The sequence below is a fragment of the Mesorhizobium sp. AA22 genome (assembly GCF_001672375.2).
Taxonomy (GTDB): Bacteria; Pseudomonadota; Alphaproteobacteria; order Rhizobiales; family Rhizobiaceae; genus Mesorhizobium; species Mesorhizobium wenxiniae.
Window position 1 is genome coordinate 514717 of record NZ_CP048406.1, and the last position, 111579, is coordinate 626295.

At 62.5% G+C, this 111579-nt stretch carries 110 protein-coding genes, 2 tRNA genes and 4 pseudogenes (1 of these 116 only partly in view); 52 read left to right on the plus strand and 64 right to left on the minus strand.

All coding sequences use genetic code 11. The annotated features are described in order from the left end of the window. Positions 1 to 228: 228 nt before the first annotated feature. From A9K68_RS02410 to A9K68_RS02435, 6 genes are all read left to right on the plus strand, one after another. Complete coding sequence (locus A9K68_RS02410; RefSeq protein WP_246811282.1) at positions 229 to 1791, plus strand: MFS transporter; 1563 nt, start codon at positions 229 to 231, stop codon at positions 1789 to 1791. After that, complete coding sequence (locus A9K68_RS02415) at positions 1788 to 2861, plus strand: HlyD family secretion protein (RefSeq protein ID WP_065011598.1); 1074 nt, start codon at positions 1788 to 1790, stop codon at positions 2859 to 2861. Before A9K68_RS02410 ends, A9K68_RS02415 begins: the two co-directional genes overlap by 4 nt. Before the next feature lie 251 nt (positions 2862 to 3112). Beyond that, positions 3113 to 3562 (plus strand): peptide-methionine (R)-S-oxide reductase MsrB, encoded by a 450-nt coding sequence (gene msrB, locus A9K68_RS02420; RefSeq protein ID WP_065011693.1) that lies wholly within the window; start codon positions 3113 to 3115, stop codon positions 3560 to 3562. Continuing rightward, positions 3559 to 4065 carry a peptide-methionine (S)-S-oxide reductase MsrA gene (msrA, locus tag A9K68_RS02425; protein ID WP_065011599.1) on the plus strand — a complete coding sequence of 169 codons (507 nt, stop codon included), beginning with the start codon at positions 3559 to 3561 and terminating at the stop codon, positions 4063 to 4065. Before msrB (A9K68_RS02420) ends, msrA begins: the two co-directional genes overlap by 4 nt. Before the next feature lie 193 nt (positions 4066 to 4258). Beyond that, positions 4259 to 4555 carry a hypothetical protein gene (locus tag A9K68_RS02430; protein ID WP_065011600.1) on the plus strand — a complete coding sequence of 99 codons (297 nt, stop codon included), beginning with the start codon at positions 4259 to 4261 and terminating at the stop codon, positions 4553 to 4555. Then, positions 4552 to 5511, plus strand: coding sequence for a YeeE/YedE thiosulfate transporter family protein (locus A9K68_RS02435; protein WP_065011601.1), 960 nt, complete (start codon positions 4552 to 4554; stop codon positions 5509 to 5511). Before A9K68_RS02430 ends, A9K68_RS02435 begins: the two co-directional genes overlap by 4 nt. 298 nt (positions 5512 to 5809) lie before the next feature. Here A9K68_RS02435 and A9K68_RS02440 read toward each other — a convergent pair. After that, positions 5810 to 5886, minus strand: a tRNA-Arg gene (locus A9K68_RS02440). 151 nt (positions 5887 to 6037) lie between these two features. Then, positions 6038 to 7525 (minus strand): HAMP domain-containing sensor histidine kinase, encoded by a 1488-nt coding sequence (locus A9K68_RS02445; protein WP_065011602.1) that lies wholly within the window; start codon positions 7523 to 7525, stop codon positions 6038 to 6040. 305 nt (positions 7526 to 7830) lie between these two features. Between A9K68_RS02445 and rpmH the strand changes: the two genes are divergently transcribed. The 5 genes from rpmH (at position 7831) to yihA (ending at position 11719) form a co-directional block, all read left to right on the plus strand. After that, positions 7831 to 7965: a 50S ribosomal protein L34 gene (gene rpmH / locus A9K68_RS02450; protein ID WP_008833937.1), complete on the plus strand. Its 135-nt coding sequence runs from the start codon at positions 7831 to 7833 to the stop codon at positions 7963 to 7965. A 16-nt stretch (positions 7966 to 7981) separates the two neighbouring features. After that, on the plus strand, positions 7982 to 8335 hold the full coding sequence (gene rnpA, locus A9K68_RS02455; protein WP_065011694.1) for a ribonuclease P protein component: 354 nt from the start codon (positions 7982 to 7984) through the stop codon (positions 8333 to 8335). A gap of 9 nt (positions 8336 to 8344) precedes the next feature. Then, positions 8345 to 10168 carry a membrane protein insertase YidC gene (gene yidC, locus A9K68_RS02460; RefSeq protein WP_065011603.1) on the plus strand — a complete coding sequence of 608 codons (1824 nt, stop codon included), beginning with the start codon at positions 8345 to 8347 and terminating at the stop codon, positions 10166 to 10168. Between the two features lie 256 nt (positions 10169 to 10424). Next, the gene (locus tag A9K68_RS02465; RefSeq protein WP_065011604.1) at positions 10425 to 11063 is read left to right on the plus strand and encodes a CatB-related O-acetyltransferase; all 639 of its coding nucleotides are present in this window, start codon (positions 10425 to 10427) and stop codon (positions 11061 to 11063) included. Next, positions 11060 to 11719: a ribosome biogenesis GTP-binding protein YihA/YsxC gene (gene yihA / locus A9K68_RS02470; protein ID WP_065011605.1), complete on the plus strand. Its 660-nt coding sequence runs from the start codon at positions 11060 to 11062 to the stop codon at positions 11717 to 11719. Before A9K68_RS02465 ends, yihA begins: the two co-directional genes overlap by 4 nt. 100 nt (positions 11720 to 11819) lie before the next feature. On the opposite strand, the gene A9K68_RS02475 is transcribed toward yihA, so the two are convergent. Continuing rightward, positions 11820 to 12539 carry a TetR/AcrR family transcriptional regulator gene (locus A9K68_RS02475; protein ID WP_065011606.1) on the minus strand — a complete coding sequence of 240 codons (720 nt, stop codon included), beginning with the start codon at positions 12537 to 12539 and terminating at the stop codon, positions 11820 to 11822. Positions 12540 to 12702: 163 nt separating this feature from the next. On the opposite strand from A9K68_RS02475, the gene A9K68_RS02480 reads away from it, so the two are divergent. Together A9K68_RS02480 and A9K68_RS02485 are read left to right on the plus strand one after the other, a co-directional pair. Further along, positions 12703 to 13884 (plus strand): HlyD family secretion protein, encoded by a 1182-nt coding sequence (locus A9K68_RS02480; protein WP_065011607.1) that lies wholly within the window; start codon positions 12703 to 12705, stop codon positions 13882 to 13884. Positions 13885 to 13906: 22 nt separating this feature from the next. After that, positions 13907 to 15499, plus strand: a complete 1593-nt coding sequence (locus A9K68_RS02485) for a DHA2 family efflux MFS transporter permease subunit (RefSeq protein WP_065011608.1) — start codon at positions 13907 to 13909, stop codon at positions 15497 to 15499. 145 nt (positions 15500 to 15644) lie between these two features. Here the strand turns inward: A9K68_RS02485 and msrB (A9K68_RS02490) are convergent, their stop codons facing one another. The 4 genes from msrB (A9K68_RS02490) to A9K68_RS02505 form a co-directional block, all read right to left on the minus strand. Beyond that, entirely contained in the window at positions 15645 to 16148 is a 504-nt protein-coding gene (gene msrB / locus A9K68_RS02490) for a peptide-methionine (R)-S-oxide reductase MsrB (protein WP_065011696.1), read from the minus strand. Positions 16149 to 16363: 215 nt separating this feature from the next. Continuing rightward, positions 16364 to 16921: a fasciclin domain-containing protein gene (locus A9K68_RS02495; RefSeq protein ID WP_065011697.1), complete on the minus strand. Its 558-nt coding sequence runs from the start codon at positions 16919 to 16921 to the stop codon at positions 16364 to 16366. Between the two features lie 214 nt (positions 16922 to 17135). Further along, complete coding sequence (locus A9K68_RS02500; protein ID WP_082982713.1) at positions 17136 to 17834, minus strand: anti-sigma factor; 699 nt, start codon at positions 17832 to 17834, stop codon at positions 17136 to 17138. Beyond that, complete coding sequence (locus A9K68_RS02505) at positions 17831 to 18370, minus strand: sigma-70 family RNA polymerase sigma factor (RefSeq protein WP_065011610.1); 540 nt, start codon at positions 18368 to 18370, stop codon at positions 17831 to 17833. Before A9K68_RS02505 ends, A9K68_RS02500 begins: the two co-directional genes overlap by 4 nt. 128 nt (positions 18371 to 18498) lie before the next feature. Here A9K68_RS02505 and A9K68_RS32225 point away from each other — a divergent pair, with 128 nt between their 5' ends. From A9K68_RS32225 to argB, 3 genes are all read left to right on the plus strand, one after another. Continuing rightward, the gene (locus A9K68_RS32225; RefSeq protein ID WP_281409495.1) at positions 18499 to 18807 is read left to right on the plus strand and encodes an amidase family protein; all 309 of its coding nucleotides are present in this window, start codon (positions 18499 to 18501) and stop codon (positions 18805 to 18807) included. Next, entirely contained in the window at positions 18807 to 19994 is a 1188-nt protein-coding gene (locus A9K68_RS02510; protein ID WP_281409496.1) for an amidase, read from the plus strand. The genes A9K68_RS32225 and A9K68_RS02510 overlap by 1 nt, the downstream gene beginning before the upstream one ends. A gap of 98 nt (positions 19995 to 20092) precedes the next feature. Continuing rightward, complete coding sequence (gene argB / locus A9K68_RS02515) at positions 20093 to 20986, plus strand: acetylglutamate kinase (protein ID WP_029347289.1); 894 nt, start codon at positions 20093 to 20095, stop codon at positions 20984 to 20986. A 58-nt stretch (positions 20987 to 21044) separates the two neighbouring features. Here argB and A9K68_RS02520 read toward each other — a convergent pair whose 3' ends face one another. Then, positions 21045 to 21521, minus strand: coding sequence for an Lrp/AsnC family transcriptional regulator (locus A9K68_RS02520; RefSeq protein ID WP_029347288.1), 477 nt, complete (start codon positions 21519 to 21521; stop codon positions 21045 to 21047). 133 nt (positions 21522 to 21654) lie between these two features. On the opposite strand from A9K68_RS02520, the gene phhA reads away from it, so the two are divergent. Next, on the plus strand, positions 21655 to 22491 hold the full coding sequence (gene phhA / locus A9K68_RS02525; RefSeq protein ID WP_029347286.1) for a phenylalanine 4-monooxygenase: 837 nt from the start codon (positions 21655 to 21657) through the stop codon (positions 22489 to 22491). Positions 22492 to 22589: 98 nt separating this feature from the next. Here phhA and A9K68_RS02530 read toward each other — a convergent pair whose 3' ends face one another. From A9K68_RS02530 to A9K68_RS02535, 3 genes are all read right to left on the minus strand, one after another. After that, entirely contained in the window at positions 22590 to 24029 is a 1440-nt protein-coding gene (locus tag A9K68_RS02530) for a GMC family oxidoreductase (protein ID WP_065011611.1), read from the minus strand. Next, positions 24026 to 24181, minus strand: a complete 156-nt coding sequence (locus A9K68_RS31210) for a hypothetical protein (RefSeq protein WP_101918682.1) — start codon at positions 24179 to 24181, stop codon at positions 24026 to 24028. The genes A9K68_RS02530 and A9K68_RS31210 overlap by 4 nt, the downstream gene beginning before the upstream one ends. 163 nt (positions 24182 to 24344) lie before the next feature. After that, positions 24345 to 25106, minus strand: coding sequence for a GGDEF domain-containing protein (locus A9K68_RS02535; RefSeq protein ID WP_065011613.1), 762 nt, complete (start codon positions 25104 to 25106; stop codon positions 24345 to 24347). 162 nt (positions 25107 to 25268) lie between these two features. Between A9K68_RS02535 and A9K68_RS02540 the strand changes: the two genes are divergently transcribed. Then, positions 25269 to 25976, plus strand: coding sequence for a pyrimidine 5'-nucleotidase (locus A9K68_RS02540; protein WP_029347281.1), 708 nt, complete (start codon positions 25269 to 25271; stop codon positions 25974 to 25976). Positions 25977 to 26022: 46 nt separating this feature from the next. On the opposite strand, the gene A9K68_RS02545 is transcribed toward A9K68_RS02540, so the two are convergent. After that, positions 26023 to 26862, minus strand: a complete 840-nt coding sequence (locus tag A9K68_RS02545; RefSeq protein WP_082982714.1) for an LOG family protein — start codon at positions 26860 to 26862, stop codon at positions 26023 to 26025. A gap of 143 nt (positions 26863 to 27005) precedes the next feature. On the opposite strand from A9K68_RS02545, the gene dapD reads away from it, so the two are divergent. The 6 genes from dapD to A9K68_RS02575 all read left to right on the plus strand — a co-directional run bounded on the left by dapD (position 27006) and on the right by A9K68_RS02575 (position 32345). Beyond that, positions 27006 to 27860, plus strand: a complete 855-nt coding sequence (gene dapD, locus A9K68_RS02550; RefSeq protein WP_029347279.1) for a 2,3,4,5-tetrahydropyridine-2,6-dicarboxylate N-succinyltransferase — start codon at positions 27006 to 27008, stop codon at positions 27858 to 27860. A gap of 27 nt (positions 27861 to 27887) precedes the next feature. After that, positions 27888 to 28259 (plus strand): DUF805 domain-containing protein, encoded by a 372-nt coding sequence (locus A9K68_RS02555; RefSeq protein ID WP_065011615.1) that lies wholly within the window; start codon positions 27888 to 27890, stop codon positions 28257 to 28259. Positions 28260 to 28280: 21 nt separating this feature from the next. Then, complete coding sequence (locus A9K68_RS02560; protein WP_065011616.1) at positions 28281 to 29003, plus strand: hypothetical protein; 723 nt, start codon at positions 28281 to 28283, stop codon at positions 29001 to 29003. 247 nt (positions 29004 to 29250) lie between these two features. Then, entirely contained in the window at positions 29251 to 30258 is a 1008-nt protein-coding gene (locus tag A9K68_RS02565) for a GGDEF domain-containing protein (protein WP_156768535.1), read from the plus strand. A gap of 291 nt (positions 30259 to 30549) precedes the next feature. Then, a complete protein-coding gene (gene dapE / locus A9K68_RS02570; protein WP_065011618.1) occupies positions 30550 to 31749 on the plus strand; it encodes a succinyl-diaminopimelate desuccinylase in 1200 nt (399 codons plus the stop codon). A 2-nt stretch (positions 31750 to 31751) separates the two neighbouring features. Further along, positions 31752 to 32345 carry a transporter gene (locus tag A9K68_RS02575; protein ID WP_065011619.1) on the plus strand — a complete coding sequence of 198 codons (594 nt, stop codon included), beginning with the start codon at positions 31752 to 31754 and terminating at the stop codon, positions 32343 to 32345. Between the two features lie 94 nt (positions 32346 to 32439). Here the strand turns inward: A9K68_RS02575 and truA are convergent, their stop codons facing one another. Genes truA through def form a run of 4 tightly spaced genes read right to left on the minus strand, consistent with a single transcriptional unit; the run spans position 32440 to position 35205 of the window. Then, the gene (gene truA, locus A9K68_RS02580) at positions 32440 to 33195 is read right to left on the minus strand and encodes a tRNA pseudouridine(38-40) synthase TruA (RefSeq protein WP_065011620.1); all 756 of its coding nucleotides are present in this window, start codon (positions 33193 to 33195) and stop codon (positions 32440 to 32442) included. A gap of 18 nt (positions 33196 to 33213) precedes the next feature. Further along, a complete protein-coding gene (locus A9K68_RS02585) occupies positions 33214 to 33723 on the minus strand; it encodes an N-acetyltransferase (protein ID WP_029347266.1) in 510 nt (169 codons plus the stop codon). Then, positions 33720 to 34649 (minus strand): methionyl-tRNA formyltransferase, encoded by a 930-nt coding sequence (gene fmt / locus A9K68_RS02590; protein WP_203546915.1) that lies wholly within the window; start codon positions 34647 to 34649, stop codon positions 33720 to 33722. The genes A9K68_RS02585 and fmt overlap by 4 nt, the downstream gene beginning before the upstream one ends. 13 nt (positions 34650 to 34662) lie before the next feature. After that, positions 34663 to 35205: a peptide deformylase gene (gene def / locus A9K68_RS02595; RefSeq protein WP_065011622.1), complete on the minus strand. Its 543-nt coding sequence runs from the start codon at positions 35203 to 35205 to the stop codon at positions 34663 to 34665. Between the two features lie 105 nt (positions 35206 to 35310). Here def and A9K68_RS02600 point away from each other — a divergent pair, with 105 nt between their 5' ends. Beyond that, complete coding sequence (locus A9K68_RS02600) at positions 35311 to 36585, plus strand: DNA recombination protein RmuC (protein ID WP_065011698.1); 1275 nt, start codon at positions 35311 to 35313, stop codon at positions 36583 to 36585. 4 nt (positions 36586 to 36589) lie between these two features. Here A9K68_RS02600 and A9K68_RS02605 read toward each other — a convergent pair whose 3' ends face one another. After that, on the minus strand, positions 36590 to 36994 hold the full coding sequence (locus A9K68_RS02605; RefSeq protein ID WP_029347257.1) for a GFA family protein: 405 nt from the start codon (positions 36992 to 36994) through the stop codon (positions 36590 to 36592). 605 nt (positions 36995 to 37599) lie between these two features. On the opposite strand from A9K68_RS02605, the gene A9K68_RS02610 reads away from it, so the two are divergent. Together A9K68_RS02610 and A9K68_RS02615 are read left to right on the plus strand one after the other, a co-directional pair. Next, complete coding sequence (locus tag A9K68_RS02610) at positions 37600 to 39186, plus strand: adenylate/guanylate cyclase domain-containing protein (protein ID WP_065011623.1); 1587 nt, start codon at positions 37600 to 37602, stop codon at positions 39184 to 39186. 68 nt (positions 39187 to 39254) lie between these two features. Further along, positions 39255 to 39377 (plus strand): annotated as a pseudogene (locus A9K68_RS02615) (IS5/IS1182 family transposase); the annotation flags it as partial. Here A9K68_RS02615 and A9K68_RS02620 read toward each other — a convergent pair. Further along, positions 39355 to 40189, minus strand: a pseudogene (locus A9K68_RS02620) (transglutaminase family protein). The pseudogenes A9K68_RS02615 and A9K68_RS02620 overlap by 23 nt on opposite strands. A 210-nt stretch (positions 40190 to 40399) precedes the next feature. Between A9K68_RS02620 and A9K68_RS32230 the strand changes: the two are divergent. Together A9K68_RS32230 and sugE are read left to right on the plus strand one after the other, a co-directional pair. Next, positions 40400 to 40525 (plus strand): hypothetical protein, encoded by a 126-nt coding sequence (locus A9K68_RS32230; RefSeq protein ID WP_082982715.1) that lies wholly within the window; start codon positions 40400 to 40402, stop codon positions 40523 to 40525. Between the two features lie 191 nt (positions 40526 to 40716). Further along, positions 40717 to 41031, plus strand: a complete 315-nt coding sequence (sugE, locus tag A9K68_RS02625; RefSeq protein WP_065011624.1) for a quaternary ammonium compound efflux SMR transporter SugE — start codon at positions 40717 to 40719, stop codon at positions 41029 to 41031. Between the two features lie 186 nt (positions 41032 to 41217). Here the strand turns inward: sugE and A9K68_RS02630 are convergent, their stop codons facing one another. Next, positions 41218 to 41646: a DUF6481 family protein gene (locus A9K68_RS02630; RefSeq protein WP_065011625.1), complete on the minus strand. Its 429-nt coding sequence runs from the start codon at positions 41644 to 41646 to the stop codon at positions 41218 to 41220. 231 nt (positions 41647 to 41877) lie between these two features. Between A9K68_RS02630 and A9K68_RS02635 the strand changes: the two genes are divergently transcribed. From A9K68_RS02635 to A9K68_RS02650, 4 genes and pseudogenes are all read left to right on the plus strand, one after another. Next, positions 41878 to 42939 (plus strand): LLM class flavin-dependent oxidoreductase, encoded by a 1062-nt coding sequence (locus A9K68_RS02635; protein ID WP_065011699.1) that lies wholly within the window; start codon positions 41878 to 41880, stop codon positions 42937 to 42939. Between the two features lie 222 nt (positions 42940 to 43161). Continuing rightward, on the plus strand, positions 43162 to 44331 hold the full coding sequence (locus tag A9K68_RS02640) for an AI-2E family transporter (RefSeq protein WP_065011626.1): 1170 nt from the start codon (positions 43162 to 43164) through the stop codon (positions 44329 to 44331). Positions 44332 to 44487: 156 nt separating this feature from the next. Beyond that, entirely contained in the window at positions 44488 to 45489 is a 1002-nt protein-coding gene (locus tag A9K68_RS02645) for an LLM class flavin-dependent oxidoreductase (protein ID WP_065011627.1), read from the plus strand. 222 nt (positions 45490 to 45711) lie between these two features. Beyond that, a pseudogene (locus A9K68_RS02650) lies at positions 45712 to 45959 on the plus strand (sugar ABC transporter substrate-binding protein); the annotation flags it as partial. A gap of 90 nt (positions 45960 to 46049) precedes the next feature. Here the strand turns inward: A9K68_RS02650 and A9K68_RS02655 are convergent. From A9K68_RS02655 to A9K68_RS02680, 6 genes are all read right to left on the minus strand, one after another. Continuing rightward, a complete protein-coding gene (locus A9K68_RS02655; protein WP_065011628.1) occupies positions 46050 to 46511 on the minus strand; it encodes a MarR family transcriptional regulator in 462 nt (153 codons plus the stop codon). Beyond that, the gene (locus A9K68_RS02660; protein WP_029347243.1) at positions 46508 to 47092 is read right to left on the minus strand and encodes an amino acid synthesis family protein; all 585 of its coding nucleotides are present in this window, start codon (positions 47090 to 47092) and stop codon (positions 46508 to 46510) included. The genes A9K68_RS02655 and A9K68_RS02660 overlap by 4 nt, the downstream gene beginning before the upstream one ends. Beyond that, the gene (locus A9K68_RS02665; RefSeq protein ID WP_065011629.1) at positions 47085 to 47966 is read right to left on the minus strand and encodes a thiamine biosynthesis protein ApbE; all 882 of its coding nucleotides are present in this window, start codon (positions 47964 to 47966) and stop codon (positions 47085 to 47087) included. The genes A9K68_RS02660 and A9K68_RS02665 overlap by 8 nt, the downstream gene beginning before the upstream one ends. Continuing rightward, on the minus strand, positions 47966 to 49507 hold the full coding sequence (locus A9K68_RS02670) for a 6-hydroxynicotinate reductase (protein ID WP_065011630.1): 1542 nt from the start codon (positions 49505 to 49507) through the stop codon (positions 47966 to 47968). Before A9K68_RS02670 ends, A9K68_RS02665 begins: the two co-directional genes overlap by 1 nt. Next, positions 49504 to 52458 (minus strand): molybdopterin-dependent oxidoreductase, encoded by a 2955-nt coding sequence (locus A9K68_RS02675; RefSeq protein ID WP_246811283.1) that lies wholly within the window; start codon positions 52456 to 52458, stop codon positions 49504 to 49506. The genes A9K68_RS02670 and A9K68_RS02675 overlap by 4 nt, the downstream gene beginning before the upstream one ends. Positions 52459 to 52538: 80 nt before the next feature. Further along, entirely contained in the window at positions 52539 to 53402 is an 864-nt protein-coding gene (locus A9K68_RS02680) for a xanthine dehydrogenase family protein subunit M (RefSeq protein ID WP_065011632.1), read from the minus strand. A 304-nt stretch (positions 53403 to 53706) separates the two neighbouring features. Between A9K68_RS02680 and pncA the strand changes: the two genes are divergently transcribed. Further along, positions 53707 to 54306, plus strand: a complete 600-nt coding sequence (gene pncA / locus A9K68_RS02685) for a bifunctional nicotinamidase/pyrazinamidase (protein ID WP_029347234.1) — start codon at positions 53707 to 53709, stop codon at positions 54304 to 54306. 41 nt (positions 54307 to 54347) lie between these two features. Further along, on the plus strand, positions 54348 to 55778 hold the full coding sequence (locus A9K68_RS02690; RefSeq protein ID WP_065011633.1) for a sodium:proton antiporter: 1431 nt from the start codon (positions 54348 to 54350) through the stop codon (positions 55776 to 55778). Here the strand turns inward: A9K68_RS02690 and A9K68_RS02695 are convergent, their stop codons facing one another. From A9K68_RS02695 to gcvA (A9K68_RS02730), 8 genes are all read right to left on the minus strand, one after another. Next, positions 55779 to 56498, minus strand: a complete 720-nt coding sequence (locus tag A9K68_RS02695; RefSeq protein ID WP_065011634.1) for an ABC transporter ATP-binding protein — start codon at positions 56496 to 56498, stop codon at positions 55779 to 55781. Continuing rightward, positions 56495 to 57220: an ABC transporter ATP-binding protein gene (locus A9K68_RS02700; RefSeq protein WP_065011700.1), complete on the minus strand. Its 726-nt coding sequence runs from the start codon at positions 57218 to 57220 to the stop codon at positions 56495 to 56497. Before A9K68_RS02700 ends, A9K68_RS02695 begins: the two co-directional genes overlap by 4 nt. Beyond that, positions 57217 to 58179, minus strand: a complete 963-nt coding sequence (locus tag A9K68_RS02705; RefSeq protein WP_065011635.1) for a branched-chain amino acid ABC transporter permease — start codon at positions 58177 to 58179, stop codon at positions 57217 to 57219. Before A9K68_RS02705 ends, A9K68_RS02700 begins: the two co-directional genes overlap by 4 nt. Continuing rightward, complete coding sequence (locus tag A9K68_RS02710; protein WP_029347224.1) at positions 58176 to 59057, minus strand: branched-chain amino acid ABC transporter permease; 882 nt, start codon at positions 59055 to 59057, stop codon at positions 58176 to 58178. The genes A9K68_RS02705 and A9K68_RS02710 overlap by 4 nt, the downstream gene beginning before the upstream one ends. A 100-nt stretch (positions 59058 to 59157) precedes the next feature. Then, entirely contained in the window at positions 59158 to 60462 is a 1305-nt protein-coding gene (locus A9K68_RS02715) for an ABC transporter substrate-binding protein (protein WP_029347223.1), read from the minus strand. 164 nt (positions 60463 to 60626) lie between these two features. Beyond that, a complete protein-coding gene (locus tag A9K68_RS02720; protein ID WP_065011636.1) occupies positions 60627 to 62066 on the minus strand; it encodes a hypothetical protein in 1440 nt (479 codons plus the stop codon). 24 nt (positions 62067 to 62090) lie between these two features. Further along, complete coding sequence (pncB, locus tag A9K68_RS02725) at positions 62091 to 63395, minus strand: nicotinate phosphoribosyltransferase (protein WP_065011637.1); 1305 nt, start codon at positions 63393 to 63395, stop codon at positions 62091 to 62093. A gap of 240 nt (positions 63396 to 63635) precedes the next feature. Beyond that, positions 63636 to 64610, minus strand: a complete 975-nt coding sequence (gene gcvA / locus A9K68_RS02730) for a transcriptional regulator GcvA (RefSeq protein WP_065011638.1) — start codon at positions 64608 to 64610, stop codon at positions 63636 to 63638. 234 nt (positions 64611 to 64844) lie between these two features. Here gcvA (A9K68_RS02730) and speB point away from each other — a divergent pair, with 234 nt between their 5' ends. The 6 genes from speB to A9K68_RS02760 all read left to right on the plus strand — a co-directional run bounded on the left by speB (position 64845) and on the right by A9K68_RS02760 (position 73154). Then, the gene (speB, locus tag A9K68_RS02735; RefSeq protein WP_065011701.1) at positions 64845 to 65906 is read left to right on the plus strand and encodes an agmatinase; all 1062 of its coding nucleotides are present in this window, start codon (positions 64845 to 64847) and stop codon (positions 65904 to 65906) included. An 89-nt stretch (positions 65907 to 65995) separates the two neighbouring features. Then, positions 65996 to 66799: a transporter substrate-binding domain-containing protein gene (locus A9K68_RS02740; RefSeq protein ID WP_065011702.1), complete on the plus strand. Its 804-nt coding sequence runs from the start codon at positions 65996 to 65998 to the stop codon at positions 66797 to 66799. A 17-nt stretch (positions 66800 to 66816) separates the two neighbouring features. Continuing rightward, complete coding sequence (locus A9K68_RS02745; protein ID WP_065011639.1) at positions 66817 to 67485, plus strand: amino acid ABC transporter permease; 669 nt, start codon at positions 66817 to 66819, stop codon at positions 67483 to 67485. After that, positions 67482 to 68129: an amino acid ABC transporter permease gene (locus A9K68_RS02750; protein WP_065011640.1), complete on the plus strand. Its 648-nt coding sequence runs from the start codon at positions 67482 to 67484 to the stop codon at positions 68127 to 68129. The genes A9K68_RS02745 and A9K68_RS02750 overlap by 4 nt, the downstream gene beginning before the upstream one ends. Before the next feature lie 565 nt (positions 68130 to 68694). Further along, the gene (locus A9K68_RS02755) at positions 68695 to 70437 is read left to right on the plus strand and encodes a peptide ABC transporter substrate-binding protein (RefSeq protein ID WP_246811284.1); all 1743 of its coding nucleotides are present in this window, start codon (positions 68695 to 68697) and stop codon (positions 70435 to 70437) included. Then, positions 70419 to 73154, plus strand: coding sequence for an adenylate/guanylate cyclase domain-containing protein (locus tag A9K68_RS02760; RefSeq protein ID WP_246811285.1), 2736 nt, complete (start codon positions 70419 to 70421; stop codon positions 73152 to 73154). Before A9K68_RS02755 ends, A9K68_RS02760 begins: the two co-directional genes overlap by 19 nt. 254 nt (positions 73155 to 73408) lie before the next feature. On the opposite strand, the gene A9K68_RS02765 is transcribed toward A9K68_RS02760, so the two are convergent. Next, entirely contained in the window at positions 73409 to 74812 is a 1404-nt protein-coding gene (locus tag A9K68_RS02765) for an MATE family efflux transporter (protein ID WP_065011704.1), read from the minus strand. Positions 74813 to 75088: 276 nt separating this feature from the next. On the opposite strand from A9K68_RS02765, the gene A9K68_RS02770 reads away from it, so the two are divergent. After that, on the plus strand, positions 75089 to 75667 hold the full coding sequence (locus A9K68_RS02770; protein ID WP_065011642.1) for a histidine phosphatase family protein: 579 nt from the start codon (positions 75089 to 75091) through the stop codon (positions 75665 to 75667). 26 nt (positions 75668 to 75693) lie between these two features. Here A9K68_RS02770 and A9K68_RS02775 read toward each other — a convergent pair whose 3' ends face one another. The 9 genes from A9K68_RS02775 to gcvA (A9K68_RS02815) all read right to left on the minus strand — a co-directional run bounded on the left by A9K68_RS02775 (position 75694) and on the right by gcvA (A9K68_RS02815) (position 85618). Continuing rightward, a complete protein-coding gene (locus tag A9K68_RS02775) occupies positions 75694 to 77280 on the minus strand; it encodes an FGGY-family carbohydrate kinase (protein ID WP_065011643.1) in 1587 nt (528 codons plus the stop codon). Further along, positions 77277 to 77960: an HAD-IA family hydrolase gene (locus A9K68_RS02780; protein WP_065011644.1), complete on the minus strand. Its 684-nt coding sequence runs from the start codon at positions 77958 to 77960 to the stop codon at positions 77277 to 77279. Before A9K68_RS02780 ends, A9K68_RS02775 begins: the two co-directional genes overlap by 4 nt. Positions 77961 to 77976: 16 nt before the next feature. Continuing rightward, positions 77977 to 79455, minus strand: a complete 1479-nt coding sequence (locus A9K68_RS02785) for a mannitol dehydrogenase family protein (RefSeq protein ID WP_065011645.1) — start codon at positions 79453 to 79455, stop codon at positions 77977 to 77979. Positions 79456 to 79525: 70 nt separating this feature from the next. Beyond that, positions 79526 to 80296, minus strand: a complete 771-nt coding sequence (locus A9K68_RS02790; RefSeq protein WP_065011646.1) for an L-iditol 2-dehydrogenase — start codon at positions 80294 to 80296, stop codon at positions 79526 to 79528. Next, positions 80293 to 81297: an ABC transporter ATP-binding protein gene (locus A9K68_RS02795; RefSeq protein WP_065011647.1), complete on the minus strand. Its 1005-nt coding sequence runs from the start codon at positions 81295 to 81297 to the stop codon at positions 80293 to 80295. The genes A9K68_RS02790 and A9K68_RS02795 overlap by 4 nt, the downstream gene beginning before the upstream one ends. 50 nt (positions 81298 to 81347) lie before the next feature. Continuing rightward, positions 81348 to 82172, minus strand: coding sequence for a carbohydrate ABC transporter permease (locus tag A9K68_RS02800; RefSeq protein WP_065011648.1), 825 nt, complete (start codon positions 82170 to 82172; stop codon positions 81348 to 81350). Between the two features lie 11 nt (positions 82173 to 82183). Next, entirely contained in the window at positions 82184 to 83056 is an 873-nt protein-coding gene (locus A9K68_RS02805; protein WP_065011649.1) for a sugar ABC transporter permease, read from the minus strand. Positions 83057 to 83175: 119 nt separating this feature from the next. After that, positions 83176 to 84486 carry a sugar ABC transporter substrate-binding protein gene (locus tag A9K68_RS02810; protein WP_065011705.1) on the minus strand — a complete coding sequence of 437 codons (1311 nt, stop codon included), beginning with the start codon at positions 84484 to 84486 and terminating at the stop codon, positions 83176 to 83178. A gap of 223 nt (positions 84487 to 84709) precedes the next feature. Then, positions 84710 to 85618: a transcriptional regulator GcvA gene (gcvA, locus tag A9K68_RS02815; protein ID WP_065011650.1), complete on the minus strand. Its 909-nt coding sequence runs from the start codon at positions 85616 to 85618 to the stop codon at positions 84710 to 84712. A gap of 110 nt (positions 85619 to 85728) precedes the next feature. Between gcvA (A9K68_RS02815) and A9K68_RS02820 the strand changes: the two genes are divergently transcribed. Further along, positions 85729 to 85914 (plus strand): hypothetical protein, encoded by a 186-nt coding sequence (locus A9K68_RS02820; RefSeq protein ID WP_065011651.1) that lies wholly within the window; start codon positions 85729 to 85731, stop codon positions 85912 to 85914. 21 nt (positions 85915 to 85935) lie between these two features. Here the strand turns inward: A9K68_RS02820 and A9K68_RS02825 are convergent, their stop codons facing one another. Beyond that, positions 85936 to 86892 (minus strand): sugar-binding transcriptional regulator, encoded by a 957-nt coding sequence (locus A9K68_RS02825; RefSeq protein WP_065011652.1) that lies wholly within the window; start codon positions 86890 to 86892, stop codon positions 85936 to 85938. Between the two features lie 243 nt (positions 86893 to 87135). On the opposite strand from A9K68_RS02825, the gene A9K68_RS02830 reads away from it, so the two are divergent. Further along, positions 87136 to 87768 (plus strand): HAD family phosphatase, encoded by a 633-nt coding sequence (locus A9K68_RS02830; protein ID WP_065011653.1) that lies wholly within the window; start codon positions 87136 to 87138, stop codon positions 87766 to 87768. Positions 87769 to 87771: 3 nt separating this feature from the next. On the opposite strand, the gene A9K68_RS02835 is transcribed toward A9K68_RS02830, so the two are convergent. The 7 genes from A9K68_RS02835 to ureC form a co-directional block, all read right to left on the minus strand. Then, on the minus strand, positions 87772 to 88539 hold the full coding sequence (locus A9K68_RS02835) for a class II aldolase and adducin N-terminal domain-containing protein (RefSeq protein WP_065011706.1): 768 nt from the start codon (positions 88537 to 88539) through the stop codon (positions 87772 to 87774). A gap of 85 nt (positions 88540 to 88624) precedes the next feature. Beyond that, the gene (ureG, locus tag A9K68_RS02840) at positions 88625 to 89266 is read right to left on the minus strand and encodes an urease accessory protein UreG (RefSeq protein WP_065011654.1); all 642 of its coding nucleotides are present in this window, start codon (positions 89264 to 89266) and stop codon (positions 88625 to 88627) included. After that, the gene (locus A9K68_RS02845; protein ID WP_065011655.1) at positions 89263 to 89703 is read right to left on the minus strand and encodes a DUF3995 domain-containing protein; all 441 of its coding nucleotides are present in this window, start codon (positions 89701 to 89703) and stop codon (positions 89263 to 89265) included. The genes ureG and A9K68_RS02845 overlap by 4 nt, the downstream gene beginning before the upstream one ends. Further along, on the minus strand, positions 89700 to 90371 hold the full coding sequence (locus A9K68_RS02850) for an urease accessory protein UreF (RefSeq protein WP_065011656.1): 672 nt from the start codon (positions 90369 to 90371) through the stop codon (positions 89700 to 89702). Before A9K68_RS02850 ends, A9K68_RS02845 begins: the two co-directional genes overlap by 4 nt. Beyond that, the gene (locus A9K68_RS02855) at positions 90364 to 90918 is read right to left on the minus strand and encodes an urease accessory protein UreE (RefSeq protein WP_065011657.1); all 555 of its coding nucleotides are present in this window, start codon (positions 90916 to 90918) and stop codon (positions 90364 to 90366) included. Before A9K68_RS02855 ends, A9K68_RS02850 begins: the two co-directional genes overlap by 8 nt. 70 nt (positions 90919 to 90988) lie before the next feature. Beyond that, on the minus strand, positions 90989 to 91153 hold the full coding sequence (locus A9K68_RS02860) for a hypothetical protein (protein WP_156768536.1): 165 nt from the start codon (positions 91151 to 91153) through the stop codon (positions 90989 to 90991). A 46-nt stretch (positions 91154 to 91199) separates the two neighbouring features. Then, entirely contained in the window at positions 91200 to 92915 is a 1716-nt protein-coding gene (gene ureC, locus A9K68_RS02865) for an urease subunit alpha (RefSeq protein WP_163603102.1), read from the minus strand. A 173-nt stretch (positions 92916 to 93088) separates the two neighbouring features. On the opposite strand from ureC, the gene A9K68_RS02870 reads away from it, so the two are divergent. Further along, the gene (locus tag A9K68_RS02870) at positions 93089 to 93472 is read left to right on the plus strand and encodes a hypothetical protein (RefSeq protein ID WP_065011658.1); all 384 of its coding nucleotides are present in this window, start codon (positions 93089 to 93091) and stop codon (positions 93470 to 93472) included. Between the two features lie 126 nt (positions 93473 to 93598). Continuing rightward, positions 93599 to 94093 (plus strand): hypothetical protein, encoded by a 495-nt coding sequence (locus A9K68_RS02875; protein ID WP_065011659.1) that lies wholly within the window; start codon positions 93599 to 93601, stop codon positions 94091 to 94093. 26 nt (positions 94094 to 94119) lie between these two features. Here the strand turns inward: A9K68_RS02875 and A9K68_RS02880 are convergent, their stop codons facing one another. From A9K68_RS02880 to A9K68_RS02900, 5 genes are read right to left on the minus strand one after another with little or no spacing between them, the layout of a single operon-like run. Continuing rightward, entirely contained in the window at positions 94120 to 94425 is a 306-nt protein-coding gene (locus A9K68_RS02880) for an urease subunit beta (RefSeq protein WP_065011660.1), read from the minus strand. A gap of 8 nt (positions 94426 to 94433) precedes the next feature. Beyond that, on the minus strand, positions 94434 to 95027 hold the full coding sequence (locus A9K68_RS02885) for a HupE/UreJ family protein (protein WP_065011661.1): 594 nt from the start codon (positions 95025 to 95027) through the stop codon (positions 94434 to 94436). Between the two features lie 31 nt (positions 95028 to 95058). Then, complete coding sequence (locus tag A9K68_RS02890) at positions 95059 to 95316, minus strand: DUF1272 domain-containing protein (RefSeq protein ID WP_065011662.1); 258 nt, start codon at positions 95314 to 95316, stop codon at positions 95059 to 95061. Between the two features lie 10 nt (positions 95317 to 95326). Beyond that, entirely contained in the window at positions 95327 to 95629 is a 303-nt protein-coding gene (locus A9K68_RS02895) for an urease subunit gamma (protein ID WP_023801505.1), read from the minus strand. A 28-nt stretch (positions 95630 to 95657) separates the two neighbouring features. Next, positions 95658 to 96500, minus strand: coding sequence for an urease accessory protein UreD (locus A9K68_RS02900; protein WP_065011663.1), 843 nt, complete (start codon positions 96498 to 96500; stop codon positions 95658 to 95660). A 463-nt stretch (positions 96501 to 96963) separates the two neighbouring features. On the opposite strand from A9K68_RS02900, the gene A9K68_RS02905 reads away from it, so the two are divergent. The 4 genes from A9K68_RS02905 to A9K68_RS31215 all read left to right on the plus strand — a co-directional run bounded on the left by A9K68_RS02905 (position 96964) and on the right by A9K68_RS31215 (position 99689). Further along, entirely contained in the window at positions 96964 to 97218 is a 255-nt protein-coding gene (locus A9K68_RS02905; protein WP_065011664.1) for an acyl carrier protein, read from the plus strand. 4 nt (positions 97219 to 97222) lie between these two features. After that, positions 97223 to 98431: a beta-ketoacyl-[acyl-carrier-protein] synthase family protein gene (locus tag A9K68_RS02910; RefSeq protein ID WP_065011665.1), complete on the plus strand. Its 1209-nt coding sequence runs from the start codon at positions 97223 to 97225 to the stop codon at positions 98429 to 98431. Positions 98432 to 98512: 81 nt separating this feature from the next. Continuing rightward, positions 98513 to 99220 carry a glutathione S-transferase N-terminal domain-containing protein gene (locus A9K68_RS02915; RefSeq protein WP_065011666.1) on the plus strand — a complete coding sequence of 236 codons (708 nt, stop codon included), beginning with the start codon at positions 98513 to 98515 and terminating at the stop codon, positions 99218 to 99220. Between the two features lie 34 nt (positions 99221 to 99254). Next, a complete protein-coding gene (locus A9K68_RS31215) occupies positions 99255 to 99689 on the plus strand; it encodes a hypothetical protein (RefSeq protein WP_203546881.1) in 435 nt (144 codons plus the stop codon). An 18-nt stretch (positions 99690 to 99707) separates the two neighbouring features. On the opposite strand, the gene A9K68_RS02925 is transcribed toward A9K68_RS31215, so the two are convergent. Continuing rightward, positions 99708 to 100358: a nucleoside triphosphate hydrolase gene (locus A9K68_RS02925; protein ID WP_065011668.1), complete on the minus strand. Its 651-nt coding sequence runs from the start codon at positions 100356 to 100358 to the stop codon at positions 99708 to 99710. A gap of 569 nt (positions 100359 to 100927) precedes the next feature. Then, the gene (locus A9K68_RS02930) at positions 100928 to 102037 is read right to left on the minus strand and encodes a hypothetical protein (protein WP_065011669.1); all 1110 of its coding nucleotides are present in this window, start codon (positions 102035 to 102037) and stop codon (positions 100928 to 100930) included. Positions 102038 to 102405: 368 nt separating this feature from the next. Between A9K68_RS02930 and A9K68_RS02935 the strand changes: the two genes are divergently transcribed. Both A9K68_RS02935 and A9K68_RS02940 read left to right on the plus strand, forming a co-directional pair. After that, positions 102406 to 103293: a D-alanyl-D-alanine carboxypeptidase family protein gene (locus tag A9K68_RS02935; protein WP_065011670.1), complete on the plus strand. Its 888-nt coding sequence runs from the start codon at positions 102406 to 102408 to the stop codon at positions 103291 to 103293. Between the two features lie 219 nt (positions 103294 to 103512). Then, a tRNA-Arg gene (locus tag A9K68_RS02940) sits at positions 103513 to 103589 on the plus strand. A gap of 386 nt (positions 103590 to 103975) precedes the next feature. Here A9K68_RS02940 and istB read toward each other — a convergent pair. The 6 genes and pseudogenes from istB to A9K68_RS02975 all read right to left on the minus strand — a co-directional run. Then, positions 103976 to 104731, minus strand: a complete 756-nt coding sequence (gene istB, locus A9K68_RS02950) for an IS21-like element helper ATPase IstB (RefSeq protein ID WP_065008691.1) — start codon at positions 104729 to 104731, stop codon at positions 103976 to 103978. A gap of 12 nt (positions 104732 to 104743) precedes the next feature. Further along, positions 104744 to 106255: an IS21 family transposase gene (gene istA, locus A9K68_RS02955; protein ID WP_141246659.1), complete on the minus strand. Its 1512-nt coding sequence runs from the start codon at positions 106253 to 106255 to the stop codon at positions 104744 to 104746. Between the two features lie 248 nt (positions 106256 to 106503). Then, positions 106504 to 106617: pseudogene (locus A9K68_RS31535) on the minus strand (IS481 family transposase); the annotation flags it as partial. A gap of 60 nt (positions 106618 to 106677) precedes the next feature. Further along, positions 106678 to 107760 (minus strand): hypothetical protein, encoded by a 1083-nt coding sequence (locus A9K68_RS02965; RefSeq protein WP_065009984.1) that lies wholly within the window; start codon positions 107758 to 107760, stop codon positions 106678 to 106680. A gap of 1 nt (position 107761) precedes the next feature. After that, on the minus strand, positions 107762 to 109960 hold the full coding sequence (locus tag A9K68_RS02970) for an ATP-binding protein (RefSeq protein WP_065009983.1): 2199 nt from the start codon (positions 109958 to 109960) through the stop codon (positions 107762 to 107764). A gap of 145 nt (positions 109961 to 110105) precedes the next feature. Beyond that, on the minus strand, positions 110106 to 111579 hold the 3' portion of the coding sequence (locus A9K68_RS02975) for an AIPR family protein (RefSeq protein WP_065009982.1). The gene runs 572 nt beyond the window's last position; only the last 1474 of its 2046 coding nucleotides appear in the window; its start codon lies off the right edge, out of view; the stop codon is at positions 110106 to 110108.

The window sequence follows — 111579 nt, forward strand, 5'->3', positions numbered from 1 at the left end:
TGACTGCCGGGGCGTTCACCGAACGACGAACCCGCTGGTAGGTGGCAAGCAAATGTCGGCTTCCGGCCAACCCCGGAGCGCCGGAGTCTCTCTGACGGCAGTTGCACGTCGTCAAGCGATCCCAAAGTATCGGCGACACCTTCATACAATAGACTTCATGCGGCTAGGCGATAGCGTTGGGGATCACCAGTGCGAGGAAAGAGATGCGGTGGCTTCACCATCATGACGATGCAGAATGCGCTGACACCAAGTAGGGTTCTGTTTCTTGCTACCGGCTTGGGCGGGTCACTGTTCATTGGCCTTTCGGCGCAGTTCCCGTCGACCACTATCGCCGATGTCCAAGGTGGCCTCTTTTCCACACCCGACGAGGCGTCGTGGATCTTGACGGTCTATACGATGGCCAGTTTTGCGGGGATCGTCACCTCGGGCCCTTTTATCAAATTTTTTGGCATCCGCCGATATCTCGTGGTGAGCTCTACCACCTTTGCCGTCACCGCGTTGGCCTGCACCACCGCCCCCGATCTCCAGGTGATGATCGCACTACGCACGATCCAGGGGTTTGTGGCCGGCGGTTTCGGTCCTGCGGCATTCGTCGCCGTCTTTATGGTTACGGGCGGGCCGCGCCTTCCGTTCGGCGTGACTTTGCTCGCTTTCGTGCTTCTGTTCCCCGGCTCGCTAGGACCGGTCATCGCCGGCTTTGTCGAAGACAGTTTTGGCTGGCAGACTCTGTTCGTGATCCAGGCCGGTATCGGTGCGACCTTGGCCCTCGCTGCGCACATCTGGGCGCCACATCAGGAAAGACCAGATTGGTCGGCCCTCAAGACCGATTGGTTCGCCCTGGCCCTGCTGTCGCTTGCATTGGCGACGCTAACTCTCGTCCTCAGTCAGGGCACGCGACGTTTCTGGTTCGAGAACGAAACGATCTTTTGGGGCACAACAGGTTCGATCGCCGCCTGGGCCGGATTCGGATTTCTGGTGGGGTTCTCGCCGTTGCCGATCATATCCCCCAAGCTGCTGGTCACACGAAAATTCGGAATTCCGATCGCGCTCAACCTGGTGTTTCGCGTCAGCCTGGTTGTGACCTCCTATCTCGTTCCGCAGTTCCTTGCGGTAATTCAAGGCTATCGGCCCTTAGAGATCGCTGGGCTGATGCTGTGGGCGGCAATCCCGCAGTTCGTTGCATTGCCGCTAGTCTGGCATCTCATGCATCGCTTCGAGATGCGCACGCTCATGACATTCGGCTTTGCGCTGTGCGCCGTCGGGGCCGCGTTGCTGCTCGACGGCACCGCGCTCTTCGCCGCCGATCAATTCCGTCTGACGCTCGTGGTCTTTTCGATCGGCCAATTGCTGTTTCTTGTTCCGGCCATGGTCGTCGGCACGTCAGTGCTGAAGCCTACAGACCTTCCGACGGCTTCGCTTGCTTTCAACGCAACCACGCTCGGAGGCGCCACCCTTGGCGTCGGCTTGGTGTCGCATTTCGTCGGCGAGCGTGAAAAGTTTCACTCCAACGTCATTACCGAGAAGGTTTCGCTCTATCACACCCTCGATGCCGATCGTCTGACAACCGTCGCGGGAGCGCTCGCGAACCGGCTTGTCGACGACAACGGCACGACAGCCCGCGCGGTCGCGCTCTTGTCTTCGACCGCACGACGCGAGGCGTGGGTCCTGGCGTTCAATGAGGCCTTCCTTCTGGTCGTCGCCATGTTGTTGATCGGTGCAATCGCGACCGTCGCGATCGGCCGCTCGCCACCCTTGCGGCCGCTGAGCGGTGGCGCAGGAGCGCAACCATGAATCTGCTAAGCGCCGGATTGAGCAGTCTTCTCGTAGCAGGAGCCGTGTTCGCCGCTGCGGCGACTTCGTTACAGCCGGGCCGATGGCTCACGGTTCTCAGTTCGACGTCGACCGACAATGCTTATGTGCGCGGTGATGTCACGCCCATCAGTCCGAAGGTCGGCGGCTACATCATCGAGGTCGCTGTGAGTGATAACCAGGCAGTGAAAGCTGGGGACATCCTGTTCCGGATTGATGACCGCGACTATCGCGCTCGGGTTGACAAAGCTGCAGCCGGAGTGGCCATGCAGCGCGCCTTGCTCGCCAATCTATCGAGCCGGATCGACTTGCAGCGCGTTGTTACTGAACAGGCAATCGCCGCTCTACAAGGCGCCGAAGCCGACGCCAACCGCGCCGCGCGCGATTTCGAGCGTGCTCAGAAACTGACCACAGGCGGTTGGGCCTCGCAGTCAATAAGCGACCAAACGGAGGCGGACCATCTACGGGCGCGCGCGAAGATCGCCGAATTCCAGGCAAACCTGGCTGCGGCTCGGCAGCAGATGCAGGTGCTCGAGACCCAGCGCCCGCAGATCGAGGCCGACATCGCCGCAGCGACGGCGGCTCTTGAGCTGGCCGAGATCGAACTTGAAAGTACCATGGTGCGGTCGCCCGCTGACGGTTGGGTGAGTGAACGCCAGGCCCGGGTCGGGCAATACGTCCGCGCAGGTACCCTGCTGGTTGCGGTCGTGCCCCGAAATTTCTGGGTCACAGCCAATTTCAAGGAGACGCAGATTGCGGGGCTGCGGGTTGGAGACTGTATGGCGATCTCGATCGACGCCATCCCCGGGAGAGAATTCGAGGGGCGCGTCGAGAGTCTGTCGCCGGCCAGTGGGGCGCAGTTCGCGCTCTTGCCGCCCGACAACGCAACCGGTAATTTCACCCGCATCGTCCAGCGTATACCGGTCAAGATCACCTTCGATCCAGGGCAACCCGAACTCGATCGTCTGCGGCCCGGCATGTCGGCTCTGGTGGTTTTGTCCTCCGGAACCCAAGACCTGACCATTGCGCGGGTTGGTGCTTCCAAGCGCTAAGGCTGCTCCCCCGATGTTTGGTCGCCAATGGCTGCTCCGGTCGGCACTTGCCGTGTATTCTTGATACCCGTACCTCCCGTCGGACCGCCCGCTGGTCATGCAAGCCGATGCGAAAGTATCGCCAACACCTTCGTGCAATAGCATAGTGGCAGCTGTTGTTGCATCTGTTGTGCAAAGGCTGATCATCCGCCTTGGCAACCCCGTGACGTCCCGCGAAATTTGGACCCAACGTCGAAATCATGGAGCAGGTGATGAAATACGCAAAGACCAAGGAAGCGGTCAGCAAGCTCACGCCGGCGCAGTATCGCGTAACCCAGGAGCATGGAACTGAGCGCCCCTTCACAGGGGAGTATCATGACAACAAGGAGCCGGGCATTTATGTCGACGTCGTTTCCGGCGAACCGCTGTTTTCCTCTACCGACAAGTTCGACTCCGGAACCGGCTGGCCGAGTTTCACGACACCGATCGAGGCGGCAAACGTCAACGAACTGCGAGACGACTCGCATGGTATGATCCGCACCGAAGTTCGCTCGGTGCATGGCGACAGTCATCTTGGCCATCTCTTTCCCGACGGTCCCGAAGACCAGGGTGGGTTGCGCTACTGCATCAATTCCGCGGCGTTGCGCTTCATTCCGCGCTACGAAATGGAGGCCGAGGGCTACGGCGCCTACCTCAACTTCGTAAAGGGAGATCTAGAATGACCGAGAAAGCTGTTCTGGCGGGCGGTTGCTTCTGGGGCATGCAGGACCTGATCCGCAAGCTGCCAGGCGTCGTCCGCACCCGCGTCGGATATACCGGCGGCGACGCGCCCAACGCGACCTACCGCAATCACGGCAACCATGCCGAGGGCATAGAGATCATCTTCGACCCATCGAAAATCAGCTATCGTCGAATACTGGAGTACTTCTTCCAGATTCATGATCCCACCACGAGGGACCGACAAGGCAACGACTACGGAAGTTCCTACCGGTCCGCGATCTACTACGCGGACGATGAGCAGAGGCGGATAGCCGAAGACACTATCGCAGATGTGGACGCTTCGGGATTGTGGCCAGGCAAAGTGGTGACCGAGGTGGAGCCGGCGGGAGACTTCTGGGAAGCGGAGCCGGAGCACCAGGACTACCTGGAGCGCTACCCCGGCGGCTACAGTTGCCACTACCCGCGCTCGGACTGGGTGCTGCCCCGGCGGGCCGCGGCCGAATAGCCGGGCAAGCTCGTCTGCATCCGTAAATAACGGGGAGCCGATACACATTCCGTCGTGCCTCGTCCATGCGGCCGGTTCTGATCGAAGGCATTCAGGCAAGAGGTTTGCAGCAGGCCGAGTTCCACTTCTCGCCTACAAGCACACCAGCAGAGCTCATCGGATTATCAAACGAGAGGCAAGGTTAAAGGCAGAGATGACCAAAGCAGATGAGCTCTCGGCTTTCCTCGACAGTCTTGGAAGACTTCCCAATGGCTTCGCACGGGGCAGCTATGGCGGATCGGCCTATGGTGTCACCATCGACCGGTCGACTGGCTGCACGAGACTGTTCGCCCGTGAACTCGGGGGCCGCGACATCGTCAGCTTCAATCTCTATCATACCCCGGCGGGCGAGGTTCACCTGCGGCCGTGCGAAATGTCTTCGGCCAAGGTGATCGACTTCGTCCGCGGCTTCTCCGCAAACTCAGCGGGGGCGATTCCGGTTGCCAAATGAGCGAACTCCTCATGAACATATCCGGGTCGAGCCTTGCGGAAGCAAGCAAGGATACTTGGGCGGGTATTGCTTTACTTGGGGTGTTGGGATTTGTCCTCGGCTTCGCCCTTAACCAGGGATCGATCTGCACAGTCATTGCCACGAGGGAATTGGTCTCGGAGAAGAGGCCGGCGCGATTCATCGTGCTCGTCGAGGGCGCCGTGTTGGCAGCGCTCGTCTACGCAATCCTCAAAGCGTCGCCGATGATGCCGCAAGGTTGGTTGCCACTCATCTATCTGGTTCCGGCAACCATGTTGTTCGGGCTTGGTACGTATCTGAACGGTGCATGCGTGTTCGGGTCGGTTGGGCATATAGGAAATGGCGAAATTGACTTCGGATTCGCGTTTCTCGGCATCCTTGCGGTGTTTTACGCCGAATCTCTGTTCGACCTGGTTCCGGATCAGCCGCCTACAAGTGCTTCGCTGCCGGTTGGGCCGGCGCTTATCGCACTTGCACTGTTGGCCGTTCTGGCGCTGAGGTTCGGTGTATCACGAAGGTCCGATTCCAACTTCATGCGGCTGACCCTGTCGATGGGAGCGATCGGGATCACCTTTACGCTGGTGGCAATTTTCGAACCCGGGTTCTCGATCACAGCACCGATCGGATCGGTCGTTTCGATACCTGTCGCTGGCGCCGTGATCTCTGTCTGCATGTTCGCGGGCAGCTTTGCTTCCGCAAGATTTATGAAGCGGCGCTTCACGCTGAAATGGCCGACAGTCAAGCCTGCAGTCCGGAGAACACTTGCGGGTATCCTTATGGGATCGGGTGCGCTGCTTATTCCCGGCGGGAACGATACGCTGCTGATGATTGGTTTGCCCATGGGAGCATGGCAGGCCGTGCTTGCTTATGTACTTTTCGCTGCGACGCTCGCCGTTCTCATCGCCAAATTCGGTTCCATGGCAAAGCCTTGGTCATGACGTGTCCCTATTACCTCGCCGAATGATGTGGGGGATCAAAGCCGCGCGCGCGCATGTCGTACGTTTCCGCCAGGGGCTCGATCGTGTGTCAGCCATGAGCGCGATCTTGGCGGGCGCCGAACTACCCTACAACAGCCCCGACTCGAGCGAACGTGACTGAACCAAAGGAGCAGGAGCTCAATCCGTAAGAGTGGCCAAGTTGTCGAGCCATAGTGGCTGCGGTGAGGAGTCCGCAGACTAAATCGCAGACAAATTAGGTGATTTTAGTCTGCGGCGTGCTGCTAAGTCATTGAAACAATGGCGCGCCCGAAGAGATTCGAACTCCTGACCCCCAGATTCGTAGTCTGGTGCTCTATCCAGCTGAGCTACGGGCGCGCAACAGGCCATGCTTTGCATGGCCCGCGATCCGATCCTTAACGACCGGCCGCGATGTGACGTGTTCCCTAGCGACTGAATTTCCGAAAAGCAAGCCGATCCGGCAAAAGTTTTGTTGTTCGTGCCTTGACGAGGATCGGGCGGCGCAGGATCAGGCCGGGCGGCGCAGGCCGTTGCGGGCCTGGTCGAGCCGGACCGGCTGGTCGGGAATGGTTACCGCGAAGGTGGTGCGGCCGCCTCTGCTTTCGACAAGCTCCACCGTGCCGCCATGGGCGCGGATCAATTCGTAGGCGATTGCCAGGCCGAGCCCGGTGCCGCCGCTGCGGGCCGAGCCGCGGAACGCCGCGAACAGGTTCTCGCGCGCTTTCGGCGGCAGGCCGGGGCCGGTGTCGGTGACGGTGATGCGGCTGACGCTGCCGACGCGCTCGGCCGAGACTGCCAACCGGCGCACCACCGCACTTTCCGCGTCCGCCGCCATCGCCTGCACGGCGTTGCGGCAAAGATTGGTGAGCACGCGAAAAAGCTGATCGGAATCGGCATCCACCTCGAAAGCCAGATCGACGGCATTGACGAATTCGATGCCGCCTTCGGTGTCGAGCAGGCCGTGGACGTCGTCGACCAGTTGGCGCAGCCTAAGCCTGCGGCGCGAGGGCGGCGGCTCCTGGGTGCGGCCATAGGCGAGCACACCTTCTGAATAGGACACGGCACGATCGAGCGCCCGCAGCAGTTTCGGCGCGAAGGCCTGCACGGTCGGGTCCTTGACCTGGCGCAGACGATCCGACATCAGCTGCGCCGACGCCAGGATGTTGCGCATATCATGGTTGATCTTCGACACGGCGAGGCCAAGGTCGGCGAGATGCTTCTGCTCGGCGAGCATCTTTTGCAGCCGCTCCTGCATCTGCGAGAGCTCGCGCTCTGCAACGCCGATCTCGTCGGCGCGGGCAGCAGGGCGGATGATCCGCCCGGGGTCGTCGGGCGCCTCGGAGAAGGCCAGCATCGAGCGCGTCATCGTCCGGATCGGGCCGATCATGATCAGGTCTATGGCGGCATAGACCAGCATAGCGGTGAACAGCGAGATCAGCAGCGAGACGAAGGCGACGTTGCGCGAATAGATGAGCATGGCATCGCGCAGGCTGTAGTCGGGCATGATCAACTCGAATTCCTTGTCGCTGTCGCCGACCGGGCCAAAAACGCGCAGCATCCGCTCGCCGCCGAAAAACAGCGTGCCCAAAGCGCCGGTCATGCCCTCGACCAGGCCGATATTGGCGATGTCGATATGTTCATCGACGTGTGGCGGCATCTCAGCCACGACCAGAAGCCGCGAGACACCACCGTCGCGCACGGCGATCGCCTTGGCGCCGATCGCCATCAGCACGTCGTTCTGGGCGGCGCGGGACAGCGAGGCGGGCTCTCCCTGCACCAGCACGATCGAGACAGCCGCAGCGGTGCTCAGCCTCTCCTTCAGCCAACTCAGCCGGTAGCTGGCGATCCAGGGCAGAAAGATAAGGACCTCGGCCAGGAGCACGAAGATGATGGTGAGCAGCAGGAGCTTTGTCGACAATCCACGCGACAAAGGCACCCTCCGGGCGGCCGCGGTCGCCCGATCGGTCCTTTCCTCCGCGGATGGGATTTCACTCATGCTGCTTTTTCTTCACGATCGCTTGATCAAACGAGATTAGGCCATTGCGGCTTTTTTGCCAATTTCATCCTTCGTCCCAATACGGGATGATACCGCCAAGACTTCGACCACCACACTTTAGCCAATCGGCTGAGGCGCCGGATGTCGGCGCCGGATTGACTTCCAAAACCCTTCTTTCTATAAGCCCGCTCACGCTCGGGCCATTCGTCCCGGCGCGGTTTCGATCGCGCCAAAGCCGGCCCGGCAAAGCTCCTGTTACAGAGTGACAGAATCAAGAAGGGCCGCACCCCGCGGTATTAAAACAAATGAAGCGTACTTACCAACCGTCCAAACTCGTCCGCAAACGTCGGCACGGTTTTCGTGCCCGCATGGCCACCAAGGGTGGTCGTGGCGTCGTCGCAGCCCGCCGCAACCGCGGTCGCAAGCGGCTCAGCGCCTGAACGGAAGACGAGATCGTTGCCCGCAACCGGCAAGCCAGTGGGAGCACATCCCAAGCGGCTTCTGAAACGCGCGGAATTCCTGGCTGTCCGGCGTGGCGAGAAGCGCCGCGGGCGGCTTTTTCTCGTCGAGGTTCTGGGCCGCAGCGACGCAGAGGCGCCTCGCATCGGCTACACGGTCACCAAGAAGGTCGGCAATGCAGTCGTCCGCAACCGCATCCGGCGGCGGCTGAGAGAAGCCGTGCGCACGCATGCCGCGGGTGACATGGAGCCTGGCAATGACTATGTCATCGTCGGGCGCGAAGATGTGCTTACCATTCCGTTCGGCCAGTTGAAGGCCGAACTCTCCCGCAGACTGCGCGGAACACGATAGGCCAAGGCGATGGAAAACAACCGGAACTTCTTCATCACCATCGCGCTGTCGGTGCTGATCCTGTCGCTTTGGCAGTATTTTTACGTGATGCCTTACAGCGAGGCGCAACGCGAGGCGGCCCGTATACAAGAGCAGCGGATTGCGGAGCAGAAGAAGGCGGCCGAAGGCGCCAGTCCGGGCAGCAGCGAAACGCCGGTGCCGCAGCAAGGCGCGATTCCTAATGCACCCAATGCACCGGGGACCGATGGCGCGACGCCTGCCGGCCGCGAGCAGGCGCTGGCGTCGACGAAGCGCGTCAGGATCGACACGCCGAGCCTGGAGGGCTCGATCAATCTCACCGGCGCCCGTCTGGACGACCTCAAGCTCAAGCACTACACGCTGACGGTCGACAAAAACTCGCCCGAGATCGAACTGCTCAACCCGGCAGCGCTGCCCACTGGCTACTATGCCGAGATCGGATTTGTCGGCAGCGACAAGACCGGCACGGTGCCGGGCCCGGAAACCGTGTGGACCGTCGATGGCAATGCGAGGCTGACGCCGGCGACCCCGGTTACGCTGAGCTTCACCAACGACAAGGGCCTGACCTTCAAGCGCACCTTCACCGTCGACAGCGACTATATGTTCACGGTCTCGGACACGGTGCAGAATTCAGGCTCAACCCCAGTCACCCTGTCGAATTACGGCCGCGTCACCCGCTTCGACAAGCCTGCCGTTGCCAGCATCTATGTGCTGCATGAAGGGCTGATCGGCGTCACCGGCACGGAAGGCCTGCAGGAACACAAATACGCGGCCGTCGAGGAGGACAAGCAGTACACGCCGGGCAAGTCGACCGATGGCTGGCTGGGCATCACCGACAAATACTGGGCGGTGACGCTGGTGCCGACCGAGAAGCAGCCGTTCCAGCCGCGTTACGCTTATTTCGAGGACGGCCGCCCGCGCTACCAAGCCGACTTCCTCACCGACCCGATCACCGTTGATGCCGGCCAGTCGGCGACGGTCGAGACCGAAATCTTCGCCGGCGCCAAGGAAGTCGCCAAGGTCAACGCCTATGCGGAAGATCGCCATATCAGGCTGTTCGACCGTTTGATCGACTGGGGATGGTTCATCTGGATCACCAAGCCGATGTTCTACCTGATCGACACTATGTACAAATTCTTCGGCAATTTCGGCCTGGCGATCCTGGCCACCACCGTCGTCGTCAAGGCCGTCTTCTATCCGCTCGCCAACAAGTCCTACGCGTCGATGGCGAACATGAAGAAGGTGCAGCCCAAGATGCTCGAGATCCGCGAGAAATACGCGGACGACAAGATGAAGCAGCAACAGGCGATGATGGAGCTCTACAAAACCGAGAAGATCAATCCGCTCGCCGGCTGCTGGCCGGTGGCGCTGCAGATTCCGGTCTTCTTCGCGCTCTACAAGGTGCTCTACATCACCATCGAGATGCGGCACGCACCGTTCTTCGGCTGGATCCAGGATCTGGCGGCGCCCGACCCGACCTCGATCTTCAACCTGTTCGGCCTCATTCCGATCGCTCTGCCGGACATGCTGATGATCGGCGTTTGGCCGCTGATCATGGGCCTGACCATGTTCCTGCAGATGCGCATGAACCCGACGCCGCCGGACCCGACACAGGCCATGATCTTCACCTGGATGCCGGTGGTCTTCACGTTCATGATGGCCGGTTTTCCGGCCGGCCTCGTGATCTACTGGGCCTGGAACAATCTGCTTTCGATCATCCAGCAAGGCGTGATCATGAAGCGGCAGGGCGCCAAGATCGAATTGTGGGACAATCTGGTCGCGCTGTTCCGGAAGAAACCGTCGCCGGCGGAATAGAAGGCGCTCGCTTTTTGTGAATCCAGAAAAGCCCCGGACCGGGGCTTTTTTGTTGGGACGAGCCGAGCCGCCGGCGAGCGGCGAAACCCGTCGGCCCGGCGGTAGACGCCGCCGCGACACATCCCTATAAGCTCGCTGTCGTTTCAGGAGCGCTCCGTCGATGAACAGGTAAGGATGATCCGCTGCGCACGCGGTTGGCTGCCGGGCGGATCGCGCTATTTTGACCTTGCCTGTTTTTCGTCGATGGAGCCACACCATGATCGGACCCAACCCCAACATCAAGCACCCGATCCCGATGCATACCCGCGTCGGTTTCCTGAAGGGACTGGTCACGGCGCCGAACATCGAGATCGGTGACTTCACCTATTATGACGATCCGGACGGGCCGGACAAATTCGCCGAGCGGTGCGTGCTGCATCATTATCCATTCATTGGCGACCGGCTGATCATCGGCAAGTTCTGCGCCATCGCCGAGGGCGCGCGCTTCATCATGAACGGCGCCAATCATGCCATGTCCGGCTTTTCGACCTATCCGTTCAACATCTTCGGTCATGGCTGGGAAGAGGGTTTCGACCCGGCTACCTGGTCGAAGGAATTGCGCGGCGACACAGTGCTCGGCAATGATGTATGGATCGGCATGGAAGCGGCGATCCTGCCCGGCGTGACGATCGGCCATGGCGCCATCGTTGCGGCAAAATCGGTGGTGACGCATGACGTGCCACCCTATGCGATCGTCGCCGGCAATGCGGCCAAGGTGGTGAAGATGCGGTTCGACGACAGGACCATCTGGCGGCTTTTGGCGGCGGCGTGGTGGGATTGGCCGGTGGAAAAGATCAGCCGCAACCTCAATGCCATTCGTGGCGCCGATATTTCTCTTCTGGAGGCAGCGGTTTGAACGCGTTGAACAAGACCGTGATCGGCATCGAGCTGTTCACGCGGCCGTGGATCTTCATCCGCGGCGTGCCGGCAATGAAGTTCCTGCCGCCGGAGGGGCCGCCGGAGATCGCCTTTGCCGGCCGCTCGAATGTCGGCAAATCGTCGCTGATCAACGCCCTGGTCAATCAGAAGGGGCTGGCGCGCACGTCCAACACGCCGGGGCGGACGCAGGAACTCAATTATTTCGTTCCGGGTGGATTTTCCGGCGAAGGCGCCGACCTGCCGCCGATGGCGCTGATCGACATGCCGGGCTACGGCTACGCCACCGCGCCCAAGGAGAAGGTCGACAACTGGACGAAACTCGTCTTCGACTATCTCAAGGGCCGGGTCACGCTGAAGCGGGTCTATGTGCTGATCGACGCCCGCCATGGCATCAAGGCCAAGGATGACGAAGTGCTGTCGCTGCTCGACAAGGCGGCGGTCTCCTACCAGATCGTGCTGACCAAGACCGACAAAATCAAGGCGTTCGGCGTGCCGCGTTTGATCGAAGAGACACTGCAGAAGATCAAGAAGCGGCCGGCCGCGTTTCCGTTCGTTCTCGCCACGTCGTCGGAAAAGAGCGAGGGCCTTGAGGAATTGCGCGCGGCGATCGTGCTGGCGGCCAATGGCGGCTAATGCATGTCGCGCAAAAGTGTGCAGCGGTTTTGCGATAACGACATGCATAAAACAACAACCTAAAGCGCGTCGCGTCAGGCCGGTCAAACGCGACGCGCTTTTAGGACTTTGCCTCTAGTGCTATCGTCTGGGTGCTTTCTTCCGTAGCAAGCCTTTCTGTGCCGTAGGCCTTCAGGAACATGCCGACGCCCGACCTGACGATGTGGTCGATTTCATCCGGGCTCGGCGCTTTGGTGCGGTAGGCGAATATGCACTGGCGGAAGAGACCTGCCAGGCACAGTTCGGTGAACTGATAGGCGGCAAGGTCGACATCGTCGATCTTGAGCAGGCCGCGTTCGACGGCGGCATTGAGAAAAACAACGACCTTGTCGTGGCCGCGTTTCGGGCCGCGTTCGTAAAAACGCGCGCCAAGTTCGGGAATCCTGTCGGACGCGCCGATTACCGTGCGCTGCGCCTGGATGACCTTGGCCGAGGTGATCTTGAGGGACAGCACCTTGCCGAACTTCACCAGCGTCTCGCGAAGGTCGTCGGCGCGGTCGAGCATATCGTACATGTTCTTGAAGATCGTGCCGCGCTCTTCCTCGATCAGCGCCTCGAACAGTTCTTCCTTGTTGGCGAAATAGACATAGATCGTGCCCTTGGAGACGCCGGCCTCGCGGGTGATGTCGTTCATCGACGCCGCTTCGAAGCCCTTGTCGATGAAGACGCGGCGCGCGCCCTCGATGATCTGGCTGCGCTTGACCGGGTCCTGTCCCGCCGCGGGGCGGCCGCGACGCAGGCCATCCAGCAGATCGCACTGGTCCTTGTCGGGTTCGGTCATAGTGTCACACCTCGAAAAATTTTCGAACCGATCGGTTCGATCACACTTGATATGGGCCGCTCTCCGCGCTAAGTCAATGTTCGCATCGAACCGAACGGTTCAGTCTTACTGATTGTTTCCAGAGAGATGCCCAGTTTCCAGAGAGATGCCAAGAGAGATCCCCATGTCCTCGAACGCGACCCCCACCGCCGAAGTCCGTCCCTTCCCCAACGCCAAGATCGCGCCAGCAACCGAAGCGCCGAACGCACCGACTGAGCCGGCAATAAGTCCTCAGGCCGAGGCGCCGACGAAAAAGAAACGTTCGGCACGCTCCCTTCTGTTGCCGATCATCGCGCTTGGCTTGCTGGGCGCAGCTGCCTGGTATGGCTACGATTACTGGACCGACGGGCGCTTCATGATCTCAACCGACGACGCCTATGTCCAGGCCGACATGGCATTCATTTCGCCGAAAATTTCCGGCTATGTCGATCAGGTCAAGGTGACCGAGAACCAGCAGGTCAAGGCCGGCGACCCGCTACTGGTCGTCGACAATGGCGACTACAAAATAGCGGTCGCCCAAGCCGAGGCGCAGATCGCCACCTTGAGCAAGACGCTCGACCGTATCGAGGCCCAGACCGAGGCGGCGCGTGCATCGCTCGAGCAGGCGCAGGCGCAGAAGACCGCCGACCAGGCCGCCGCCGCCAATGCGGCGCGTGTTCAAACGCGCGCCGCCCAATTGCTCAAGACCCATGTCGGCACCCAGGCCCAGCTGGATGATGCCCAGACCGCGGTCGAGCAGGCCAATGCCGCCCTGGTGGGTGCCGACGCCCAGATCGCCGCGGCGCAGGCCAATATCGGTGTGCTTCAGGCGCAGCGCGCGGAGACGGCGAGCACGCTGGCGTCGCTGCAGCTTGCCCGGGACAAGGCCGCGCGGGACCTGTCCTTCACCGTGCTGCGTGCGCCCTATGACGGTGTGGTCGGCAACCGCTCGGTCGAGCAGGGCGACCTGATCAGCCCCGGACAGAAGCTCGCCGTCATCGTGCCGATGGACAAGCTCTACATCGTCGCCAATTTCAAGGAGACTCAGCTTGCCCGGCTGGTACCCGGCGAAAAGGTCCGGATATCGGTCGACGCGATCGACGGCCAGGATTTCGAAGGCACCGTCTCGTCCCTGGCGCCGGCATCCGGCGCGGTGTTCTCGCTGCTGCCACCGGAAAACGCCACCGGCAATTTCACCAAGGTCGTGCAGCGCGTCCCGGTTCGCATCGACGTGCCGGCGGATGTGCTGAAGACAGGCAAGCTGCGCGCCGGCCTCAGCGTCGTCGTGGCCGTCGACAGCCGCACCGCACCGGCCACGTCGAACTGAGCGGCCGCTTGGGAGCACTGGCATGGCAACCGCGACCTTGACAGCAGGATCGCCGCCAGCGACGCCGGCTGCGCCTGACACGATTTCCACACGCCGCATCATCGCCTTCCTGGCGATGGTGTTCGGCATGTTTATGGCGATCCTCGACATCCAGATCGTTTCGGCCTCGCTGGCCGAGATCCAGGCGGGCTTGAGCGCCAGCTCCGACGAAATCCCGTGGGTGCAGACTGCCTATCTGATCGCCGAAGTCATCATGATCCCGCTGTCCGGTTTTCTCAGCCGGATGCTGTCGACGCGCGTGCTGTTCACCGTCTCCGCGGCTGGCTTCACCGCGGCCAGCGCGCTGGCGGCGACCGCCACCAACATCGACCAGATGATCGTCTACCGCGCCATCCAGGGCTTCATCGGCGGCGGCATGATCCCGAGCGTGTTCGCTGCCGCCTTCACCATTTTCCCGCCGTCGCGCCGCGCCATGGTGTCGCCGATGATCGGCCTGGTGGCGACGCTGGCGCCGACCATCGGCCCGACCGTCGGCGGCTATATAAGCCATGCCACGTCATGGCACTGGCTGTTCCTGATCAATGTGGTGCCCGGCATCCTGGTGACCGCCGCGGCGTGGTCGCTGATCGACTTCGACAAGCCCAATCTCAGCCTGTTCCGCAAGTTCGACTGGTGGGGCCTTGCCGGCATGGCGGCTTTCCTCGGCTCGCTGGAATACGTGCTCGAGGAAGGTCCTAACAACGACTGGCTTCAGGACCAGGCCGTGTTCATCTGCGCCACCCTGATGACGGCCGGCGCCGTGCTGTTCTTCTGGCGCGCCTTCACCGCCGAGGAGCCGATTGTCGATTTGAAAGCCTTCACCAACGTCAACTTCGCTTTCGGCTCGCTGTTCTCCTTCGTCATCGGCATCGGTCTCTACGGTCTGACCTATCTCTATCCGGTATATCTCGGGCGTATCCGCGGCTACGATTCCCTGATGATCGGCGAGGCGCTGTTCGTCAGCGGCCTGGCGATGTTCGTCACCGCGCCCATTTCCGGCATCCTGTCGCGCAAGATGGATCCGCGGCTGATGATGATGATCGGCTTCTTCGGCTTCGCCGCAGGCACCTGGCGCATGACCTATCTGACCGCCGACTGGGATTTCTGGGAGCTTTTGGTGCCGCAGATCCTGCGTGGTGCCTCGATGATGCTGTGCATGGTGCCGATCAACAACATCGCACTGGGAACACTGCCGCCTGACCGGCTTAAGAATGCTTCCGGCCTGTTCAATCTCACCCGCAATCTCGGTGGCGCCGTCGGCCTTGCCGTCATCAACACCGTGCTGATCGACCGCAACGCATTCCACTACGCAAGGCTGGCCGAGCATGTGCAATGGGGCAGTGCCGAGGCGCAAACCAAGCTGCAGAACATCACGCTCGACTTCCAGCAGAATGCCGGCCTGGACGCGTCCAAGGCGGCGATCTCGAAGCTGTCTGCTATGGTCCAGCAGCAGGCTTCGCTGCTGTCCTTCATGGACGTGTTCTATCTCTTGACGGCGCTGTTCGCCACGCTGGCGATCTTCACCATGGTCATCCGCAAGCCGGCAGAGCAGGCTGGCGGAGGTGGCGGACATTGATCGTGCAACTTTGCGCGTCCAAAAAGACGCGCGGCGCTCTAATGCATGTCGCGCAAAAGTGCGCAGCGGTTTTGCGATAACGACATGCATAAGACAACAACCTAAAGCGCGTCGCGTGAGGCCGGTCAAACGCGAGCGCTTTAGGTCAGGCGGTGGCGGGTTTGAAGGTCAAGGCGACGCCGTTGATGCAATGACGCAGGCCGGTCGGCGGCGGACCATCGTCGAAGACATGGCCGAGATGACCACCGCAACGGCGGCAATGGACCTCGGTTCGGGTCATGCCGAGAGACCTGTCCACGGTCTTGCCGACGGCGTTGGGAAGCTCCTGCCAGAAGCTCGGCCAGCCGGTGCCGGAATCGAACTTCGTCTCAGAGGAATAGAGCGGCAGGTCGCAGCCGGCACAGGCGAAGATGCCTTTGCGGTGCTCGTTGAGCAGCGGGCTGGTGCCGGGATATTCGGTGCCTTCCTTGCGCAGCACATTGAAGGCCGCATCGGACAGGATGGCGCGCCACTCGGCCTCGGTCTTGGTGACCTCGAAGGTTTCGGCGGCGTGCGCATCCTGCGGCCGGCCCATGTGCAGCGTTGCGGCCGTGCCTGCCAACAATGCCACAGCGGCGGCACCGCTCCAAAGAAAGTCGCGCCGGATCATCACCATTCCTCCTCTGTCCATTGCCAAATTCGACCGTCACATGGAAATCAAAAGCTAGTGACGGCCAGCTCCTGACACCCGGCATTCCGCACCTGCCCCACGCCTACAGCGGACGGCGCGGATTGTACGCTTGTCGATTGCGCGGGTCACGCAAGCGGAACCCGCGCACTCGGCATGGAACCTCAGCCATATCTTCGCTGGCGACGACCGCTTTGTTACATCTTCGGCAGGAGAACCTTGTCGATGACGTGGATAACGCCGTTCGACTGCTCGACATCGGCAACCGTCACATTGGCGACATTGCCGTTCTCGTCCGTCGCGGTGACCTTGCCGTCGTCGGCCTTGAGCGTCAGTTCGCAGCCGCCAACCGTCTTGACCTTATGCGCGCCACCATCGTCCATGGCCATCTTGGCGACGTCGGCGGCCATCGCCTTGGCACCGATGACATGGCAGGTCAGGATCTTGACCAGCTTGTCCTTGTTTTCGGGCTTGAGCAGCGTGTCGACGGTGCCGGCCGGAAGGGCAGCAAAGGCCTCGTTGGTCGGCGCGAACACAGTGAAGGGACCGGCACTCTGCAGCGTGTCGACGAGACCACCGGCCTTGACGGCTGCAACCAGCGTCGTGTGATCCTTCGAGTTGACGGCGTTCTCGACGATGTTCTTGGTGGCATACATGGCGGCGCCGCCGACCATCGGATTCTGGGCATAGGCGGCAGTGGCGAGCGCGGAAACGGCGACCGTGCCGGCAAGCAAAAGGGTGGCGAATTTACGCATGATCTCAATCTCCTCGGGTTTGTCGTTCCCCTCTTTGGGGCGCAAGCAGATACGGAAGATGAGTGTTTGAGTTTCGACGTTCGGGAAAAAATTTAGTTTTTCGCAATTCGAGCGGGGGTTTTCAAAGGGTTAGCCGTTCAAGGATGTATTCTTACGGGCCAACGCCATCACAGGCGATAAATTTGACATCTTCTGGAAAGCAGATAGGTGGCGATCAGATGCTCTTCAAATCGCCCGCAGCGACCACAGGGCCGGTCGGCTGACCTGTCGGCGAACCGCCGGCCGGTTCGAGGCTGACCGCAAGCACGGCGCCCTGTGCAAGCTTTTCCTGCACGGCCGGCGCAATGGTCATATGGGCGATCTGACCGGCCGGGATGATGCCCATCGAGACCGGAGCATTCTTGCCCTCGATCATCCACAGTTCGAAATCCTTGCCGGCGGCACGCTCACCGGAGACATGCGACAGGCCGATCTTGCGATGGGCAGCGTCATAGACGGCAAGATATCTGACGTCGCTGCCGTCAGCGGTCAGTGATGCGACAAGCTGCGGCGGTTCGAGCGGCGGGTTGAGGTAAGGCACGGCGATGGTGATCGCCAGCGCTGCGACAGAAGCGGCAGCAAGACCGCGCCAGAAGGCAAGGCTCGACCAGAGGCCGAAGCGAGGTTCTGCCACGAACAGCCGGCGATCCAATGCCTCCTTGACCCTGATCGGCGGCTCTGTCTCCGGATAGGCGGCGGCCATCGGCGAAAAACGCGCCTCCCAGGCATCGACAAGGCGCGCGAAAGTGGCGTCTGCGTCGATACGGCGTGACGCAATCTCGCGTTCGTCCGCGTCCAGCACACCAAGAACGTATTCGGCGGCGAACAGGTCGTCGCCCCCAGGTTTCGGTCCGTCATCCTGTGCCAGCGTCATCTTTCCAGACACTCTCTGAGCTTCAACAGGCTGCGCCGCAGCCAGGTCCGCATCGTGTTCAGCGGCACGCCATGGCGTACGGCCAGTTCGGCATAGCTTTCGCCCTGGAGATAGGCGCCCCGGACGGCCGCCGCCCGGTCCTTTTCCAATTCATCGAGACAACGATAGATGCGCTCCGATTCACCGCCCGCAACAACCGCAGCCTCCGGTCCCGGTGCCGGATCGGCCACCTCGAGCGCAGCATCGATATAGGTGGCAGGCTCTCGCCGCGCCCTTATCCGATCGATCGCATGATTGCGCGCAATGGCCACCAGCCAGGAAATCGGGCTTAGCTCCGAGACGGCGAAACGGTCCGCCTTCGTCCATATCTTGACGAAGACCTCCTGCAGCGCCTCTTCTGCCTCTCCCCGGTCCTTCAATACACGAAGGCAGACGCCGAAAAGTTTCGCGCTGGTCTGCCGGTAGAGCAGATCGAACGCAGCCCGGTCCTTCATCGAAGTCCGGACCATCAGGTTGCTGATGTCCTGCGGCGTCATCGGCTGCCAAATTAGGCAATTGCAATGTATTTGCAACGGCGAAGCGTTCTTGTGCACCGGGAGCGTCGTCGACTTCGATTGCCAAGAAAATCCGCAACCGCTAGCCTTCTCATAGGGGGAGAGCGGCAATGTCGGTTGAACGGGTCTTGTGGGAGCACGACGCAACCGGGCTTGCCAGCTTGGTGCGCAAGGGCGAGATCGCGCCGCAGGAGCTCGTCGATGCGGCGATTGCGCGAGCCGAGGCCACCCGCCCGGACATCAACGCCATCGCCGAGCCGCTTTACGAGGCGGCGCGGACGCGGGCGAAAACCATCGACCGCAAGCTGCCGCTGGCCGGTGTGCCCTTTGCACTGAAGGATCTCGGTATCGCCATGAAAGGCGTGCCTACGCATGGCGGCAGCCGCATTCCGGCTTCGTTGCCGATTTCGATTCGGTGATGACCGAACGCCATCTGGCGGCCGGCCTTGTCCCGATCGCCACCAGCACCTCGCCCGAACATGGGCTGAGGCTGATGACCGAATCCGCCGCTTTCGGCATCACCCGCAATCCGTGGAATACGGCGCATACCAGCGGCGGCTCGTCTGGAGGTGCGGCGGCGCTGGTCGCGGCCGGTGTCGTGCCGGTGGCACATGCTTCGGATGGCGGCGGCTCGATCCGCGTTCCCGCCGCCTGCACCGGGCTGGTCGGACTGAAAACCTCGCGCGGCCGCGTGCCGCTGTCGCCGCTCGTCACCGAAGGCTGGTACGGTCTGGTCGTCGACCACGCCGTTGCCCGCTCGGTCCGGGATTCGGCCTTGCTGCTCGACCTAACCCATGGACCCGATCCGCTGTCACCGTATGCGGCGCCGCCGCCGAGAGGAACTTTTGCCGCCGCAGCAGTGCGTGACCCCGGCAAGCTGAAACTGGCCGTCTACCGGAAATCGCCGCTCGGCCTGCCGATATCGGCCGAGACGCTGACGGCGCTGGACACCGCTGTGGCATTGGCGCGCGAAGGTGGCCACACGATCGAGGAGATCGATCTCCCCTATATCGGTCGCGACTTCATCGCCGATTTCGCCAGGACGGTGGCTGCGGCAGTCGCCGGCGCGATGCGCATTGAGGTCTTGCGTGTCGGCCGCTCCGTTTCGGGCGACGTCGAGCGCGCCACCCGTCTGATGAGCCGCTTCGGCGAGATCGTCTCGGCCGGCGAGATCTATGCCGGCCTGCAGCGGCTGCATGCCACGTCGCGCCGCCTGATCACCGAGACCGCGCCGTACGATGCCGTGCTGATGCCGGTTATCGCCCATCCGCCGCTCGCCTGCGGGGCCATGGACCCGAAGGGCGCCGACGCGTTCATAGAGGACGTCCTCGACAGGCTGCGCCTCGCCCGTCTGCTGAAGTTCAAGCCGCTGTTCGGCCAGTTGATGGACAAAAGCCTGTGGTTCACGCACTGGCCGGCGATCCAGAACGTCAGCGGCCAGCCGTCGATCGCGCTGCCTGTTCACGTCACCGATGCCGGCCTGCCGCTCGGCATCCAGGCCGCCGGCCGACCCGGCGATGAGGAGACCTTGTTGTCCTTCGCCGCGCAAATGGAGAAGATTTCGGGATGGCAGGCGCGGCGGGCACCGCTGCGGATGCCGGCATAAAGCGGGCCGATTCACCTGATGTGACAGCAAAGCCGTTTGCCCCCTGCTCCAATTCCCGCTAAGACGCCGCCGTTCATGCCAAGCTGGGAACCATGCCGATGACGGACGTCGCCGCCACCGCCGAAATGCAGGCCGCGCTGCTTTCGAGGGCACTGCCCTACATGCAGCGCTACGAAAACAAGACGGTCGTGGTGAAATATGGCGGCCACGCCATGGGCGATATTGCGCTCGGCAAGGCCTTCGCCCGCGACATCGCGCTGCTGAAACAATCGGGCGTCAATCCGATCGTCGTCCATGGCGGCGGGCCGCAGATCGGCGCCCTGCTAAGCAAGATGGGCATCGAATCGAAGTTTGAGGGCGGCCTGCGCGTCACCGACCAGAAGACGGTCGAGATCGTCGAAATGGTGCTGGCCGGCTCGATCAACAAGGAAATCGTGGCGCTGATCAATGCCGAGGGCGAATGGGCCATCGGCCTGTGCGGCAAGGACGGCAACATGGTTTTCGCCGAAAAGGCACGCAAGACCTTGATCGACCCGGACTCCAATATCGAGCGCGTGCTCGATCTCGGCTTTGTCGGCGAACCGGTCGAGGTCGACCGCACGTTGCTCGACCTTCTGGCGCGCTCCGAAATGATCCCGGTGCTGGCGCCTGTGGCGCCCGGCCGCGACGGCCATACCTACAACATCAATGCCGACACCTTTGCCGGCGCCATCGCCGGCGCCTGCCAGGCGACACGCCTTCTGTTCCTCACCGACGTGCCCGGCGTGCTCGACAAGAACAAGAAGCTGATCGATGAGCTGACCGTGGCCGAGGCCAAGGCCTTGATCAGGGACGGCACGGTGTCGGGCGGCATGATCCCCAAGGTCGAGACCTGCATCGAGGCGATCGAGCGCGGCGTTGAAGGCGTCGTCATCCTCAACGGCAAGACGCCGCATTCTGTACTGCTCGAACTGTTTACCGAACACGGCGCCGGCACGCTGATCGTGCCGTGAGCGCAGGCTGACAGCTTGTCGGCCAGAAATCCAGGGCGGCGCAGGCGCCTGGGCGAACTCACCGCCTGAGGTGCCCAAGCGGCACGTGGCCCGGCCCCTTGATGTTCTGCAGCACCAGCTGCGTGTGGACATCGCGCACGCCGTCGAGCCGCATCAGCCGGTGCATGACGAAGGCGTTGAGCTCGTCGACCGACGGCACCATCACATGCAGCAGGAAATCGTAATCGCCGGTCATCGTCCAGCACGACGACACCTCGTCCATGCGCTGCACGGCGGCGATGAAGGTTTCGGGCGAACCATCGCTGTGGGTTACGAGGCGCACCTGAATGAACACTTCGACCATCAGGCCGATGGCGCGGCGGCTGAGCACAGCGGCAAAGCCCTTGATGATGCCGGCGCTCTGAAGAGCCTCGAAGCGGCGCGCGCATGGCGTCGTCGAAAGGCCGATCTCCTGGGCCAGTTCGGACACAGGCTTGCGTCCGTCACGTTGCAAGATATCGAGCATCTTGATCTCAAAATCGTCAAACTGAGGCACTTTCACTCTCCTACAGCTTTGCTGTGGTGGCTTTTACCTCAAATCGCGTATTCGAGCCATCATCAAAGCGGATTTGCCTCACCGGACCCGGCTAAACTTTTATGATTAGTCGTGATTTCCAGGGAGAACAGCCATGACGATGAGCGTTGCCGATTATGCGCGCGAATGCGCGGCGCAAGGCCTTCGCGGCGACTATTCGGTCTGCCGTGCCGACTTCACCGTGGAGCAGAGCTACAACTACACCGCCGACGAGCAGGCGGTGTGGCGTACACTGTGCGACCGCCAGACGAAGCTTACGCAAAAGCTGGCACACCAGTCCTATCTCGACGGCGTCGCCACGCTGGGCCTGCTCGACAGGATTCCGGATTTCGGTGTCGTCAGCGAAAAGCTGCGCAAGCTTACAGGTTGGGAAATCGTCGCCGTGCCGGGCCTCATTCCCGCACCAGCCTTCTTTGTCCACCTCGCCAACAGGCGCTTCCCGGTGACCAACTGGCTGCGGACGAAACAAGAGCTCGACTACATCGTCGAGCCGGACATGTTCCACGACTTCTTCGGCCATGTGCCGGCGCTGACGCAGCCGGTCTTTGCCGATTTCATGCAGATGTATGGCGAGAAGGCCGAGCATCTGATCGCGCTCGGCGGCGACGAGATGATCAGCCGCCTCTACTGGTACACTGTCGAATACGGGCTGATCCAGGAAGCCGGCCAACCGCTGAAGGCTTTCGGCGCCGGGCTGATGTCGTCCTTTGCGGAACTTCAATTCGCGATTGAAAGCAAGGACGCGCACCATGTCCCCTTCGATCTGGAAACGGTGATGCGCACCAGCTACGAGATCGACAAGTTCCAGCGCGCCTATTTCGTGCTGTCGTCCTTCGACGTTTTGCGCAATGCCTTCCAGAACGTCGCCGACATGGCAGCGATCATCGGACGCCACAAGGGCAAGCCGGCGCTCGACCCGGCGAAACTTTAGACGCTGGCAGGCTCGGACGCTCGCAGCCGATCCGCGCAGGCGTTATTGGTGGCTCACTGTCATGACGATCCCTCGGCCGGCCCGGCTGGGCCGGCCTTCTACACGCCGATGAGCTTGCCGAGGTGGTCGCCCAGCCGGCAGGCCAATGCGACGATTGTCGTCGTCGGGTTGCATTCGCCGGACGTGCAGAACACGGAGGAACCGCCGACATAGAGATTGTCCATGCCGTGCACCTTCGAGTTGGCGTCCACCACGCTCTTGGTCACATCCGTGCCCATACGCGTGCCGCCCATATGGTGGTGACCGGCCAGTTCCTCATTAGTCGGATAGTCCCCGCCACTGGCGAGCCAGTCGGCGATGCGCACCCGGCCGAGATCCTTCCGGACGAGCGTCTTGCCGAACAGCCTCAAGCCCTCGAGGAGCGTGCGGCGCTCCAGCTCCGACTTTTTCCAGTGCAGCTCGATGCGCGGCACGCCGGCATGGTCGACATCGGTCTTCGACAACCGGATCTGGTTCGAGGCCAGCGGCGCCTGTTCCCAGGCGACATAGAGCTGGGCGGCGCAGCGCAAGTTCTGGCTGAGCTGATAGGATACCCATTCCGCCATCTCGGGCACCGTGCAGGCGAGGTCGGCGATGACGCTTTTGATGCCGGGGTACGGCGTCTCGATCAGCCTGATGCCGAAATTCATGATCTCGAGGCGCTCCATGGCCGCCAGCGTCGGCGAGAAGAAAGCCTCGTTGGTGGCGTCGACCTCGAACTCGCTATAGTCGGCGAGGATGGCATTGCCGCCCTCGAAGGTCGGATGCTCCATCCAATAGCGGCCGAGCGCTGTCGCCTTCGGCACCACGCCGCCGTTCGAGCGCTGGTTCGACCACAGAAGCAGCCGCGAGTTTTCCAAGCCGCCCGTGCATACGATGAAATAGTCGGCGATGAAAGAGCCGGCATTCTGGCCGTTCGACCACAGTTTGGCGCCGGTCACCCTCTTGCCGTCGCCGGTAAGCTCGGTGGCATAGGTGCTGAGCACCACAGCCACGTTCCTGCTCCTGTCGAGTTCGTCGGCGAATTTTTCACCGAAGCGTACGGCCGGGCTCTTGATCAGCTGCACCCAGCGAATATCGTCCGAGATCGGCACATCCGGCCGGAAGTCGGGAAGTTCCAGCATGTCCTGGACTTCGGGCAGATAGGGCTCGATTTCGGCACGGCTGATCGGCCAGCCGGTATCCGGCGCCCAGGCCTTGGGCTCGAAGTCCTGGCTGTCGAGCACCCGGCACCAGCCGGCCCAGTGATTGGAACTGCCGCCCATGAAGCGCAACCGGGTGATGTCGAGATCGAAATAGGGGTCGCCGACCGTGACGCCGCGGTAGAAATCCTGCGAATCGTCGCTGAACTCGCGGGAGCCTGCCTCCAGCACCACAACCGGAATGCCGGCCGCGCCAAGCTTCCTGGCAATCGTGGTGCCGGCTGGCCCGGAGCCGAGTATGCAGACCTTGGCGGCGAAGTTCGCAGCGCGAAATGCCTCATAGCTGTCGAAGATCAAGTGAGATCGCTCCTTTTGAGGATCCAACCATTGACCTCGACGATCGCGTCCGGATCGGTATCGGGCAGCTTGCGGAACAGCGACAGGGCCGGCAATGCGATCAGCGCCTGCACGATCGTGCGGCGCGATATTTTCTTGGTGAAGAAACTCATGGCACGTCTCTCGATGGCTTCGATCCACGCATGGCGTTCCCTGAACATACTCGCCAGGAGAAGCCAATTCCGTGCCAAACCTAGCGCCACACTTTGCTTAAGCCGTGTAAGCGGTCTGGCTGAGTCCAAACAGCGTTAGGATTTCCTTAATGAGCGAGACCGCTCAGGCCGCTTCGGAAATGTCCCTGTCCAGGATGGTCAGATTACGGCCGCGATGCTTGGCCTGGTAAAGGCGATGGTCGGCGGCACGCATCAGATCCGATACGCCGGCATCCGCGCCGCAGGTGACACCGCCGATGCTGACGGTGAGGGGTATGACCCGCTCATCGACGGGACGGAAGCGGATCAGTTCGACTTCACGGCGAATGCGTTCGGCGACGCGTTTGGCTTCCTGTTCGGTGGCGCCGACCAGAAACGCACCGAATTCCTCGCCGCCGATGCGGCCGATCACGTCGCCGCTGCGCACCCCGCGCTCGATCGCGCTTGCAATAAGGAGCAACGCCTCGTCGCCGGTCAGGTGGCCGTAGCTGTCGTTGATGATCTTGAAGTGGTCGGCATCGATGATCAGCAAAGCACCGCGATCGGATTTACGCCGGGAGGCGTCGAGCGCGGCAAAGAAGTTCTCGCGGTTGAGCATGCCGGTCATGTCGTCGCGGCTCGCTTTTTCCGACAGGCGCCGATGCGCTGCGGCGAGCTGGGCATGAGCGCGGGCGAGGTCGCGATGGGCGCTTTTCAACCTCTCGCCCTGCCAGAACGTGTAGGCGCCGGCGATCCAGGCGAGCGCCAGGGGGCAGACCGTGGATGTCAGCCAGATCGTGCGGTTGATCGGAAAGCCCATTGCCGGGACGACAATGAGCGTCAACAAAAGCGAGACCGCGAGGGAGGCGAAAGCGACGGCGGCGGACTTCAGAAATATGCGGCTCATCGCTGGCTCCCCCCTGAACCGTCTCTGTGCCAGCAAGCCCTGAATGCCACCTTTCGGCGATGCCTAAATTTTGAATCATCGCGCCATTTCCGCTACTCGCAACGCGCATAAGTTGTGGATAAAGCCTCTGCCAAAAGTATGGTTTCGTGCCATAAGGATTGCATGACCATGCTCCCGGATCCCGCACGCTTTGCCCATGTCACCGACTGGGTGTTCGACCTCGACAACACGCTCTATCCGCACCATTCGAACCTGTTCTCGCAGATCGACGTAAAGATGACTGCCTATGTCGGAGAACTGCTGACGCTGCCACGCGACGATGCCCGCAAGCTGCAGAAGGAACTCTACCGGGAATACGGCACGACGCTGAACGGTCTGATGGCGCGCCACGGCATCGATCCCGACGACTTTCTCGAGAAGGTTCATGACATCGACTATTCCTGGCTGGTTCCCGATCCCGTTCTCGGCACCGCCATCCGCCAGCTTCCCGGCCGCAAGTTCATCTTCACCAATGGCGACCGCAGGCATGCCGAACGCACCGCGCGCCAACTCGGCATCCTCGACCATTTCGACGACATCTTCGATATCGTCGCTGCCGGGCTGAACCCCAAGCCGGCGCGCCAAACCTACGAGAAATTTGCGGAACTTCACGCCGTCACCGGCCACAATGCGGTGATGTTCGAGGATCTGGCCCGCAACCTGTCCGTGCCGAAATCGCTGGGCATGACCACGGTGCTGGTCGTGCCGCGCAACTTCGAGCCGACCTTCTCGGAGATATGGGAACGTGACCCGGCCAATGAAGATGATGTGGATTTCGTCACCGACGATCTTGCCGAATTCCTCACCGCGATCGTCGACGTCACTGCTTGAGGCAGTTGCTTCGTGCAAAGCCGGATCGATACCGCAGCCCCGCGGCCTAAAGCTTGTAGAAACGGCTGATAATCCCCCAGGCCTCGTCGGCGGTGTCGACGAAATCGATGATGTCCTGGTCGCCGGGGGTGATTGTGCCTTGCTCGGCGAGGAAATCGAGGTCGATCGCCCTTTTCCAGAACGCCTTGCCGAACAGGATCACCGGCACGCGCTCCATGCGGCCGGTCTGGATCAGGGTCAGCGTCTCGAAGAATTCGTCCATCGTGCCGAAGCCGCCCGGAAACACCGCGACAGCCTTGGCGCGCATGACGAAATGCATCTTGCGGACAGCGAAATAGTGGAAGTTGAAACAGAGCTCCGGCGTCACATAAGCATTCGGCGCCTGCTCGTGCGGCAATACGATGTTGAGGCCGATCGACGGTGCGCCAACATCGTCGGCGCCGCGGTTGCCGGCTTCCATGACGCCGGGTCCGCCGCCAGTCACCACGACGAATTCGCGATAATAAGAGGTGGCCGACTGCTGCGAGCAGAGGCGGGCGAATTTTCGTGCTTCCTCGTAATATTTACTGTTTTTCTCGAGGTTCTTCTTCTGCGTCTCGTTTTTGGCCGCCCAGGCTTCGCCGTCCGGCTCGGGGATGCGCGCCCCGCCGAACAGGATGACGGTCGAGCGGATGCCGCGCTCGGCCAGGATCATCTCCGGCTTCAACAGTTCGAGCTGCAGCCTGACCGCGCGCAATTCGCGCCGCGTCATGAAGTCGGGATCGTTCCAGGCCAGCCGGTAGGTCTCGGCACGCGTCTGCGGCGTGTCCGGCACGCTTTTCGACCGCTCCAGATCCTCGTCCGAATGCGGCAGCGGCGTCCACCCCGCCTTTTCCATAGGAGTCATATTACCTGCCCGTCCAATTATTCACTTGCGCCGTCCCGTGACGCAGCCGCGATTGACCCTCACCAAGCCTTCACATAGGGTCCGGCGACTTTCAAAACAGGTTAAGGTGCGGCCCCTTAACAGCTTGGTAATGGAGCGAATTCATGTCGAAGCCCGATCTGGGGAGCCTCGAAAAGACTATCGAAACCGCCTTCGAGGAACGCGAGACGATTTCGACGGCAACCCGCGGCGCGACGCGCGACGCCATCCAGTCAGCGCTGGACCTGCTCGACCGGGGTATCGCCCGCGTTGCCGAGCGCCAAGCCGACGGCAAATGGCATGTCAACCAGTGGCTGAAGAAAGCGGTGCTGCTGTCGTTCCGGCTCAACCCGATGGAGATCATCAAGGGTGGTCCGGGCCAGGCCGTGTGGTGGGACAAGGTGCCGTCGAAATTCGATGGCTGGAGTGCTATCGATTTCGAGAAGGCAGGTTTCCGCGCCGTGCCGTCGTCGATCGTGCGGCGCTCCGCCTATGTCGCGCCAGGTGCCGTGCTGATGCCGTCCTTCGTCAATGTCGGCGCCTATGTCGACAGCGGCACAATGGTCGACACATGGGCCTCGGTCGGCTCCTGCGCCCAGATCGGCAAGAATGTGCATCTGTCGGGCGGCGTTGGCATCGGCGGCGTGCTGGAGCCGATGCAGGCCGGCCCCACCATCATCGAGGACAATTGCTTCATCGGCGCACGCTCCGAGGTGGTCGAAGGCTGCATTGTGCGCGAGGGCTCGGTGCTCGGCATGGGCGTCTTCATCGGCCAGTCGACCAAGATCGTCGACCGCGCCACCGGTGAGGTCTTCTACGGCGAAGTGCCGGCCAATTCCGTCGTCGTCGCCGGCTCGATGCCCGGCAAGCCGTTGCCCAAGGGCGAGCCCGGTCCGAGTCTTTACTGTGCCGTCATCGTCAAGCGGGTCGATGCCAGGACCCGTTCCAAAACCTCGATCAATGAACTGCTTCGCGATTGATCCTTCGCAAAAAACGGACGCACCCGCTTGCTCGACAGACCTCGATTTCTATGGCTTTTCTTCAGCCTTTCCGGGCGAGTGAACCCAAGTGCCTATGTCTTGGCGGGTCTTTTACCGCTCCTGGTTCAGCTTTTTCTGCTCTACCAGTTCTCACGAACGCCGCTAGGCACCGCCGCAAGTCAGTACTGGGCGCTCGCCTGGTGGATCGCTGTGGTTGTCTCGACATGGTCGACCTTTGCGCTAACGGCGAAGCGGTTCCACGATTTCGGCAAGCCTACCTACTACGCATTGATCTCTCTCATCGTCGGCGCCATTCTCCTTATCATTTTGGCCTTTTTCAAAAGTGATCCCGGACCCAACCGCTACGGCCAACGCACCAATGCGCCGGCCGAATCCTGAGCGCCGATCGGGTATCTAGCCATGCGCTACCGTACGCTTGATTCGAAACTGATCATCGAAACCGCCGAACGACTGGAAAAACGCGTCGCCGAGCGGTTTCCCCATGCAGGCTTGCGTGGCGTCGCCATAGAACTTGTGTCGCTGTCGCGTGATCTGGCCAAGGCGGCGAAGGCGTTGGAGGCGCCGATCTGGTGGCTGCGCGGCGTCGTCATCGCCGCCATTGCCGCCGGTGCGCTGATATTCCTGTTCGTCGGCACCATCCTGCCGCTCGGCCGTATCTCGGGAACCGACGACGCCGTCCAGTCGGTGCAAGGCATCGAATCGTTGATCAACATGATCATCCTCGCGGTGCTCGGCTTCCTGGCCTTGATCCGGACCGAGGAGCGCATCAAGCGCAAGCGGGTGTTTCGCAAGCTTCACGGCTTGCGATCGCTGATCCATGTCATCGACATGCATCAGCTGACCAAGGATCCGGCAGCGCTTTCAACCGAATTCAAGCCGACATCGCATTCACCGGCACGCATAACCGACCGTGCCGATCTCGCCCGCTATCTCGACTATTGCTCCGAAATGCTGTCGATCACCGGCAAGGTCGCCGCGCTGTTCGCCCAGTCGGTCAACGACAATGTGGTCGTCGATGGCGTCAACGACATCGAGTCCCTGAGTTCCAACCTGTCGCGGAAGATCTGGCAAAAGATCACGCTGATCGACGGTCCCTTGCGGTCGGCTCGTCCAGGTACCTAAGCTAATCTTAATCACCTTGGTCCAGCATGCCCCGTGGAGACTGTGTCGACCGGCACGGAGCACTCGACTGGCACACGACGAACCCCTGGCCAACCCGAAAACGCGCGGAAAGCGAAGCGCCGGCGCGCGGCTGTTCGCCTGGTTTTCTTCACCGATCAGAGCGGAGCCGGAAGCTGTCCGCGCGCGGCTTCTCGATACCACTTTCGACCGCAAATTCGCTGTCCTGTTCGGCAGCATCAGCGTCCTGGTGCTGGCAGTCAGCGCCGCGGTCGTCACCGGCGACCGGTGGCCTTACGCGTGGATCGCGGCCGACCTCGTCCTGTTTGCCGCCCGCTTCCTGCTGATGCGGGAATGTGAGCGGGCCCGCAAGCGCGGGGGAACGGGACCGCTGGCAGGCCTCATGGCCGCCGGAGGGCCATGGTCGGTGATTTTCGGCCTCGGCTGCTATGGCTGCGTCGTCAGCGGGAATGTGGCGCTCGCCGTGCTGGCTGCCCTGAATGTCGCAGGCGTCGTAGGCGTGGTGTCGTCCCGCAACGCAGCGACCCCGCGCTACGCCATATTCGTCATGCTGGCCGTAAGCCTGCCTTTCCTGGTTGGCGCGCTGTTTTCTCCGGCGCCCGGAATGTCTATCGTCGGATTTCAAGTGCCGTTCTATGTAGCCGGCGTCATCATCGTGCTGCTTCAAAATCATGCGATCAACGTCCGCATGATCCGCGCCGAACTGGACAATCGCGATCTGGCGATCAAGGACGCGCTGACCGGCCTGCCAAACCGCATGTTCCTTCAGGAGAAACTGCGCGGCATGTGCAGCGAGCTTGCGGCGCCGGCAGCAAATGGCGGCAGGCCGTTTGCCGTTCTCAGCATGGACCTCGACGGCTTCAAACACGTCAATGACCGCTTCGGCCACGCGGTCGGCGACATGCTGCTACGCAAGGTGGCCGAACGATTGAAACGCGCTTTCCGACCGGGGGATGTGGTCTTTCGCATCGGCGGTGACGAATTCGTAATCCTGCTGCCCGGCACGTCCGAGATCGAAGCCACCTATCTGGCAAAGCGGGCCATTGAGAAGATTTCGGTACCTTTCGACCTTGGCCTGGGCACCGCAATACCCATCGGGTTGAGCATTGGAAGCGCCTTCGCGCCTGCCGACGGCGGCGAGCCTGAAATTCTTCTCACCTGTTCCGATCACGCGCTCTATGAAGCCAAGCGCACCGGCAAGGGCCGTTACTGGGCACATGTGCGGGCCGCGAACTGACGATCACAGCGATCATTGGGGCTTTTGTGCCTCCGTCCATCCAACATCCCGCCTGAAGCGCCGCGTATGACGCGATTCATGCGACGCGCTTTAAGTCTTTGTCTCTTATGCATGTCGCTGTCCCAAAACCGCTGCGCACCCAGGGGTCAAGCGCGGGGTCAAGCCCGAGGGCATGCTTTTGGGCGACACTAGGCCTGCGGCTATACGGCATGAAACCATAATCTTGGCGGGATGGCTGGCCCTTATGTCTGGCCGTGACAGGCCTTGCGCTTTCGACTATCGCTTTTGCCCATGACGTTGCCGACCGATCCCGCTTCAAATCTCGCCGCCCTCATCCGCTGCCCCTCGGTGACGCCCATTGAGGGTGGGGCACTGAGCACGCTGGAAAAAATGCTGAAACCACTCGGCTTTTCCGTCGAGCGCCCGGTGTTTTCGGACGACGGCACGCCCGATATCGAAAATCTCTATGCGCGGCGCTCCGGCAACGGTCCGCACCTGATGTTCGCCGGGCATACCGACGTGGTGCCGGTCGGCGACGAGGCCTCATGGACGCATCCGCCTTTCGCCGCGGAGATCGCCAAAGGCGAGATGTTCGGCCGCGGTGCTGTCGACATGAAGGGCGGCATAGCCTGTTTCATCGCCGCGGTGGCGCGCCATCTCGGTTCGAAAGGCGGCCTGAAAGGCTCGGTCTCGCTGCTGATCACCGGCGACGAAGAAGGGCCGGCCATCAACGGCACGACAAAGCTGCTCGAATGGGCGGCCGCCAAGGGCGAGAAATGGGATGCGTCTATCGTCGGCGAGCCGACCAATCCCGACGCGTTGGGCGACATGATCAAGATCGGCCGGCGCGGCTCCTTGTCCGGCAGCATCACCGTCAACGGCCGCCAGGGCCACGCCGCCTACCCGCAGCTTGCCGACAATCCGGTGCGCGGGCTGATGACGCTGGTCGAAGCCTTGCTGCACCCCGTCTTCGACAACGGCACCAAGGACTTCCAGCCGACCAATCTGGAGGTGACCTCGATCGATGTCGGCAATCCGGCCACCAATGTCATTCCGGCAAAGGCGACGGCCACCTTCAACATCCGCTTCAACGACACATGGACCGCCGAGACCATCCAGGCGGAAATCCACAATCGCCTCGACAAGGCGGCGAAGCGCAAGAAATACCGGGCCGGCAAGACGACGCCGGTCGATTACGAGCTTGTCTGGCGCGACCGGCCGAGCCACGTCTTCCTCACCCGCGACGACCGTCTGATCGAAGCGCTCAGCGGTTCGGTCAAGGCGGTGATCGGCAGGAAGCCGGCGCTTTCCACCTCCGGGGGCACCTCCGACGCGCGCTTCATCAAGGACTATTGTCCAGTGGTCGAATTCGGTCTGGTCGGCAAGACCATGCATATGGTCGATGAACGCGTCGCGCTTGCCGACCTCGAGACGCTGACGCAGATCTATCAACGCTTCATCGAAGACTGGTTCGAGCAAGGCGCATCGTAATCATGCTTTCGTCCGATGAAACCTATGCATCGCTGACCGGCGCCTGGCGACTGATGCTCGGCAAGGCCGACGGGCTGCGCCAGCTCGACCTTTCGGCCGACGGTTTCTGGAATTCCTTCTTCGCCATCGTTGTCGCGGCACCTGCGCTGATCGTCGGCTGGGTCGGCCTTGCCAATGAGATCGGCGATCCGAATGCATTCGCGGGGCGCTTCGGCATGCTGATCCGGCTGGCGACGGTCGACATCGGCGCCTGGGTGTTGCCGCTCGTCGGCCTTGCCCTGGTCGCGCCGCGCGCCGGCATTGGCGGGCGCTTCGTCCACTATGTCGTCGCCAGCAACTGGGCGTCTGCGATCATCGCCTGGATAATGCTGCCAGCAGCGCTGATCAGGCTTTTCCTGCCGTCCGCCAACGAGTTTGCCGTACTGGCGTCGCTGCTTTTGTTTGCGCTGTCGATGATCCTGACCTGGCGGATGACAAACGCCGCCATCGGCAGGGGCGCAGCTGTCGGCAGCGCTGTCTTCGCCGGCATGTTCGTGGCGTCGCTGGTCGTTCTGTTCGGCCTGGAGGCGCTGCTCGGCATCGGTGCACCGGCTTAATGCATGTCGCCCGAAAGTGCGCAGCGGTTTTGGGACATGCATAAAAACAGGAACTTAAAGCGGGTCGGATGAATCCTTTCAGACGCGACGCGCCTTAGTCGACCTTCGGATAATCCACACCGACGAGAAAAAGTCCGTCGGGCGGCGCCACCTGGCCACAGGCGGCACGGTCGCGCGCGTCGAGCGCCGCCTTCAGGTCGGCAACCGTCCAGCCGCCTTCGCCGACGCGCTTCAGCGAGCCGACCATCGAGCGCACCTGATTATGCAGGAACGAGCGCGCCGAGGCTCGCACTTCGATCACGTCACACAGCCGACCGACATCCAGCCGGTCGAGCGTCCGGACCGGGCTGTCGGCCTGGCACTGGGTCGAGCGAAACGTGGTGAAATCATGCCGCCCCAGCAGCACCTTTGCCGCCTCGTGCATAGCCTCGGCGTCGAGCCGCTTCGGCACCCACCAGATCTTGCCCTTGTCGAGTGCCGCCGGCGCGCGTCGGTTGACGATGCGGTAGAGATAGTGGCGGCCGATCGCCGAGAAACGCGCGTCGAAGCTATCAGGCACGACAGCCGCCTTGAGGATGGCGATGCGCGCCTTGGCCGTTTGCAGGTGGGCATTGACGGCATCGCGCACCTTGTCATCAGGCCATGCCTTGACGAGATCGACATGCGCCACCTGAGCAGTCGCATGGACGCCGGCATCGGTGCGGCCGGCGCTGCGCAGCGAGACCTGTTCGCCGCAGAACCTCTCGATCGCCTGCTCGATCGCCTGCTGCACCGAAGGCTGGTCTGCCTGGCGCTGCCAGCCGGCATAGAGGCTGCCGTCATATTCGATGTCGAGGCGAAAACGCGGCATTCCTAAGCGGGATTGAGGTTAGGCGGCGAGCGCGGAGCTAAAGGCTGAAGCGTAGACCAGTCTGCCGGTCTCAGGCGCCTCGCCCCAGGCCAGCGCCTGCAACGCTTCGCCCTGGTACTCGCTTTCGAACTTTTCGGCGCGCGCATGGCTGTAGCCGAAGCGGCCATAATAGGCAGGATCGCCAAGCACTACCGCCAGCGCCTCGCCGGCTTCCTTCAGTCGGATATGCGCCTCGCGGATCAGCGCGCCGCCGATGCCGGTGCCATGGAATGACGGCTCGACCGCCAGGGGCGCCAGCGCCACGGCCGAAAAGCTCTTGCCGCCGTTTTGCACGAAAAGCCGCGAAAACAGGATATGGCCGACCACCTGTCCATCTTCTTCCGCCACCAGTTCGACGACGGCGTCGCCGCCGCTGACCAGTGCATCGACCAATCCGGCCTCCGCCTGCTGGCCGAATGCGTGTTCCTCGACAAGGCGAATCGCCTCGCGGTCTCGCGGCGTCGCCGCGCGTATTGACATCATGCTCATGAGAACTTCATTCCTTTTTCGAGCTTGGCCCCGTGCAGAAACTCCTGCGCGGCAATGGGCCTTCCGCCCGCACGTTGAACTTCGACCAACCTGATCGCGCCTGACCCGCAGGCGACCGTCAGCCGGTCGTCGAGAATTCCTCCCGGCTCGCCGGCGCCTTGCGAAAGCGTCGAGCGAAGCAGTTTCAGCCGTTCCAGACGGCCGCCGATTTCGGTCTCGCACCATGCGCCGGGAAAGGGCGACAGGCCGCGAATATGATTGTGGACTTCGCCCGCAGGCCGCGTCCAGTCCATGCGCGTCTCCGCTTTATCGATTTTTTTGGCGTAGGTCACCCCCGCCGTCGCCTGAGTGGTAAATGTCAGGGTATCCCGTTCCAGCCGTGCCAGCGCTTCCGCCATCCGCGCGGCGCCAATGAGCATCAACCGATCGTGCAGGTCGCCGGCCGTCATATCGGGTCCGATGGCGCATTTTTCGACCATGGCTACCGGGCCGGTGTCCAGGCCTTCTTCCATCCGCATGACCATCATGCCTGTCTCGGAATCGCCGGCCATGACGGCGCGCTGGATGGGGGCGGCGCCGCGCCAGCGCGGCAACAGCGACGCGTGACCATTGAGGCAGCCGAGCCGCGGCGCCTCGAGAATGGGTTTGGGCAACAGCAATCCATAGGCGACGACCACGGCGACATCGGCCCGCAAGGCGCGGAACACCTGCTGCTCGACCTCGCTTTTCAGCGACACCGGCGTCCGCACCTCGACGCCCAGTTGCTCCGCCTCGCGCTGAACCGGCGACCGCATCAGTCCCAGCCCGCGGCGACCGGCGGCGCGCGGTGGCTGGGTATAGACGGCTTCTATCTCATGCCCGGCTTCCGCGATCGCCCGCAGCGTCGGAACGGAAAATTCGGGGGTACCCATGAAGATGACGCGCAGGGGCATTTTGAGCCTACCCCACCAACTTGCCCGGCGCCTTGTTGCCTGCCTTGTCCCTGGCGAGCTTCTTGAACTTCTTCACCACCATGTCGCGCTTCAGCTTCGAGATGTGGTCGATGAACAGAACGCCGTTGAGATGGTCGATCTCATGCTGCAGGCAGGTCGCCATCAGCCCTTCGGCCTCGATCTCCTGCAGCTTGCCGTCACGATCGAGATATTTCACCCGCACGGCGGCGGGGCGCTCGACCTCGGCATAGTAATCCGGGATCGACAGGCAACCCTCCTCGTAGACCGAGCGCTGATCGGCGCTCTCGAGGATTTCGGGATTGATAAAGACATGCGGCGCCGGCGTCTCGTCTTCCTTGGCGAGGTCAACCACCAGCATGCGCAGCGGTTCGCCGACCTGGATCGCCGCCAGACCGATGCCCGGCGCATCATACATGGTCTCCAGCATGTCGTCGGCCAGTTTGCGCAAAGCGCCGTCGACACGCTCGACCGGCTTTGAAACCTGGCGCAGGACGGGATCGGGAAGGATGATAAGCGGCTTGATCGACATGGCGTCTCACCTAAGACCTCGAATGAAAAGCGTCAACCGGGGCATTTGCAGCGCCGTTCACGTTTTGATCTGTCCCGTCAGGCCGAATCATCTATGCTGTCCAATATGAACGAGTTGACCACCATCCTGTCCGAACCGGTCGCCCGGCTCGGCGCCACCAGGATCACGCTCGGCCACGCATTGGCATTCGGCGCGATCCTGTTCCTCGGGCTGTTCGTGGCGCTCGTCGTCGCGCTGTGGCGCTCGGCCAAGGCGCGTGCGGTGGCTGCCGCCGAAGCCGCCGACCACGCCCGCGACGCCGAGGCGCGGATGGCCGGTATCTTGCAAAGCCAGGCCGAGATGCAGGGCCGCATGGGCGCCATCGCCGAAGTGTTCGGGGCGCGGCAGGCCGAACTCACACAGTCGATCGGCCAACGCCTCGACGCGATGACCGGCCGTCTCGGCCAGACCATGACCGAGCAGACGAAATCGACGCATGAGAGCCTCGCCAAGCTGCAGGAGCGGCTGGCGGTCATCGATACGGCGCAGGGCAACATCCAGTCGCTCGCCGGCCAGGTCGTTCAACTTCAGGCGATCCTCTCCAACAAGCAGACGCGCGGCGCCTTCGGCCAGTCGCGCATGGAGGCGATCGTCGCCGACGGCCTGCCGCACGGCGCCTATGAATTCCAGGCGACCCTGTCGAACGGAAGCCGGCCCGACTGCCTGGTGAAGATGCCGAATGGGGCGCCCGCACTTGCCATCGACGCCAAGTTTCCGCTGGAAGCCTGGAATGCCATCCGTGCCGCCGAAGGCGCCGATTTGCAGAAGTTCGCCGCACAAGCGTTCCGGCGCGATATTGAGGTGCATGTCCGCGATATTTCCGAAAAATACCTGATCCAGGGCGAGACGCAGGACACCGCCTTCATGTTCGTTCCGTCGGAATCGGTGTTCGCCGAGATCCACGAGAATTTCGAGGGGATTGTCCACAAAGCGCACCGCGCCCGAATAGTCATCGTCTCGCCGTCGCTGCTGATGCTGTCGATCCAGGTCATCCAGGCGATCCTCAAGGACGCCCGCATGCGCGAGCAGGCGCATCTGATCCAGGGCGAAGTCATCCGGCTGATGGAGGATGTCTCGCGCCTCGACGAGCGGGTGCGCAAGCTGCAGAGCCATTTCGGCCAGTCGGCGAAGGATATCGACGACATCCTTGTCTCGACGACGAAGGTGACCAAGCGCGGCCAGAAGATCGAGGCGCTGGAGTTCGGCGCGCAGCCGACGGAGGAAGACGCCGGATCGGCCGGGACGACACATGGGACCGGCGCGAGGGCCGAAGCAGGCGCACGCGTCGCGGACTCCAAGACCGGCCAGCTGAGGCTAAGGGTGGTCGAAGGCGACGACTGAGAGGCTACTGCTCCTCCACGATCGTCGTGCCTGCGAATTCCGGCAGCCAGTGCAGCGCCGAGCGGTGCCAGATCTGTTTTCTCGGGATCAGTTGTTCGCGCTGTCGCGCCGTGCCGACCCTGATGCCGTAGACTTTCGGCCCGTCGCCGACCGACGTGGCATAGAGATGCGAACCGCACTCGCCGCAAAAAGCCTGGGCGCGCCTGGCGCCGCTCGGTGCGGTCTTGATGTAGATCTTCGGCGTGCCCTTGGTGATCCGGTAATGGTCCTCCGGCGCCGGCACGGTCACGCGGAAGGCCGTGCCCGTCAGTTGCTGGCAATCGGTGCAGTGGCAGATACTGGTCTTTTCCGGATCGACTTCCGCCTCGTAAGTGATGGCGCCGCAATGGCACCCGCCGTCGATCTTCATTTTCATTCCTCCCAAAATCCGTTCGGCAATGCTTGAGCGAGGTGCGCCCGTTTGGACACATAGCATGTGGCGAGCGCCGCGCAGTTCACTTTCGGGACCCGCCATGCGCCGCCATGGTGTACCGCATCGTTTCCATCCGCTGTAAGCCTATCGATCCATGCGCCGAAGCTCCACACGCAGCACAACGCACGAGCCGTCCAGTCGTTCAAAGCGATAGGCCAAAGCCCTAGAGAGTCGGACAGTGGCTTTGAGCGTTCCTTCTCCAAGCGTGAGAACAGTCCAGTTGGCCGGGCGCCGCAGGATACGCTTCGCGGGACACTTTCTTTTCCGAAGCGCTCTCCGGCCGCAGAAGTCTCAGCCTTGCCGGAGGTGAACTTCTGACCCTGAGCCGTTATCCCGGAGCGCATTCCGGGCCCCATTTGCGACACCCCCTTCACTGATTCACTGCCCGTATAGTGCGCTGTGAGGTGGGGCTTAGCAACAACCGCTCAAGTTCGGTCGGTCGTTGCAGGGCTGACGTGTTTTCATCGAGCCAAGACTGACGCTAGTACCTTGCCGGGAATGAGCTATAATTCAGATGCTAGTGACTGCCGGGCGCTTGCACAATGGCTGGACTGGGTGAACAGATTGCGCGTCAGCAGCGCACCATGGGACCGCTCCTGGTAGCGGCAGTGGTCATCGGCCTTATAGGTCTGCCCGTCGCAGCCTGGCTCGACCTTCGAGACCTATCGGAACGGATGCTGCGCACGCAAGCCAGCGAAATCAGCCGGATCATCGACGAAATGCGCGGATTCTACGGCAGCGAAGTCGTGGGACGCGTGCTGCAAGCAGACGACGCCGTGACCGCGACGCACAACTACCGGGACGTGCAAGGCGCGATCCCTATTCCAGCAACCCTCTCGATCGAACTCGGCAAGCGCATCAGCGCTCACGACGGGTCCGTCAAATATCGGTTCGTCTCGGATCTACCTTTCAAAGGTCGCGACCCCCATCAGCTCGATGCATTCGAGCGGAATGCAATCTTTGCTTTGCGCGCCAACCCGAGGGAGCCGATCATCGAAGTCTCGGGTTCGCTGTTTGACCGGCACGTCCGCGCCGCAGCCCCGGTTGTAATGGGACAAGTCTGTGTGACCTGCCATAACTCACACCCGGACAGCCCCAAGACGGACTGGAAGGTTGGGGATGTCCGAGGGATCCAGGAGATATCAGTCAATCAGCCCATCGCTGCGAACGTCCTCGCTTTCAAATATCTGCTCCTATATTTCGGCTTCGCGGCGGCGGCGGGCCTGACGTTCATTCTCCTGCAGCGTCGTCAGTCCGCCTTGGTTCAGGGCATCAATAAAGAGCTTTCCGAGGCAAACGACTTCCTGGCCGCGATTTCATTGAAGATCGCCAAATACCTCTCGCCTCAAATTTACAAAAGCATCTTCAGCGGCCAGAAGGACGTCACCATCGCGACCGAGCGCAAGAAGCTCACGATCTTTTTTTCCGACGTCAAGGATTTCACCGCGATCGTGGAACGGCTCCAGCCCGAGGACCTGACGGTTCTCCTCAACGAGTATTTCACCGAGATGTCGACGATCGCGCTCAAACACGGCGCCACCGTCGACAAGTTCATCGGCGACGCGCTTCTTGTGTTCTTCGGAGACCCCGAGACGCAAGGCGTCGAGGAAGACGCGAGAGCCTGCTTGCGCATGGCTGTCGACATGCAGCGCCGGCTGGAGCAGTTGAACAGGGTGTGGCGTGACCGCGGAGTTGAACGGCCCTTCCAAGCTCGCATGGGCATCAACACGGGCTATTGCAATGTTGGAAACTTCGGTTCCGATGATCGGATGGATTACACGATCATCGGAGCCGAAGCGAACTTGGCGGCCCGTCTGCAGTCGATTGCCGAGCCCGGCGGCATCTGCCTCAGCTATGAGACTTACGCGCTCGTCCGCGACCTTGTCCGGGCGCGTCCGTTAGCACCGATTGCCATGAAGGGGATCAGCCGGGAGGTTGTCCCCTACGAAGTCGAGGGCCTCCTGGGTGAACTGGCCCAGCGCCCTCAGGTCATCAGCGAGCACGCGACTGGCCTCGACTTGTTCCTCGATGTTGAGGCAATCGACGAGAACGGGGTCGAGCGGGCGAAGAAACGACTTTCGGAGGCGCTCCTGGCCTTAACCATCCGAAGCAAGCCCGCCGCTTTTTAGGTTTTTGAACGTCTTAGCGCATTTGAGACTTCAACGAAGTGATCTCCATGCCGTGTGAATTTACAGAGCACATTGAGTGCTGCTTCTCCAAACTCAAGCAGTTCCGCCGGGTCGCAACCCGCTTCGAGAAACCCGCCCGCAATTACCGCGCCGTTGTCACTCTCACGGCTATTGTCTTGTGGTTGCGGTAACTGTCCACACGGCCTGGTCGACGATCTTGTTCGTCCAGACCTTGAACCGGCCAGCGTGCCGGGCCCGAAAATATGGGTCAGCGGCACATCGGCTGCATCGCGGCCGGAGGCGATCAGGATGCGGCCGATGCGCGGCGCGTTGTTGTGCGGATCGAAGGCATGCCAGCGGCCGCCGAGATAGACCTCCATCCAGGCGGCGAGGTCCATGTCCGACCACGGTTTCGGCAGGCCGATGTCGCTGATGTAGCCGGTGCAGTAGCGCGTCGGGATGTTCAAGGCGCGGCAGAAGGCGACGGCGAGACGGGCGGCAGACCCCGCTCTGCTCGCGATAGGCTTCGGCCGCCGTGCGCGTCGGCCGCGCATTGCCGTAATTGAAGATGATGTGGTTGTGGACGAAGTCGCAGACCGCCTGCACGCGTGGAATGCCAAGCGGCGTGTGGCCGACAGCCGCCACGCTTCGTTTGCCAGCACGTCGCTCTCGCAATAGCGGCTGGGCAGCAGGAACAGCAGCGTGTTGGACGGCAGGTCGCGCACCTCGTTCTGCCATGCCATCAGACCGCCATCTCGAAAGTGGCGGTATCGCGGATCACCGCGTCCGTGCCGAAGCTGAAGCGACCCGGCGGGGCGACAAGACGGTTGCACCAGTTGCCGAAACTGTCCCGGTAGCTCTCGATCGGCACCGGTGGGTTCGAGGTCAGGAAATCCGGCCGTTCGAGATCCGACGCGCGGGAATAGTGGACGTTGAGCATCGCGATCAGCGGCGTTTCCTGCGGAAAATCGAAGCCCATCTCGCCGCCGATATGGATTCGCATTGTCGTCCTGACCGGCCTGCTGGATCATCACCCGGCGAAGGCACGGGCTGTTGCTGCAGTGCAAAAAAGATCATCGCACGGACCAGCGCGGTTTACGAGCGAATTAGGAACGGTTGACGTCAGCCGGCTGGCGCCGGCGCCAGATTATGCCTCTTGCGGTCGGGCGTTTCTCTTGGTTCATTTCGCTTGCCACAATGGAGGAAACGAATCATGGCTAAAGGTGCGATGAAGGCGGGCAAAGAAGCCCGCAAGCCGAAAAAGGACGCGAAGAAACCCGCCGCTGCCCCGACCCTGAAAGCGCCGCCCGTCAAAGCGACCAAACTCAAGGACAGGTAACTCTCGGCGTTTCGACGCGAGGTCATGACCGGCGGCATTTCAGGACCAATCGACATTCAGCGATTGGTCCTGAAATGCCGCCGGCGTTGCTGTTGATTGGGCACCCGAAATTTTTAAATCAATGCAGTGAGACGGCTTCGCGCTTTCCCCGAAATCGGCCGGGACGACCCGCAATCCAATGGAGCGAGCCGATGTCATGGATTCTTCTCTTCTTCGCTGGCCTGTTCGAGATCGGCTGGGCGATCGGCCTCAAATACACTGATGGCTTTTCGAGGCCGCTGCCGACGGTCTTGACGATAGTCTCGATGGTCGTCAGTCTCGCCTTGCTCGGACTGGCACTGAAGACGCTGCCGGTCGGCACGGCTTATGCGGTGTGGACCGGCATCGGCACCGTCGGCACGGCGCTGCTTGGCATCTGGCTGCTCGGCGAGCCTGCGACCGCGATCAGGCTGGCCTGCATCGCACTCATCGTCTGCGGCATCATGGGATTGAAACTCGCGACCTAAAGCGCGTCGCGTCTGAAGAGATTCATGCGGCGCGCTTTAGTTCTTGTTTTTATGCATGTCGTCCCAAAACCGCTGCGCACTTTTGGGCGACATGCATAGGTTTTGCTGCAAGGCCGCAGCACAAACGCCTTCAGGGCCGCTGCAAGGCGGCCCTGAATTTGATTCGTGAATCGCGCTTTAGGAGCGCTAGCGAGCGGAAAAGCCCGGAGGCGTCCTGCCGGTGCGCTGCTTGCGCGCCGCATAGCGCGCGTCGCGCTTGGCCTTGCGCTCGGCCTCGTCGGCAAGCAAACGAGCGATGCGCTCGTTCTCTTCGGCTTCCCGGATCTTCGCTTCCGCCTGCGCCGCTTCTTCCGCAGCAATACGCGCTGCTTCGGCAGCAGCTTCGCGCTCGGCCTTTTCGGCCGCTTCGCGCGCCAGCTTTTCCTGCTTCAGCCTGGCCTTTTCGGCCTCGCGTATCGCACGAGCTTCGAGGATTGCCTTACGTTCGGCCTGTCGTGCCAGCACCGCTGGATCGTCTGCTGCCGGCCTTGCCTTGAAGCGCTCGAGAAGCGCCTTCTTTGCTTCGTTTGCGGCATTGCGCCGCTCGAAAACGTCTTTTTCCCTATAGATAGCCAAGTCCACTTCCCTGGAGTCAATTTGCGAGGCTTACATACGCGTGAAAACCCAGAGTTCAAGCGCCAAAACGGTATGCCAGCCATGAAATTCTGAGCTGTTGCAGTCGGGAGACGCCTCTTCGGCTGAATTCGGCTGAAACGGACATGCACTGTTCACCATCCGCCCCTCTGGTGGCGCGGCGGACTGGTCGCTACCTGTAGCGCGAAGAACAAAACACTGGGATGACACATGATGGAACTCGGTCTCTATACCTTCGCCGACGTCAGCCCGGAACCGGGCCCTGGTGCCATCGGTGCGCATGAGCGGCTGCGCAACCTGATCGAGGAGATCGAGCTGGCCGACCAGGTCGGCCTCGACGTGTTTGGGCTGGGCGAGCATCACCGTCCCGATTATGCGGCTTCAGCGCCGGTCGTAGCCCTGGCCGCGGCGGCCGAACGCACCCGGCGCATAAAGCTGACCAGCGCGGTCACCGTGCTATCCTCCGACGATCCGGTTCGCGTCTTCCAGCAGTTTGCGACACTCGACCTTCTATCCGGCGGTCGGGCCGAGATCATGGCTGGGCGCGGCTCGTTCATCGAATCCTTTCCGCTGTTCGGCTACAATCTCGAAGATTATGACGAGCTCTTTGCCGAAAAGCTCGACCTGCTGCTTGCCATACGCGACAGCGTCAAGGTGACCTGGTCGGGCAGGCTGCGCGCTTCGATCAACGATCGCGGCGTCTACCCCCGCCCGTTCCAAGGCAGATTGCCGATCTGGATCGCGATCGGCGGCACGCCGCAATCCGCCGCGCGGGCCGGCGCGCTTGGCCTGCCGCTGGCGCTGGCCATCATCGGCGGCGCGCCGGCGCGGTTCGCGCCGCTGTTCGACATTTACAGGGAAGCGGCCAAACGGGCGGGCAACGATCCGGCTGATCTCGCTACCAGCCTCAACGTCCACGGCTTCATCGCCGAGACCACCGACCAGGCGGCTGACGATTTTTATAGGCCGCAGGCCGAGGTGATGAACCGCATTGGCCGCGAGCGCGGCTGGGGTCCGACATCGAGGGCACATTTCGACCAGTCGCGCGGCCCTAACGGCGCGCTGTTCGTCGGCAATCCAGAACAGGTGGCCGAAAAAATCGTTGCCCAGCACAGGATATTCGGCAACGAACGCTTCCTGCTGCAAATGGCGATCGGCACCATGGCGCATGCCAAGGTCATGAAGGCGATCGAACTCTACGGCACGAAGGTCGCGCCGATCGTGCGCAAGGAAACGGCGAAGGCCATCCGGGCCGTGGCAGCGCCGGCCGCCTGATTCGTCGGCAAGATCGTAGGGCTAAGGTCATCATCAACGCCGGCTAACGCATCGACCCGAAAATCGGAATCGATTTTCGGAAAGCACGATGCGTAGATTCAAAGTGTCAGAGCGCACTTTGTGCGTCCAAGTGGACGCACGTCGCTCTAACGGAACTTTGAAGCCGCAAAGGCGTTTCCGCCCACGGTCTACGCCAATCGCGGTGTGCCGCCGAGGGCCAGAATGAAAGCCGAACCCGCCGCTTCGGGCGCAGGCGCTGCCGATAGCCCGGATTCGCGCGCCGAGGCGCGTGCGGATACCCATCTGGTGCGTTCGCTGCTCGTTGGCATCTTCATCCTTATGGCGATCTTCGCGCTCTACTTCGCCCGTGCCTTCTTCATGCCGGTCATTCTGGCTTTCCTGCTGGCACTGACGCTGACGCCGATCGTCCGCTTCCTGCGCAAGCACGGCTTGCCCGATGCCATGTCGGCGACATTGCTGGTGCTGCTGTCGTTCTGCGTCATCGCTGTCGCAGGGTATTTGCTCAGCGGCCCGGTCATCGACCTCATCAACAACACCTCGTCGATCGGCCAGCAGCTTGCGGAACGTCTGGCGCAACTGCGCCGTCCGTTCGAAAGGATCGTGGAGATTTCGCGTCAGATAGAGGGACTAACGCAGACCTCCCAGGAGCCCGGCGTTCAGAGGGTGGCCATGGCGCCATCGGGCATTCTCTCGCAAGCCGCCGGCAATGTGCTGTCGGCCGGCACCAGCGTCACCATTGTCTTCGTCCTGTCGCTGTTCCTGCTCGCCTCCGGCACGATGTTCTATGAGAAGATTGTCCAGTCCTTCCCCAGTCTCAGCGAAAAGAAGCGGGCGCTGCGCGTCGTCTACGACGTTGAACGTGAAATCTCGCACTATCTGCTCACCGTCACGGTCATCAACGCAGGCCTCGGCACGGTCATCGGGCTCGGCCTGTGGGCCCTCGGCGTGCCCAACGCTCAGGTCTGGAGCGCGGCAGCGGCTCTGCTTAATTTCCTGCCCTATATCGGTGCGCTGATTACGATCACGCTGGTTACCGTCATCTCGCTGATCAGCTTCGAGACGATCTCCTATGCGCTGCTGGCGCCAGCATTCGTCATTTTGTGCGACGTCATCGAAGGCCAGTTTGTGACGCCGACTGTGGTTGGCCGCCGCCTCGAGATCAACGCCGTGGCGATCCTCATCGCCATTGCCTTCTGGTCCTGGTTGTGGGGCTTCGTCGGCGCGCTGATGGCGGTGCCGCTGCTGGTCGTCATCAAGGTGTTCTGCGATCATTTCGACGGCCTCAGCCATGTCGGCAATTTCCTGGCGGCGCAGCATACGGCGGTTGAGGACGAAGAGATTTCAGAGACCGAGAAGGCGGCGGGCGTATGATCCGGGAACCGAGATAAGTTCCGGAGGGAATCCCTCGGACGCAAATGCCAGAGCGTCCTTTGCGGCTGCTTGGACGCGCGGCGTCTGTTCAATTTTTTGAATTTGCGGCCTTGGCAGTCGCTTCCTACATCCCTCCCGTCCATAGGATCCCCGCCCATGACCGCTCTTTCCGTTCTCGACCTGTCGCCGATCGTCGAAGGCAGCAACGCTTCGCAATCGCTCGCCAATTCACTCGATCTCGCCCGCCATGCCGAGCGGCTGGGATATAGGCGCTATTGGCTGGCCGAGCATCACAACATGCCTGGCATCGCCAGCGCCGCCACCTCCGTCGTCATTGCCCACGTCGCAGGCGGTACCAGGACGATACGAGTCGGCGCCGGCGGCATCATGCTGCCCAACCATTCGCCGCTGGTCATCGCCGAGCAGTTCGGCACGCTCAACGCATTGCATCCCGGCCGCATCGACCTCGGCCTCGGCCGGGCGCCGGGCACCGACATGGGCACGGCGCGCGCGCTGCGCCGCAATCTCGAGGCCGGCGCCGACAGTTTCCCGCAGGATGTCGTCGAGCTGATGGGCTATTTCCAGGCGGCCGAAGACGGTCAGCGTATCCGCGCCGTACCCGGCGAGGGCGAGCAGGTGCCGATCTGGATCCTGGGCTCAAGCCTCTATGGCGCACAGCTCGCAGCCATGCTCGGCCTGCCCTACGCCTTCGCCTCGCATTTCGCACCGGCCGAACTCGACCACGCACTGGAGATCTACCGCTCGCGCTTCCAGCCATCGAAACAGCTCGACAAGCCCTATGTCATGCTCGGCCTCAACGTGTTCGCGGCGCCCTCCGACGCTGAGGCGCGGCTGCTGTTCACCTCGCTGCAGCAGGCCTTCGTCAATCTGCGCACCGGCCGGCCCGGCCGATTGCCGCCGCCGGTCGAGGGATATGAGCGCGACCTCGATCCGATGGCCAAAACCATGCTTGGCCAGGCGCTGTCCTGCGCCGTCGTCGGCGCCCCGGAAACGGTCAGGCAAGGCATAGAAGCGTTTATCCGTCGCACCAGTGCCGACGAGCTGATGGTCACCGCGCAGATTTTCGACCACGCAGCGCGGGTGCGATCCTTCGAGATCCTGAGCGACGCCCACAAATCGCTGTCGGAAGCGGCCTGACAGCGGCACGGCTGGAAAGCCGTTGTGTAGCGATGCCTCGCGCCCCCCTCTGGCCTGCCGGACACCTCCCCGGTTGGGGATTTGCCGTCATCACGGCTTTCGCCAGTCGTCAACGTCGCGGGAGTGAGTGGGCGCGGTGCTCACGCTGCCGATCGCCCGGTCCAAACACCCCCAAAGTGGGGGGGCCGGAGCGCCAACGAGGAGCCCTCGTCGACGGTCACAAGCTACGGCGCTTACCTTGCCGCCAAGGACGCCGGTCGCGAGCAAGACATCAAGTTTTTCGGCGACAGCCCTCGATCGAAGGCGTGCAGCTCTTGCCAACGGTGACGTTCGCCTACGTGACGCCGGGTGCCGAAGGGCTGCGGCAAGGCGATCAAGTTCCTGAACGGCGAGAAAAGACCATCACGCTTCCGATGCAGAAGATCACCAAGAAAAATGCCGCCCAGATCCTGAAGGAGAATGGGGTCTGAGACGAAGTCGTCGATGACGAGCACCTCTCCCCGTTCTACGGGGAGAGGATGCCGGCAGGCAGGTGAGGGGCAGCGCTGACCAAGGCCTGTTCACGCCAGCTTGGCCAAAAGCTTCATGAAAATGGCGGCCTCCTTGGCGGAAAGCGGCGCCAGCGTTTCCTCCGTGATGTCGCGGGCAATCGGGATCAGCCGCTCGACGGCATTGCGGCCCTCAGCAGTCAGACTGACCAGCAGGCGCCTTTTGTCGACCTCATGCTTGGAAAGCTCGACCAGGCCCCGCGCCTTGAGCCGGTCGATGACGCCTTTCACCGTCGCCGCATCCATGGCGATCAGGCTGCCAAGCTGGTTCTGCGAGGTCTCGCCGACATCGTGCAATTTGGCCAGGGCGGCGAACTGCGGCGGTGTCAGGTCGGCGATGTGCGCGGCGAAGATCGAGACATGGCGCTGGTGCGCCTTGCGCAGGATGAAGCCGACCTGCTCCTGCAAACGGTAATCGTTTTCGTCTGGCTCCTCGGCCTCGACCAGCTTGAGCTTGACGTCCTCGGCGCTCACCGCAGTCCGTCCCAAGCCTTGATGTCTTTTGCCGCAAGGCCGCCCATGCGGTCGTGCACGCGCGGGCCGCAGGTCATGGCGAGGCAGAACAGTATCTCGTCGGGACGAGGCCCGTCGCTGATGCCGACCTCCATGGCATCGAAATGGCTGCGCACATAGGCGGCGTTGATATGGCCGAGCGGCACGTCGAGCCGCGAGCCGAAGGCGCCGACCTTCTTTGCCGACGGCACGATCGCCTTGGCGTCACCGAGCCGTTCGCGCATCGCATAGCCGCCAGGCACATGCCACAGCGCACCATGCTCCAGCTCCCCCGCGATACCGACGATGGCGCCCTTGCCGTAGCCGTCGATCTGCTTCACGTCGCCGCCCAACGCGGCGATCAGCTTGTCGGAAAGCAACAGCCCGAGCGGCTTCAGATCGTCCATGGCGCTCTGCAGATCCTCCACGTAGCGGCCGGCGAACGGGTTCTTCACCACCGCCATGGCGGCGGCACGGCGGCGCGGCACCTTCGCCACCGGCCCGCCCTCGTGAAATATCTCTTCGCTCAGCACCGCAACCTTGCGGATCGCAAACTCAGACATGGGCAATTTCCTTCCTTGATTTCTCACTGGGCGCAACGAGCGCCATGGGACCGGCGATCCGTGCCTGACCGGCAAGGAACAGCGCTGAGGCGGCAATCAGGCCGTGTCCCCGAAACTCTTCGGCGACGGCGAGTCCGCTGTCCAGCGCCGCGGCTATTTCGCCTGATGAAAGCACGCCGACGCCCTGGGTGACCCGGCGATCGCCAAGGTCGCTGTCGGGCGCCAGAGCGCGCGCCGGCACGCGCTCGACGGCAGGATGACCGGGCAGGTCGACGGCGTTGGCGATCAGGGTCGCGGCGGCATCGGCTTCAGCACCCGTCCGCGCCAGCACGGTGACGGCGTCGGCGATGCCGAGCGAAAAGGAACGGCCGCGCCAGCCGCTCGTCGCGACGCCGCGGATCCCGTCTTCGGCGTGGATCGTGATGCGGTCTGCCAAACCATGGCCTGTCCCGGCAATGGCAAGGGTCATGGACCGGCCGTTGCCGAGGTGGATCGCGCTGTCGCCGCCATTGTTGACGTAGGCGCGATCGAGCCGGCGCCCGGCCAGCAGCGCGCCAAGCATTTCGTCGGCTACCGAACCGGCGACGGCGGCCATGGGTGTGATGAATTGTTCCGCCAGCGGATTGACCGCCGCTTCCATGCGCCGCGCCGTTGGGCCAGCGAAAGCACGTGGCCGCAAGGAGGCTGGCCGGCGCAATTCTGGCAGCTCTTCGACGAGTTCCGACAGGATTGTTTGAAACCGCGCCAGCGCCTGGCCATAGGCGGCGCGGCATTCGCTCGCATCGCCAAATGCCTCAATGATCAGGTCGATCGGGCCATGATTGAGATGCAGCCGCCTGCCGTCCTCAAGCCAATGCGCCTGCGGGCCGTTCATCACGTGACCCCGTTGCCCGCTGCGCGCCGCAACTGCGCCAGCGGCGGCCACGGATTGCTGGCCGGCGCAGCCGTGCCGCGGCGCGGATTGAGATATTCGCCGCCTTTGGCGAGAATGTCATGGACGCTGCGGATCTCGGCTTCGTAGCCGCCGAGCCTGACATAGTCGTCGCGGCGCAGGGTGAACTCGATCGGCGCGACCAGCGCCGGTGTCGGCACATAGCCGAAGGCGTTCTCCGGCACGCGGGTGACGTCGACCATCAGCGTGATGCCGCCGCCCGGCCAGACATAGACCGGCGCGCCGCCAACGGTCACATAAGTCGTCAGGCCCTGCACGGAGCGGGTCAGATTGACCGGGTTCTCAGTGACGCCGGCGCGCAGCGAGCCGCCGGCTCCGCCGACGAAAAGCACGGTGCACAGCGCCGGCTCGCAATTGTCCTCGATCAGGCCGACAGACTTCTGCAGTCGCTCCGGGAAAGGTTTCTGCACCGGCTTCAACTCGTCGTCGAGCTCGTAATAGGCGAACTGCTCGCCGGTGGTCGAGACCATCAGCAGCGACAGGCCGGGCCGCGCGCCCTTCTTCGCACTCCATTCGCCTAGGATCGACAGCGGGTCGGAAATGCTGGTGCCGCCCCAGCCGAGGCCGGGCTCGGAGACCTTGAAATAGCGGCCCGGGGTCGAACGGCGGCCGATGATTTTTATCCCCGTCTCCTGCCAGCCGAGCACCTTGCCTGCCTGATGCTCGGAGACGACGCCGGTGATGTGGTCGTCGACCACCACCACCTCGTCGACCAGGCCGCGCCACTGGGTGGCGAACATGCCGATCGTGGCCGAGCCGCAGCCGACGCGCATGCGGTGTTCGAGCTTGCCGTCGATGACCGGCGGCTTGCCGGCTTCGACGATCACCGTGGCACCGCCATCGATAGCAAGTTCGACCGGCTTGCGGTTGCATAGATTAAGCAGCGCATCGCAGGTGGCGCGGCCTTCGGCTTTCGAGCCGCCGGTGAGATGATGCACGCCGCCGAGCGACAGCATCTGCGAACCGTATTCGCCTGTCGTGACATGGCCGATCGCCTCGCCTCCGGCGCGCACCGTCGCCGTTTCAGGGCCGATATGACGGTCGGTATCGATCTTCACCTTGACGCCGCAGTAGGAGAAGATGCCCTCGGTTACCACGGTGACGAGATCGACGCCTTCGACCTGCTGGCTGACGATGAAAGGGGCCGGCTTGTAGTCGGGGTAGGTGGTGCCGGCGCCGATCGCGGTGACGAAGCGGCGGCCCGTGTTGACCAGTTCGCCGTCCCATTCTTCGCCCTCGGCGATAAACGGCACGACCGCGCCACCGGTCTCGGTCGCGTGGTCGAGGATGGTCAGCGGATCCATCCGCACGATCCTGCCGCCGACATTGCCGTAGCGATCACAGGCGCCGGTACGGCCGTCTGATATGTAGCACATCACCGGGCAGGCATCGCAGCGGATCTTCTCCGCCACCTGCTTCTCGCCGGGATCATGCGTTTCGAAGCGTTCGGCCAGCTCGCTCATCGGCGTGCCTCCTTGTCCCGTATCGCCGCGCGGATGCGGCTCGGCGTCGCCGGAATTTTGGTGACCAGGACACCGGTGGCATGACGGATGGCATTGAGTATCGCGGGCGCCGTCGGGATCAGCACGTGTTCGCCAAGACCCTTGGCGCCAAAGGGTCCTTCCGGATCCGGAATTTCGATCAGGATGGTCTCGATCGGCGGTACGTCGCCGATGGTCGGGATGAGATAGTCGTGCAGATTCTCGGTGCGGCCAGGGATGTATTCCTCCATCAGCGCCATGCCGATGCCTTGCGCGATGCCGCCCTCGATCTGGCCTTCGGCGAGCAGCGGATTGATCGCCTTGCCGACATCATGCGCGGCGGTGATCTTGATCAGCTTCACCGTACCGAGCTTGAGGTCGACTTCCAGTTCGGCGATCTGTGCGCCGTAGCCGTAGACCGCGTAAGGCTCGCCCTGGCCCTTGGCGTCGAGCGGCAATGTCGGCGGGTCGTAGCTTTCCTCGGCGCGGAAAACGAAGCCATCGGCATCGGCCTTCAGCGTTGACAAATCGATATGCCGGGTCGCTTCGCCCTCGCGGATGACCAGGCTTGCGCCGTCCAGAGCGATCACCGCCTTCTCCGACACGTTGGCAAAGCGCAGCATGGTCTCGCGCAAGGCGCGGCCGGCCTTTTCGGCGGCCTTGCCGGTCACGAAGGTCTGGCGCGAAGCGGACGTCTTGCCAGCGTCCGGCGTGATCGCTGTGTCGGCGCTTTTCAGCCGGAATTTTTCCAGCGGCAGGCCGAGCGCGTCGGCGCAGATCTGGGCAATGACCGTGTTCGAGCCTTGCCCGATGTCAACCGCGCCCTGATGCAGGACGACATTGCCGGAGGCGGAGATGCCGACCCTGATGGTCGACGGATTGGGTAGCGAGGTGTTGCCGCAGCCATACCAGCAAGAGGCGACACCGACGCCGCGTTTTTTTGTACTGCTGCCGGCGTTGAACAACTCGGCATCGACAAGGGCGCGCATCCAATGCGGCCGCAGCGCTTCAAGGCACTCGGCGATACCGACGCCCGATTCCAGCCTCTGGCCAGTAACCGTTTCGGAGCCGTTACGAAGGCAGTTTTTCAGGCGAAAATCGAGCCGATCCAGCCCAAGCTTTTCGGCGAGCTCGTCATAGAGCGTCTCCTGCATGATCGTCGCCTGCGGCACGCCGAAGCCGCGGAAGGCGCCGGAGATCGGGCCGTTTGTGTGGATGGCGCGGCCTTCGGCGCGATAGTTCGGCGTTGCATAGGGACCGGAGGCATGCACCGGCACGCGGTTGGCGACGGTCGGACCCCAGCTCGCATAGGCGCCGGTGTTGAAATCGCCTGCAAAGACCATGCCGATGATGCGGCCATCGGCATCGGCGCCGATCGTCGCCTTCATCTCAGCGGGATGGCGCTTCGTGGTCGAGATCATCGATTCATTGCGGGTGTAGGCGAGTGCGGCCGGCCGCCCGGTTTGCATCGCGACCAGACCGATCAGCGGCTGCAACGAAACATCGAGCTTGGAGCCGAAGCCGCCGCCGGTGGCGGTTGGCACGATGCGCACCTTGTCGACGGCAAGTGCAAGCACCTTTGCCACATCGTCGCGGTCCATGTACGGCGCCTGCGTGCAGGCGACGACGACCAGCGTGTCGCCGTCCATATAGGCATGGCCGGCTTCCGGCTCGATATAGGCGTGCTCGACGTAGGACGTGTCGATGGCGCCGGAAACCGTGAAAGCCGCGCCGGCAAGCGCGGCTTCGGGGTCACCGCGCTCGACAAAGCCTGATGTGAGCAGGTTTGCCGGCCGATTTTCGTGGATCAGCTGTGCGCCGCCGGCTTGCGCCTCGCAGGGCTGCAGAACGTGCGGCAACTCAGTCCAACGAACAGGGAAATCCGAAAGGTCGAGATCGAGCATGGCCTCGCGCTCACCGGCAACCAGCGCCACCGCCTCGCCGCGAAAGCGCGAAAAACCTTCAGCCAGCGCCGGCTGATCGGCAAAAGGCGCAATGACGCCGAAGCTGTTCTTTCCAGGAATGTCGGCAGCGGTGTAGACGCCGACGATGCCGGGATGAGCTTTTATCCAGGCGTCGAGATCGCCGAAAGCGAAGCGGGCATGATAATGCGGCGAGCGGACCACCAGCACCGCCAGCGCATCGGCCGGAAAGGAATCGCCGCCGAATTTTTCGCCTCCAGTGACTTTCGGCAGGCCGTCGAGCCTGATCGGCGACGAACCGACGGCATGGCCTGAGATTGGCATTCTGCGGTCACGGTCGAGATCCAGCCGCTTAAGTTGGTGCTGCCCCTCACCCTCACCCCGTGAAAGACGGGGAGAGGGGGACGCCCGCGCTGGAGCTTGTCCCTTCTCCCCGTCACTATACGAGGAGAAGGTGCCGGCAGGCGGATTGGGGGCAGCGCCGTCGGTCGAGAGTTCGCTCGCGAACCGTCCAGCATTCATCACCGCAGCGATGATCTTGCGGTAGCCGGTGCAGCGGCAGAGGACGCCGCCCAGTGCATCCTGTGTTTCAGCCTCGGTTGGGTTGGGCTTGCTGTCGAGAAGTGCGGTCGCCGCGACCAGCAGGCCGGGTGTGCAGATGCCGCACTGCGCTGCGCCATGATCGAGGAACGAGGCCTGCAGCGCCGATAATCTGCCGTTGGCGAGACCCTCGACGGTCGTCACCACGGTTCCAGCGGCAGAAGCCGCTGACATGAGGCAGGAGCAGACCGGTTCGCCATCGACAAGCACCGTGCAAGCGCCGCAGTCGCCGGCGTCGCAGCCGACCTTGGTGCCGGTCAGGTGCAATTCGTCGCGCAGCACCGAAGAGAGACGGCGAACCGGCGGCACGCAGACAGATACGGCGGCGCCGTTGACCTTGAAAGCGATGTCGGCGCGTTCCATGCTCATGTCAGGCTGAGCCTCGCTCATGTCAGGCTGAGCTTCGCTCATGCTAGCCTGAGCCATGCTCATGCCAGGCTGAGCTCCGCTGATGCCAGGCTGAGCTTCGGTCATGTCAGGTTGAGCTTGGTTCATGCCGCCGCCACCCTTGCCGTAGGCATATGGCCCGCGGCATCTAGTACGGCGCGGACGACGATCTCACGCGCGGCGTCCAGCCGGTATTCGGCGCTGCCGCGGACATCGCCGATCGGCGACAGCTCGTCCATCGGTGCGGACTGGATCGCGGTGGCGAGAGCGTGGTCGACTGGGAGCCCCCGCAAGGCTGCTTCGACGCCCAAGAGACGCTTGGCGACAACGGAGCAGGAGCCGACGGCGACGGCAGCATTGCCGACGATGCCGCCCTCAACGGTCAGGCGGGCGGCCGCCATGGCTATGGAAATGACGAGATAGCGACGCGCGCCGAGTTTTACGAAAGCCGACGCCCCGGTGGCCGCGTTTTTCGGCACGCGGATGGCGGTGACCATTTCGCCCGGCTGCAGTTCCGTGCGGCGGTTTCCCAGGATGAACTTTTGCAGCGGCAGATGGCGGACCATCGCCGTCGAGCGCAGTTCGACCTCGGCGTCGAGAATGAGCAGAGCCGGCACGCCATCGGCGGCCGGGGAGGCATTGCAGAGATTGCCGGCGATGGAGGCGACGTTCTGGATCTGCACGGACCCGACTTCACGCGCCGCCTGCTTCAGCGCATCGAAAGCCGCCGGCAGCGGATGACGGACAAGATCAGTCCACGTCGTGCGCGCACCGATGACCCAATGGTCCTCGGTTTCGGCGATACCACGCAGCGCCGCCAGACCGTTGATGTCGAGGACATTCTCGCGGAAAGGCTTGGCCCCTTGTGCCGGGTAGAAATCGGTGCCGCCGGCAAGGATGCGCCATGAAGCCTCGCCAAGCAAAGCGAGAGCCTCGTCGACGGTGGTGGGTTTCGCGTAACGGATCACGCTTTGCCTTCCCAGAAATAGGGATCCTTCCGGCACTCGGGCCGGTCAAATTCATTCGTATGCAAATGATATCAAGCCGGCAAGATTTGTCAAAGCCAGAGTTTGGGGCCGCTCTCCGCCTCGGCGCAGCGGCACGCATTTGTTATACCGTTGGAGGTTGACGCAGCCGGCCATCTGGTCGAGTTTCTCCATCCGGTCGCGTTAGCGGCATTTTTCGGTGGGGCCTGGCTTCGAACACCGGATTCCACGTTTCGGCAGACTTCCGGTTCGGGTCATGCCTCCGGACAAACAAGAGGGAGGCTCCATGGCCGACGAAGCGCTTGTCATCATCGACCTGCAGAACGATTTCTGCCCGGGCGGCGCGCTGGCGGTGGCCGGCGGCGACGAGATCGTGCCGCTGGTCAACGACCTGATCCGGCGGACCGAACATGTCGTGCTGACGCAGGACTGGCATCCCGCCGGCCATTCGAGCTTTGCCTCCAGTCATCCCGGCAAGAAGCCGTTCGAGACGATCGAGATGCCTTACGGCCAGCAGACGCTGTGGCCGGACCACTGCATCCAGGGCAGCCTAGGCTCGGACTTTCACTCCGGCCTCGCCTGGACCAAGGCCGAACTGGTCATCCGCAAGGGCTTCCGGCCGGCGATCGACAGCTATTCGGCCTTCTTCGAGAACGACCATACGACGCCGACCGGTCTTGCCGGCCATCTTAGGGAGCGCGGCATCGACACGCTGACCCTGGTTGGTCTCGCGACCGATTTCTGTGTCGCCTTTTCGGCGCTCGATGCGGTCAAGCAGGGCTTCCACACAACAGTGCGGCTCGACGCCTGCCGCGGCATTAATCTCAACGGGTCCGTCGAGACGATGCTGAATCGGATGCGCGATGCCGGCGTGACGCTGGCTTGAACATCACCAATCGCATCCGACACAATTCCAGAGGGGGCTTTATGCGGTTTGCGGCGGCTTTGACGGCGGGCGCAGTGGTGGCAGTCGCAACCCTGTTTCCGGGAATAGCGCTCGCAGCCGAGGCCCACCAGTTGCCGGGCCAAACAATGTCGCTGTGGTGGGCGCTGCCCTTTGCCGGCCTGCTTCTGTCGATCGCCACCGGACCATTGCTCTTCCACCATGTCTGGGAGCATCACTACGGCAAGATCACCTTCTTCTGGGCGGCGCTCGCGGTCGTGCCGCTGGCGGTGGCGTTCGGCATGCCTTCGGCCACAGAGGCGGTATTGCACGCACTGCTGACCGAATACATGTCGTTCATCATTCTTCTGTTTGCGCTGTTCACCATTTCAGGCGGCATCCTCGTCGCCGGCAACATCCATGGCACGCCGCTGGTGAATGCCGGATTGCTGCTGATCGGGGCGATGCTCGCCTCAGTCATCGGCACGACCGGCGCCTCGATGATCCTGATCCGGCCGATCCTGCGCGCCAATGACAACCGGGCGTTCAATGCCCATGTCGTCATCTTCTTCATTTTCCTGGTGTCCAACATCGGCGGGTCGCTGACGCCGCTCGGGGACCCGCCGCTGTTCGTCGGCTTTCTGCGCGGCGTCGATTTCTTCTGGACCACCACCAACCTCTATCAGGAGACACTGTTCGTCGGCGGCCTGGTGCTGGCCGTCTTCCTGGCCATGGACATCATCCTGCATCGCCGCGAGGCCGGCGCGCCGAAGATCAAGGATCCGACACCGGACACGAAGGTGCGCATCCGCGGCCTGCCCAACGTCCCGCTGCTGGCCGGGGTCATCGGCGCGATCCTGCTTTCCGCGACCTGGAAGCCGGGCGTGGCTTTCTCCTTCCACGGTGTGAGCCTTGAATTGCAGAACCTCGTGCGCGACGCCGTCATCCTGGCGCTTGCCTTCCTTTCGCTCGGCGTCTCGCCCAAGAGCCACAGGCAGGCGAACAACTTCCACTGGGAGCCGATCGCCGAAGTGGCTAAACTATTTGCCGGCATCTTCATCTGCATCGTGCCGGTCATCGCCATTCTCAGGGCCGGCCCCGACGGCGCGCTGGCACCGCTGGTCTCGCTTGTCAGCTCGCCGACGGGCGAGCCAAACGACCTCGCTTATTTCTGGATGACCGGAGCGCTGTCATCCTTCCTCGACAATGCGCCGACCTATCTGGTGTTCTTCGAGCTCGCCGGCGGCGATCCACAGCATCTGATGACCACCTTCGCCTCCACGCTGGCGGCGATCTCGGCCGGCGCGGTGTTCATGGGCGCCAACACCTATATCGGCAATGCGCCGAACTTCATGGTCTACGCGATTGCCAGACATCGCGGCGTCAAGATGCCGGGCTTCTTCGGCTACATGGCATGGTCGGGCGCGGTGCTGATCCCGATATTCCTGATCGCGGGTTTTCTGTTCTTTGGCTGATCAACCCACGCCGACATAGCGGCGGACCGCCGACGGATCGGCGCGGAGCTCCTCGACATCGACGGTCTCGCGGTTGCGACCGTTCTCAATGAACGAGACCCGGTCGGCGACGGATAGCACGGCATCGACCCGCTGCTCGACCAGGATCGTCGAGACGCCAAGATTGCGCAGCTTCGACACGGTCTCACGGATCCTGGCGATCATCGACGGCATCAGCCCTTCGGTCGGCTCGTCGAGTAGAAGCACCTGCGGTTCGAGACACAGGGCCCGCGCCATAGCCAGCATCTGCTGCTCGCCGCCCGACAGCGTGCCGGAGCGCTGTCTGAGCCGCTGACGCAGCAGCGGAAAAAGGTCGAGCACGTTTTCGCGCGTCGTCTTGCCCTTGCCGCGGGCCATCAGGCCGATCTCGATGTTTTCAGCCACCGTCATCTCGGCGAACAGCCGCCGGCCCTGCGGCACATAGGCGACGCCGGCCTTCGGCACGTCATGCGCCAGCATGCCAGTCAACTCCTTGCCGTCGAGCCTGATCGAGCCGGCGCGTGAGGGAACGAGGCCCATGATCGCCTTCAGCGTCGTCGTCTTGCCGGCGCCGTTGCGGCCAAACAGGCAAAGCACCTCGCCTTTGTTCAACACGAGGTCGAGGCCGTAGAGCACCTGGACCTCGCCGTAGAAGCAGTCGAGCCCGGAGATGGTCAGTGCTTCAGACCGTGTTTCAGTCATGGGGCGGTCCCCAGGTAGGCGTCCTGCACTTCGGCATTGGCACGGACCTGCTCGGGCGAGCCTTCGGCCAGGATCTTGCCGGCGTTGAAGACGGTGATGCGGTCGGCAAGCTGCATCACCACCGGCATGTTGTGTTCGATCAGAAGCACAGTCGCGCTTTTGGCGATCTCGCGCACCAGCCCGATGAAATTGTCGATCTCGCTGTCGGCCAGCCCCTGCGTCGGCTCGTCAAGAATCAGCAGGCGCGGTTTTAGCGCGAGCCCCATCGCCACTTCGAGCAGGCGCTGATGGCCATAGGACAATTGCCCGGCCGGCATGTGGGCGCGGTCGGCAAGGCCGGTGCGCTCCAACGCCGCCATGACGCCGGCATGCACGGCACCTTTCGAGCGGCCACCGGTCAGCGTGCGCTGCACTGGCAGTGCGACGTTGTCGTAAGCGGTGAGGTTGGCAAAGACGCTGGTGATCTGGAAGGTGTAGGCAATGCCAAGGCGGACCCTGGCGTAGGCCGGCAGGCTGGTGATGTCGGCGCCGTCGAAGACGATCATGCCCGAGGACGGCTGGATGCGGCCGCTGACCAGGCTGACGAAGGTGGTCTTGCCGGCGCCATTGGGGCCGATGACGGCGCGAATCTCGCCGGGCATGAGGGCGAATTCGACACCGTCGACGGCGCGCAGGCCGCCGAAATTGCGGGACAGGCCCTTGGTCGTCAGCAGCGGCATCATGGCAGCCATCCAAGCCAGCGCTGGCGGACGGTGCCGAGAATGCCCCTGGGGAAGAACAGCACCAGCAGGATGAGGGCGATGCCGACGATCAGCAGATAGGCCGAGGTGTAGCCGCTGGTGATGTCGACGACATAGTACATGAACAGGGTGCCGATCAGCGGACCGAGCGTGGTCGCAGCACCGCCGAGCAGCACCCAGAGCAGCGGTAGGATGGAATATTGCACCGAGGCGAAGGTTGAGCCGACATAACCGAACAGCAGCGCGTAGGCGGCGCCCGAAGCCGCGCAGATCGTGCCGGAGACTACGACCGCGGCGAGCTTGTTGGAAAACGTGTCGTAGCCGAGCATCTTGGTCCGCTCCTCGTTTTCGCGAATGGCGACCAGCACACGGCCATACCTGGAGCGGACGATAACGAGCGCCACCAGCAGCACGATCGAGAACAGGGCGAGCGCGCTCATGTAGCGCACGGTCGGGTCGGTGAGGCCGAGCGACGTGTCGCCCAAAACAAGCACACGCGCCGACTGCGGCACGACCAGGCCCTGATCGCCGCCGGTCCAGGCCGCGAAATAGAGGATTATGAGATAGAATACCTGCGCGAACATCATGGTGACAATCATGAAGGCAACGCCGGAAGTACGCAGCGCCAGCACCCCGATCACCAGCGCGAGAAGCGCGCCGCATGCAAGGCCGGCGGCGAAGGCGGCCGGCACGCTCCAGCCGAGATGGATGACGGCAAGGCCTGCGCCATAGAGTCCAGCCGAAAAGAACATGGCATGTCCGAGGCTGAGCAGCCCGACATAGCCGAACAGCATGTTGTAGCCGATGGCGAAAACCGCCAGCACCATGATGCGGGCGAGCAGCCCGTGGTGATATTCCGGCAGGACGAAGCTTAGGGCGAAAAACAGCGCGATGACGCCCACATGCAACGCATAGGCTTTTACCGGTGAAGCCTCCTTCATCGCGATGCCGTCCCGAACAGGCCTTGCGGCCGGAACACCAGCACCATGGCAACCAGTAGCGTGGCGATGATCTTGGCCAGAGTCGGCGAGAAAAACACCGAGATGATGCCGTCCGACAAGCCGATGAGCACGGCAGCGACGACGGTGCCGCGCAGCGAGCCGAGCCCGCCGATGATGACGACGATGAAGGACAGCAGCAGCGGGTCCTGTCCCATAAGATAGTGCGCCTGGCTGATCGGCACGATCAGCACGGCGGCCACCGCGGCCAGCATGGCGCCGAGCGCGAAGACGCCGGCATAGACGCGGTCGACCGGAATGCCGAAGGCCTGCGCCGTCTCGCGGTCATATTGCGTGGCGCGCATGACGAGGCCGATTTTCGTACGCGTCAGCACGAACCACGTCGCGACCAGCAGAAGCGCCGATGCGGCGATGATCGACAGCTTGTAGCCGGAGTAGCCGAACCACGGCAAAAGGATGCGATAGCTGAAGGGCGGCTCCACGGGCCGTGCCTCCGGACCGTAGAAGGTCAGCGCCAGTTGCTGGATGATGTAGAGCATGCCGATGGTGGCGACGATGGTGGCCTCCGGATTGTAGTTCAGCCGGCGCAACACCAGCCGTTCGGAGACGAGCGCGATCAGACCGACGATCAGCGGCCCCAGCACGAGGGCGGCCAGGAAGCCGACCGCCGGATGGCCTGATATCGCCGTGGAGATCGCCCAGGCAAGCACCGCGCCGAGCATGAAGAACTCGCCATGGGCGACATTGACGACGCGCATGACGCCGAACACCAGCGACAGGCCAAGCGCCGTCAGCGCCAGCACGGCGGAGGTGACGAGGCCTTCGAGGGCGGCGAGGAGGAGGTGGGGTCCGAAGGCCATTATGCGCTGGCAGGTGCGAGAAGCACCCCCCTCTGTGGGGAGATGTCCGGCAGGACAGAGGGGGGTGGCTCGAAGCGCACTACGGCTAAAACAGCTAAGCTCACAGCGCCTGGGTCGTGTAATCCCCTTCCGGCTCATAGAGGCCGTCCTCGATCTTGGTCTTGTGGACGACGTTCAGCCGGCCGCCTTCGACCTTGGAGATGTTCTGGATGCCAAAACACTGATGGATCTTGCCGTTGAAGGTCTTCGGCCCTTGCGGATGCTCGGGGCCCTCGGCGAACTCGGTCAAGGCCTCGGTCGCTTCGACCAGCTTGGCGCGGTCTTCCGGACCCTTGTAGCCGGCATCCTCCATCGCCTTCTTGACGACATAGAGCGTTTCCCAGCAGCCGAACATGTGCGCGGCAGTGGAGACATCCTTCGGATCGCCGACGGCAGCGCCATTGTCGTCGATGCCCACGGCGGCGCGATAGGCCTTCTGCGCGGCGGAATCATTGGGCTGAGCGTAGCGCGGCGAGCCTTCCCAGAAATGGCTGCCGTCGAGGAATTCGAGCCCGGGGCTGTTGATGTCGGTGGCTTCGAGCGAATCGATGAAGCCGAACAGCTGCGGCCGGTTGGAGCCATAGAACTCGCCGAGTTCCTTGACGAAGGTGAGCACCGCCGGACCGACCATGACGTGGTAGATCACCTCGGTCTCGGCTGGGATCTGCGGGAAGTATTTGGTGAAGGACGATTCCGTCGGCGGGATGGCGATCTGGGCAATGACTTCGGCGCCTTGCGCCTTCAGCGCCGGCGGCAGATAGTCGCGATGGTCGTAGCCGAAGGCGAAATCTGGGAATATCTGCGTCACCTTCTTGCCGGCATTCGCCGCGATCCAGGGCGCCATCGCTTGGATCTGGCTCTTCACGTCGGTGATGCCGGGCTGGAAGACGTAGCGGTTGAGCTTGGTCGAGGCGACGTGGTGGCCTTCGCTGACGACGAAATAGGGCATCTTGGCCTCGCCGGCGGCCGGCGCCGAGCCGATGACGACATGCGAAAACAGCGTGCCGTAGACGATGTCGGTCTTGTGCTGGGTGGCGAATTTGCCGACCACTTCGGCGCCGCGGCCGGGATCGGTGCCGTCATCCTCGATGATCACCTCGACCGGCCGGCCGTTGATGCCGCCGGCTTCGTTGATCGCCTTGACCGCGGCGGCGGTGGTCCTCTCGTACCAGCGACCATAGGCGGCGCCGATGCCGGTGCGGTGGGACTGGAAGCCGATCTTTATCGGCGCCGAGCTCTGCGCCTGGCTATAACGCACGAACCCAGGCGCGACGGCAAGGCCGGCGCCTGCGGCCAACCCCTTTAGCGCCGTGCGGCGGGTGAGACCGGTTTTGGAGAGATCTAAAAACCCATTCTTGTCAGTCACGGCAGTTCCCCTTGTTTTGAGTTTTGACCAATGGCTGTAGCGAAGCGGGCCACTCTGGTAAGAGCGCCGAAATTGCATGTGTACAAACTAAATCATCAAAGCCCTGGTGTGGCAAGCGGGCTTTCCCCAACGTTCAATCGACGCCCTCGAGCCGGGCTTTTGTCTCATCCGACTGAAGGCGTGGCAAGTAACCACAGGCCGAAGACCGTATAGGCGATCATCAGCACGGTGAGCGGAAACTGGCTGAGCGCGGCGCGAGCGGGAACCGGGTGCAATCGCCAGGCGAGGCCATGGGCAACGAGCACGGCGAGCATGTGGCCGGCGATGATGACGCCGGCCTGGAGATTCCACAGCCACCATGCCGAGCCGGCGCCAGCCGCCACGCCGGCTTCGATCTGCATGCCGGCGGTGCCGAGCAGGTTCCAGCCCAGCGCAAACGGGTCGGAAAGAGCGGCGATGGCGTATTGGCCATCGACCAGCAGCGCCGTCAGGTAATGCGCGACATGGTAGGCGAGCGCGATCGGCACGATCGACCAGACCAGCAGCCCTGCGGCCTGACTGAGGGAATGCGGGCTGCCGGCAAGACGCTGGCCAAGGACAATGGCAAGGATGAACGCGGCTGCAAGCAAGACGAACGTCAGCACGAGCCCGAAGGTGCCGATGCCGATCACCGCCGTGCGGCCCGGAAACTCCAGCGGATTGAGGCCGAACAGGCCGAGCCAAAAGAAGGTTTTCGACAGGCCATCGAAGGAGACCGACGACAGCGCAAGCAGCAGGAAAGCAATGCCGCTGAGCGACAGCGGCGCGGCATCGCTGAGCGTGGCGCCCGGCCAACACAGACTGAGCCGACCGCCTTCACTGCGCTCGACTTCATTGCGCTCAAGGAGGGCGAATCGTGCAATCATGGCGAAGAAGACGGCCAGGAACTCGCCTCGCCGGCTCCAGTCGCGGTAGCCGAACACCAGCATGGCGGCAAAACTCAGCAGCCAATAGAAACCGACGGCCCAGGCGAGCCGCGCCGGATCGTCGGGCGCCGGGTCGATCAGCTCGAACCAGGCGAAGGCGAAGAACAGCACGACGGCCGGCCAGCAGCCAAGCCACAGAGGCGGGCGCCATGTCTGCCGCTTGCCGAACAGGCGGGAAATGACACGCCAAGGCCCGTACCATGGGTTTAGCCATGACCAGAGATTGCCGAGCAGCCCCTGCAGCAAAACCAGCCCAACCCAGAGCAGCGTCCAGATGGCCAGCGGCAGCGGGTTGGAAAGCGGATCGCGGCTGCCGAACAAGCCGGCCGCAATAAGAATTGCAAAGCCGGCAAAGGATATCAGGCTGACGATTGCCCGTGCGCCGTTGCCGAATGCGAAAAGCGGCAGGCGCCGCCGCCAGAAGCGGGCGGGAAAGTCTGACGGCAGCAGCGCCAGGACGAGAAAGCTGGCGGCAACGGCAAGCGCGCCGCCGGCGACGTAGTAGCCCGTCGGCAGAAGCAGGACGTGGCCGCGATCGGAGGCATGGGCAAAGGCCGGGGTGGGCGCGAGGAGGATCAATGAAGCCGCAAAGGGTATTGCTATTGCCAACCGGCAGCGCACTACGGCGAAGGAACTCATGCTATCCAAGAGTTCCCTCGCCCCTCACACCTTGACCAGCTGCTCCACGCGGTCTTTCTCGCCAAATATACGCAAATAGCGTTCGATCTCTTTCTCGTCGCCGGTGGCCTTGGCTGGATTATCGGAGAGCTTGACCGCCGGGCGGCCATTGGCCTCGGTGACCTTGCAGACCAGCGAGATGGCGTCGAGCCGGTTGGTGTTGGTCGGCGCGCAACCTTCGAAATCATTGGTCAGGTTGGTGCCCCAGCCGAAGGACATGCGCACCTTGCCGCGGAAGTGGCGGTAGGTTTCCTCGATGGTCTCGACCTCGAGCCCGTCGGAGAAGATGAGCAGCTTTTGCCTGGGGTCCTTGCCCTTTTCACGCCACCAGGAAAGGATCTTCTCGCCGCCCTCGATCGGCGGCGCGCTGTCGGGCCGAAAGCCGGTCCAGTCGGCGACCCAGTCCGGCGCATCGCGCAGAAACGAAGCGGTGCCGAAAGCATCGGGCAGCACGATCAGCAGATTGCCGCCATAGTAGCGCTGCCAGTCCTGCAGCACCTTGTAGGGCGACTGCTTCAAGTCCTTTTCGGAATTGGCGAGGGCGGCGAGCACCATCGGCAATTCATGCGCATTGGTGCCGAGCGCCTCGAGGTCGTTATCCATGGCCAAAAGCACGTTGGAGGTGCCGGTGAAAGCCTCGCCGATGCCTTCCTTCAGCGCTTCGACGCACCAGCGCTGCCACAGGAAGGAATGGCGGCGGCGCGTGCCGAAGTCCGAAATGCGGATATCCGGCAGCGCTTTCAGCCGCTCCGTCTTAGCCCACATTTTGGCCTTGGCGCGGGCATAGAGCACGTCGAGCGCGAACGGACCGAGCGCCCGCATGGCCGCGCGGGATCGGAGTTCATTGATAATTGCCAGGGCCGGGATCTCCCACAGCGTTGTGTACATCCACGGACCGCTGAAAGTGAGCTCGTACTGACCATCGCGCTTGGAAAGCACGTATTCCGGCAGCTGGAAATTTTCAAGCCAGGCGAGGAATTCCGGTTCGAAGATCTGCTTGCGGCCATAGAAGGTATTGCCGCCGAGCCAGATCATCTCTTTCTTGGAGAAGCGCAAGGTGCGGGCATGGTCGAGCTGATCGCGCAGTTCCGCCTCGTCGATCTCGTCGGCAAGGCGAACCGAAGTGGTGCGGTTGATCAGCGAGAAGGTGGTGTCGATCTTGGGATACATGCCCCAGATCATCTGCAGCATCAGCAGCTTGTAGAAATCGGTGTCGAGCAGGCTGCGGACGATCGGATCGAGCTTCCAGGTGTGGTTGTAGACGCGCCGCGCTATATCGGTCTTGGTCATGTCTCGATGCCGCCTTCACTGCTCGCTCCTAGACCGGTTCAGTTTCTGGATAGCAACGCTGAACCGCTCTAAATTTGTTTGCACGCAATTCCGAACGGAAAAACCGCTGCGGACTTTTCCTGGAATTGCTTTAGCGAAATGCCTCTTAGCATTGAATTTTTGAAAGCGCCTCCCGCTTTGCGGGCTGGCACGACAAAAAGAAAAGCCGGAGGCAAGCATGCGGCTTCGGCAATCGCGGCCTCAGGAAGCGGTCTTGGCGCCGACCACTCGCAGCGCCGGGCGCTTCCGGCGGATGCCGATGCGGCCCGCCACCGGCGCATCGGCGCGGCCGTCGGCCTGTTCTTTCTCGGCAAACAGCCAGTCGATGAACAGCTGCACGATCGGTGCCGACCTCATCTCGTTACGACAGACGACGTAGAAATCGTCGACCGCCGGCACCGACAGGCTGAACGGCGCGACAAGCAGTCCCCTGGCGAGCAGCCCGCTTGCCGTCACAGTATCGCCAAGCGCCACGCCGTGACCATGAACGGCCGCCTCACTCGCCATGCGCGCGTCGCCGAGATGGTGCCGGCGGCTGCGCTCCAGATCGAGCGCATCGGCGGCGGCCAGCCAGGTGTGCCACTCGCGGCCGTCGTCGCCATGCAGGAAGACGTGGTCGGCGAGATCGCGCACGGTGCGGATCGGACGGTTGTTGATCAGCGTCGGGCTGACTACCGGGAACAGTTCGAGACCCGACCATTTGCGCATCCAGCAATCGGTCCAGCTGCCGTCGCCATAGTGCACGCAGACGTCGATATGTGGCGCGCGGACGTCCTTGGCGTCATTGGACGGGATCAGCGTCAGCCTGATGTCCGGATATTGCGAGGTGAAGCTGCCGAGCCGCGGGATCATCCACAGCAACAGCAGCGCCGGCACGCAGGATACCGAGAGGGCGCCGGTGCTCGCCGGCCTTGTCATGCGCTGCGTGGCGGCGGCGATGCCGTCGAAGGCGGTCGACACCGCCGGCAGCAATTCGGCCCCGTGCGGCGTCAGCTTCACCCGCTGACCGGCGCGCTCGAACAGCTTGACGCCAAGCGACTGTTCGAGCGCCTTGATCTGATGACTGATGGCGCCGTGGGTGACGTTGAGCTCAGCCGCCGCCTTGGTCAGCGAGGCATGGCGCGCCGTCGCCTCGAAGGCGCGCAGCGGATTCAGGGGAGGCAGACGCTTGGCCATTGGAGCCTCAAAGGAGCACGATCCCGAAAAGTGGAACCCGGTCTGCGGATACGACCGTGCTCAACATAATGTGAGATTTTCTCACAGCAAAGACCCTAACAATATCAATTGATTTTTCAAAGCAGCTGCAAGACACTTTGGGTCGAACAGCATCAAGACGTGAAATCCGCAGGCAGCCGGCAGGACGGCGACCGTCATTTAATGGCCGCTCCGCACCAGCCATGGAGGACCGACATGGGTTATGATCGCGGCAAGCTCGAAGCGTTGCGCCGCAAATATGGCGAAAGCCATGGCGGCGAGATGTTCGACCCCAAATTCCGGCGCGTCGCCGACAAGATCTTCTCCAAGAGCGGCACGCGGCTGGCGCCCTATTCCGGCATCCCGACCTTCCTCGCCGCGCCTTACCGGGAAATTGCCGCCGACAATCCTGATTTCGGCGATCTGCAGGTGGCGATGATCGGCGTGCCGATGGACCTTGGCGTGACCAACCGGCCGGGCGCCCGCTTCGGGCCAAGGGCGCTGCGCGCCATCGAGCGCATCGGCCCCTACAACCACGTGCTGGAATGCGCGCCGACACACGAGCTGAAGGTGGCCGACATCGGCGACGTGCCATTCCAGAGCCGCTACCGGCTGGAAACCAGCCATGACGACATCGAGCGTCGGACGAACCAGATCGTCGATGCCGGCGTCATCCCGCTATCGGTCGGCGGCGATCATTCGATCAGCCATCCGATCCTGAAGGCTGTCGGCAAAAAAGCGCCGGTCGGCATGATCCATATCGACGCCCACTGCGACACCAGCGGCTTGTTCGACATGACCAAGTTCCACCATGGCGGGCCGTTCCGCAACGCGGTGCTGGACGGGGTGCTGGATCCGTCGCGGACCATCCAGATCGGCATCCGCGGCTCGGCCGAGTATCTGTGGGAGTTCACCTACGAATCCGGCATGACGGTCGTGCATGCCGAAGAGGTGACCGGCCTCGGCATGCCCGCCATCATCGCGAAAGCGCGCCAGATCGTCGGCGATGGCCCGACCTACGTGTCCTTCGACATCGACAGCATCGACCCGGCATTCGCGCCCGGCACCGGCACGCCGGAAGTCGGCGGGCTGACGACGCGGGAGGTGCTTGAACTGCTGCGCGGCCTGAAGGGCCTCAACATCGTCGGCGGCGACGTCGTCGAGGTGGCGCCGCAATATGACGCGACCACCAACACGGCCCATGCCGGCGCGCAGGTGCTGTTCGAGATCCTCAGCCTGATGGTCTTCAGCCCGGCGATCTCAGGCAAGGGGGCCTGACGCATCAGACCATGAAGTTCCAAGGCGACCGCCGCGCTGGAGCCGGCGGCCGCATTCAAACAAAACAAGCTTCCATCAGGGGAACGACAATGACACTTCAAATGAAGCTCAAATCATCCATCGCAGCCGTGCTGATGCTCGCTGGCCTTGGTCTTGCCACCCAGGCCGCCAATGCCGACGCGGTCGACGACATCACCAAGGCCGGCGCCATCAATGTCGGCATTTTCTCCGATTTTCCGCCCTTCTCCTCGGCCAGTGCCGACATGAGCATCAAGGGCTATGACATCGACGTGGCGCAGTTCATCGCCGACCAGCTCAAGGTCAAACTCAATTTGGTCAGCGTGACCGGCCAGAACCGCATTCCGTATCTTACCGACAAGCGCGTCGATATCCTGATGAGCGTCGGCTATTCCAAGGAGCGTGAGCAGGTGATCGATTTCGCCGCCGCCTACGCACCCTATTATATCGCCGTCATCGGCCCGGCCGCGCTCAAGGTCGAAGGCAAGGATGACCTCGCCGACAAGTCGATCGCCGTCAACCGCGGCACGCTGGAGGACACGTCGCTGACCGAGGCAGCACCCGCCTCGGCCGACATCCGCCGCTTCGACAACTATAATTCCGTCATCCAGGCCTTCATCTCGGGTCAGACCCAGCTGATGGTCGTCGGCAACGATGTCGGCGCCCAGGTGCTCGCCCGCCAGGAGGCACTGAAGCCGGAGCAGAAGTTCCAGCTTCTCACCTCACCGTCGCATATCGGCCTCAACAAGAACGAGGACCGCCTGAAGCAGGCTGTCAACGACGCCGTCGCCAAGATGCTGGCCGATGGCAAGCTGGACGAAAGCTCGAAGGCCTGGCTCAAGACGCCGCTCAATCCCGACAACCTCAAGGATTGATCTCCGGGGTACCTATCATGGGCTACAGCCTCGACTTCGGCTGGCTTGCCGATGCGACAGGCGCGATCGCGCGCGGGGCGGCCACGACGATCCTTTTGATCGCCGTGACCACGCTCGCGGGAACGTTCCTCAGCATCCTCGGTGCGGCCGGGCGGCGAAACGGCCCCTTGCTGCTCAAGCGGGCGATCGGCCTCTATGTCGAGGTGATCCGCAACACGCCGTTCCTGGTGCAGCTATTCTTCATCTTCTTCGGGCTGCCCAGCATCGGCGTGAGGCTCGATCCGCTGCTGGCCGCCCTGCTGGCGATGACGCTCAACATGGCGGCCTACACGATCGAGATCGTCGGCGCCGGGCTCGACGCGGTGCCGCGCGGGCAGACGGAAGCAGCACTGGCGCTTGGGCTCAGGCCACGTCAGGTGTTCGTCAAGATCGTGCTGCCGCAGGCGCTCAAGGTGATCTATCCGGCGCTGACCAGCCAGATCATCATCATGATGCTGGAGTCCGCCGTGGTGTCGCAGATCGCGGTGCGCGAACTGACCTACGAGGCCGACATGCTGCAGGCGCGCACCTTCCGCGCTTTCGAGACCTATTTCGTGGTGACGATCGTCTATCTCGTCCTGTCGATGGGGCTGCGCCGGTTGCTGGTCAGCGGCGGGCGCCGCGCGCTGGGGGCCGGCGTGTCATGATCGAATTCACCTTCTGGGATATCGTCCGCAACCTTCTGCTCGCCGCGCGCTGGACGGTGCTTCTGTCACTGGCGGCCTTCGTCGGCGGCGGTGTGGTCGGCATGGTCGTGCTGTTCTTCAGGATCGCCAAGAATAAATGGGCGCGGCGCCTTGCGTCGGGGTACATCGCGCTTTTTCAGGGAACGCCGCTGCTCATGCAGCTCTTCCTGATGTTCTTTGGCCTGCCGATGCTGGGCTTGCGCATCGAACCGTGGACCGCCGCAGCACTTGGCCTCACCTTCTTCGCCAGCGCCTATCTCGCCGAAATCTGGCGCGGCGGCGTCGATGCGCTGCCGCGTGGCCAGTGGGATGCCGGCGCCAGCCTCGGCCTCCACTATCTGCAGGAACTGAGGCTGATCATCCTGCCGCAGGCGTTCTCGATCACCCGTGCGCCGACTGTCGGTTTCCTGGTGCAGCTGATCAAGTCGACCGCGCTGACCTCGATCATCGGTTTCGAGGAACTGGTCAGGACATCCAACGCGATCAACAATGCGACCTTCGAACCGTTCACCGTCTACGGGCTGGTGGCACTGATCTTCTTCATCATGTGCTTCCCGCTGACGCAGTACGCCCGTTCACTCGAACGGCGCGCGGCTGCCCACTGAGCCGCGAGCATGTTGCGTTGACCATACAAGCTGGGAAGAACGGCAGCTTTGCGCCGCAATGTCGGCCAAGAGCCAAACTTTATCTCCGCCCGGAAGCAGACATCCCAGGTGACCATGCTGGAAGTCGTAGTCGCGCCAGAACCCGACGTCCGGCCGACGCCCGCCGAATAGCTTAATCCCAAGGATTTTATGCTCTTCGTTCGCAGCAACCCTCCGGCGACCTGAAGACACCATCCATTGTTAAGGCAAGGACCAGCTGTCATTCTTGGCCAACCGCTTGCATCTAAACAGCGGCTGCAGATTCCGAGCGCCCAGCCGCTTCCATATCGCGGTGATCTCCTCCCCAACGATCAGCGATTTCAGCGCATGCATCATGCAGCCCTAGGTGCAGGTTCATGGTCTCGGACCGATTAGTCTTGCCAGCGGCTGCAATTGGGATCAATTTCGTGGACTGGAGATAAACATCTCCTCGCATAGCCAACTGTCTGAAGGGGAGCTGCGGCCGCAGGATCACAGGGGCAGGGAGGAAGGGATGCGAGCGTCTCGGAGCCGAGAGGGTGTATCGTTGGCCCGCATCAATGCTATGTGCAGGTTGTTCCTGCTCATAGTCGCGGCGCTTGTTGTCGGTTTGCCCCAACCCGCACAGCCGACCGAGCCGGATGGCGATACGTTGAGATTGTTGCTGTGGCAAGCGCCAAGCACACTGAACCCACACCAGGCGCCGGGCATCAAGGATCAAACGGCAAGCCGTATCGTCTACGAGCCGCTGGCCAGCTTTGACGCCGAGGGCCGGCTGGTGCCCTTTCTCGCAGCCGAGATTCCATCGCTTGAGAACGGCCAGGTCGCGCCCGATGGCAGATCGGTCACATGGAAGCTTAGGCCGGGCATCAAGTGGTCCGACGGCGTGCCGTTCACCGCGAAGGATGTCCTTTTCACCTACCAATACATAGTGAACGAGGACGTGGGCTCGTCGAGCGCGGGCTCGTACAAATCAGTCGCGAAGGTGGAGGCGCTGGACAACTTGACCATCAAGGTCACGTTCAAGGACGTCAATCCCGCCTGGTCGCTGCCCTTCGTCGGCGTGCAGGGAATGGTTATTCCGGAACACGTATTCGGCCAGTACAACAACAAAGATGCCGCCAGCGCTCCGGCAAACCTCGCCCCGGTGGGCACCGGTCCATACCGCCTCAAGGAGTTCCGGACGGAGGACGTCCTTCTCATCGGCGAGGACGTCGTCAACACGGTCAAGATCATCTTCGAGCCAAATCCCGAGTATCGTGATCGTGACAGCCTGGCGTTCAAGCAGGTCACGCTTCAGGGCGGTGGCGACGCCAGAACCGCTGCAAACGCAGTGAGCGAAGGGATCGTCGACTACGCGTGGAACCTTCAGGTCGGCGAGGCTGACCTTCGAAGGCTTGAAACCAAGGGCGTTGGTAGGGTCGATTTGTATTGGGGATCTTATGTCGAACGCATCATGCTCAATTTCACCGATCCCAGACGGGAAACCGCCGACGGCGAACGCGCGAGCGTGGAGTTCCCGCATCCAATCCTGACCGACAGGCGCGTCCGGCAGGCGCTGGCGGCCGCCGTTGACCGCCGGAAAGCTGCCGAACTGCACGGCAGGAGTGGCCGCGCCACCGCCAATCTCCTTGTCGCACCGGCCGCCTTCGCCTCGCCGAACACGAAATGGGAGTTCAATCTCGATAAGGCGCGCGCTCTGCTGGACGAAGCCGGATGGCGCGACACCGATAGGGACGGCGTCCGCGACAGGGACGGCGTCCCGCTGGCGCTGGTGTTTCAGACCAGCATCAACCCGGTGCGGGAGGCGACCCAGAACTTCATAAAGGCGGACTTCGGCTCGATCGGAGTCCGGGTGGAAAACAAGCTGATCGATTCCAGCATCTTCCTGGGGTCGTCGCCCGACAATACGAACACCAGACGGCACTTCTATGCGGACCTCGAGGAGTTCGCTTACGGCAACAAGGGCCCCGATCCCGGCAGCTACATGATCGGCTGGACCTGCGCAGAAGCAGCACAGAAGAAAAACAATTGGTCGGGAACGAATTGGGCCCGCTATTGCAATCCCGAGTATGATGCGCTGTTCCAAGCGTCGGCGACTGAAGTCGATCCGGAGAAACGGAGCGCGCTGTTCATGGCGATGAACGATCTCCTGATCGCCGATGCCGCGGTCATTCCGCTCCTCGAATGGGCTTATACTTCGGGCCTGCGCAATAACATAGCCGGCTACGATCCTACCCCTTGGGACGCTGAAACCTGGGACATAGCGAAGTGGCATCGCAAGAAGTGATCGGAGGCGGCCGGGACGCAGAAGGCATCCGAGCGGACGGGAAGTCGGGGCAAATTCGGCAGTTGTACACCGCTCCCTTGGGGAAACTGACCGCTTGGGTCGCGGCCGCGCTGCGCAAGCTCAACATTGGCGGCAAGCTTACGGTCGGGTTTGGAATCCTGGTCGCTTTAATGCTGCTTGTCGTCGGGTTGAACTACCTGGGAAGCATAGCGGCCGTTCGCAACATCAACAGAACCACCGATCTCAGCGCGCCAAGCGCGGTTGCATCGGCTCGGGCCCAAGCGAATCTGCTCCGCATGCTGGGCGAGGTGCGAGGTTATCTGGCACTTGGCGACGAATCCTATCGGGATGGCTATCGGCTGGCCAACGAGGCCTTCCTTGCCGACATGCGCGAGCTTGAGGGTCTCCTGCGCGCAAAGGGCGAGTCGCCAGCCGGGCGCAGCAATGCCGAGTTCGGCATGCAAGAAATCGGTCAACTGCTGGCTGAATGGCAACCACTGTCCGAGCAGCTATTCGAACTGCGTAACGATCAGCTGCGCAGGGAACCCGCGCTCAAGATCCTTGTGAGCGACGCCAACCCGCTCATAGCGACGGTGGTGGCGTCGGCCAAAGCCATGATGCTGGCCCAGCGGAACCGTGATCCGACGGCTGCGAATACGGCGCTCCTGGCCGACCTGGCCTCGTTCCAGAGCTCCTTCTACGCGATGGTCGCTGGGCTGCGCGGCTATGTCACCACTGGACGGGAGAGCTTCAAATATGAGTATCAGGCCAACTTTAACATCAACGAAGGGGCCTGGTCCAACATCGCGAAAGAGGGCACCACGCTTGCGGCTAACCAGACTGCGTTGATCGATAGAATGGCCAAGAGCCGGACTGCATTCATCGAGCTGCCCGCGCGGATGTTCGAGGCGGTGGAGGGCGAACACGCACGCGAGGACCTTTATCTGTTCCGCACGAAGGCAGTGCCGATCGCAGAGCGCATGCTCGCGCTCCTCGACGCTGTCGCCACTCAAGAGCAGCAGCGGCTTCAAGTCGACCTCGCGGGTGGCCGGGACCAGCTCGAACGTGCGCAACAAATAATCCTGACCGTCGGGGCAGCAGCCGTTTTGTCGGGCTTGCTGCTTGGCCTGATATTCCGGGACAGTATCGCCGGACCGATCCAGCGACTGACCGGTGTCGCCGATCGCGTGCGCAGAGGCGACCTCGCGGCCCGCGCGAAGGTCGAGTCAGGAGATGAAATCGGCAAGCTCGCTGCCAGCTTCAACAGCATGACCGTGCAACTGGCTTCGAACATTGGAGACCTCGAGAACCGCCGCAGGGAGCAGGAGAACCTCGCCAGACGGTTTCGCCGCCAGAGCGAATATCTGGGCGCCTTGCATGACACGTCGCTCGGGTTGATCGCGAGGCTCGATCTTGCCGAGCTTCTGTCGGATCTCACGAGTCGAGCAGCGCAGTTGCTGGGTACCGAGCACGGCTACGTCTACCTGGTTGACGAGGCCGGTGAATCTCTCGAGCGCAAGGTCGGAGTCGGGATCTACGCCACGCATATCGGCCAGAGGCTGGCGATAAACGAAGGGGTAGCCGGCACGGTGTGGAATACTGGCGAGCCCCTCGTGATCACCGACTATCAGAACTGGCCGGGACGGGCCGCTGCCGCAGCGCAAATGGACATCACTATTCGGGCGATCATGGGGGTGCCGCTCAAGTCCGGCGACACGGTCGTTGGCGTGCTCGGCATTGCTTACGACGACGCCTCGGCGCTCGACTTCGGCGAGGAAGAGGTCGAGTTGTTGAAGCGCTTTGGACAGCTCGCCTCGATCGCGCTGGAAAACGCTCAACTTCACACTGCAACGGCGGCTGCCAAGCGCGAGGCAGAGGAAGCGAGCAATCGCGTCGGCGAACAGAACCGCATGCTCGAATCGCTTTCCAGCAAGCTGTCCAAGTATCTCTCGCCGCAGGTTTATTCATCGATCTTCTCGGGCAAACGGAACGTCGAGATTTCTTCATCGAGAAAGAAACTCACCGTGTTCTTTTCCGACATTGCCGACTTTACCGCGACGACGGACAAACTCGAGTCCGAGGAATTGACCGAACTGCTCAATCAGTACCTGACCGAGATGGCGAAGATTGCCTTGGAGCACGGCGCAACCATCGACAAGTATGTTGGGGATGCCATCCTCGCCTTCTTCGGCGACCCCGAGACGAAAGGCACCAGAGAAGATGCGCTCGCCTGCGTCAGGATGGCGATCGCGATGCAGAGGCGCATGAAAGAACTGCAGAGAGAGTGGGTGGACGCAGGCTATAAACTGCCCTTCCATCTGCGTATCGGAATCAACACCGGCTACTGCACCGTCGGCAATTTCGGCAGTGAGGACCGGATGGACTACACCATCATCGGCGGCGAGGTGAATCTCGCCTCGCGCCTTCAGGCACATGCCGACCTTGGCGGCGTTCTGCTGGCGCATGAGACTTGGGCGCTTGTCAAGGACGACATCGAGTCAGAGGAGTTGACGCCGCTGACCATCAAAGGCTTTTCGGAACCTGTTCGGTCATATCGTGTGCTTGGAATTCGGGGAGACCAACCGACTCCCGTGCCGGTGCTCCGCCACATCCAGGAAGGATTGCGGGTCGAGATCGACGTACCCTTCCTGAAAGACGCTGGCCGAGCCGAAGCCATCAAGGTGCTCGAAGAATTTATTGCACAACTACGGACCTGAACGCTCGACACGAATGCTGAGTGCCTTGGTCGCTCGCGATATCTTTGCATACCGTTCCAGCGGTTTCGCGTCGTTCGGCTCAGGGTCAGGTCACGACGATACCCACACCAAGCTGAATGTCCGCTCTTAAAAGTTCGCAGCCCGAAGCTGCCGGTCTGCTCTCGGCCGCTTGGCGGACCTTTCGTGGGCTGGCGCTGAGAATGAGCCACAATGTTAGGACATGGCGGCCACCGGACGAACCGGCAGCCACTTTATCAATGGCCGAAGGAGAGCGGCGGCGCGATCCTGTCCCGCCGCAGCCAGCGGGCCAGAAGCAGCGCCGCCACCACCGCCAGCCCCAACGACAGGCCGATCCAGATGCCGACGCCGTCGAGCCCGGAATAGAAGGCGAGCAGCACGCCGAGCGGCAGGCCGATGCCCCAATAGCCGATTGCGGCATAGATCATCGGCATCTTGGTGTCGTGCAGGCCGCGCAGCATGCCGGCTGCCACGGCCTGTGCGCCGTCGAAAATCTGGAACAGCGCGGCAAAGGCCAGGAACGACACTGCAAGCCCGATCACTGTGGCATTGGCCGGGTCACCAAGATCGATGAAGGCGCTGATCAGCAGCTGCGGCCACAGGATCATCACCAGCCCCATCAGCGCCATGAACGAGACGCCGATGACAAAAGCGGTCCAGCCGGCGCGGGAAACACCTTCCGGATTGCCGGCGCCATGGGCGAGCCCGACGCGCACCGTCGCCGCCTGGTTGAGGCCGAGCGGAACCATGAAGCTGATCGAGGCGATCTGGATGGCGATGGCATGCGCGGCGAGCGAGGCCGCGTCGATCAGGCCCATGAGAAGGGCTGCCGCGTTGAAGATCGTCACCTCGAAGGCGAGCAGGCCGGCGATCGGCAGGCCGAGCCGCAGCAGCCCCTTGAAGCGCGGCCAGTCGGCCCGCCAGAAGCGCCCGAACAGCTGATAACGGCGAAACTTCGGCTCAAGCATCACCACCGCCGCCATGCCGACGAACATCAGCGTGCTGGACAGCGTGGTGGCGAGGCCGGAGCCGGCGATGCCCATCGAAGGAGCGCCGAGATTGCCGAACATGAACACCCAGTTGAAGAAGACATTGCAGGCGACGGCAACGAAGACGATGACCAGCGCCCAACCCGGCCGTTCCAGCGCCGAGATAAACGAGCGCAGGACGATATAGCCGTAGAAGGGCAGCACCGCCCATTCGAGCCAGCGCAGATAGATGCCGGCCTGATGTGCCAGCGCCGGTTCCTGACCCATGGCCAGCAACACGGCCTCGCCGTACCAGAGAAATATCCAGATCGGGATTGAGATGAGGATCGCCAGCCACAGGCCCTGCCGTACGGTGCGGCGCAGATCGCGCACGGAATGGCGACGGCGGCCGAGTTCCGTGGCGATCATCGGCGAGGTCGCCAGCATCAGGCCGAGCCCGAAGATCAGCGGCATGAAATAGAGGTTGGCGCCGAGCGCACCGCTGGCCAGCGTGTCCGGACCCAGCCGCCCCATCATCATGACGTCGGTGGCGGTCATCGCGGTCTGGCCGAGATTGGTGAGCACCATCGGCCAGGCGAGCGCCAGCGTCGCCTTGATTTCCTGACGCCAAAGGTTTTCCGGCGCGCGAGCGCCGGCTTCGATCGCAGACATTTTGTCGCCTATCCGATTGCGGCGCGTCGGCCAACACCGGAAGCCGCGTCTCAGCGCGGAAAATGGCCGTGATCGGCCCGGATTCCGCATTAACCGCACGGCTTGTCTACGAAATGGGCAGCTATGGCAAGAGGCTGGGGCCGGAGAAGAGTTGAGCCAGCAAGCCGTACAGTCTCGATCCCGCCTGTTTGGAGAGAGCGCAGAAGCCGCTATGGTTGCGTCGCTGACTGACCTGAAGAGCAGGCATCATATCAGATTCTATCGAAAGGCATGCGGATGAGCGCGTTTCCCGAAATCTATCTGGTTCGACATGGCGAGACGGAATGGAGCGCCTCCGGAAAGCACACCGGCCTGACCGACATACCGCTGACGCCTGCCGGCGAGGAGGCCGCCGGGCGGGTCGCTGAGCGGTTGCAGGGCCTTTCGTTCCAGGCTGTCTGGTCGAGCCCGTCGCAGCGCGCCTTCAAGACCTGCGCGCTTGCCGGCTTCGGTTCGGCCGGCGTGAAGAAGGCCGATCTGGCGGAATGGGATTACGGCGCTTACGAGGGACTGACCACAAAGCAGATCCTCATCGAACGCCCCGGCTGGCGTCTCTTTCGCGACGGCTGCCCTGACGGCGAAGCGGCACAGGATGTCGGCGCAAGGGCGGATCGGATCGTCAACGAGTTGCGTGAAGTCAACGGCAATGTCCTGGTGTTTTCAAGCTCTCACTTCCTGCGGGTACTGGCTACGCGTTGGCTCGGCCTGCCGCCGCAAGATGGCGCTCTGTTCGTGCTGGATACCGCCAGCACAAGCGTACTCGGCTATGAGCACGACCTTAGCGAACCGATCGTCCGGCGATGGAACCAGAGATAGCAGACGCTTTACAGGCTTGTTCGCGTCTAGCGGATCGCGTCCAAAGCCTGCCTCTGCCGGTGCATCTCCAAAAACACACGATAGTCGCGGTCGAACCGGCCGGCCGCCGCCGAATTGGGCTCTCGCGTCTTGCCGCCTTGCTGCATGGCGACGCAGGCGGCGTTCAAATCGGGAAAAAGCCCGGCGGCGGTGGCAGCGATCATGCCGGTGCCGAGCAGCACCGCCTCGTCGGCCAGCGGCTCGACCACCGTGCAGCCGGTGGCGTCGGCATAAAGCTCCATCAGCAGCGGGTTCTTGGTGTGGCCGCCGGTGACATGCAGCGTGTCGATCAGATAGCCGTTCTCGTTCAGGGCTTCCAGCACATGGCGCACGCCTAGCGCAATGCTTACGGCGGTACGCCAATAGAGCTTGCACAAACTGTCGAAGGAGGAATCCAGCGTCAGCCCGCTGATGACGCCGACGGCATGCGGGTCGGCGAGCGGCGAGCGGTTGCCGTGGAAATCCGGAAGCACATGCAGCCTTGCCGCAAGGTTCTCGCCCTCGACGGTGCGCAGTTCGGCAACGCGCCGAGCGATCCTGGCGTGCATGGCGGCATCCGGCTCACCGCCGGCGCCGTGCCAACGGATGATGTGATCGAGCAGCGCGCCGGTGGCCGACTGGCCGCCTTCCGACAGCCAAAGGCTGGGCAGCGCTGCGCCATAATACGGGCCCCAGACGCCGGCAAAGGGTTGCGGGTCGGGCGACATCGCCATGACGCAGCTCGAGGTGCCGGCGATCAGCGCCAGATGCCGGCCGATGTTGGGTTCATCGCCGGCAAAGCCGCCGAGCACGCCGAGCGCGCCGGCATAGGCGTCGATGACGCCGGCGCCGACCCGGCATTTTTCGGTCAGGCCAAGCTCAGCCGCAGCTTCCGCACTCAGCCGGCCGAGATCGGCGCCCACCGGGCTGGCCTTGTCAGGCAGATTGCCATGCTCGAAGAGATCGCCGAGCCCGACCGCTTCGAAGAAGTCGTGCCGCCAGCCGGTCTCTTCATGCGCCAGATAGGTCCATTTGGCGGTCAGCGTGCATTGCGAGCGGGCGAGCGAACCGGTCGCCTTCCAACTGAGAAAGTCGGCTAGGTCGAATAGATAGCCGGCTTCGTTCCATGTCCCGGGCAGGTTGCGCTTCAGCCACATCAGCTTCGGCGTCTCCATTTCGGGCGACATGACGCCGCCAATATAGTCGAGCACGGCATGGCGGCTTTCGGTGCATTCATCGGCCTCGGCAATGGCGCGGTGATCGAGCCAGACGATGGTGTCCCAGCGCCTGTCGCCCGACACCGAGACGCTGAGCTGGCCACCATCCCTGCCCCGCACCACCAGCGAGCAAGTGGCGTCGAAGGAGACGCCAACGATATCCTCCGCTGCCACGCCAGCTTTTTCGCGGGCCGCGCGCACGGCAATACAGACCGCCGACCAGATATCCTGCGAATCGTGCTCGGCGTGATCGGCCTTCGGCCGGTTCATGACGATCGGGTGCTCGGCGCGGCCGAGCAAGGTGCCTCCGGTGTCGAGAATGCCCGCACGGGCGCTCCCGGTGCCGACATCGACCGCGCAAACGAAACTTTTCGTCAAGGTGTTCTTGCTCTCGCTCCCAGGCCTGCAATCAGATCGGGCAATTGCAGCATGTCAGCGAATATAAAGTCCGGTTCACTCGACGCAAGCCGCGCTTTCAGTGCCGGGTTGCCCGCGTGCGAGCCGCCGGTGAAGGCAAGGACGCGCATGCCCGCCGCCCGCGCCGCCGCGACGCCGGCGGGGCTGTCCTCGACGACGAGACAATTTTGCGGGATCGCTCCCATGTTGGCGGCTGCATGGAGAAAAAGGTCCGGCGCCGGCTTGCCCCGCGCCACCATGGCGGCGCTGAACAGATGCGGCTCGAGCAGCCCGAGCAGCCCGGTGACGTCGAGCGCATAGCGGATGCGGTCCAGCGTGCCGGAGGAAGCAACGCAGCATGGCATGGCGAGCCTCGGCAGAACCTGCCCGATCCCGGGAATCGGTTTCAGCTCCTCGCGAAATTTGCGCATCAGCTCGACGCGCATCTCGCTCAGGTGCTGGTCGGTGATATCAAGTCCGAAGTCGCGGCCGAGAATTTCGCGGACGTTTTTCATGCTCTTGCCGAGGAAATGCTCATAGGCGGCGTCCTCGCTGACACTGCCGCCGGCGAGCGTGATCATGCTAAGCAGCGCCGAAACGGACAGCCCCTCGCTGTCGACCAGCACGCCGTCGCAGTCGAAAATGACCAGGTCAGGCGTCATGGGCATTGAGCCGATCTTAGAGATTGCCGGCGAGATAGCGCGTCAGTGTCGCACGCGCACCATCGGCCCAGAGCGCCTCGAGCGCATGGGCAAAGGCCTCGACAAACGGCGCCGAGCGGCCAACATCGCCATAGATGTCTTCCATGGCCAGCCAGGCGGCAGGCGTATCCTTTGCCGCCCTGGCTGTCGTCTGCAGCCGGTCCCAGCTCGGATCATTGGGTTCGATGACGACGCCGCTATCTGTGGTGCCGAAGCAGTAGCGGCACCACAGCGCCGATTCCAGCGCCAGGCCGGCGACGCCCTTGCCGGCCTTCAACCGGTCGGCGATGGTCGGGATGATGAATTTCGGCTGCCGGTTGGAGCCGTCGAGGCAAAGCCTGCGGATGGTGTCGCCGATCTTCGGATTGGAGAAGCGGTGCTCGATGAGCTGGTAATAGTCTTCCAGCACGGTGTCCGGCACCGGCGGCACCGTCGGGATGATCTCGTCGTGCTCCAGCCTGTCGAGAAAGCCCCGCACCAGGGGCTCCTGCATCGCCTCGTGGACGAAGTGGATGTCCATCAGCCCGGCCGGGTAGGCGATGGTCGCATGACCGCCATTGAGGATGCGGATCTTCATCAACTCGTAGGGCGCAACATCGCTGACGAACTGCACGCCGACCTGTTCCAGCGCCGGGCGGCCGTCGGTGAAATGGTCCTCCAGCACCCACTGCCTGAACGGCTCGCAGAACACCGGCCAGTTGTCGTCGAGACCGAACTCGCTCGACAGAATGCTGCGCTCGCGTTCGGTGGTGGCCGGCGTGATGCGGTCTACCATGCCGTTGGGAAAGGCGACGTTCTCGCTCACCCAGGTCGCCAGTTTCTCATCGATCAGCCGCGCAAGCCCGATGACGCCATCGGCGGTGACATGGCCGTTGTGGGGGATGTTGTCGCAGGACATGATCGTGAACGGCACGATGCCGTCGTCGCGGCGGCGCAACAGCCCGGCAAGGATGATGCCGAAGACAGTCTTAGGCGTTGCTCCCGGCTGCGCATCGCCGACGATGTCGGGATGGGTCGGGTTGAACACGCCCGACGCCGGGTCGATGAAGTAGCCGCCCTCGGTGATGGTCAGCGACACGATTTTGATCGCCGGATCGGCAAGCCGTTCTATGATCGCGGCCGCGTCGCCCGGCATCAGGAAATCGATCATGGCGCCGGTGACGCGGGCGCTCATGTGGCCAGAATCCTGCTCGACCACGGTGGTCAGCCAGTCCTGTTCCTGCAACTTGCCGCGGCCGACCTTCTCGCCGTCGAAGACGCCGGCGCCGACAAGTGCCCAGTCGTGGCCGACGCCCGCATTGAACAGGTCGTCGAGATAGACGGCCTGATGCGAGCGATGGAAATTGCCGACGCCGAAATGCACGATTCCGGCCCTGAGCGCGGCACGATCGTATTTCGGGCCGGCGACCTCAGGCGGAAGCTTGGCGAGGATGGAAGAAGAGAGTTTCACGGTCATCTGCTTTACCCTTTAGCGGGACGGCTCTTCCCCCCGTGGAGGAGACGGGGAGAAGAGCGCCTTCGCCCCCTCAACTCATCCACTGGCCGCCATCGACATTGTAGGTCTGGGCGACGATGTATTCGGCGTCGTCGCTGGCCAGGAACACCGCCATGCCGGTGAGGTCTTGCGCAGTGCCCATGCGGCCATAGGGCACGGCTTCGCCGACCAGCCTCTTCTTCTCGCCCTTCGGCCGATTCTCGTATTTGGCGAACAGGGCATCGACATGGTCCCAGTGCTCGCCGTCGACGACGCCCGGCGCGATGGCGTTGACGTTGATGCGGTGCTTGATCAGGTCGAGTCCCGCCGACTGAGTGAGCGAGATAACGGCGGCCTTGGTAGCGCAATAGACGGCGACCAGCGCCTCGCCGCGGCGCCCGGCCTGGCTCGCCATGTTGATGATCTTGCCGCCCCGACCAGCCGCGATCATCGAGCGGCTTGCTGCCTGCAGCATGAACAGCGTGCCGGCGACATTGACGGAAAACAATCTGTCGTAGCTCGCCTTGCTGATCTCGACGATCGGCGCCAGGTCGAACAGAGCGGCGTTGTTGATCAGAATATCCAGCCGGTCGGCCCTTGTCTCGACCGCCTTGACCGCCGCCTCGATCGAAGCGAGGTCGGTGACGTCCAGTTTCACGGCGTAAGCGTTGCCGCCGATCTCCGAAGCGGTCTTTTCGGCGGCTTCGAGATTGATGTCGCCGATGGCGACCATGGCGCCCTCGCGGACATAGGCCTCGGCGAACGCCCTGCCGATGCCGCGCGCCGACCCGGTGATCAGCGCCGATTTACCCTTCAGCCTCATTGCATCATCGCCTTTCCATCGGCGCCGAAGCGGTGCAGCTTGGTCTTGTCCGGCGTCAGATAGATCGTGTCGCCGTGATGGGCGGCCAATTCGCCGTCGGCGCGCACCGTCAGCGGTCCGACACCGTCGGCCTGCACGTGCAAAAGCGTGTCGGAGCCGAGATGCTCGGCGACGCCGACCGTGGCTTTCCATTCGCCTGAAGTCTTCGAGATGTTCATATGCTCGGGACGGATGCCGACGGTCTTGGCGCCATGTTTGGCCGCCGGCGCGCCTTCGATCAGGTTCATCTTGGGCGAACCGATGAAGCCGGCGACGAACAGGTTCTTCGGCGTCTTGTAGAGCTCCATCGGCGAGCCGACCTGTTCGATGTTGCCGGCATTGAGCACGACGATCTTGTCGGCCATGGTCATCGCCTCGACCTGGTCGTGGGTGACGTAGATCATCGTCGTCTTGAGCTGATGATGCAGCTCGCTGATCTCCAGCCGCATGGTGCCGCGCAGTGCTGCGTCGAGGTTGGACAAAGGTTCGTCGAACAGGAAAGCCGATGGCTGCCGTACGATGGCGCGGCCGATGGCGACGCGCTGGCGCTGACCGCCGGAGAGCTGGCCGGGGCGGCGATCGAGATAGTTGGTGAGGTTCAGGATGCGCGCCGCGTCCTTCACCTTCCGATCGATGGTCGCCTGGTCCTCTCCCGCCATCTTCAGCGGGAAGGCGATGTTCTTGGCCACCGTCATGTGCGGGTAGAGCGCATAGGACTGGAACACCATGGCCAGCTTGCGCTTGGCTGGCGCCTCGCCGGTGACGTCGCGGCCGTCGATGTTGATGGTGCCGGCGGTGGTATCCTCCAACCCGGCGATCAGTCGCAGCAGCGTGGACTTGCCGCAGCCTGACGGGCCGACGAAGACGACGAACTCGCCGTTCTCGATGACCAGGTCGATGCCCGGAATGATGATCGTCGACCCGAACGACTTGGAGACGTGCTTGAGCGTGATGTTTCCCATGGTTTCCTCCCCGAGGGGTTATTTTTCGCCAGATGCTTCGAGCAACGTCGCTACTTCACGGCACCAAATGTCAGGCCGCGCACCAGCTGCTTCTGGCTGAACCAGCCCATGATCAGGATCGGCGCGATCGCCAGCGTCGAGGCCGCCGACAGCTTGGCCCAGAACAACCCTTGAGGGCTTGAGAAGGAACTGATGAAGGCGGTGAGCGGGGCGGCCTCGGTGGTGGTCAGCCGGATCGTCCAGAACGCCTCGTTCCATGCCAGGATGATGTTGAGCAGCATTGTCGAGGCGATGCCCGGCACAGCCATCGGCGTCAGCACATAGACGATCTCGTTCCAGAGCGATGCGCCATCCATGCGCGCCGCTTCCAGGATCTCGCCCGGGATTTCGCGGAAGTAGGTGTAGAGCATCCACACCACGATCGGCAGGTTGATCAGCATCAGCATGATCATCAGACCGATGCGGCTGTCGAGCAATCCGCTATCGCGGAAGATCAGGTAGATCGGGAACAGCACGGCAACGGCCGGCATCATTTTGGTGGAAAGCATCCACATCAGGATGTCCTTGGTCCACTTGCCCGGCGAGAACGCCATCGACCATGCCGCCGGTATGGCGACGAGCAAGGCCAGGATAGTCGAACCGACTGACAGGAACACGGAGTTGAGGAAGAACTTGAAGTAGCCGCTCTGCGCCTCGACCGCGGTATAGCTCTCCGTGGTTCCCGAAGGAAACAGGTTGAAGCCCTGGATGGCCTCCTGCTCCGACTTGAACGAGGTGATGATCGTATAGAGGATCGGGAAGAAGATCAGCAGGGCGACGATCCAGGCGGCCGCGGTCGCAATCGTCTTGTGTTGGGTGCTAACTGCACGTGCCATCGTTTCCTCCCTTATTTGTCCAGGTTCTTGCCGACCGCGCGCATGGCGAAGAAGGCGACGATGTTGGCGAGAATGACGGCGAGGATGCCGCCGGCGGATGCCTGGCCGATTTTGAACTCCAGCAACGCCTTCTGGTAGACGAGGAAGGGCAGGTTGGTGGAGGCGTAGCCCGGGCCGCCATTGGTGGTGACGAGGATCTCGGCATAGACCGACAGAAGGAAGATCGTCTGGATCAGGATGACGACGGTGATGGCGCGCGACATATGCGGCAGCGTCAAATAGATGAAGCGGCTGATGAAGCCGGCCCCGTCCATCTCGGCGGCTTCCTTCTGCTCGCCGTCGAGCGACTGCAGGGACGTCAAGAGGATCAGTGTCGCAAACGGCAGCCACTGCCAGGCGACGATGATGATGATCGCCGGCATGGGATACTGCCCAAACCAGTCGATCGGCTGCCCGCCGAAGAAACGCGCAATGTCGGCAAAGACGCCGTATTGCGGATGCATGATCATGTTCTTCCAGACCAGTGCGGCCACCGGCGGCATGACGAAGAACGGCGAGATGACGAGGATGCGGACGATGCCCTGTCCCCACATCGGCTGATCGATCAGCAGCGCCAGCAGGATGCCGCCGATCACCGTGATCAAAAGCACGCTGGCCACGAGGATAAGTGTGTTGAGGATCGACTGCAGGAATGCCGGATTGGAATAGAAAAGCGCGTAATTCGAGAAGCCGACGAACCCGTCGCGGATCGGGTTGAGCGGGTTGTACTGCTGGAAGGAGAACCACAGGGTGAATGCCAGCGGCACGATCATCCAGACGAACAGCAGCACCACGGATGGCGCCATCATGAAGCGGGCAAGCGAACGGGTCTGCTGAGTAGCCATGACGGTCACCCTTCAAAGGTCAGCCAAATTTTCAGAGTTTGAAGGTGGCCGCCCGAACTGGGATTCGGGCGGCCCCTGCCGGCCATGATGGGCAACCGGCTTTCGGCACCGGGAGGAGCCTACTGGATATAACCGCCCTCGGTCATTGTTGCGGTGGCAGCGTCCTGGGCCTGCTTCAGGGCGTCGTCGACGCTCGTCTGGCCGGCGAGTGCCGCCGAGAACAGCTGGCCGACGGTGGTGCCAAGGCCCTGGAACTCAGGGATGGCGACGAACTGGACACCGACATAGGGCACCGGCTTGACGGTCGGATGCGTCGGATCGGCGGCGTTGATCGAGTCCAGCGTCATCTTGGCGAAAGGCGCTGCTTTCTGGTATTCGGGGTTGGCGTAGAGCGAGGAGCGCGTTCCGGGCGGAACATTGGCCCAGCCTTCCTTCGATGCGACGAGCTCGGCATAGGCTTTGCTGGTTGCCCAGGATACGAACTTCTGAGCGGCGTCAGCCTTCTGCGTGCCGGCGGGAATGGCCAGCGACCACGCCCACAGCCAGTTGCCGCGCTTGCCCAAGCCATTGTCGGGCGCCAGCGCATAACCGACCTTGTCGGCGACCGTGGAGTTCTTCGGGTCTGAGACGAAGGAGGCGGCGACGGTGGCGTCTATCCACATGCCGCATTTGCCCTGCTGGAACAGCGCCAGGTTTTCGTTGAAGCCGTTGGAAGATGCGCCCTCCGGGCCATTGGCCTTCATCAGGTCGACATAGAACTGCAGCGTGTTCTTCCACTCGGGCTGGTCGAATTGCGGCTTCCAGTTCTCATCGAACCAGCGTGCGCCGAAGGAGTTCGACATGGCGGTCAGGAAGGCCATGTTCTCGCCCCAGCCGGCCTTGCCGCGCAGGCAGACGCCGTTCACGCCATTGGCACGATCGGTCATCTTCTCGGCGGCCTGCTTGATGAAGTCCCAGGTCGGCGCGTCGGGCATGGTCAGCCCCGCCTTCTCCATCAGGTCCTTGCGGTACATGACGAAGGAGCTTTCGCCGTAGAACGGTGCCGCATAGAGTTTGCCGTCGGCCGAGAGGCCACCGGCGATGGCCGGGATGATGTCCTTGACGTCATAGTCGTCGCCGAGATTGTCGAGCGGCAGCAGCCAGCTCTGCTTGGCCCAGATCGGAACTTCGTAGGTGCCGATGGTCATCACGTCGTACTGGCCGCCCTTGGTGGCGATGTCAGTGGTGACGCGCTCACGCAGCACGTTCTCCTCGAGCGTGACCCACTGGAGCTGGATATCGGGATTTTTGGCGGTGAAGTCGTCGGTCAGCGTCTGCATGCGGACCATATCGCCATTGTTGACGGTGGCGATGGTGATGGATTCGGCATGCGCGGCGAACGCGAGGGTGCTGGCCGACAACAGACCCAGGGTGAGCGTGCGAAGTTTCATCAAATTCCTCCCATAGACCAAGCTGAGCATTTGCCTTGGTTGTGAGCAATTACTCATTTTGTATGATTTATGTCAAGCCGGATTCGTTGCTGCAGCGCAGCACGAAAGCTCGTGCGGCATCCGGTTCCAGACGCGTTCGGGGGTATTTGAAGACAGTGGGACGGCCTCTCAGCGCACGCGAAATCTCGGATTTCGGTGCCACTTGATTGGATAAATTGCCGACCTACTGGCCGGCAATCTCAGCCAGGATCCATTCGCGAAAAGCTCGGATCTTCGGCACGTTGCGCCGCGCCTGGGGATAGACCAGCCAGTAGGCGTGGCCGTCGTCGCCGACCAGATCGAAAGGCTGGATCAGGCGGCCATCGGCAAGCTCGGCCTTGAAGAGAGCGGCCGTCACGATCGCCACGCCCTGCCCGGCAATCGCGGCGTTTGCCTCATAGGCCTGCGCCCCCATGCTGGAGCCGGGGCGCCTGGCCAGCTCCTCGACCGGCAGGCCGGCGGCGATAAACCAGTCCCGCCACCAGATGTCGCCGGGATCGAGGATCGGCAGGCGCAACAGGTCGGCCGGCTCCTTCACCCCGCCGATGGTCGCCGCGAGTTTCGGGCTCAGCATCGGCGTGAAGTCCGCATTGAAAAGCTTGTGCACCTCCACGCCCGGCCAGTTTCCGCCGCCCGAACGGATGGCGATGTCGATGTCCTCGCGGGCGAAATCGACGAGGCGGTTCGATGTATCGAGACGCACGGCCAGCGACGGATGCGCGACCTGGAACGAGCCGAGATGCTGCGCCAGCCAGTTCGAGCCAAAGGTCAGCAGCGTCGAGACGCAGAGCATCCCATCGGCGCCGCTGCGCGCCGCGGCATAGGCTCCACCCAACAGGGCGAACGCCTCACTGACCGCAGGCGCCATGCGTTGCCCCGCCTCGGTCAGCACGATCTGCCTTGGCCGGCGCAGGAACAAAGGCGCGCCGACGCGCTCCTCCAGAAGCTTGATCTGATAGCTCGCCGCCGCCTGCGTCATGCCGAGTTCGCCAGCGGCCTTGGTGAAGGAAAGATGCCGTGCCACCGCCTCGAACACCCGGATCGCGGCGAGCGGCGGCAGTTGGGATATCTGCCGTGACTTGAGTTCAGGCATAAGCCCTCCTTATGGGCCGTGATCGACGTTTGATTGGCAGCAAGGCCCGATCCAGCCGATATTTGAGGTCGACGATTACTCTCGTCCAGAAATAACGAAGGCTGACGATCATGACCATTGTACAGGAAAAGCTATTTCTGACGCCAGGCCGAGGCTGGTTTTTGCGGCTGGCGCGTGGATTGGCACGGCACGGAGCCAGAAAACGGGCTTATCTCGACATCAGGGAATTGCCGCCGCATCTGCAGCGCGACATGGGTTTCCTCGACGGCAACGATCCTTACGGCCGGCGCAAATAGCCTTGCTGGACTTATCGCAAATCAGCTGGTGGCCAGCAAGGCGGCGGCGGTCTGCTCGTCGGTGATGAGACCGTTGACCAGCCGCCGGTTTACAGCCGCAAGGATGCCCGGTAGTTTCCGCTCGCCCATGGCGAGCGCGATCACCAGCGATTTTTCACGCGACGGCAAAGATGCCGAGGACACTCTGTCATTGGTGATGCCCTCGATCATTCGGCCGTCGCGATCGAACACCCAGCCGACGATCTCAGCGACGCCGCCCGCTTTTTGCAGCGCCCTCAGTTCACTTTGCGAAATGAAGCCGTCCTCGTAAAGCGGCGCCTTGGGGCCGAGATCGCCGATGCCGACGAAGGTGACGTCGGCCTCCGCGGCAAGTGCTAGCGTCGGTTGGATCATCGGTTGGCTGAGCAGCATCTCGCGCTCTTCCGGCGAGGAGGCGATGACCGGCAACGGCATTGGGAAGGAGCGCGCCTTGACCCTGTCGGCCATGGTGAAGATGACGTTGTAGAAAGCGGCCGAACCGTCGGGCGAGATGTTACCAGTCAGCGACACCACCTTGTGCTGCGGACATTCCATCGGCGGGAGCTGCTCGATAGCCGCCTTCAGCGTGCGGCCGGTGCCGATCGCCATGACGATCGGCGTCGGCGAGCGCAACCGTCTTTCGATTTCGGCAGCCGCCGCCACGGCGACGCCGATGGTGGAGGAGGAAGCGGGATCGCTCGGCACCACCTCGACCAGATCGAGCGCGAAGCGCGATTTCAGCCGGGCCGCGAGGTCGAGGCAATTGGCGATCGGGTGGTCGACACGGACCTTGATAAGCCCTTCCGACACCGCCAGCGACACCAGCCGCTGCGCCGTCTGTCGTGAGATGCCGAGCGTCGAGGCGATCTGGTCTTGCGTGTTACCTGCGACATAATAGAGCCAGCCGGCGCGCGCCGCGTCGTCCAGCCTGTTGCTGCCGCTGTCCTGCCGGGAATTCAACTTGCTGCCTCCCTGCCCCGACAATCGAGACGGAGCGCCTTACTTTTACGGCGAAATGCGCTTGGGCGCAATTGCCTACCGACAGAGCAATTGCTTAGGTAGGTACTCAAGGTGCCTGTGGTGTTTCCAGGATCGTAGCCAAGCAGTTTTTGAAGTCCGGCAATTCATGAGTCCGGCAATGTCGGCGCGGCGGTTTATCTCCCGACGCAAACCCTTTAAGGGATTCGGACAAAGGAGCCTCGCATGACGCCGAAAGCGGTTTTCTGGGACATGGACGGCACGCTGGTCGACAGCGAGCCATTGCACGAGGCGGCGCTGATTGCGGCGCTGCACAGCGTCGGCATCGCGGCGCCGGCCGACCTGCATGAGCGGGTGCTCGGCATTGCCGCATGGCCGGTCTACGAGATGCTGCGCGACGAGTTCGGCCTCGACCTGCCCTTCGATGACTGGATCGTGCGCAAATACGACTACTATTTGCCGATGGCCGAGACGCTGAAGCCGCGCCCCGGCGCGATCGAGATCTTCAACGAGCTGCGCGCGCTTGGCGTGGCGCAAGCGGTGGTGTCCAATTCCGACCGGCTGGTCGTCGACGCCAATCTGCGCATGGTCGGTCTTTTCTATCCCGGCATGAAGACGGTCAGCCGCAACGACGTGCGCGAAGGCAAGCCGCATGCCGAGCCGTTCCTGCGCGCCGCATGGCTGGCCGATGTCGATCCGGCCGATGCCGTGGCCGTCGACGACAGCGTGACCGGCGTCACGGCGGGATTGGCGGCGGGGATGAGGACGATCTTCTGGCCGGAAGTGCCTATGGAAGGGCCGCCGGGCGCGATCGTCATCAACAGCGCCGACGAGTTGCGGGCTGAGCTGGGCCTTTAGGCATCAGTTCCGGTAAACCGGCTCCTGCTCGTCGAGGATCGCCTTCAATTCGGAAAGGTGCCGCTCGGCCTGGCCGGGATAATCTTCCTGCTCCGTTGCTGCCTTCTCCGCGATTTCGTCCGACAGGACCCGCAGCGGTCGGCCGGTCCACAGCGCCTTGATGTAGGTCTCGGCGGCGCGTTCGAAATAGAACATGCGGTTGAAGGTGTCGGCGACGCTATCGCCGATGACCAGCACGCCATGGTTGCCCATGACCATTACCTTGACCTTCGGATCAATGAGCAGCTGTGAGCAGCGTTCGCCCTCTTCCTCAAAGGCGAGCCCGCCATAATGGCCATCGACGACGTGACGGTTGAAGAAGATCGCCGAGTTCTGGTCGATCGGCGGCAACGTCGAGTCGGCGAGCGAAGCGAGCACCGTGGCGTGGATCGAGTGCACATGCATGACGCAGCGCGCATGACGCACATTACGATGGATGGCGCCATGCAGGCCCCATGCCGTCGGGTCGGGTGCATTCGGGCCGGAGAGCGTATCGGGATCGTTGGCGTCGATCAGCAGCAGGTCGCTCGCCTTGATGCGTGAGAAATGCACCTGGTTGGGATTCATCAGGAATTGCGAGCCGTCATCGTTGACGGCCAGCGAGAAATGATTGGCCACGGCTTCATGCATGTTGAGCCGCGCCGTCCAGCGGAAGGCGCAAGCCAGATCGACGCGCTCCTCGTAGAAGGGCAGGTTGGTCAGCATTTCCTTCTGCAAGCGGGCGATGCTCATCGAAAACCTCCGTGAAAGAAACAAGGATGCCGCGCGCGGCGGATGCGCGCAACCGGTTTCGTTTGGTGCAGACGAGTGCTTTGCCTCACGCCGCAGTGCTTCTGGCGGCACCGGCGCGCAGCCCGCCATGCTCGATTATGAAATCGATCACTTCCTGCAGCCCCTTGCCGCGCGACAGATCGGTGAAGCCGAACGGCCGCTTGCCGCGCATGCGGGCGGCATCGCTCTCCATGACATCGAGGTTGACGTTCACATAAGGGGCGAGATCGCTCTTGTTGATGACCAGGAAATCGGACCGGGTGATCGCCGGCCCGCCCTTGCGCGGGATTTCCTCGCCTTGGCAGACGGAGATGACGTAGAGCGTCAAATCAGCGAGGTCGGGGGAAAACGTGGCGGCAAGATTGTCGCCGCCCGATTCGATGAAGACGATATCGAGATCCGGGAATTTTTTGGTCATCTCGGCGATCGCCTGCAGATTGATCGAGGCGTCCTCGCGGATGGCGGTGTGCGGGCAGCCGCCGGTTTCGACGCCCATGATGCGATCCTCGGGCAGCGCCTGAAGCCGGGCCAGTATCATGGCATCTTCCTTGGTATAGATATCGTTGGTGACCACGGCGATGGAGAACTCGTCGCGCAGCGCCTTGCAGAGCTTTTCGGTGAGCGTCGTCTTGCCGGAGCCGACGGGACCGCCGATGCCGATGCGAAGGGGACCATTGGCTTGTGTCATCTAGCGAACTCCGTGATGGCAAGGACGGCGAAGCCGAGCCCGATCAAAAGGCACAGCGGCGAATAATAGCTGACATCGAGCCGGGCGAAGGGGTGTTCGGGCGCCAGCCTGCGCCACCACGGTGTAAAGCCGGCAATGCCGCGCGCCAGGAAGACCAGCGCGATGAGCAGCGCTGTCGCGGCGAGCCCAGCCTTAGGAAAGGGCGTGGCAAACACGCCTTCGAGCGCCATCGGCCACAGTGTCGCCAGGCCGAGACAGGCAGCAACGGCAAAGCTGGCGAAGGGCGCTGGCATTTCGTCGACGCCACGGAAGCCGACCACCGCTCGGGCGCAGGAGGCAGCGTCCCTGCCCGGCCAGATCCCGCCAATACCCCAATAGACATGCAGTGCGGTGATCAGCAGCAGGACCAGCGAGAGGGCGAAAGCGAGAACGATCATGAGCGGAACAGCCGCGAATATTGCGTCTCGTGCTTCATCGCCATGACGTCCGAGACGAACGCGCAGCCGCCGAGATCATCCAGCGTCGAGCCGGCAGCACGGGCGGCGACGCCAAGCGCCAGCGGTTCGAAGCCGGCGAGCAGCGCGGTGGCGCCGGTCTGGCCGACGACGCCGAGCCGGATCGCGGCCTGGACGAGGTTGGAGAAGAAGGTCTGCACGAAGGCGGCTAGCGCGTCCTGCAGGGCAATGGCGTTGCCGCCAGAAACGGCGCCGACGGCGACGCAATAGGCGCACTCGGCCGGCAGACGGTCCGGCACCTGACACGGCCAGGCCGAAGCCGCCTCCAGGAAGGCGGCGCCCTGCAGCATGGTCTCGGCATGGCGCTCGCGCGAGCCGGCCAGGGCCTCGGCGAGGGCCGCGATTTCGGCGAGATCGCCGCCCTCGCGGGCGCGCCGCCAGCTTTCGGCAAACAGCACGGCATCGTTCCAGCCCGAGCCCATCTCTACCAGCGTCTCCAGCCATGCGGCAAAGTCTTTGCTATTGGCAACCAGCCCGGCATGCACGGCTTGCTCGAGACCATGGCTGTAGGAAAAACTGCCGACCGGGAATGCAGGCGACAGCCAGGCCATCAGCCGCAACAAAGCGAGGTTGGAAGGCTGGTCAGTCATGGTCGTGCGAGTGGCTGTGGGAATGCGCCTCAGCATGGCTGTGCGCATGCGCCTCGGCATGAGCATGGCCGTGGCCGCCATGCCCGGAATAGGCGCCGCGCACCGGCTTGAACGGCTCGGAAACGTCGCTTACCGTCGCACCCAGCCCTTCCAGCATCGCCTTGATGACGTGATCGCGCAGGATCAGGATTCGTTCCGCCTCTATGGCGGCGGCAAGATGGCGGTTGCCGATATGCCAAGCGAGTTCGGTGAGATGAACCGGGCTTAAGGCACGGATATCGTAGAGCGGTTCCTCGGCCGCAATGATCTCGATTTGGCGGCCATCCTCCAGCACCAGCCGGTCGCCATCGTTCAAGGCAACCGGCTCGGGCAGGTCGACCAGCACCTTGTCGCTACGAGCCGTTTCGATGGCGCGGCGGCGCAGATGCCGCTCGTCATGGGCCAGCACGGCACGATCATATGGGGTGACCGGTCCCGCTTGGCCGGCGGCGAGCACCGAGACGGCACGCGGGAATTTGGTGAAATCTGTGCGGATGTCGAGCTTCATGTAAAAACTGCCTTTCCAAAAAGCCTAGACCATCCCGAACATCGGCCCAATGCCGGCGCATGCCCCGAATTCAAGTTTTTACAGCGTCCTTTGCGCGTCCGAAAGGACCCGCTGTGGTCAAACGATCGTGTCGAAGAGCCGCAGGATGACGCGTGACGCCGAGGCCGATCACCATGCCCATGACGATGCGGATGTGCGGGAAGATGTCGTGGGCGTAAGAGAGTTGCTGGTTCATTAGCGCCCGGCGCGGCACGTTCTGCGTCAGCTATAGCGCCGATGGATCAGAACAAAAAGTACCTCTGCGCCATCGGCAGCACGGTGGCCGGTTCGCAGGTGAGCAATTCGCCGTCGGCGCGCACCTCGTAGGTTTCGGGGTCGACCTCGACATGCGGGGTGGCGTCGTTGAGCACCATCGAATGCTTGCCGATGCCGCCGCGGGTGTTCTCGACGGCGACCATCTGCTTGTCGACGCCGAGCCGGCCGCGCAGGCCGGCATCGAGCGCCGCCCTGGAAACGAAGGTCACCGACGAATTGGTTATCGCCTTGCCATAGGCGCCGAACATCGGCCGGTAGTGCATCGGCTGCGGTGTCGGGATCGAGGCGTTGGGATCGCCCATCGGGGCGGCGGCGATCATGCCGCCGATCAGCACCATATCCGGCTTGACGCCGAAAAAGGCAGGGTTCCACAGCACCAGGTCGGCGCGCTTGCCGACCGCCACCGAGCCGATCTCGTTCGACAGGCCGTGCGCGATGGCCGGGTTGATCGTGTATTTGGCGATGTAGCGGCGGACGCGGAAATTGTCGTTGTCGCCGGTCTCCTGCGGCAGCGAACCGCGCTGGCGCTTCATCTTGTCGGCGGTCTGCCAGGTGCGGATCGCCACTTCGCCGACGCGGCCCATGGCCTGGCTGTCGGACGAGATGATCGAGAAGGCACCGATGTCGTGCAAAATGTCTTCGGCGGCGATGGTCTCCTTGCGGATGCGGCTTTCGGCAAAGGCGATGTCTTCGGGGATCGACGGCGACAGATGATGGCAGACCATCAGCATGTCGAGATGCTCGGCCAGCGTGTTGACGGTGTAGGGCCGGGTCGGATTGGTCGAGGACGGGATCACGTTGGGCAGCCCGCAAACCTTGATGATGTCAGGCGCATGGCCGCCGCCGGCGCCTTCGGTGTGGAAGGCGTGGATGGTGCGGCCGTTGATCGCCGCCACTGTGTTTTCGACAAAGCCGGACTCGTTCAGCGTGTCGGTGTGGATCATCACCTGGACGTCGTAGTCGTCAGCGACCGACAGGCAGCAGTCGATTGCCGCTGGTGTCGTGCCCCAGTCCTCGTGCAACTTCAGCGAGCAGGCACCGCCCAGCACCATCTCTTCAAGCGCGGCCGGCAAGGACGCGTTGCCCTTGCCCGACAGGCCGATGTTCATTGGGAAGGCGTCGAAGGACTGAATCATGCGCGCCAGATGCCACGGCCCAGGCGTGCACGTCGTCGCCAGCGTGCCATGCGCCGGTCCGGTGCCGCCGCCGAGCATGGTGGTGATGCCTGACATCAGCGCCTCTTCGATCTGCTGCGGGCAGATGAAATGGATATGCGCGTCGAAGCCGCCGGCGGTGAGGATCTTGCCTTCGCCGGCGATGATCTCGGTGCCGGGACCGATGATGATGGTGACACCATTTTGCATGTCCGGATTGCCGGCCTTGCCGACCGCGGCGATGCGTCCATCCCTAAGGCCGATATCGGCCTTGAAGATGCCGTCTGACGCATCGACGACCAGCGCATTGGTGATGACAGTGTCGACCGCGCCTTGGGCGCGGGACACCTGGCTCTGGCCCATGCCGTCGCGGATGACCTTGCCGCCGCCGAATTTCACCTCTTCGCCATGAAGGGTGAAATCCTTTTCGACCTCGATGAACAGTTCGGTATCGGCGAGCCGCACCTTGTCGCCGACGGTCGGGCCGTACATCTGCGCATAGGCGGCGCGGGTGATTCTAGCCATCAGCGATTGCTCCCGAAATACGTCCCAATACAGCCGGTCGAAGCCCGGCCGCACATTGTCGCCATCCTATGGTCACGCAATGACCCGCTGAGCGACACCTTCCGATCCCATTTAACGTTTGAGGTGGCCGGGTCACCCCAAAACGACCGTTCGCCAATCGATGGAAAGGAAGATCCATGCGCAAAACGATAAGTCTCGCCGCCGCCGCCACCCTCCTGCTCGCGACCGCTGCCAGCGCCCAGCAACAGCCGGCGCCGCAACCCGGCGAGCCGCCGGCTTCGCCCGCTCCCGCGGCGCCCGGCGCCCAGCCCGAAGCGCCGGCGATTCAGACCGTGAACGTCGTCGACATCGAGGAACTGCCGGAGGAAACGCAGACGAAGGTGAACGAAGTGATCGCCAAGCGCGGCGAGGACGGCCTGCAGAAATTGCGCAGCTCGATCGACGCGACCCCCCAGGTCAAATCCGCGCTCGAAGCCAAAGGACTCACCTCGGCGCAAGTGATCGCCGCCAGCATGGACACCAATGGCGCGCTGACCTTGATCACCAAGAAAGCGAGCTGACGATACGCTGTGGCGGGCCGGCACAAGGCCGGCCTGCCGCATCGGGGAGGGAACCTTCGCAGGGCAGAATACGTTTCGACTTTTTGGCGTAGAAACGAGTCTCGAAAGAGGCTCTGAGAGCGAGCGATGGCGATCACTACCTCCCCCGACACCAGATGGCTGCATATGGTTGCCGCAACTGTGTTTCTCGCGGCGAGCGTTCCCCAGGCCGCGCTGAATGCACAGGGTCTGGAAGGCCCGGACACCGTCAACAAGATCATCGGCTCGGAGGTTGGCCAGGAAGAGACCAACACGGCTGTGGAGGCCGGCAAAGTCGCCACGGCGATCGACCGGACGCGTGAAAACATCGGTACGGTGCGCAAAACATCCAAGCTCGACAAAGTCGATATCGTGTTCCTCACCGACGCAGCGCGCACGGAAGGCGGTCTGCCGCCGGCGATAGAAACCAAGGTCGAGCAGCATCAGGACGACATTGCGGAACTGCGCGAGGAGATCGAGGCGAACGCATTGCTGTTCAACGCCATCGACTCGCGACGCGTGCAGACCGAAGACGTTCTCGCCGTGGAATTCGATGATCCTGGAAAGGTCGTCATCTACGCGGCGGCCAAGCCGCCCAGCTGAGCCGAAACTGCTCGACGCGCTGGATCTCACAACGCGCCCATGATCTTCTGCTGAAACCCGTAGACCTCGCGCTTGCCGCCGAGCGGCACCAAGGTGACGTCGCGCTCCTGGCCGGGCTCGAAGCGCATCGCCGTGCCGGCGGCGATGTCGAGGCGCATGCCCCGCGCCTTGTCGCGATCGAATTTCAGCCCCTCATTGGTCTCGAAGAAGTGGTAGTGGCTGCCGACCTGGATCGGCCGGTCGCCGCTGTTGGCCACTTTCATGGTGACGGTCGGCTGGCCCTTGTTCAGTTCGATCTCGCCGCCTGCCGTGATGATTTCGCCCGGGATCATCGCCAGCCTCACAAGACGCCGAAGGCGAGGCCGGCACCGACGGCAGCACAGGCGCCGCCAGCGGCGCGGGCAAGGCCCGGGAATCTGATGCCGAGGCCAAGACCGGCAGCGAGGCCGGCGGCATGGAGCAGCGCGGTGGCGACGGCAAAGCCGGCCATATAGCCGAGCCCGCCGGCGTTTTCAGGCACCTCGGTGCCATGGGCGTGACCGTGGAACAGCGCGAACAGGCCGATGATGGCGACGCCGGCCGAGACCGGAAGATCGATCGCGAGGGCGACCAGCAGTCCCAGCGCCACGACGGACGCCAGTATGCCCGGCTCGACGAACGGCACCGGCACCTGCAGCATGCCGAGCGTACCGCCCGCCAGCATGACGCCGACAAAGGCGAGCGGCCAGGCGACAACCGCCTTGCCGCCCTTGAGCGCCGCCAACAACCCGACCGCGATCATAACCGCGATGTGGTCGAGCCCGGAGAGCGGATGCATGAGGCCGGCTGACAAGGACGCGGTCGTGCCGATGCCGACATGGGCATAGGCGGGCATTGCGGCGGCGAGAAGCAGGATCGCCGAGAGCGACGTGCATTTGATCGTTGCGGGGACCATCGATATGCCTTCCGTTGTCAGGATTTTGCCGTCACGCGGCCTTGCGGGCCGGGCCGCAGCCTTCGGCCTTGAGGCCGCGCTTTGTCGAGGCGGGATGTTTCTTCAGCATCGCTGCCGGGCGGATCGGGCGCACTGAAAAATTGCCGCCGCAATTCGGGCAGACGCCGCCCAGCACGTTTGCCGCGCAATCGGCGCAAAAGGTACACTCGAAGGTGCAGATCAGCGCATCCGTCGCCTCAGGCGGCAGGTCCTTGTCGCAGCATTCGCAGTTGGGGCGCAGTTCAAGCATTTTCCTCTCCTCACCTTATCGGTTCATGCACGGTCACCAGCTTGGTGCCGTCGGGAAACGTCGCCTCGACCTGGACGTCGTGGATCATCTCGGCGATGCCCTCCATCACCTGCGCGCGGGTGACGACATGGGCGCCGGCCTCCATCAGCTCGGCGACCTGGCGGCCGTCGCGGGCGCCCTCAACGACGAAGTCGGTGATCAGCGCGATCGCCTCGGGGTGATTGAGCTTGACGCCGCGTTCGAGCCGCTTGCGCGCCACAATCGCCGCCATGGCGATCAGCAGCTTGTCCTTTTCCCTTGGCGTCAGGTTCATGCGTATCCCAGGAGTGACATAATCAGAATCAGAGTGACCATAATTTGGGCAGACCCGCCCGTCCGTTGAGCAATTCGACGAGCGGCACCAGCCGCTTGCGGAGCTGGTAGCCGTCCTCGGCAAACAGTCTCGCAAGAAGCTTGCCAGATTTCTTCACGCTCCAGACGCTGGCATCGCCCTGTCCGGCGATGATGTCCCGGGCCGGATCCAGAAAAGTCTCCACCCGCGGTGAGATCATCAGCACCGTCGCCATGGCGATGGCGCCGCCGGCCACGGCGGAACGGCCCAGAATGGCGGCAATGCCGGGCCCGATGCGGAAATCCTCGGCATGAACAAGCGCTCCGTCCTGGCTGACCCGCCAGCGGTCATGGAAATTGCCGTGCGCCGCGCGTTCGCCCATGGCGAGGCGGCCAAAGACGGTCGCCTCGAGCACCAGCGCCTCGGCACCGGCGGCAAGCTCCAGGTCGAGCCTGCGGGCAAAGGCCGATCGATCGAAGACGATGGTTTCCTGCGGCAGCCAGGCGATGCGGCCGCCAGCGCCGACCGTCAGCTTCACCTGCACCTCGGCGCGATCGGATGCGGCGCGGTAAACCTTCTCGCAGGCTTGGGTGGTTATGGTGGCAGAGGCGCCGGCGCCGACATCGACCTCCCAGCCGAGGCGGTCGCCGCCGGTCAGCCCGCCGGCGGTGTTGATCAGGACGGCTTCGAGCGGATCGGCCGAGACGGCCGGCATACGGATCTTGGCGGAACCATCCTGATAAAGCCGCCGAAGACGCGTGCGGCCGCCATTCCTGTCACACACAAGGCGCGCAGTTCCGGCGACGCGCTGGGCCGGCGGGACAAAGGTCAGGCCACGTTCGATCATATCCATGGCGCCAACGATAACCACACTGAATCCGAAATTCGCATCACTTTGGAGCAGCGTAATGAACGAATTTCGGATTCAAAGCCATACTGGAGCGCCGCGCGTCCCCTTGGACGCGCAACGGACGCTCCAGCACTTTCCAGTTGGCGCATGATCCTTTCCGGAAAACCGATTCCGGTTTCCGGGGTCATGCGCTGGCAACTTATTGGATTCTGGTGTGGTTTGGATTTGAGGTTCCTAACCGCTGGTGCCATCAAAGTCGTAGGAACCTCAAATCCAGACCACACCGCCGGCTTTGTCGACATATAGCTTGTTGCTTGACAACGTTTCGGTTTCTATAGAGGAGCCGTCTTGGTACGGTCACACAGCGCCTGGCGGGATAAAAGGCGACGGTGACGATCTGAACCTGGGGAAAAAGAGGCGCTGATCAGTCGGCGTCGAGAAACGACGAGGTTGGGGAAGGAACCGAATGGCTGACCAGCTGGCAACGGACATCATCGCGAAGATCAAAGCTCATGCCGAGCCGGGTGGCGAAGAAATCACCACCAGCACCGAACTGACCTCACTTGGCATCCATTCGCTGGAACTGACGGAGATCATCTTCGATCTCGAGGAACAGTATGGCATCGAGATCGAGATGAACACGGTCGATGCCTGGAGCAACCTGAAGAACGTCGGCGACATGGTCGAGGCGGTTCGCGCGCTGATCGCGAATAAAGCCTGACTGAATGCACAAGCGCGTCGTCATTACCGGCATCGGCGGCATATGCGGGCTCGGGACCAATGCGCCCGCAATCTGGGGCGAGATGCGCGACGGCCGCTCGGCCATCGGCCCGATCGTCAATTCGGAGCTGCATGACCTGAAAGTCAGGGTCGGCTGCGAAATCAAGACGCTTCCCGATCACGGTATCGACCGCAAGCAGGTCGTGTCGATGGATCGCTTCAGCCTGCTGGCGACGATCGCCGCGCGGGAAGCCGCGCAACAGGCTGGCTTGACCTCGCACGCAGCCAACACCTACCGGATGGGCGCCATCGTCGGCGTCGGCGTTTGCGGCTGGGAGGCGATTGAAGAGAGCTATCGCGCCATCCTGCTCGAAGGCAAGAACCGCGCCGGCATCTTCACCGTGCCGAAAGTGATGCCGGGTGCCGCGGCCGGCCATGTCAGCATGAATCTCGGCCTGCGCGGACCGGTCTTCGGCATCACCTCGGCCTGCTCCTCGTCCAACCACGCCATTGCCTCGGCTGTCGACCAGATCAGGCTCGGCCGCGCCGATATCATGCTCGCCGGCGGCACCGATGCGCCACTGGTCTGGGGCATCCTGAAAGGCTGGGAGGCGCTGCGGGTGCTGGCGCCCGACACCTGCCGGCCGTTTTCGGCCGATCGCCAGGGCCTGGTGCTCGGCGAAGGCGCCGGCATGGTTGTGCTGGAAACCTACGAGCATGCCATGGCGCGCGGCGCCACGATTCTGGCCGAAATTGCCGGCGCCGGCCTTTCCGGCGATGCCTCCGACATCGTCGCGCCGACCATCGAAGGGCCGGAGGCGGCGATGCGCTTCTGCCTCGTCGATGCCAGGCTCAACCCGGAAGACATCGACTATGTCAATGCGCATGGCACCGGCACCAAGGCCAACGACCAGATCGAGACGGCGGCGATCAAGCGCGTCTTCGGCGATCATGCCTCCAGGCTTTCGATCTCCTCGACCAAATCGATGCACGCCCACTGCCTCGGCGCGTCGGGCGCGCTGGAGCTGATCGCCTGCGTGATGGCGATCCGCGAAGGCATCGTGCCGCCGACGGCCAATTTTCGCGAAACCGACGCCGATTGCGATCTCGACATCACGCCGAATGTGGCGCGCGAGCGCAAGGTGCGCGCGGCGATCAGCAACGGCTTCGCCTTCGGCGGCACCAATGCGGTGCTGGCGTTCAAGGCGGTCTGACCGCAACCGGTTCCCAGATACGGCGAGACGCGTCTTGCCACGCGCCGCGCACGCGCGAAAAATCCCCGCCCAGGAGTTTCGATGACCGACCTGTCCGCCTTTCCGATCGCCACGCGCTGGCCGGCCAGCCATCCCGACCGCATCCAGCTCTATTCGTTTCCGACGCCGAACGGGGTGAAGGTGTCGATCGCGCTGGAGGAACTCGGCCTGCCATACGAGGCGCATGCGGTGAACATCGGCAAGAAAGAAAGCTGGACGCCGGAATTCCTGTCGCTTAACCCCAACGGCAAGATCCCGGCGATGATCGATCCGGACGGCCCGGGCGGCAGGCCGATCGGGCTGTTCGAATCCGGCGCCATCCTGCTCTATCTCTCGGACAAGACCGGAAAGCTGGTCCCGGCCGACCCGGTGCGGCGTTACGAAACGATCCAGTGGGTGTTCTTCCAGATGGCCTCGATCGGGCCGATCTTCGGGCAGGTCGGCTTCTTCCACAAATTCGCCGGACGCGAAATCGCCGACAAGCGGCCGCTGGCGCGCTATCGCGACGAATCGCGGCGGCTGATCGGTGTGCTCGAGACGAGGCTGAAGGGCCGCAGCTGGATCATGGACGACGACTACACCATCGCCGATATCTCAATGCTGGGCTGGGTGCGCAATCTGATCGGTTTTTACGAGGCAAGGGAGCTTGTCGGCTTCGACGACTTTCGCAATGTCGCGGCATGGCTGGAACGCGGCCTTGCCCGGCCGGCGGTGCAACGGGGTCTCAACATCCCCGCCCGGGCTAACTGACAGCTAATCGGTCGAGCTGCAACAAGCGGCTGTCGTGGCCTACTTTGTCTTGGCTTTGGATTTTGAGCCGCCCTTGCCCATGACGGAAGCGGCAAGGGACGCAGCGGTCTTGGCGGTGGCGACAACCGCACCGGCCGCGACATTGGCCGTCGTTTTAACCGTGCGCATTGCGCTGTCTGCCATCGAGCCGCCGGTTGCCGATTTCCTGGGCTTGGCGGGTTTTGCCGTGGCGTTGGCTGCGGCCGGTGTCACTTTCTTCGGTGCTGCCTTGCCAAAACTGGGCTTTGCCGCATCTTTCGAGCGGGCGGCGGCGGCCGGGCCAGCGCCCGTCTTCGATTCGGTGGCCTTTGATTCAGTTGCCTTTGATCGGGTTGCCCTGCCCTTGCCGGGCGCAGGCTTTCTTGCCTTGGTTGCCATCGGAGTTGCCATCGGACAGTTTTCCTCATGTCAGCATCATTGCCGTATCTGACATAACGGGCGGAAAGTCCTAAGGTTCCAGGCGCGGGTCGTCCTGCGAATCAGGCTTGATCGCGATCACCAGATCGGCGGGGCGGCGGCGGGCAAGCACGCGGTCGATGTTGGGCATGTCATTGGAGGCGATCCAGGCGCGGGCGTCCTCGTCGGAGCGGCCATGCTCATGCCATCGCTCAAGCAGCCGACGCTCGAGCTCAGCGCGCGGCAGATCGAGGAAGATCGAGAAATCGAACAGCGGCGCCAGTCGCGACCAAGGTTCTTCATCAAGCAGCAGGTAATTGCCTTCGACCAGGATGAACTTGGTGTCGGCGGCGATGATCGAAGCAGCTGCGCGCGACAGCTCCATGCTGCGGTCGAACACCGGAATGGCGATGTCGGGCTCGGCCGCGCGGATGCGCTTCAGCAAGGTTTCGAAGCCGGCAAAGTCAAAGGTTTCCGGAGCGCCCTTTCGCGCGCGCAGGCCGCGCTGCTCGAGCACGATATCGTCGTAATGGAAGCCATCCATGGGCACGATTTCGGCCGTACCTTCCGGCAGCAGTTCATGCAGGCGGGCCGAAATCGTCGACTTGCCGGCGCCCGGGGGGCCCGCGATGGCAACGACAAAACGCCGCGCCTTGCCGGCGCGCTTGAAGATGGTCGCGGCGAGGTGGGCAATCTCGGACATCGGAGCCTTTCTGGCCGGGTGTTTTGGATCGCATCTTGGCGATAATTCGCGGGAATTTCAAATCTGGGATTAGTCCTCGACACAGAAGTTTCGACCGTCCGTTGGCAATCGCAAACCTCTAGGATTGGCCGAAACGATCCTCCCTTTCGTCATCCTGGGGCGGAGCAAGGAGCGAAGCGACGCGGCGCAGACCCCAGGATCCATGCCGTGACATCAGCCGAGGAACGCGGCGGAACAGAATAAAAGCGCTCTGTAGCGATCCTTCGCGCCCCCTCTGTCCTGCCCTCTTTGCCAAAACTTGACATCTCCCCCACTTGGGGGGAGATCGGCAGCTTCGCGGACAGCGTCCTTTTTGCAAGGTTGGTTGTTGGCGAAATCAGTGATGAAGGCCAATCTCCCTCCTTGTGGGGGAGATGTCCGGCAGGACAGAGGGGGGCGCTGTCCCTCCGCGATCAAAGGTTCTGCACCGCAGCAGCGCTCTGATGTCACGGCATGGATCCCAGGGTCTCCGCGACGTCGCTTCGCTCCTGCTCCGCCCTGGGATGACGAAGAGGTGGGGAGGCGAGCGCTCAAGCTGGAACCGACCTGCCAATCCTCAGGAAATCGCCGTCGAAAGGTACATCCCGCGTCGAACCGTCGGCAGCCGCAATGCGCATATGCCCCTGCGCGGTTATGATGTCGCGCGGCGGCTCGCCGCCGGCTTCTTGAGGCAGTGCGCCGATGACGTGGCGGAACGAGACATTGCGGCCTTCGCCAAGGGCAAAGGCGGTCGCCACCCCTTCCCGCTTCAGCCAGTTGTCACCGAGCGACGCGGCATGGCCGAGCGCGGTGCGGCCGTCCTCGATGCCGAGCACGCCGCGATGGCGGCCGCTCCACGGCGGGTAGTCGCGCCCGCCATTGCTGATCCACAGCATGGTGACCGGCAGTTCGGCCGGGTTCTTCAGCACGACAACGAGATCGGCTTCCGCTTTTCGCGCCAGCGCGGTCCAGCCCGGCCCGCCATGGTCGGCCTCGACCAGCGTGACGAAATCCTCTCGGCTCTGGTCCCTTCGATAGTCGGTCAGGTCGAGCGTGCCGCCATCGGCGGCGGGAAATCGCGTCAGGTCGGTGGAACGCGCGGGATAGGCGAGCAGGAATCGGCCGCGGGCCGGATCAGGCTCGAGCGGGTCGTCCGGCGTCGCCGCAAATCGCCTCGGCGAGAAGGCCAGCCTGCCGCCGTCCTTCATCACCGTCATCGGATGATGGGCGACGGAAATGCCGCCCGAACCGCCGGAAAAGACATGCTCCTGATAGAGAAAGGGATGGTCGTCGCGCAGGGTCAGGATTTTCTCGACCGTGGCACCCATGACCAAGTGCCGCAGCCTGAAGACCGCGCGCCAGCCATCGGCAGTCGCCGCGGAGGCGACGACATCCCAGCGGCTGTTGGCCGGCCAGCCATGCAAGGGTGCTTCCTCGACATCGCTGCGCGAAAACGGCGCGCAGAGAAAATCGCCGGACAGGCGAACGGTGCCGGCCGGCAGGTCTTGCGGCAGCGTCTCGCGCGGCTCGTCGATCCACGGCGCGCGATGCAGCGGTTTTAGCCGGCGCCCGTCGATATCGACCGTCATGTCGGCGAGATGGCCGACGGTGAGATCGACAGTTAGCGAAATGCCGTTTGCCTTGATCGTGAGCGTATCCATGGCGCACCTGCTGATTCTGCCGGCGCCAGCAAAGCCGCATGACGCCGGTTGCGCAAGCGGCGTGTCGGCATTTCACATCAGAGACAGCGGAGCACCCCTGTGGGAGCGATCATTGCCGGCTGGCGGCGGCGCCCCTCATTGCGCTGCGGATGCCGGTTGCAGGACTTGGGTTCCTCGCCCCACAAAGTGGGGAGAGGAACCTAGGTCTTGCGAGGATGCCGGCAGGCAGGTGAGGGGCGGCGCCAACGCCAGGAGCGTGGTGAATTCAAACCTGAAGCGATTGCCCTGAAGAAAGGTGTTAACGAAATAGACGGCGCCATTGGGTTACGCTAGTTTCCCACTCGTTTCAGCAACAGCTTACCTTCAGAATGTCCAAACCGCGCCGCTTTCCGTTCATCTCAAGATTTGTCGCGGCGTTTGCGCTGCTGGTGCTCGTTGCCGGTTGCGCGACGACGCCGACGGAGACCATGCTGGCGGTGCCGGCGCCGGCGCAGAAATATGCAGCTGTTGTCATCGACGGCAGCAGCGGCAAGACGCTGTTCGAGGCCAATTCGACGGCGCCGCGCTATCCGGCGTCGCTGACCAAGATGATGACGCTCTACCTGCTGTTCGAGGGGCTGGAGCAGGGCCGCATCAGCAAGACGACGCTGATCCCGGTCTCGGACAACGCCGCCAGGCAGCCGCCGACCAAGCTGCGCTTCAGGCGCGGCGAGACGATCGATGTCGAATCGGCGATCCGGGCGATCACAGTCAAATCGGCCAATGACGTGGCGGTCGCCGTCGCCGAATATCTCGGCGGCAGCGAAGCGGCGTTCGCCGCGATGATGACCGCCAAAGCGCGCCAGATCGGCATGCGCAGCACCGTCTTCCGCAACGCTTCGGGCCTGCCGGACGCCGGCCAGCAGACGACGGCGCGCGACATGGCGGTGCTCGGCATGGCGCTGCGCGCCCGCTTCCCGCAGCATTTCCACTATTTTTCGGAAAGCGATTTTGTGTTCCGCGGCAGGCTGGTGCGCGGCCACAACGACATGCTCGGCCGCGTCCGCGGCGTCAACGGCATCAAGACAGGTTATATCAGAGCCTCAGGCTTCAACATCGTCACCTCCTACGACGCCGACGGCCGCCGGCTCATCCTCGTGGTGATGGGCGCCGACAGCGCGCGCCAGCGCAACGACCATGTCGAAGCGCTGATCCAGCGCAACCTGTCGCCGGCGTCGAACACGACGACAAGGTTGCTGTACGCCAGGGAGCAGTGAGGGGTGGACGAAAGCCCTGGCTTTTCGAATGACGAACGCCGTGGGCCTGCGAGGCCGCGCAGCGACCGGATGCGGCGCGAACCTCAAAATGCGACAGCCTAGCGGGACAACTTTACCGCGCCGGCTACTTGCCCGTTGAAGCCTGCGCCGGCTTCCGCTAAGAAGCCGTGACTTGCCGGTTCACCGGCTGGTCCGTTTTCCGGATCGTCGATCCTGAAAGCACCCGTAGCTCAGCTGGATAGAGCGCTGCCCTCCGAAGGCAGAGGTCACAGGTTCGAATCCTGTCGGGTGCGCCAGATTATTTGGGTCCATTCTGGACACATAGGTTACGGTTATACTGGAGACATGGGTAACACTTTCGGCCCGAAAGGGTTTTGGAGTGGTTCGAGCCTGCATGTCTCATCGTCGAAATATCCCAGATCATAGTCCACGAAGCTGACCAGGCAGATATGGTCCTCGACCTGTTTGATGCCGACGGTCTGGCCGGCGAAGACCTGGCTGAGGTTGATCTTTTTGCGATTGTAGCAGATGCGTGCGTGTTCCGATGAAGCCGGCCACCGATTCCGATTTGAAGCCGGCCAGTCATTCCGATTTCATTCCGGCCGCCATTCCGATTTGAAGGCGGCCATTTTTCGGACTGATCCTGGGTCTCGTTGATGTTTGGGTTGGGTTTTGTTTCAGGTCAAGCTTCGGTGTTTTCGGGGACGATTGGCGGGCGCTGTTTTCGCATGCTTTCACCGGTGAGATCGATGCGATAGGCGTTGTGAACGAGGCGATCCAGGATGGCGTCGGCCAAAGTTGGGTTTGCAATAATCTCCCACCAGCGATCCACGGGCACCTGACTTGTGACGATGGTTGAGCGTCGTTCGTAGCGATCCTCAATGATCTCCAGGAGATCGCGGCGTTGGTCATCATTGAGTTTTTCCGGTCCCCAGTCATCGAGGATCAGCAGGTCGGTCCTGGCAAGAGATTTGAGGATCCTGCCGTATCGCCCGTCGCCTCTTGCAAGCGCGAGGGCGGCGAACAGCCTGGGAACCCGGTGGTAGGCGACTGAGAAGTCTTCGCGGCAGGCCTGGTGGCCAAGAGCGCAGGCAAGCCAGCTTTTGCCGACGCCGGCTGGTCCGGTGACAAGAAGACCGTGATGCTTTCTGATCCAGTCGCAGCCGGCAAGCGCCATGAACATATTGCGGTCGAGGCCGCGTGCGGCGCGGAAGTCGGCATCCTCGATCTGCGCGTCATGGCGAAGCTTGGCAGCCCTGGCGCGAGCCTCGAAACGCTTCTGGCGGCGCATGGTCGCCTCGCGTTCGAGCAGCATGGCAAGCCATTCGCCGTGCTCGAGGCCGCGCACTTCGGGCTGCGTGTCGAGTTCCTGGAAAGCGGTTGCCATGCCGTAGAGGCCGAGCTCTCGCAGCATGTCGATGGTGGGATTGATCAGCATGGGTGGATCTCCTCAATGAAAGTAATCAGGGCCACGCAGATTGGCGTGATCGACGATGGCGGTTGGTTCGGTGGAATGGCGTGCGGCCTTGTGATTGGCGATGAGCGAAGCAATGCTCTTGCAGTTCAAGCCACCGATCTCGACAGCGCGGGCTGACACGGCTTCTGCCCGATTGCGATCGATGTCGCGAAACAGGCGCAGGATGCCCAGACATGTTCGAAAGCCCTGCTCTGGATGCGGACGGCTGGCGAGAATTGCGATGACCAGGCCTTCGGTCTGTGGCCCGATCGACGTGGCCCAACGCCGAAAGCGCTCCGGCGTCCATTCGGCATAGCGCCGGTGGGAACTGGGCATGTGATCCGGATCGGTTCCATGGCGAGGACCTCCATGGCGGCGCTGATGCACCGCGACGCGCTTGCCGCGGTGGAAGATCTCGATGGTGCGCGCCGTTGCTCTCAGATCGACCTGCTGACGAATGAGGCTGTGGGGCACGGAATAAAAGAAGGTCTTGAACTCGACGTGATAATCCGTCGAGACGCGGGCCAAACGCCATTCGGCAAACTCGTAATCCTCCAGTGGAAGACTGGCCAAAGCCGGGCTCTCGACGGTCTCGAAGAGCTGCCGGCGACTGACGCCCAGCCGGCGCATGACGTGGTCGTTGATGCGATCGAGCGCCTGGGCAATGGCGGCATTGGCCTCAGCCAGCGAGAAGAAAGTCTGGTTGCGCAGGCGCCCCAGAATGCAGGACTGGGCGAAACGCACTCCATTCTCCACTTTCGATTTATCCCGAGGCTTTCTTGGCCGTGCCGGAAGAACGCCGACGCCATAGTGGGAAGCCATCATGCCGTAGCTGCGATTGATCTCGGGATCGTAGAAACTAGCGCGACTGACGCCAGACTTCAGATTGTCGGGAATGACGAGTCTGGGAACGCCGTGAAAAAAACGAAACATCCGGACATGCGAGCCAATCCAGTCGGGAAGCGTTTGCGTCCAGGTGGCCTCGGCAAAGGTGTAGCTGGACGCACCCAGCACCGCCACGAAGATCTCCGCCTCGCGGATCTCGCCGGTCTTGCGATCGACAATCGGGATCTTCTTGCCGGAATAATCGACGAAGACCTTGTCGCCGGCCGCATGCTCCTGGCGCATCGTCGGCGAAAGCCGCTGCTCGAAACTGCGAAAGAGTTCGCAGAAGCGACTATAGCCGTAACCGTCGGGATGCGACCCACGATACTCCTCCCACAGGATGAGCAATGTGACGCCGGGCTTCTTGAGCTCGACCGCAAGATCGGCCCAGTTCGGTTCCGTGCGTCGCCGCGTGCCCTGTTTGACGCCGTTGCGACTGAAGAGCTTGTGCTCAAGCGCATCGTCGGTCAGCTCGCCCGGCAAGGGCCAGCTCAATCCAACCGCGGCTGCACGCTGCAAATTATCCTGCACCGTACTGCGCGCTATCCCCAACACGACCGCAATCTCGCGGGAGCTCGTCCCGCTTCCGGCAAGCCGCAGCATTTGTCTCAATTGTCTCATGGTCAGCCTTCTCTTTGCCGGCATCAAAATGTCCCCGTTCATGGCGAGGTGATTGATGCCAAAGTTGCTGACCCAGGAGGTAATCTTCAGTGCCGAAAACTGGCCGGCTTTTGATTGGAATGGTGGCCGGCTTCAAATCGGAACGGTGGCCGGTCTTTGATCGGAATGGCGGCCGGCTTCACGTCGGAATCCGCAAGATGCGCCCGCAGGTGGTGACGGTGACTGCCTTGTCGTGGAAGGTAGTCGAGTTCCGGCAGTCCCGGATAGGGTCGCGGCGACGGGCTGTAGCGCTCGGCAGGGCAGGCCATATCGAGCGCCTGGTGCGGTCGTTCGGTGTTGAACTCCTCGACGAAGTCGTCGAACTTTGCCTGCTGCTGCAGAAAGTTGGCGCCGGCCGGCTTGGTGGTCTCCAGCTTGAGTGTCTAGCCAAAGTGGCTAATGTCGAAGTTCGGCTGACCAATGCGGCTGACGTACGAGCCGAACCGCTGTGTCAGATTGCTCAGGAAGGGCGATGCCACTGATGCCACTCGAGTTGACAGGCTATTCTGAAGATCCGCGATTGGCATTGTCCGAAGCTTCTTGAACTGCACTATCAGAGGCTTGCCGTCCTCTAAGGGAGGGAGGAAATGCTGGGCGGGCTCGCTTTGATTGATAAGCTTCTTGAAATACTTTTCAGCTTCTCGTCTTTTCGCGTTGCTGGCATCTGGCTTCAGCCCTGCAGCCTGCTGTTTCCATTCTTCGACCAGACCATCGGTCTCGCAGTAGGCCAGTAAAACCGTCTCGGCTTTCTGCGTGGCCATGTCGCATTGAGGTGTCAACACGATCCACAATCCACCCTCCAACTTGAACACGTCACCTGTGTGGGGCCGCTTTTCCTGAAGAGCGGGTTGAACGTAGTTCTCGAAGGGGTGCCACTTGACGTTCTCCTCGGAATCGATGCCCAAGATGTCGGCGATGTGGCTGGCATACTGCCTCGAAACGATGCCAATCAGCTGTTTGGTGTCTATCCCGGCCAAGGATTCATACGACTTCCACCGCGGCCATACCCGTCCATAGAAGACGGCCGCCCCTTGCGCCTGTATGCTCTTTCGCGTCCCGCCAAGTACCTCAATCATCCGCGCAAGCTTGGCGAACCACTCAATCGCCCTCTGGTAGGCATCTCCGTCCCCCTTGTTGAAGACGGCCAGCATTTCGTGCCCTTGCGCTTTTTGGTCGAAGTCTCCCGGATGTCCGCTGATGATTGCTGCCGGGATTCCGTACTGCACAACGCAAAGATCAGCCAACGTGCCTCCAGGGAGTTTGCCGTCGCCCCCTGGCAGACGCAGATCGAGAAGCGCGGCATCAAGACGAAGTCGATCAAGCTGGGCAAGGCCGTCTTCATAAGTGGTGGCGACCGCTAGCTCGAAAGAAACGTCCGGATGCGCCTCGTTCCATTCCTTGACGGCATCGTTGAAGAGCGAGCGCTGAGCCTTGTCATCCTCAACGAACAACAGCCGAATTGCCATTCTACCCCCCCAGGCAAGGAAACCGGATTTCAAAGCGAGTTCCGGCTGAGAAATGCATGTGATAGTGCAGCGATGCGTTTGATCTGGAGAGCGCTTCCTTGGCGATGTTCAGGCCAAGCCCCGTGCCTCCGTCCTTAAGCGTGAAACCGACATCGAATATCTGTTCTGCGAACTCCTCCGGGACTCCGGGGCCGTTGTCATCGACGTATATGATCGCTTCGCCGCCTTGCCAGCGAAAGCGGATGTCGACTCGTGGGTTTTGCGTCTTCGCCTGCTCCAGCCAGTAGATCGAGTTGCCCACCAGATTGACCAAGGCGGTCTTCAGATCATCCTTGTACCCGACAAGTCGCTTAGCGGTGCCCTCTTGATGGACCTCCATCTCAATGTTGTGGCTGTCGAAGATTCCAAGCACCTCATGAGCGGCATCGACCCCGTAGAAATCTTCTGGTGGGCCCCGCCGTGCGCCAGAAAGCGGGCGAAGTACCTCAAAGAGTTTTCGCAGTTTCTCTCCGTTATCCCGGACCAATGCAAGCTTTTCTGGGAATTCCTTACGTGTGTCCTCTGTATATTTGCTGTTGTCAAAGAGGAACTGAAACCGCGTCTGAAGTCGCTTTCCAGTGTTCGCCAAGAAGGTGGCGCTCGGGGCGCCCTCGTGAAGGATTTCACCAATTATCTGCCCGAGGGATGATTGTGCTTCCAGAATTCTCTGGCGCTCTTCGAGAGCTTCGATCCTCTCGACCAAGAGGGCAGATTGCTTGGCTATTATGTCTTGGGCGGAACTTCTCTTCGCAGGAGAAATATCTGATATGAGACTCTGGAGGGGCTCCAGTTCGGAGATCTTCCTGACATCCTCGAAGGTGGTCCGCTTTCGTCTTGCTATTCCCGCATCTTCACGGAATTTCTGTCGCCGCGGTTCAACGCGTTCCGCTAGCAAGTCCGTGATGAGCCTATGAAGCCGACGGAAGGCTGCATTCTGTTCGAATCCCTCTCGGCTGCTCCTTTCCACCAAACCGGAAGCGTCCTGATCCTGGACCGTGACGTAACCGGCGATCTGGTTGTGACCAATTCGCAGGCTTGGGTTCTGAACCCGGCGCTTGTCCAGCGTCAGCCAGTCGTTCTCAGGGTCACCATATGGGCGGATTCGAAATCCGGCCCTGTAGATCGCAATTCCGGCAACACTGTCCAAAATCTGACGGGCCTCGGCAGCACTCACATCTCCCAGCCCAGCCTTTCTGATGGCCTCCCGGACAACCGCCGCTTCTCGGTCGAAGAGGAACAGCTGAACGGTGACTATGCCGCAGGACTGCTCCTCGTCCTGGAGTGGAAGGACAAGATCGATCGGCTGAGGTGCCTGTCCTGCGCGACGAATCTGCATCGTACCGTGGAACCGCCCCGCCACATCGAAATGACCTGAAACTTCGTAGTCGCTACTTGTGAGGATAGGGAACGGCTGAACCTCGTATGCCTTTTTGGGATCGGAATTCCCTTCTGTGTCGTCCGGGTCGTGGGTGGTCCCAAGCACGGTCCAGCCGTCGAAACCCGCTGTTTCCTTCGTACAGCCCGACAGGTCGAGATAGATTGAGAACTTGTCTTGGTCATTCTGCTGCAACGGAGAAATCAACCGCCGAAGTTCAAGATACAGTCGAGCGAGTTTCGGTTCCGTCCAGTCTTCTGAAAGCTCGCTGATCTCGATCGTCGTGCCCGTAGGGAGCGTCGATTCCTGGGTCATGTAGTCGATCGAAACGTCCGACAGGTAGGTATCACCGTCGAACATGCTCCAGTTCAGCTCGGGGATCAGAACCTCGACGCGCGACCCAGTTCGGTCGCTGACGGAGTTCAGCGCCATACGGGTGCCAAGCTTGGCCGCTGCGAAACGCCCGATGCCCTTGGAACCCATCATGTGGCGCCTTTTGATCGGCGACAGTCGCGTGCCTGATTTGGCTGCGGTGGCCGGCTCCATCCATTTATCCTGGATGTCAGACAGCGCCATGCCGTGGCCATCATCAGCAATGACGATCCTGCCGTTGCCTGCCTTAAGAGGCGGAATGAATTTGATCGAGACGAACGATGCGTCCGCGTCGTAAGCATTCTTGACCAGCTCGATGACAGCTGCTTCTGGCCCGCTGATAAGCTGGTCACCTATGGTGCGAATGATGCGGGCGCGTGGCCTGAATTGAAGTTTCTGTGCGGTCGGCGGCATTGTTGTCCGTGTCCAGATGCGATTCACCACGTTATAGTGAAATCCATCGAAAATCGGCGATGGAGCAAGTGAAAGTTATTCTCGGCCTCGCAAGCGGTGATCAGTCTCGGTGGGTTAGGCGGCGTTCGTCAGAGATCCCGGAGCCCTACCCTCTGAAACCGAGTGACCGCGCCTCGGCAATGATCTTCTCTCCATGCATCGCCTGCTTGCGCGTCGGCGGCTTTCCACTTCCAGCCAACTTGCCCAAGCTGAACGAGAGCGACCTCTGCCAAGGCTGCAGCGTCTGAGTGTCCTTTGCCCACGCTGCCAGGTCGAACCAGGTCTGCGCCGGGAGAGCCGCGACCCTCGCAACCTGCTCCGCCTCGGCAGCACTGGTCTGCTCCTCGAGCGCATGCGGCGATCCCGCAGCGTGTGCCTTGTCACGTGAGACGAGTTCCGCCTCCAAGCCTGCGGGGATAGGTATCGCATGCGCACGGAACTGCTCCCAGCAGCTCTCCTTCTTGCACCATTCGGTGACGTTCTGCCCACCGGGCGGCGTCGTTACATGCTCGTGCGCATGCACGCTCAAGGTCTCGATAAAGGCTTCAAGGGCCGGCGAAAGTTGTTGCGCGGCCCAGACCGCCTCCAGGTCGACCCGCTTGGCCGTGTGGTGCGAAAGCCAAGCCAGTGCATAGGTGACGATGTTGGCCCGATAGCCGCCAAACTTCTGGCGTGACACAATCTTCTCGGCCCGTCGGAAGAGAATGGCTCTGGCGACGCAACGCTGGAAGAACCGTTCATCGGGTTCAAACGAGCCCCTGTTATCGACGTGGTCCATGAAATCCAGATAGCACTTCTGACCGCCTCGGCTGACAATGTGCGGCAGTTGAGACCAGGTGTGCTCGTACTTGGCGAGATCCGTCTTGGTGATCAACTGGCTCCGCGGATGGATGACCTCCCATGCCTTGCGTTCGCCATCCGTGCGGTTCTGTGCAAGCGCATCGTGATACTGGCCGCGCGCGCGCTCGTAGAACCAGCGCGACTGACGCTGCATCCCGGCGGCCGGAGGGGCCCAGATCGACCCCGATAGCTCCTGCATCCTCCTGTGGAATGGATGGTTCGAGGAGAAGTCGGCCATATTCACCTTGTTCTGGTTGTTTGCCGACTGGGAGATCCGTGGTGCAATCTCGTCTATGTCGCCATTCGACAAAATTTCGGTGATCTTAACTGGTACCTGCAGCCGACTCGCGTCGACCTTGTCCTTCCGCCATGCGCGGAAGATCGAGCCCGTCGTCTGCCCCCCGTTAACAATCTGGAAGTCATCCGCTGCAAGAAGGTCCGCTGTTCCATCGCCATGGTCGACAAGCTTGATGCCGGTCGCAGTAACCGACAGACCGTTGTTGAACGCAAGGAACATCTGCGGCTCATCGATGATCGTCTTCCGGATGCTCTGGTTCACCTTGCCCTTGAGCTGAAGAAAGCTGCGCACGTTGCGTTCGAGGAGGCGTGGCCCGTGTTGTCTGTACATCTCAACGAGCAGGTTGCCCGGCAGCATGGTCAGGAGGCAGCGATATCCGCTGTCCGGCGGACTTGCGACTATGCAGCGGACCGAAGAACCGCCAAGCCTCGGAAAGTCCACA

What these genes read in the sequence shown, in the direction of transcription:
- A9K68_RS02505 (WP_065011610.1), bottom strand. Translation starts at nt 18,370, where the DNA reads ATGACGCCGCAGGACATCAGCAACCTGATGGTCCGGACTTCGATGAAG.
- A9K68_RS02965 (WP_065009984.1), bottom strand. Translation starts at nt 107,760, where the DNA reads ATGGCAATTCGGCTGTTGTTCGTTGAGGATGACAAGGCTCAGCGCTCG.
- gcvA (WP_065011638.1), bottom strand. Translation starts at nt 64,610, where the DNA reads ATGGCCAAGCGTCTGCCTCCCCTGAATCCGCTGCGCGCCTTCGAGGCG.
- A9K68_RS02860 (WP_156768536.1), bottom strand. Translation starts at nt 91,153, where the DNA reads ATGAACCAGCAACTCTCTTACGCCCACGACATCTTCCCGCACATCCGC.
- A9K68_RS02635 (WP_065011699.1), top strand. Translation starts at nt 41,878, where the DNA reads ATGGAACTCGGTCTCTATACCTTCGCCGACGTCAGCCCGGAACCGGGC.
- A9K68_RS02575 (WP_065011619.1), top strand. Translation starts at nt 31,752, where the DNA reads ATGCTTTCGTCCGATGAAACCTATGCATCGCTGACCGGCGCCTGGCGA.
- A9K68_RS02600 (WP_065011698.1), top strand. Translation starts at nt 35,311, where the DNA reads ATGAACGAGTTGACCACCATCCTGTCCGAACCGGTCGCCCGGCTCGGC.
- A9K68_RS02415 (WP_065011598.1), top strand. Translation starts at nt 1,788, where the DNA reads ATGAATCTGCTAAGCGCCGGATTGAGCAGTCTTCTCGTAGCAGGAGCC.
- A9K68_RS02910 (WP_065011665.1), top strand. Translation starts at nt 97,223, where the DNA reads ATGCACAAGCGCGTCGTCATTACCGGCATCGGCGGCATATGCGGGCTC.
- A9K68_RS02535 (WP_065011613.1), bottom strand. Translation starts at nt 25,106, where the DNA reads ATGAGCCGCATATTTCTGAAGTCCGCCGCCGTCGCTTTCGCCTCCCTC.
- msrB (WP_065011693.1), top strand. Translation starts at nt 3,113, where the DNA reads ATGAAATACGCAAAGACCAAGGAAGCGGTCAGCAAGCTCACGCCGGCG.
- A9K68_RS02560 (WP_065011616.1), top strand. Translation starts at nt 28,281, where the DNA reads ATGCGCTACCGTACGCTTGATTCGAAACTGATCATCGAAACCGCCGAA.
- A9K68_RS02500 (WP_082982713.1), bottom strand. Translation starts at nt 17,834, where the DNA reads ATGACGCTGGCACAGGATGACGGACCGAAACCTGGGGGCGACGACCTG.
- A9K68_RS02435 (WP_065011601.1), top strand. Translation starts at nt 4,552, where the DNA reads ATGAGCGAACTCCTCATGAACATATCCGGGTCGAGCCTTGCGGAAGCA.
- A9K68_RS02485 (WP_065011608.1), top strand. Translation starts at nt 13,907, where the DNA reads ATGGCAACCGCGACCTTGACAGCAGGATCGCCGCCAGCGACGCCGGCT.
- A9K68_RS02660 (WP_029347243.1), bottom strand. Translation starts at nt 47,092, where the DNA reads ATGTCTGAGTTTGCGATCCGCAAGGTTGCGGTGCTGAGCGAAGAGATA.
- A9K68_RS02765 (WP_065011704.1), bottom strand. Translation starts at nt 74,812, where the DNA reads ATGTCTGCGATCGAAGCCGGCGCTCGCGCGCCGGAAAACCTTTGGCGT.
- A9K68_RS02970 (WP_065009983.1), bottom strand. Translation starts at nt 109,960, where the DNA reads ATGCCGCCGACCGCACAGAAACTTCAATTCAGGCCACGCGCCCGCATC.
- A9K68_RS02785 (WP_065011645.1), bottom strand. Translation starts at nt 79,455, where the DNA reads ATGACCGTGAAACTCTCTTCTTCCATCCTCGCCAAGCTTCCGCCTGAG.
- A9K68_RS02665 (WP_065011629.1), bottom strand. Translation starts at nt 47,966, where the DNA reads ATGAACGGCCCGCAGGCGCATTGGCTTGAGGACGGCAGGCGGCTGCAT.
- def (WP_065011622.1), bottom strand. Translation starts at nt 35,205, where the DNA reads ATGTCGATCAAGCCGCTTATCATCCTTCCCGATCCCGTCCTGCGCCAG.
- A9K68_RS02675 (WP_246811283.1), bottom strand. Translation starts at nt 52,458, where the DNA reads ATGAGCGAAGCTCAGCCTGACATGAGCGAGGCTCAGCCTGACATGAGC.
- msrB (WP_065011696.1), bottom strand. Translation starts at nt 16,148, where the DNA reads ATGATCCGGCGCGACTTTCTTTGGAGCGGTGCCGCCGCTGTGGCATTG.
- pncA (WP_029347234.1), top strand. Translation starts at nt 53,707, where the DNA reads ATGGCCGACGAAGCGCTTGTCATCATCGACCTGCAGAACGATTTCTGC.
- A9K68_RS02850 (WP_065011656.1), bottom strand. Translation starts at nt 90,371, where the DNA reads ATGACTGACCAGCCTTCCAACCTCGCTTTGTTGCGGCTGATGGCCTGG.
- A9K68_RS02835 (WP_065011706.1), bottom strand. Translation starts at nt 88,539, where the DNA reads ATGAGCATCGCCCGCTTGCAGAAGGAAATGCTGACCAACCTGCCCTTC.
- sugE (WP_065011624.1), top strand. Translation starts at nt 40,717, where the DNA reads ATGTCATGGATTCTTCTCTTCTTCGCTGGCCTGTTCGAGATCGGCTGG.
- A9K68_RS02545 (WP_082982714.1), bottom strand. Translation starts at nt 26,862, where the DNA reads ATGACTCCTATGGAAAAGGCGGGGTGGACGCCGCTGCCGCATTCGGAC.
- A9K68_RS02750 (WP_065011640.1), top strand. Translation starts at nt 67,482, where the DNA reads ATGATCGAATTCACCTTCTGGGATATCGTCCGCAACCTTCTGCTCGCC.
- A9K68_RS02540 (WP_029347281.1), top strand. Translation starts at nt 25,269, where the DNA reads ATGACCATGCTCCCGGATCCCGCACGCTTTGCCCATGTCACCGACTGG.
- A9K68_RS02820 (WP_065011651.1), top strand. Translation starts at nt 85,729, where the DNA reads ATGACCATTGTACAGGAAAAGCTATTTCTGACGCCAGGCCGAGGCTGG.
- A9K68_RS02890 (WP_065011662.1), bottom strand. Translation starts at nt 95,316, where the DNA reads ATGCTTGAACTGCGCCCCAACTGCGAATGCTGCGACAAGGACCTGCCG.
- A9K68_RS02780 (WP_065011644.1), bottom strand. Translation starts at nt 77,960, where the DNA reads ATGACGCCTGACCTGGTCATTTTCGACTGCGACGGCGTGCTGGTCGAC.
- A9K68_RS02605 (WP_029347257.1), bottom strand. Translation starts at nt 36,994, where the DNA reads ATGAAGATCGACGGCGGGTGCCATTGCGGCGCCATCACTTACGAGGCG.
- A9K68_RS02870 (WP_065011658.1), top strand. Translation starts at nt 93,089, where the DNA reads ATGCGCAAAACGATAAGTCTCGCCGCCGCCGCCACCCTCCTGCTCGCG.
- A9K68_RS02700 (WP_065011700.1), bottom strand. Translation starts at nt 57,220, where the DNA reads ATGATGCCGCTGCTGACGACCAAGGGCCTGTCCCGCAATTTCGGCGGC.
- A9K68_RS02830 (WP_065011653.1), top strand. Translation starts at nt 87,136, where the DNA reads ATGACGCCGAAAGCGGTTTTCTGGGACATGGACGGCACGCTGGTCGAC.
- A9K68_RS02770 (WP_065011642.1), top strand. Translation starts at nt 75,089, where the DNA reads ATGAGCGCGTTTCCCGAAATCTATCTGGTTCGACATGGCGAGACGGAA.
- A9K68_RS32230 (WP_082982715.1), top strand. Translation starts at nt 40,400, where the DNA reads ATGGCTAAAGGTGCGATGAAGGCGGGCAAAGAAGCCCGCAAGCCGAAA.
- argB (WP_029347289.1), top strand. Translation starts at nt 20,093, where the DNA reads ATGACGGACGTCGCCGCCACCGCCGAAATGCAGGCCGCGCTGCTTTCG.
- A9K68_RS02805 (WP_065011649.1), bottom strand. Translation starts at nt 83,056, where the DNA reads ATGGCTACTCAGCAGACCCGTTCGCTTGCCCGCTTCATGATGGCGCCA.
- A9K68_RS02510 (WP_281409496.1), top strand. Translation starts at nt 18,807, where the DNA reads ATGACCGAACGCCATCTGGCGGCCGGCCTTGTCCCGATCGCCACCAGC.
- A9K68_RS02430 (WP_065011600.1), top strand. Translation starts at nt 4,259, where the DNA reads ATGACCAAAGCAGATGAGCTCTCGGCTTTCCTCGACAGTCTTGGAAGA.
- A9K68_RS02745 (WP_065011639.1), top strand. Translation starts at nt 66,817, where the DNA reads ATGGGCTACAGCCTCGACTTCGGCTGGCTTGCCGATGCGACAGGCGCG.
- pncB (WP_065011637.1), bottom strand. Translation starts at nt 63,395, where the DNA reads ATGACCAAGACCGATATAGCGCGGCGCGTCTACAACCACACCTGGAAG.
- A9K68_RS02915 (WP_065011666.1), top strand. Translation starts at nt 98,513, where the DNA reads ATGACCGACCTGTCCGCCTTTCCGATCGCCACGCGCTGGCCGGCCAGC.
- dapD (WP_029347279.1), top strand. Translation starts at nt 27,006, where the DNA reads ATGTCGAAGCCCGATCTGGGGAGCCTCGAAAAGACTATCGAAACCGCC.
- A9K68_RS02790 (WP_065011646.1), bottom strand. Translation starts at nt 80,296, where the DNA reads ATGAGGCTGAAGGGTAAATCGGCGCTGATCACCGGGTCGGCGCGCGGC.
- A9K68_RS02475 (WP_065011606.1), bottom strand. Translation starts at nt 12,539, where the DNA reads ATGACCGAACCCGACAAGGACCAGTGCGATCTGCTGGATGGCCTGCGT.
- A9K68_RS02645 (WP_065011627.1), top strand. Translation starts at nt 44,488, where the DNA reads ATGACCGCTCTTTCCGTTCTCGACCTGTCGCCGATCGTCGAAGGCAGC.
- A9K68_RS02445 (WP_065011602.1), bottom strand. Translation starts at nt 7,525, where the DNA reads ATGAGTGAAATCCCATCCGCGGAGGAAAGGACCGATCGGGCGACCGCG.
- A9K68_RS02410 (WP_246811282.1), top strand. Translation starts at nt 229, where the DNA reads ATGCAGAATGCGCTGACACCAAGTAGGGTTCTGTTTCTTGCTACCGGC.
- A9K68_RS02695 (WP_065011634.1), bottom strand. Translation starts at nt 56,498, where the DNA reads ATGACTGAAACACGGTCTGAAGCACTGACCATCTCCGGGCTCGACTGC.
- phhA (WP_029347286.1), top strand. Translation starts at nt 21,655, where the DNA reads ATGACGATGAGCGTTGCCGATTATGCGCGCGAATGCGCGGCGCAAGGC.
- A9K68_RS31210 (WP_101918682.1), bottom strand. Translation starts at nt 24,181, where the DNA reads ATGAGTTTCTTCACCAAGAAAATATCGCGCCGCACGATCGTGCAGGCG.
- A9K68_RS02795 (WP_065011647.1), bottom strand. Translation starts at nt 81,297, where the DNA reads ATGGGAAACATCACGCTCAAGCACGTCTCCAAGTCGTTCGGGTCGACG.
- A9K68_RS02880 (WP_065011660.1), bottom strand. Translation starts at nt 94,425, where the DNA reads ATGATCCCGGGCGAAATCATCACGGCAGGCGGCGAGATCGAACTGAAC.
- A9K68_RS02465 (WP_065011604.1), top strand. Translation starts at nt 10,425, where the DNA reads ATGATCGGACCCAACCCCAACATCAAGCACCCGATCCCGATGCATACC.
- yidC (WP_065011603.1), top strand. Translation starts at nt 8,345, where the DNA reads ATGGAAAACAACCGGAACTTCTTCATCACCATCGCGCTGTCGGTGCTG.
- istB (WP_065008691.1), bottom strand. Translation starts at nt 104,731, where the DNA reads ATGCTGATCAATCCCACCATCGACATGCTGCGAGAGCTCGGCCTCTAC.
- truA (WP_065011620.1), bottom strand. Translation starts at nt 33,195, where the DNA reads ATGCCGCGTTTTCGCCTCGACATCGAATATGACGGCAGCCTCTATGCC.
- A9K68_RS02740 (WP_065011702.1), top strand. Translation starts at nt 65,996, where the DNA reads ATGACACTTCAAATGAAGCTCAAATCATCCATCGCAGCCGTGCTGATG.
- A9K68_RS02930 (WP_065011669.1), bottom strand. Translation starts at nt 102,037, where the DNA reads ATGGATACGCTCACGATCAAGGCAAACGGCATTTCGCTAACTGTCGAT.
- A9K68_RS32225 (WP_281409495.1), top strand. Translation starts at nt 18,499, where the DNA reads ATGTCGGTTGAACGGGTCTTGTGGGAGCACGACGCAACCGGGCTTGCC.
- A9K68_RS02480 (WP_065011607.1), top strand. Translation starts at nt 12,703, where the DNA reads ATGTCCTCGAACGCGACCCCCACCGCCGAAGTCCGTCCCTTCCCCAAC.
- A9K68_RS02885 (WP_065011661.1), bottom strand. Translation starts at nt 95,027, where the DNA reads ATGGTCCCCGCAACGATCAAATGCACGTCGCTCTCGGCGATCCTGCTT.
- A9K68_RS02900 (WP_065011663.1), bottom strand. Translation starts at nt 96,500, where the DNA reads ATGGATATGATCGAACGTGGCCTGACCTTTGTCCCGCCGGCCCAGCGC.
- A9K68_RS02705 (WP_065011635.1), bottom strand. Translation starts at nt 58,179, where the DNA reads ATGAAGGAGGCTTCACCGGTAAAAGCCTATGCGTTGCATGTGGGCGTC.
- gcvA (WP_065011650.1), bottom strand. Translation starts at nt 85,618, where the DNA reads ATGCCTGAACTCAAGTCACGGCAGATATCCCAACTGCCGCCGCTCGCC.
- A9K68_RS02670 (WP_065011630.1), bottom strand. Translation starts at nt 49,507, where the DNA reads ATGAGCGAGCTGGCCGAACGCTTCGAAACGCATGATCCCGGCGAGAAG.
- speB (WP_065011701.1), top strand. Translation starts at nt 64,845, where the DNA reads ATGGGTTATGATCGCGGCAAGCTCGAAGCGTTGCGCCGCAAATATGGC.
- ureG (WP_065011654.1), bottom strand. Translation starts at nt 89,266, where the DNA reads ATGACACAAGCCAATGGTCCCCTTCGCATCGGCATCGGCGGTCCCGTC.
- A9K68_RS02710 (WP_029347224.1), bottom strand. Translation starts at nt 59,057, where the DNA reads ATGGCCTTCGGACCCCACCTCCTCCTCGCCGCCCTCGAAGGCCTCGTC.
- dapE (WP_065011618.1), top strand. Translation starts at nt 30,550, where the DNA reads ATGACGTTGCCGACCGATCCCGCTTCAAATCTCGCCGCCCTCATCCGC.
- A9K68_RS02495 (WP_065011697.1), bottom strand. Translation starts at nt 16,921, where the DNA reads ATGCGTAAATTCGCCACCCTTTTGCTTGCCGGCACGGTCGCCGTTTCC.
- A9K68_RS02925 (WP_065011668.1), bottom strand. Translation starts at nt 100,358, where the DNA reads ATGTCCGAGATTGCCCACCTCGCCGCGACCATCTTCAAGCGCGCCGGC.
- A9K68_RS02855 (WP_065011657.1), bottom strand. Translation starts at nt 90,918, where the DNA reads ATGAAGCTCGACATCCGCACAGATTTCACCAAATTCCCGCGTGCCGTC.
- A9K68_RS02810 (WP_065011705.1), bottom strand. Translation starts at nt 84,486, where the DNA reads ATGAAACTTCGCACGCTCACCCTGGGTCTGTTGTCGGCCAGCACCCTC.
- A9K68_RS02875 (WP_065011659.1), top strand. Translation starts at nt 93,599, where the DNA reads ATGGCGATCACTACCTCCCCCGACACCAGATGGCTGCATATGGTTGCC.
- istA (WP_141246659.1), bottom strand. Translation starts at nt 106,255, where the DNA reads ATGAGACAATTGAGACAAATGCTGCGGCTTGCCGGAAGCGGGACGAGC.
- A9K68_RS02690 (WP_065011633.1), top strand. Translation starts at nt 54,348, where the DNA reads ATGCGGTTTGCGGCGGCTTTGACGGCGGGCGCAGTGGTGGCAGTCGCA.
- A9K68_RS02845 (WP_065011655.1), bottom strand. Translation starts at nt 89,703, where the DNA reads ATGATCGTTCTCGCTTTCGCCCTCTCGCTGGTCCTGCTGCTGATCACC.
- A9K68_RS02895 (WP_023801505.1), bottom strand. Translation starts at nt 95,629, where the DNA reads ATGAACCTGACGCCAAGGGAAAAGGACAAGCTGCTGATCGCCATGGCG.
- A9K68_RS02585 (WP_029347266.1), bottom strand. Translation starts at nt 33,723, where the DNA reads ATGAGCATGATGTCAATACGCGCGGCGACGCCGCGAGACCGCGAGGCG.
- A9K68_RS02800 (WP_065011648.1), bottom strand. Translation starts at nt 82,172, where the DNA reads ATGGCACGTGCAGTTAGCACCCAACACAAGACGATTGCGACCGCGGCC.
- A9K68_RS02640 (WP_065011626.1), top strand. Translation starts at nt 43,162, where the DNA reads ATGAAAGCCGAACCCGCCGCTTCGGGCGCAGGCGCTGCCGATAGCCCG.
- rpmH (WP_008833937.1), top strand. Translation starts at nt 7,831, where the DNA reads ATGAAGCGTACTTACCAACCGTCCAAACTCGTCCGCAAACGTCGGCAC.
- A9K68_RS02905 (WP_065011664.1), top strand. Translation starts at nt 96,964, where the DNA reads ATGGCTGACCAGCTGGCAACGGACATCATCGCGAAGATCAAAGCTCAT.
- A9K68_RS02610 (WP_065011623.1), top strand. Translation starts at nt 37,600, where the DNA reads ATGGCTGGACTGGGTGAACAGATTGCGCGTCAGCAGCGCACCATGGGA.
- msrA (WP_065011599.1), top strand. Translation starts at nt 3,559, where the DNA reads ATGACCGAGAAAGCTGTTCTGGCGGGCGGTTGCTTCTGGGGCATGCAG.
- A9K68_RS02720 (WP_065011636.1), bottom strand. Translation starts at nt 62,066, where the DNA reads ATGAGTTCCTTCGCCGTAGTGCGCTGCCGGTTGGCAATAGCAATACCC.
- A9K68_RS02935 (WP_065011670.1), top strand. Translation starts at nt 102,406, where the DNA reads ATGTCCAAACCGCGCCGCTTTCCGTTCATCTCAAGATTTGTCGCGGCG.